Below are 113142 nucleotides of genomic sequence, written 5' to 3' on the forward strand. Positions count from 1 at the left end.
CCAACTGCCTGGCTGGTTCGCCCACTATAACGAGGTGCATCCGCACCGCGCTTTGCGCTATCGATCACCCCGCGAGTTCATCGCGCAAACCTGCGAGGCCCTGTCAGGCCTTTAGGGGGCAACAACAATCGGCTGCTTACCGCTATTGGTCATGGGATAATCTCCTCCCTTAGCGAACGGGCAGGCCCGCATTTTGATCCTCCACACTTTTTTAAGATGGGAGAACAAGCGTTCGACGCTTGATCAAACCCACTCGATGCCAGAATTATCCCCGTTCATCTTCTGCTGCCCGATTGCCATAGTCCCGGCTTTGGAAAGCTGTTCGGCAAGCATCAGCGCCTCCTCACCCGTCATGGACAACGGTACAGGCCGCTCGCTGAGAAAGACAGTTCCCGCCAGCGCTTCGACCTTGATTCCAAGTGGTCCGTACTCGCTAGCCATGCGCGTTCTCCGATCATCCGACCAACGTGCGCGGGTCTTGTACGGTTCAAGCTTCGAATTTTATTGGCAAAAATTGACGGGGTGCCCATCTAGGTATGTCACCTAGTGGCATACCCGTTACCCGCCTTTCGCAAACCGCGCGCTCGCGACCGCGGAGAGTGCCACTTGACGCACGTCAATTTACTGGCGCGTCCCAACGTTTATTTAGCCAAGATGACGAGATCACCCGCTGAAATTCGCGCGCAGGCCGAGACGTACCGAGAGTTGCACGCCTACCTGCGGGGACCGATCCTGACGCAAGCCATCGAGGACGTTGCCATCGCATTGGACCGGCTGGCGGCCGCGGTTGAGTGGCAGGATGAGGCGGCACGGGACCCATCAAGACCGGCACTGGACTTCAGGTGATCGCGTTTATCCTGGCGGGGAAGGGCGGACGATCCTCAAGGAGCAGAATGCGTCATAGCGGAAGTCTGCGTTGGAAATGTCCGCGTCGGACAGGCTGTTGACGCAACGACCGCCGCGACGCAGTTTTATGCAGCCCGCTCATCGGGCAGGAGAAAGCCAGATGCGTAAACTGCTGTTCGCTGCCGCCTCGCTGTCCTTGCTCGTGGGAGCGCCTGCGATCGCGGCGCCATGCAAGGACGCCAAAGGCCGCTTCACCAAGTGCCCCAAGGCACCAGTCAAGACCGTGCGATGCAAAAGTGCGAATGGCAGGTTCGCGAAGTGTGGGACTGCCGGTGCTAGGCCGGTCTGAGGCAGATGGGCGCGGGTACCGTTGTCCGCGCTCATAGTCTGCTGTGACGCTGGGCATCTGTGAATATGCCCGCGATTCATGATAATCTTGCCGGGATCACACGGTCGTTTGATAATTCCAGGTACCAGGACTGCAAATTCTCGCACTTGAGTTTGCTTGGTAGTCAGCTTTCGATTTGATATTACTGTTATTTTACGTGACGTAGCGCTGTATAATTAAGACTATTGGCAAATGCGAAAACGATTTCGTCGTATGCCAACTGTTAAGTAAAGCAGAATAGCCGTTTTCAGGAAGGCGGGCGGCAATAGCCGACATTGGAAAATGCTGCCACTTTCCCGGGAGGATAGATTTTCGTAAATTTACGGCCTGGGTAGGCTGCGGACCGCCACTCATCGCGATTCATCCCAACTGGTACGCCTCTCCGCAAACCGTACACACCCGGTATAGTATGAACCTCCGTTTGCATTCTACATTCTTGCTGAATGCTTCTAGCTTTATGAGTGCTTGAATACTCGTCGGGAATGACACCTGACGCAGGTTTTGCGCCCCGGGTAACGATTGCTTGGCGTAAACACGTGACCGCCACCTAGGACACATCGCAACCACTTAAAGAACCGCATGAGGGTGCTCCATAGAAGACGAAGAAACAGACGAATCGCAACGCTACCGAAATGATGCCGCTATTGTCCAAGGCATGCAAAATATTCCGTTGGCGATTCTGATGGTCTTGAACGTTTCGGTCTCGCCGGAGCTTGGGTTGGCTCGGCGACAAACCTGCCTTTGCCGCACGCGCCGATCGCATAGGCGATAGTATTACTGGAGCACCCTTGCGTCAGCACGGCGAAGCGCCCGGAACCTTCGGAACTTTTCCCGGCAATACTAGGCAGTTAGGACGCCTCGTCGTCCAGTACCGATCCGTCACGGTCACTGCCCGCTTCCGCGGCGGGTTACCAGCGCCTATGACCGCAGAATGGACCTAGCCGGTTTTGACCTGAACTTATTGAAGGCCTTCGATGCCCTCTACGCAGAGCGTCACGTCACACGCGCCGGTCAACGTATTGGTCTGAGCCAGTCAGCCATGAGTGGCGCGCTTACCCGCCTGCGCGAGGTGTTCGCGGACGAATTGTTTATACGATCGCCAACGGGGATGCAGCCCACACCCCGGGCCGATGACCTTGCCAGCCCTATCTCTACTGCAATCCAGCTGATGCGCGGTGTCCTTCAGGATGATGGCTTTGATCCTGAGACAGCCGATCACATCGTCACGATCGCGATGACGGACTATGCTGCCTTCGTCCTCTTGCCACAGCTTCTCGCACGCCTTGCGATTGAAGCCCCCCGGCTCGATGTGCGGGTGCGCGGCATCTTCGGGAAGAACGAGGTTATCGATCTCCTCGACAGTGGTGAGGCAAACCTCGCGATCAGCGTCCCCATCGATAGCGCCGCACGGATCCTCATGCGGCCGCTACTTAACGAAGGCTTTGCGTGTATCGCGCGACCCGGCCACCCGGCTTTTGCAGAAGGCGCCGGTATCGAGGCCTTCGCTGCGGCCTCTCATCTTCTCATGTCCCCAGAAGGCGACCGTGCGGGGCTGGTGGATCGCAAACTGGCCGCTATCGGGCTCGAGCGCCGCGTGGTGCTGAGTCTGCCGCAGTTTCTTGTTGCACCGTTTGTGGTCGCCAACACCGATCTCGTTGCCACGCTCGCCGCACGGGTGGCCCAGCGGTTCGCGGCGGTGAATGTCGGCATCGCCGTACACGCGCCGCCTATCGCGCTTTCCGACTGGCCGCTGGCGATGATGTGGCATCGTCGGGTGGACGATCACCCGGCCACCATCTGGTTGCGCGACTGCATTGCCGAGATTGCGCGATCGGTCTGACACCATCGCCGACGCCGATATCGCCGTATCAAATCTGACGATTTCACTTGCGCCTGCAGGTGGGCTCTACGTCTCGGCATCGAAGAAATGAGGTGCTGACATGCGGGTATTGGTGACGGGCGCGACGGGACTGATCGGTGGCGCGATCGCACGCCGACTGACGGCAGCGGGACAGGACGTCGTGGGGTTGGCGCGTTCAGCTGCAAGCGCGGCCAAGCTCACAGCTTTGGGATATCAGGCAATTCAGGGCGACCTCGCCGATGCGGCCAGCCTTGCCGACGCAACGCTGAACGTCGATGCGGTCATTCACGCGGCGTCACCGAATGATCAGAATACGGCAGCCTATGACGAAGCGGCGACCCGCGCCATTGTCGGCGCACTCCGCGACACGTCCAAGCGCTTCATCTACACGAGTGGCTGCCTGGTGTATGGCGCGACCGGCGACGTGCCCGCGACCGAAGACAGCCCGCTGCATCCGGTCGAGTTGGTCCAGTTCCGTCAGGCCCTCGAGGCCGAGATCCTGGATACTGTGGCCGAAGGCGTCCATCCGATCGTGATCAGGCCCGCCTGGGTCTATGGGGACCACGGTGGCACTGCGATGATGATGTGCGCCTCCGCGACGGAAGATGGCGCCGCGCGTTACGTCGGCGACGGGCAGAACCGCTGGACGTGCGTCCATGCCGACGATCTGGCTGACCTCTATTTGCTCGCCCTCGACAAGGCACCGGCAGGCTCGATCTTCAACGGCGCCCATGGGCCCGCCATCGCGCTGATCGAGATCGCGCGCGCCGCCAGCTATGGCGCAGGTGCTGAGGGCCGGGTGGCAGAATGGCCGCTCAAGGACGCACGGCAGGCGCTATGGAGCTTTGCAGACGCGATCGCATGCGATCAGCTCGTCTCAGGCGAACGTGCCAAACATAAACTTGGTTGGCGCCCATCGCGACATTCGATCGTCGATGAGCTGCGATCCTATGCGCCATTGCTCGGCCGGCTTTGAACGCCACCCGCTTTGGTACCGCGACCCCCAGGAGGAATGGTAGGATGCTGCACAATATCACTGTCGGGCTGCTCGTTGCCGCTTTCGTCGGCACCGGCATGTTTAATGCGATTGGTACGCCGGCCGCGCAGGATGACTTCGCCCGATGGGGCTATCCGCGTTGGTGGTGCCGCATCACTGGGGGTCTTGAGATCGTGGCTGCAGCGCTCATCGCGTTTCCCGCTACCCGAAGCGCCGGGATCGCGCTTGGTATCATGATCATCATCGCTGCCCTCGTTACAGTTTTGCGCCAGCGGGAGTTCTCGCATGTAGCGGCGCTCGGCATTTTCACCGCTTTCCTCGTAATCGCAGCTACGCGGTCTTGACCAGTTGACCATTTATACAGAAAAAAGAGGCGCAAATTAAGTATCATCGGCAATTACGACCAAGTCCTATATCTGTCGATAACGATAGCACGCCAGAATTTAGGCGTTAGATTCCTGCAGATGGAGGTACCGTGGATTGTACTCTCCGGCATCCATTAGGGCATGCATATTGGGCACGCTTATAAACCGACCCAATTGCTTTATCAGTGTTTCGGTCTGCAGAGCTTTGAGCATGCGATTGACATGAACGGCGGTCATTCCGGTCGCGTCGCCGATTTGCTCTTGGCTTAGTCGTAACTCGTATTTCCCGTCGGCGGGATGCCCCTGCAAACTTATGCGGTCTAAATACTCGCACAAGAAATGTGCTAGTCTCGTTCGAGCGTTTCGACGTCCGAGGTTCAGCATCCATTCGCGCGCTGTCGAAGCTTCGGTAAAAGCGCTAATCAACAGCGAACGAGCCACTGCCGGTCGTTCAGCCGCCAAGGCTCTAATTGCTGACGCATCGACGAAAGACGCTACGCAATCCTCAACCGAACGAATGTCGTAATCAGGAACACCAAGAAACGCGTTCTGAAAATTGAGCGCGTCGCCGGGACCATGGAGCGAGACAATTTGGCGATCACCTGAGCCGGTCAGTTTTTGCCGGACTGCGAACCCGCGAGTGAGTACCGCGCAGGTAGAAGCGGACCGCCCTTCTCTTCCAATAAAGTCGCCCGAGGAGAAAGATCGTAAGGTCATAGGTATCGACGAAATCGCATGCCGATCCTCCAGGGAAAGTTCACCTTGAGCGCTCAGTAGACGGACTAGGGCTTCGTGGCTGTTTATCAAAGTTAGAGAACCCGGATATGAGACTCCGGTCGAGACGCCGGTCAGTCCTAATTTACATCAATATAACGACAACACGTAGACTATTTTTGAGATGCTCGCTTTGCAGCGGCAACCGAGGGGCGGCATATCGCTCCGCAGCACGCTTTCTCGATGGGCTGAACGCCTTATCAAAAACTCAAGCATCAGCTCGGCGAGGGCAGGGGTCGCCGTTATCCGCCACCCATTCGACAGCAGATTAAGCCAACCCACCAATTGTATGGGCCCGCTACATGGCTCGCGCCTGGCTCGAGTTCCACGACAGGGCTGTATGCACACGGTCTCCGAGAACGGCCGAAGATTGTAGCATACATCTTCGACTGTGTTTCAAAGGCTCTATAGAACAAGCACTTACGCCACGTGTAGTTTTGTCGACCCGTCGACGTGTCCACACACCGACACCAATTCATGAAACGCGACCGCGAAAAGGATCGGGAAGCCCAGAGCTCGGTACGCCGCAAGCGTCCGTCGGTCCGGCGTCCAGCCAGGCAACCGCCTCGACGATAGCGCACAAGTATCGGCGCGCACTGAAGAACGGCACTGGCGCTACCCTGACGTTCCTCGAACTGCAGTTGCTCGCGCGTCTTGGCGCTCTGGATCTCGTAACCCGTGCAGAAAACGCGGAGCTCATGAACTGGCAAGAGATACTAGCCGGTTCGTCGTCTGGGGCCCCTAGCCCGACCACCGCCATGGTCGGAAGCCCCCCAGCATCTGCCAGCGTGCCGCAAAATCAGGCGACAGACGATCGAGCCTATATAAAAGCGCTCGGCCTTGCGACCTAAAGACCGCGATCCACGGCCTCGTCGGGCCAAACGTGCCATGAGGCTTTCAAGGCAGAAAGCGCGCCCGGATCCTACCTAAACACGCGAATGCTAGTGCCAAAGTCGCTAGGGTATCAATGAGGCAAGGAATGGGTGGTGGGCGATGACGGGCTCGAACCGCCGACATTCTCGGTGTAAACGAGACGCTCTACCAACTGAGCTAATCGCCCCCTCTCGGGTGAGCCTCCGATGCCAAACCCCGGCGCCGCGGGCAAGCTAAAAGGGTTTGGCGGTCACACAATTCGCAGTGATGCGCTATCACGTGATTGAACGTGCCGCTCCCTGACATTCGGCACGGTTAAGCGTCAACGTCTGGGCGATACCAGCCCAACGGGCTTTCCCACAAACGAACGGCCAGCGAGACGCCGCGGGCATTCTCGAAACCGATTGAATTTTAGGAAGTGCCGGCCGTCCCAAAACCCGCAACGGCGTAAAAAGCGGAACGGATTGCCATCCACAATAAATTAAGTCTGTGCCGCGCTATCGACTAACCGCAGCTTATTAGCGCGATACGTTCTGCCACCCTGATTGCAAAACGGTGCGGAGCACCTGTCTCGTATGATCGCCGGCCGTCGAATTTCCTCCTGCCCAGGCGATGGCCAGTGCACCCCAGAAAATATCCCGTCCGGTCATCGCCCGCCGTGCTAGCCCCTGATCCTGTGCGGCCTGCAACAATCTTTCCGTCGTTTCGATGACGGCGTGGCAAGTCGGGGTCAGGGGAGACTCTACCCGGCACGCTGCCCGCAACGGCTCGGGCAGGCCTTCATAGGCCAGCATCCAATCGCCCAACGCTTCGATCCAGAGTTCGAGCGTTCGGCCCGGATCTGCGCCCTGTGCTTCGATCTCAACCCGCCGTCCGTCCAACTCCTCGTAGTGAACGACCAGCAGCGCAGCCAGCAGCGCATCCTTGTTCGGAAAATTGCGATAAAGCGTGCCGGCGCCAACGCCGGCTAGCTTGGCGATCGCGTCCATGGAGACGTCGACGCCATCGTCATCGAACGCCTGGCGCGCCACTGCGAGAATGTGCGCTCGGTTAAGCCGCGCATCCCTCCGAGGCGGCGTTGAGAGAAGCCTTTCAGACATAATCAACATCCACCCTTGAACATCGGAGACACTCTCCACATCTGTCGGACGTAACGGAGAGTATCTCCATATAGGCGTCCTGTCTGATTTGAACAGATCAGTGGTCGCTACACAGAGGGTCTGATGACGAAGCAGATGATTATCGGCATGCATCTGGGCAACGGCTACGGAAACCTGCTTGGAGCCTGGCGCGCGTCATCGCTCGATCCCACCAGCTACACGAGTTTCGATGCAAAGATCCGGCATGCGAAGGCAGCAGAGCGCGGCAAGCTTCAGTTCCTGTTCCTCCCCGATGGCCCCACTCATGTCGGCGACATCGCGAACGAGCCGCCCAACTTCAACCTCGACGTGATGGTAACGCTGGCCGCTGTCGCTCGCGACACCACGCGCATCGGCCTCGTCGCCACCGGCTCGACCACGTTCAACGAACCGTTCAACCTCGCGCGGCAGTTCAAGGCGCTCGATGTCCTGAGCCATGGTCGGATCGGATGGAATGCCGTCACGTCGAGCGGCGAGGATGTGGCGGCGAATTACGGGGTACGCCTGCCTTCGAGTGCGGACCGGTACGGGCGAGCGCACGAAACGGTGCAACTGGTCCAGGCGCTATGGGGCAGCTGGGGCAAGAATGCGTGGATACACGATCAGGCCAGCGGCCGGTTCGCCGACGCTGGGCGGATCGCCCCCATCAACATGGGCGGAACCTACGTCGCCTCGCGCGGGCCGCTGTATATTCCGCCGTCGGAACAGGGGCAGCCCGTCGTCTTCCATGCTGGCGGCAGTCCGAATGCCCACGCCTTCGCCGGTCGCTATGCCAATGCCGTCATCGGCGCGGCATTCACGATCGATGACGCGCGTGTGCAGCGTGACGCGTTTCGCGCCACAGCTGAACGCGCCGGGCGCGACCCCGACGAGATCAAGTTCTTCGCCGGGCTGATGACGACGATCGCGAGCGACCGCCGGGCGGCGCTGGATCGCCGGATCGGCTTGAGCGAGCGCATTTTTCCGCAGCGTGCCGCTTATCTGGGGCAGATGCTGGGTATCCGCATCGATCCCGCCCGGCTCGACGAGCCATTGTCGCTGGAACAATTGGCCAAGGCGCGCCCGTCGCCTGCCGATCCGCGATCGGCATACGCCCTCAAGATTGCCCGCGAAGGCTGGAGCCTCCGCGACGTGCTGGCGCATGGCGTCATCGATTACCACCCCGTCATCGTCGGGCCAGCCGTCGAGGCCGCCGACCACATGCAGCAATGGTTCGAGGCCGGCGTGGTCGACGGCTTCTGGGTGTCACCGGACGTCTACGAGAATGGGGTCGACGCCTTCGTCGATGGCGTGGTGCCGATCCTGCAGCATCGCGGGCTTTTTCATCGGGATTACGACGGCACCACCCTGCGCGATCATCTGGGCGCCCCCGCCCAATACGGCATCGATCCGCGCATCCCGCGGTGAACTCAACAAACTATTCTCTGGAAGGAAATCGACATGAAGATCGGCATTATCGGTGCAGGCAATATTGGCGGCACTATCGCGCGCAACCTGACGGCGGCCGGCCATGCGGTGAAACTGGCGGGCGCGAAGGAGCCTGAAGCCATCCGCGACAAGGCTGCAGAGGTCGGTGCGATCGCGGTCGCGGCGCAGGACGCGGTCAAGGATGTCGAGGCGATCATCCTCTCGATCCCGTTCGCGGAAATCCCCAAGGTCGCCGACCTATTCGCGGACGTACCGGCCGACGTGATCGTGATCGACACCGGCAACTATTATCCCTTCCGCGACGGGAACATCGCGGAGGTCGATGGCGGCAAGCCGGAAAGCGTCTGGTCGAGCGAGCAACTAGGCCGCCCGGTGGTCAAGACGTTCAACGCGCTGCTCGCCGAAACGCTCGCCAACGGCGGTACGCCGAAGGGCACGACAGGCCGGATCGCGATTTCCGTCGCGGGCGACGACGCGCGGGCAAAGGCGATCGCGCGGCAACTGGTCGACGAGGCCGGTTTCGACACGCTGGATGCCGGTGGTCTGGCAGACTCCTGGCGCCAGCAACCGGGCACCCCGGCCTACTGCACCGAACTCACCCTGCCCGAATTGCGCAACGCGCTTTCCGCGGCCGACAAGTCGCGCGCGCCGGTCGATCGCGACGCGCTGATCGAGAGCTTCATGGCGGAGAAGTCGCCGCTCGATCATGCACAGATCGTCGCCCGCAACCGTGAATTCACGGCTTCACGCTGAGCTTGCAGGGCCGAACGGAGGTCGCGCGTGCCACCTCCATTCGGCTTCGGCCTTCGAACGGAAAGGAACGGACATGAAAATCGGGATTCTCGGCTCCGGCCACATCGGCAGAACCCTCGCCAGAAAGCTGGCCGCGACCGGCCACGAGGCCAAAGTCGCCAATTCCCGCGGACCGGACACGGTCGATGCCGATGCGCTGTCCACCGGTGCACGAGCGGTCACCAAAGAGGAGGCCGTCAGCGGCGTCGAGGTCGTGATCCTCTCGATCCCCTTCATCGGCATCCCCGCGCTCGCGCCGCTGCTCGCCGGCCTTCCCGTAGAAACCGTGGTGATCGACACGTCGAACTACATCACCGCGCGTGACGACAAGATCGCCGAGATCGAGGACGGGATGGCCGACAGCGTCTGGGTGACGAAGCAACTCGGCCGCCCGATCGCCAAGGCGTGGAACTCAATCTATTCGGTCACGCTGGCGGAAAAGGGCAAGCCGGCCGGCCATACGGACCGGATAGCGGCCCCGGTTGCCGCCGATCGCCGGCGCGACCGCGACGTCACGATGGCACTGGTCGAGGACACCGGCTTCGACGCCTATGATGCCGGACCGATCGCGGAATCGTGGCGGCAGCAGACCGGCTCGCCATCCTATTGCACCGAAGTGACGCTCGCCGAGCTGCCGAAGGCTTTGGCATCGGCGGATCTTGCCCGATCGCGTAGGCGGTCGGACCTGGCGTCCAAGGTGTACAGCGAGCGCTTCGAAGCCGGTCACAATCCCGGCGGGGACTTCATCATCCAGCTTTCTCGGCTTTTGTACGCGGTTTGAGCGGCCCGGGACCACGACGACAGAACCGACGGGATGGGTGCCGGCGCGGTGATACCGCAGCCGCTCGGGAGCGCAGCTTGCAGATCATTGGCCGCGCCGCACAGCTTCAAAAAGTAGCGAGGATCTCTAATGGAACGAGCGAGCTGTTCGAGGCCATCGCTTGCTTGGGGAACACCCAACGGGCGATTTCGGCATCCGACCTGGTATCGACGCGAAAACCGCCGCACTCTGAGACCGGCAACGGCAACCCACGCGCGATCGATCTGCCCGAAAGCCATGCTTTCAGTATATCAGATTCGACGCCTCGCTTATTCATAGGCCACCATAGCGAGCCGGTCGGCCAAATCTCATCCGGACCAATTCTCGAAAAAGGATCGTAAATTGAGAAGGTTGGCCTCGGAAATCTCGAACTAGCCAAGTCTGACATATCCTCTATGCTGGATATATGGAAAACGATTCGGCCATTGCTGCACTTAGCGCTCTCGCACAAGGCACACGCCTCGACGTGTTTCGCCTACTGGTCCGGCACGAACCAGATGGAATGGCGGCCGGCGAAATCGCCCGTCAGCTCGACGTGCCGCAAAACACTATGTCAGCGCACCTTGGCATTCTCGCGCGTGCCGGCATCGTCCGTTCCGAACGACATAGCCGCTCGATCGTCTACCGCGCCGATCTGGACGGGCTGCGCGCGCTGACGCTGTTCCTCGTCAAGGACTGCTGCGCCGGCTCGCCTGAACTCTGCGCGCCGCTCCTGGCCGAACTCACCCCCTGCTGCTGAAAGGACGCCCCGTGGCCGTCGATATCGTGATCTATCACAACCCTGAGTGCGGCACGTCGCGCAACACGCTGGCGATGATCCGCAATGCCGGCATCGAGCCCCATGTGGTCGAATATCTGAAGACGCCCCCCTCGCGCGCGCTGCTGGTCGAGCTGATCCATCGCGCCCAGGTCACGCCCCGGGATCTGCTGCGTGAGAAGGGGACTCCTTATGCGGAGCTTGGCCTGGGCGACACGTCGCTATCCGACGACGCGCTGGTGGACGCGATGATGGCGCATCCGATCCTCATCAACCGGCCGCTGGTCGTATCGCCGCTTGGTGTAAAGCTGTGCCGTCCGTCCGAAGCAGTCCTCGATCTGCTGCCTGAGCCGCAACAGGGTGCGTTTGCCAAGGAAGACGGCGAACAGGTCGTAGACGCCGCTGGTCAGCGCGTCGCCTAATGCTGCTCGCGCTCGCTATCTTCGTTGCGACGATCGCGCTCGTCATCTGGCAGCCCAAGGGCCTCGGCATTGGATGGAGCGCATTTGGCGGCGCGGCGATCGCGCTGCTCGTCGGGGTCGTCTCGCTCTCCGACGTGCCGGTGGTGTGGGGCATCGTCTGGAACGCGACCGCGACGTTCGTCGCGATCATCATCGTCAGCCTGTTGCTTGATGAAGCCGGGTTCTTCGAATGGGCGGCGCTCCATGTCGCGCGCTGGGGCCGGGGGCATGGTCGCCGCCTGTTCGTGCTGATCGTGCTGCTCGGCGCGGCTGTGTCGGCGCTGTTCGCCAATGACGGCGCAGCGCTGATCCTGACGCCGATCGTCATCGCGATGCTGCGCGCGCTGGGATACAAGGACAAGGCGACGCTGGCGTTCGTCATGGCTGCGGGATTCATTGCCGATACCGCCAGTCTGCCGCTGATCGTCTCCAACCTCGTCAATATCGTGTCGGCCGACTTCTTCCGGATCGGCTTTGCCGATTATGCCTCGGTGATGTTGCCGGTCGATCTGGCGTCGATCGCCGCGACGCTGATCGCGCTGCTGCTATTCTTCCGCCGTGACATACCGGCGAATTACGATGTGGCGCAGCTCCGCACGCCCGGTGATGCGATCCGCGATCATGCCACGTTCAAGGCGGGCTGGGTCGTTCTCGCCCTGCTGCTCGCCGGCTTCTTTCTGCTCGAACCGATCGGCGTGCCGGTCAGCGCCGTGGCCGCTACCGGCGCGGTCCTCCTGCTCATCATCGCCGCGCGCGGACACGTTATCCAGACCCGCAAGGTGCTGGCCGGCGCACCGTGGCAGGTCGTGATCTTCTCGCTCGGCATGTACCTGGTCGTCTACGGCCTGCGGAATGCTGGCCTGACCGACCACCTTGCCGGCCTGCTCGATCGCACCGCGCAAGGCGGCGTTTGGGGCGCGGCATTCGGGACCGGGATCATCGCCGCGCTGCTGTCGTCGGTGATGAACAACATGCCGACTGTCCTGGTGGGGGCGCTGTCGATCGACGCGACCCACGCCACGGGCGCGATCAAGGAAGCGATGATCTACGCCAACGTGATCGGTTGCGACCTCGGGCCGAAGATCACGCCGATCGGCTCGCTCGCGACGCTGCTGTGGCTGCACGTCCTCGGGCAAAAGGGCATCCGGATCGGCTGGGGCTATTACTTCAAGGTCGGCGCGACGCTAACGATTCCGGTGCTGTTGGTGACACTCGCCGCGCTCGCCATAAGGCTCAGTCTGTAATGCCGCTTCGCACGCTCTCCGATCCTGATAATCTACCCGCGCTCGATCGGCGCTATGCGCTCGATCGTCCTGCCCTCGGACTGGGGGCTGGTGATCCGCCCCCACGCATCCTGCTACTCTACGGCTCTCTGCGGGAACGGTCCTTTTCGCGGCTGTGCGTCGAGGAAGCTGCTCGTCTGCTGCAATTCTTCGGCTGCGAAACGCGGATCTTCGATCCTTCGACGTTGCCGCTGCCCGATCAGGTGACGGGGGACGATCACCCGGCCGTTCACGAGCTGCGCGAACTGTCGATGTGGTCGGAAGGGCATGTGTGGTGCAGCCCCGAGCGGCATGGTCAGATTACCGGCATCATGAAGCTGCAAGTCGATCATCTGCCCCTGTCGATGGGCGGAATGCGCCCGACGCAGGGACGAACGCTCGCCGTCATGCAGGTGTCGGCCGGATCGCAGTCGTTCAACAGCGTCAACACGCTGCGGGTCCTCGGCCGCTGGATGCGAATGGTGACGATCCCCAACCAATCCAGCGTAGCCAAGGCGTTTGCGGAGTTTGACGACGCCGGCCGGATGAAGCCGTCCAGCTATTACGATCGGATCGTGGATGTGATGGAGGAACTGGTACGCTTCACGGTCCTGCTACGCCCGCACACCACGCAGCTTGTCGATCGCTATTCCGAGCGAAAGGAGGCAGGCGTGCCGATCGATAGCGCCACAGACCTTTCGAGCATCGCAATCTCGCCAACGTACCGGAAAGGCGAGTAAGTCCGCTTAGTGTGGCAAGCCGCTCCTGCGACATTGTGCATCACTGAGTGTGCTTCTAGATGCATCCAATGAAACGCCGGGCTCGCCCACTCTCCAAGATATTGCATTCCATGGCGTTTTTCGTCCTGGCAATGATGTTGCTGGTCCGGCTCGGCCCGCTCTGCGAGACGATGGCGATGGCCGCGCCTCCGGCTGCGTCCGCGATGATGGACTGCGCCAGCAAATCAGGCGCTCCCATCAAAAAGGCGCCTGCGTCGGCCTGCGCCATACCGTGCGTTGCGGTTGCGGGCGAAACCGTCGAGCATATCGAGCTGGTTCCGTCCTCCCGTCTATCGCCTTGGCCGGCCCTACAGATGAGCCTCTTGGGCATGGCATACGCTCCGGCCACACCCCCTCCGCAAATCGTGTGAAGATGAACATCATCACACGTAAATTTCGGAGAATATAATGACCAAGTTCAAGCTCATCAGCGCTGCCTTCGCCCTCACTCTGTCGACTGGCGCATTCGCCGCTGTCGCCAATTGCTGCGCCGACATGGCGTGCTGCAAGGACGGCGCGGACTGCTGCAAGGATGGCGCAAAAGCTAAGGCAGCGGACTGCTGCGATCATGCCAAGGGCGGCATGAAGAACAGCTGAAAACTGGACAGGGGCGGGGCAACCGCCCCTGTTTCTTAGCTGGCTGCGGTACGCCTTCGCGCCACAGCTGCTGATCGGGCGCACAGCTATCCAGAATTAAAACGCTGCATACCAGCGTTCCCGAAAACGATCGAATTTCGAGAATGTCAGGTAACCACGGCCGATCTAAGCGGCAATTGCCAGACGATCGCGACCTGCATCCTTGGCTCGATAAAGCGCGACATCGGCTGTCTTGAGAACCAGATCGAGCGAGTCATCAGTAACTGAAATTGCTGCCAGACCAGCGCTTACCGTCACGTGGGCTACACGATGATCGCCAAAGGCAAATTCCTTACACCCGAACTCTTGCCGCAGGCGCTCACATATCTTGTGTGCCTGTTCGACGTCGGCTCCGATCAGCAGCGCGGCAAACTCCTCGCCTCCGAGCCTTGCGACCACATCACTGGTGCGAACCCCAGATCTTAAAGCCTCAGCGAACCCTTTTATCACCTCATCGCCGGCATCATGCCCGAAGGCATCATTGATCCGTTTGAAATGATCGAGGTCGAAAACAGCCAAGCACCCTGGCGTTCCTTTCCCGCCCGTTTGGTGGATCGCGCGATCGAATGAAGTCAGCAGCGAACGTCGGTTTGCCAGGCCAGTCAGCGGGTCGGTTTCCGCGGCGCGTGCCAGATCCAGTTCCTTCGCCTTTCGGTCTGACACCTCTCGAATGATGTTCACTGTGCCCGTGACCTGTCCGCCTTCGTCGACGATGGCCCGGCCGTGAGATTCAAACCAGCCTAGTTCCCCCGAGGCGCGTGGAGCCCGGAACTCCGCCATGAAGGTCTGATCCGGATTGGCGATAGCGAGCGCTTGCCGCTCTGCGACCAACGCAATATCCTCTGGAAAGATGATTACACGCGCGTTGCGCCCGCGCATCTCTTTCGGATCGTAGCCTCCGATCGTGCGGAGGGATGGCGAGGCGTACTCGATAGTCCCGTCCAGCTGCACCGCCAGGATGATGTCCCCGGTGCGGTCGGCGATTACCTTGTAGAGCGCTGAGCTTTGCTGAAGTCGGCTGTACAGCTTTTTCCGGCGCTTCAGCTCGGCAGCGGCCGGCAATGCCATCAACATCGCAATAACGAGGTAGAACTGGAAAAATTGCACCTTAAGTCCAGTACCGCCTCGGATAAGGCTGACAGGTCCGTGCCCTTCCAGGGTCAAAGCCGTGCCGACGATGGTCAGCAGGAGGAGCGAGGCCGCGGCGCCGAGCCGACCCATTCGAAATACGGCGAGCATCATTGGTACGAAGGGCAGGAACAGTAGCGGCAGTCGCTCCTGCGCAAACACGACAACCGATATCGCCATGACCGACGAGAGGAGAATAGCCGCCTCCACCCACTCGCGGCTGCGAGCTTGTCTGGCCCAACCAGCGATATCACCCCCAATAGCGAGGCTCAGGAAGGGCACGACGGTGAGGGAACCAAGAGCATGACCGGCGAACCACGCAATCCAGTTGGGCCAGTAGGGCACTCCGGCAACCTTGTGAGCCACGTAGGCGGCAGGGAATGCCGTCAGTACCGGCATCACAAGGCCAGCGATCAGGATCAGCGCTCCAAGCTCCGTCAGCGAGGAGAAATTGCCTGCTACTGGTCGAAACTTTCGTATTAGAATCGCGCAGCCGAGAGCCTCGGTGATATTGATGACACTCAGAGGCAGCGCGGCGTCCAGCCCAAGACCGAAGAACGTAGTAGCGAGGAGGCCCCCGACACCGCAGGCGAGGCTGCGTGAGACCCATGACTGATCAGGTCGATATCTGAGGTCCGCAAAGAGGAAGGCGCTCGCTATCCATATCAGCGCAACGCCGCCTTCAAAACGCGTATAGCGTACCGCAAGGCATGCTGCCAGAAAGTAGGTCGCACCCAGTATCGCAGCTCGCAACACCTCGCGTGTCCACTTGGAAAAATTCAGTGTCTGCCAAGGCATCGTGTATGGTTACGGACGAATAGTTAATAAGGGGTGCTGCCGGTATGACTCGATGATACCAACTGTAGCACGAAGCTGATCGCGTCATTTTTACAGTATTTAGCGAGCTGGTATCACAACCGAATTGATCGTATCAACTCGAACCGAATTTCAAGAGTGTAAAAAGATAAGTACCGGCCACTTGCCATCCACGTATCACGCCAAATAGCATGATGCTACGGACTGATCTAAGCTACCTTCATCTAGGCCATCAGCCCAAACTGTTTTCTCGCAGCGAACAGCTTGATGACTATCAATTTTTAACCGAGACTTCATTGAAAATAAGGAAGCTTGCGTGTGCCTCTGGGCTCATTAAGTGCTGCATCAAAGACCAATAACCTTCGACCGACTTCACGCCAGCGGCCGCATAGGCGCGAGCCATATTTTCATGAAGCTCGTCAAAAAGCTCATTTTCGAGAGACGAACCTTTATTAGTAAGATACAAAAGCTTAGTGCGCCGGTCACGCTCTCCAGTTTTGGTTTCAACCATGTCTTTCTCGATTAGATCTTTCATTATTCTACCGAGCGATTGCTTCGTGATACCAAGTATCTCGAGTAGGTCTCTTACTGTTCCCCCGGGTTTTCGCGACAGGGAATAAAGAACTCGGTGATGTGCCCTGCCTAAACCGCGCTCTGCAAGTGCTGCATCTGCATGCGCGAGATGCGATCTGTGAGCGAACATCAACAAATCCATTCCGCCGCGGATGGCATCTGTGCGAAGATATTGAGCAGACGGCGGAGAGATAATTTTGTTCATCACGACCACATTTAGGGGCTAACCACTGCCGCAATATGAACAGTGGCACTCGGCCGAGCAATCGTTTTCTCTAAGGGAGCCTCAACGTTTTCAATACGTTATTCCGTTCAGGGGAGGTCGCTCTGCTACAAAGCGAATAATGATGGTCGCAGCGCAATAACCCGGTCCACGCCTGCGACCGCGCGTTCGAGTTTGGGCGCTTCCTACCTATACCGCCTTTGCCAAAAACGAACGGCGATCAAGAAGACCGGAGCGTTCTCGGAATCGATCGGATTTCGGGAATGTCCGGGTTGGAGAGGAAAGCGGACTGGCGGCTTTGAAGGCCAGTTCAATTGAAAGCGGACTCACCGCGTAAGCGCTGACTCCCAACCATTTTCTGTCAGGTCGATCTGGTCGGCTGCGAAAGCTGTGTCGAACCCGTGCTCCCATGGGAAAACGCCACTCCGATCCGGCCAGACAATTTGAAGGCATGGGAACTCGTCGCCGCCGTAAAACCATCGGCTCCAGCCCAAGTGATCGCAGTAGAACCGCTTCGCCACCGGAAATGCATAGGCAAGAAGGTTTTCGAACGCTCTATCCGTTGGCTCGCCTACTGGCAGCGGTAATCCCGCCTTAGCCTCTCGGAACAACTCCCAGAACACGTCATGAGCTATCTCACGCTTCATGCCGAACATGATCAACTCTGGCTGACCCGTGTTAACCCATAACCCCGTGGTAAATGAGAAACCTGGCCCTTCGACGTCGCTAAACACTGCGGTGTCGAACCAGCCATGCTCTCGGACTTTTGCTACAAACGCTCGCTCGGGATCATCTAGTGCCTCAGCCGGCGCGTTCATGGCGGTTCGCATGAGCGTTAGCTAACCCTCCTAATGAACGTCCGCAATCAGGAAGCGCAACAGCCACTCCGAATGCCCTATTCTGGGCGTTCGTGTCCGATCCGGCTTTCTCGCGAGGGATCGGGAAAAGAGAACGGCAGAGACGTTCTCAAATCTGGTCAGAAAGGGTGTTCTGAGAAGATGGTGACGCTGGCGGTCGCTCGCAAATTCGGCGTATAAGCACGGGCAACGCGGCGCCAGACCAGCATTCGGTCGTTCGCGCAGGCGAACGGGGGTTTCTATGGTAGCCCAGACCAGTGACGGCGTTGGTCGCCGACATATTGCCGCAAGCATCGCACCCGTCGTCATCGTCACGCTGGCTGGAATGGCGGTACGAACGCCATTGGCGACCGCCTATCCGTTTGCAGCGCTATTGCTGTTCCTGTGGGTAGTCGCGGACACGCTGATGCTGTCGCTGATCGCTCGATCAGCCGGAAAGCCGGCATGGAGTGCCGTCTTGGGCGTGCTGGCCGGCGCCAGCGTCACCGTCTGGCTTGGTTCGCCATCGGCGATGCGGGATGCGCTGTTTGAGACGCCGGTCCTGGTGGTGACGATGGCAGCTGTCGCTCTGGGTCATGTCGCCTGGGCAACGGCCCGAGCGCGCCAAGTGGTGGGCAGGAAAGGCACGGACCGGAAGGAGCGATGGGTATCAGCCGCGTCCGGGTTATTCCCGCCGGCGCTGGTTCGCTTGGCCGTGGCGGAGATGACGGTAATCCACATGGCGCTGTTCCGCTGGGGCGGACCGGCAGATATTCCGGCGTACGCCCGTGCTTTCGCCTATCACAGGCACCTGACGCCGATGTGTGCGACGCTGCTGATCCTGTCGGCGATCGAAATAGCCGTCTATCATCTGCTGGTCGGGCACTGGAGCCGCACCGCCACGCTGGTCATGTTCGTGCTGAGTGACGTGGGCTTCGTATACCTCGTCGGGCTCATCAAGTCGTTCAGGTTCAGGCCGGTGCTGTTGACACCCGAGGGTGTGCGCGTGCGGGCCGGCTTCCTGATCGACCAGCTTGTGCCGCTCGATGCGATCGTTGCCATCGAAGGCGGCTTCACCGGTGAGGACGTACGCGATCCCGCGACCCTTAATGCGGCGCTGCTTGCCTGGCCCAACATCATGCTGCGGTTGGATAGCCCTCTGCATCGTCGCTCGCTTCTGAAGAAGCGACGTCCGTTCGTGCGGGTCGCGTTCCGCCTGGACGATCCGGAACCTTTCATCCGGCTCCTTGCCTGGCGGTTAGGTCACCGCTCCAGCTAACCAGCCTTTCTTTTCGAGAACGGCACGCAGAACGGCGTGGCTTTCCCGTAAGGATCGAATTTCGGGAATGGTGAGGAAAGCGGATCTGCGGCTTTCGGGCTGATGCGCCGGAAAGTTGACACCGTGGATTACCGATTTGTGAGCAACCGCTTCCTATACAGCGCGTCCGGGGCCTTAGCCGCTTCGATCCTGATACGGCGATGAAGCACCCCCACCATCAACGGACCGCCTACTAGCATCAGACCGACCAGCGCCTCTATGAAATTCGGTAACCAGCCAGCAGAGCCGCTCCATAGATCAGCACAAAGAACCCGAACCATGTAAATGCCGCAGCATCAACGATGAGAAGCGGCGTCCTGTTTTGATAGTGCTGGTGTGCAAAACGCCAAAATGCCGCTTTCATGCTGCTCCTATCTCGATTTAGGGCCAACCGTAACGTCGGCTTTCGGGACGCGCTACCTGCGCTTCGAACGGCAACAATTGGGCGTTATCGGAATGGCTGGAATGGGAAGGTTAGCGGACTGGCAGCTTTTGGGGCATAATTGGCGTTAGCAGCCAGCATCTAACTGCTACGTCGGCCCTAACCTCAACCTTCCGTGCAGCCATTTGCTGTTATCGATGTTTGAGGCGGCGGAAACACGTCAACCAGTGCCAGCCGAAGGCGGAGCAGAGCGCGCTGGGTTTGGGTGGCAGGTTGCGGGCTAAACCGGTGTTTGGGCAGTGCTGAAATTCGGTGAAACGTACGAAAGATTTCAGGACGCTGGCTTGAGATTGGACGCCGTCGATGCGGCTGTTTCCGGGCCGAGATCCGCGCGAACCAGACGGGGCGTTGGGTCGCGGGCCAACAGGCGCGACCCCGTCACCGCAACAAGGTTCGCGGTAAAGGTATAGCGTTCTCGCCCATAGCTTGGCTGCGCTTGTGTGGCGTACCGACGGACAGATACGGCGCGGACCACCTGCTCGGCCCAGCCGCCCTCCACCTTTGTATGATCGCCATGCCGCGAGATGTGCGCGTCGCTGATCCGTCCATTGGTTCCGATCGTAAAGGCCACATCGATCCATTGCCCGACATAGCTACCGATCCCCACGAGCGGCATTCCGGCGCTGGACATGGCACCAGCGCCAAGGCTCGGGTCGGACCGGTTACTTGATCCCTGGACCGACGCTGTCAACGCCACGGCGGGGGCGTATAATAACCGCGCAGGAGCTCCGGCGGGCTGCCTTGGATATTGGGCAACCAGGCGATCCAGTTCGGGCCCGGGGGTTGTCTGAGCGGCGAGCAAGAAGCTCAATTGTTGGGCGGCTACTTGGTAAGGCTGCAACGCTGGTTCGCGCCGCGCGATCAACGCATCGATAGCCCGGCGTGCCGAGGAGGCGAACACCGCGTGATTTTGTTCAGCGAGACGAGTGTTGAGCGTCGCTACCCGTAGCAGAGCAAGGCCTTCGATCTCAGCAAGGCCGAGCTTGTGCGCGCGTCGGGCAATGCCCGCATATTGCGTCTCGCTTCCTTTAAACCGGCCCGAGCGAGCATAGGCATCGCCGAGCTCGATCTGCTCAAGGAATACACGTGGATCGTCTTCGGCCATTCCGGCTTTGATCGCGCTGACTGTATCGAGAGCGCTGGACCATTCGCTGTCGGCCAAGCCGAGATGCCCTGCTATCAAGCTATTGGCATGGTGTAGATTAGCCACCGCCACCGGATATTGCTTTGCGAACCGTGCATTGCGACGTCTTGCTGCCAGCAGCGACGATCGTGCGGCATCATATGTGCCGGCTTCGAACTGAGCTTGTGCCAGCGCAAGTGTAGCGGCAATGTCCTTGTCAGGCGCGCAATGCTCCGCAAGGCATGCGTCGAGGTGCCTTTGATAATCAGGGATACGGCTGCCGATGACGACTATATCGCGACCCGGTGCCGGCTGTGCGGAAGGTGGCGGCGGCGAGACTTGGGCGGTCAGGGGGGCGGTGGCCAACAAGCTGCCTGCAACTAACCAACGCGCTCTCAGCATCGCTTAAGCTCCGGAGTTCGTAGCCAACGCTAGGCGTCAATCAGATCCTCGTCCACCCGTTCCGCTCAAAGGGTGCGCGGTAATTAGCTCCCCGCCTGTTTACCTGCGTCAGACCACCTCCGCGGGCAATTAGCGGGAATCTGAATGAGCGACCGCTTATGAGAATTCTTCTAAGGCGCTTGAATGTCGGAAATTGGACGTTTCTGCCGGCCTCGCCCTTCTCGAAAAGGAACCAATTACGATAACATCTTATTGGCCAGCCTTTCTCCTTTGAAGTGGAGACCCGAACGTCCTTCCCTGCTGGCTAAAACAGTGCCGGCAAGCGGGAGTAGAAGCCGCTCCGGCTCGCTTGCCCCTCCCGGAAATTTTAGCAGCTAAAAATTTGCGCCCGAGTTTTTGGCCAAATCCGTGCTCGTTATCGGGTCCCCTTCGGCGGAAGCTTGAATTTCACGCGCTGAACACAGCCTCGACGGCCCGAACCACTCTCTACTACCCGGGCATTGGAAAGCGCATTGCGCGCGGTATCGCCGAACGCTTCGTCCGGTTCAGAACCGAGAACCCTTACGTTGCCTACCGCTCCCCATGGCGCTGTATCGTAACCAATTACCGCCGCCCCTTCGATTCCGCGGCGCGAGAACGCCCTGGGATAAGCGCTGCCGTCGAGAAGCCCCGGGATCGACTTGGGATCCACGATGCAACCGGGCTGGTCTCCAGTATCCAGAGGCGTGTCTGGCACCGGTACGGGTGCCGCAAGGTTGGCGCGTCCGTTATGGTAAAAGTGATAGGTGCATCCGTGAAACCCCGCTCCCGGCTCATAGCGGTTGGCGAGTAAAGCTTCCCGGCCGGCGCGCTCGAGCGCCGTGTCGCCGGACATACCCAATGTCTGGACGTTGCCAGGCTTACCCGCGGCGTTCACGTCGAATGCCAGAAACACCCAAGCCGGTCGTCGCGCCGGTTGCGGCAGCTTTTCGAAGGCCGGCAGGTTAAGACGCCGGTACTGGCCTGGCTCGCGGGGGCAATTTGAACCTGCAGGGCGAACTCGTTCAAACAGGGCAGGCGCAAACCCTGTGGCATCCGGACGGCTCGCCAGCTCGTACAAATCCGGCATCGACGCCTTCTCGATCGGCGTGACCGATGCTTTGAAGGACACGCTGCATTTCGCCTGCGGTATTCCGGTTGGAAAGCTCGAAGCCGCCAGCGCAGGGGCAAGATCGCTAGTGTCGACATACCAAGCCGGCGATTCCGTCATATCACGGCGGATCGTGCGGGCACGCCCCTGCGCATCGATTACGAAGGAGAACCGATATATGGGTGAGGGGCGTTCGGTAACAGCGGGACCGTAACGCGTCGCAACCGCAGTGAAGGGCCGAACGATACTATCGGCTACTATCGGCTGTCCTGAACAGGTAAGATCGATTGCGGTGAACGACACGATCTCCGTCCGCTGTGTGGCGAACGGTACCGGGGGGGCAGGGACGCTAAGCAGCGCGAGCATCGCAACGGACATGGCGTGATCTCCAAATTTACGACATCGATTATCCCGCTGGCGGCAACGTGCCTAGCGATCTCACCAATGAATATTCCTCGGCGAGAAGAACTCATAGCCAGCCTAGATTTCCACTTTCTCAAAACACGTTCTCATTGTATATTCTCATTGAACGCTAACATTGTTGGCTAGCTGAGAAGGGTCGAACCATGACGATCGACGACGCACTGCGCGCTTATGCCTCAGGACACAGCTCAGCCAAGGAGACGAAGGAGCGTACCGGGCTGGATTATGCTCAGGTCCTGGATGGTCTCGGTCGACTGAACCTTCGCGTACCACCGCCCGCCTTCGACGGCCCCGACGGCGACGCGCTGCGTGAAAGCGCAGATCGCTTCACCGCGTTCCTGAAGCAGGCGCGCTGACATGGCGGATTATGGCCTGATCGTCTTCGATGCGTCGCCCCTTATCACGCTCGCAAAGGCCGGCGAGCTTGATGTCCTCCTCCGCCAGCCCCTACCGATCATCATTCCCGATGCGGTATACCGGGAGGCGGCAAATCCGAGCTACGACGACGGCGTACGTATCATGGAGTGGATCGAGACCAACCAAGCTCGCGTCCGCACGGCAAACACCCGGGCAGGGCTTCAACAAGATATTCTCCTGAAGAACGGGGTGGGGGCAACGGACCTTGGCGAAGCAGCCGCGATTGAAGTGACGGACCGTTTTCTGGCCGACAATCCCGATAACCGGGTGGCGCTCATTTACGAGGATGCCGGTGTCCGGAAGCGCGAACGCGATCCTCGCGTGGACATATTTTCTACCGCATCCTTCCTCCACGCGATGGAGGGCGGGGGCTACATTCAATCGGCCGATCAGATCCTCGAACAGGCGTCGCAAGCTGGGCGAAATGTTGCAGAGCAGAAGGCGATGCATACCCCTGAACCCGGTGCCGGCCTCCTTGCACAATTTCGCAATGCAAGGACGGGAAGCACAGGGCTTCTCGATACGACGCCGAACAGCTTGCACAAACCGCCTTACGAGCCATCGCCAACCCAAGGCCAGACGCGAGGACGTTCGCACTGATGCTCATCGGATATGCCCGGGTCTCGACGTCGGACCAGAATTTGACGCTGCAAACGGACGCTCTGACCGCTGCGGGATGCGAACGGATCTGCAGTGACACGGCGAGTGGCGCAAAAACCGACCGTCCGGGTTTGTCGGAAGCGTTGAACGTCGCTCGCCGGGGCGACACGCTCGTCGTCTGGAAGCTCGACCGCCTCGGCCGTTCGATGAAGGGCCTTGTCGAACTGGCGGCTGACCTTGCTACCCGCGGTATCGAGTTACGGTCCCTGACCGACGGGATCGACACAGCGACGCCGACCGGCCGGTTGCTCTTTCACATTCTGGCGTCCATCGCAGAAATGGAGCGTGAGCTGATCCGCGAACGAACAATGGCCGGGCTACTGGCGGCTCGTCGCAGGAACGGGCCGGGCAGGGGGCGCAAGTCGGTCCTGACGCCAAAAAAGAGGGCCACAGCTATGAAGTTGCTCGCTGCAGGCGATCGTCCGCGAGACGTGGCCGAGGCGATCGGCGTCTCGGTCGCAACCTTTTACAGGCATTTCCCAGCTGGTGGAGGCGAGCCGGCATCTTGAGACCTGCCGCCTACACATCGTGCCCTTTGGCGGCTATGATCGCCGTCTGACGACCCTGGAGGCCCTAACGCCATGAACGTCTATCGGCAGATCGAACCACCCTCGATCAGCGCGGAAGAGCAAGCCCGCCGGCGGTACGCTATCGACTTTGCCCGCGGCAGTGTCAGGATGGAGGGGTTCGTACTCGATACTGATACCGAAGCCCTGTTCGCCGACTATGTAGCTGGCAAGCTCGACCGCGCTGCCCTCAACTCAGCTATCTTAGAATATTGTGGCGTTGCAGCCGCCTAAAAACATCGAGGCCATCGAAGCCGCTCTCGTTGCAAACCGCATCGCAGAGATAGTCGAGCGGCCGATAGACGGGAATTACGACGCAGCGCATCTGCGCGAATTCCACAGGTTCATCTTCCAGGATTTGCCTAAGTACGCGCCGGGTGAATATCGTCCTGACGCGCCATCGCACGGTAAGGAACGCCAGCTCGAATCCGAGCCGATCAATCTACATAGGGTAGAATATGCCCTACGTCCTGAAGTGGACGATCGGTTGGACACAGTGTTGCGAGCGCTACGCGGCAGGGACGCTTTGAGGGGGCTTTCCACCCCCGACTTCGTCAGCACGATTTCCAGGCTCTATGGCGATCTCGATCATCTCCATCCTTTCTCGGAAGGCAACAGCCGGACGCTTCGCAGCTTCACACGGCAGCTTGCCGAGCAAACCGGGCATGAGCTGGATTGGAACATCGCCAACGCGAATGCGGTAACGCGCGATGCGCTTTACAAAGCGCGTGATATCGAGGTTTTACGTCGGACATATCCGGCGATCGATGCCGTCAGCGCGGCTCAGCAAGACGGTGACCGTCTCCTGCTGAAAGCTGCGGAGACCCTTCGGCGGTTCGCAAATGCGGATCGGCTCGACGAATTGATACGTCAGTCAGCCGAACAAAGCCGCGTCACCGCGGTAAAAAAGTGCACGGTACCGATTTGCGATGCTGAAACAGAAATAGCGACACTACTGCCTGCAGCACAGCGACAAGCTGCTGCAACGGAAGAAGCGACACGCGTGGCCTCCCTACGCAACCGTTCCCTCATGCCGACACATTCGGAGGCCCTCTCGAGAAAATCGATGTTGGAGGGAGCGCGCGCGCCAGGCCGGCTCCTTGGTGTCCTTCGCGACCAAGGTGTGCACAGTATCACACTTGATCGGGTGCCTGGAGAGCCGGCGCTCGATCGTGTGCTTGCCTACCGAGAGGGCATGGAGAAACAGTTGGCTGACCAGATAGGGGATACACTGAATGGACCGACCCAAGCGCTTTCTCCAACGCCAATCGCGAACAGCCCGCCCCATCCAGAACGTGTCGCAGTTCACAGCCGCGATGCTGGACGCAGCTCGACCTCTCGAGCCGAGCCAGCCACCGCAGAAGGACGCGACATGCAAGGACTTCTGAGCTTGGGCCGGGGAAGCACTCTGGCAGGGCTGGCCGACAAGGTGCCGGCTGGTCGATCCATCTCCGACGGTGCGGAACAGGTCGTCGTCATGAACGGCAGTCGGCTTCACGAACGTCGATATGAGGGCAAGTGGGAGGTCCAGAAGTTGGATCCGCAAGGCATGCTGCCAAAGGGCGTCTTCCGCCTCGATACCGCAGCATCAGCCAAGGCCGACGACGGGGCAAAGTACGCCGGATCAGTCCTACACGTCAGCGCAAAGGGCGTTTATCAGGTACACGGCAACGGGGTCGCTAGGCACGAGCCTGCCGCTTTCCAACAGGTCCCGAAGATCGGCAACAGTCCCAAGATCGTCTATGCCAACGGGCGTGCGACAATCACGGGCCTTGATCCACAATCACAAGGGCAGGGACGCAGCCGCTAGCCCCTCGCCCCGCACCGCGGCCTGAGTAGGTCGCCGGGACTGTATCAACGTGCTAGTTTCCATGATCACAGGCCGTTTCAAAGGCGTCCGCGACCATGCGAGTTGAGGACGGAATGCGCCGAACGATCTCCCCAACTTCGAGAAATCCTCAATCACAGTTGACGCCATTGGAGCTTGCGCTCCGTAAATCGGCGGACTTGAACCGTTCGGGAGCTGCCGTCGGACTGACGATTATTTGGGTAATCGTATTCATCCTGGACGGATCCACCGGACCGCACTTCTCTCTGAATACGGTCTACCTGCTGCCACTATGCTTTACCGTATGGTGTCTCGGCCGGGTCGCAGGGTTGCTGTCAGGTCTGCTGGGCGTGGCTGTAACCCTGTATCTCAATGGCTTTGGAGACGGCCTCTCCGCGCAGGCGTCGACCGTCCCTACTGCAACCGCTATCTGGAATGTAGGTGCGAGAGCCTTCGGGGTACTCTTTATCATTCTGTTCGTAAGCGCGTTCCGGCGAACCTTCGATCGGGAGCGGGCCACAGCAAGCATCGATCACCTCACAGGCCTCGGCAACCGACGAGCCTTTCAGATCGAATGCGCTCGCCTGGAATTAGCAAGTGCGCGTGACGATCGGATTCTCCTATGCGGTGTGATCGACGTAGACGATTTCAAGGCGGTAAACGACCAACACGGTCATGCGGCCGGTGATGAGGTTTTACGCGTCGTAGCAACAGCGCTTGCTTCCGCCGTTCGCCCTTACGACATCACGGCACGGCTGGGGGGTGACGAATTCGCCTTCTGTCTCGCAGTTCGCGACCAGGCTTCTGCAGAGAGGAAAAGTGGTAAGATCCACCGCGCTATCATGGCGGCGCTTCAATCAACTGACGTGCCGGCAACATGCAGCCTGGGGGCGGCAACAGGAACTGATTTTGCGCAAACATTGCTCACCGCCGATCTAACCATGTATGGCGCCAAACAGGCGGGGAAGAGCTCATGGAGGTTCAACATTGAATCGGCCCCAAGTTACCGGTAACTTCTGTAGGTATTCGCCTGGTGGAACAGCTACTCAGGCACGCGCTGCCCGATTGACATTTTCGAGATACTAATATAAATCGTAATTCCAAATTTGAGATTTGCACTAGCTTGAATTTCAGGTATTTTCGCTTGACTACGAGCCCTCAACTTCAAGCGAGATACTGATGAACGATGATACCAACGCGGTCGAATTGGCTGCTGAACTGACGGCCGCGTGGTTGGCAAACCCTAACACCCGCACCAATGCAGACGACGTGCCTGCCTTTCTAATCTCTATGCATGCCGCAGTATCGCAGCTCTCAGGCACATCTGCGCCCGTTCCTGCGGGGGAACCTGCGCAGACCTATGAGCCGGCCGTAACCGCGCGCAAGTCGCTGTCCTCGCCAGATCACATCATCTCGCTGATCGACGGCAAGCCGTATAAGACCCTGCGTCGCCACCTTGCGACCAACGGCCTGACGCCGGAGGAATATCGCGCCCGTTATAACCTCAAGGCCGATTATCCGATGGTCGCGCCGACCTACTCGGAAGCACGCCGGACAATGGCGAAGTCGATCGGCTTGGGACGCAAGCCTGGTCCGACTGCGACAAAGCCTACTGACGAAGCTTCGAAGGCGCCTCGCAAGCCCCGGGCAACCAAGACGACTGAAGAGGCCTAACGCAAAGCGGGGGCAGTGAGTTAACGCGTTACCTTATGCACCACTCACTGACCCCCTTTCGTAAGTATGCAAGATTTCAGCGGACGCGCCGGGCGCCGTGAGTTTTGGCCGTTTGCGATGACGGTATTATTCATCGTACTCGTGACAAGCGTCGTTCTGCCTCCCCTTGGCACACTGGTCGGCTGCCTATTGTTCTTACCATTATCGAGTTGCGCCGTCCGTAGGCTTCATGACATTGGTAGGTCTGGGGCCTGGCTAATACCGCTGATTGCCATCCCCGCCTGTATGATCGTCTTGTTCGCAATCGGATTATCGATCCTAGGCGTGCTACTTGTTGCTACGCTCGGAATTAAAACGAGCCCTAGCCAATAGGAAGACGGCATACGTGCAATCGAAACTGCACTGACTTGGACGTTCGCGGTATACTTGGCATTAATGATGGTAATGCTCTCTTTGACAGGCAGCCAAGCCTCAAATCAGTTCCGCGAACTCTAGCGATTATCTGCGGGACCGCCCTTCGCACCGGATAAGCTTGATAGAGGTGCGCTTGCTCATCAGAAGAATCTGTATGTTAAAATGGATAAGGATCATTCTGAGCTATCCACGCCCGGTCATGCGGTGGTTCCGGCTGCTTCTAGGTTTTCTGGCCTGCGTGCCCGCAACCAGCCAGGCGCAGCGGGCGGGAATATGGGAGACCCGGACCAACGTCGCCGGTGCGTGGGTAGGTCAACCAGTTCGATATTGTGCACCTGCTGATGCGCCGTTGCACTCAATGAACTTATGGCCGGCGAACTGTACCGCGTTGAAAATCAGCAAGACGACCGCCGGGATGGTTTCCAAAGGTGAATGTCAAATTGGCCAGTCTGGTACGCTTTGGATCATACAGCGAGAATTGTCGGGGGATCTAAGCCGCCGATATCGCTTCGCCACCGAAAGTCACCTGGAACAGGCAGGCAAGCCGGCGCAGTGGGCGCAACGCGTCGAGACAATAAATCGCTTTATCGGACCATGCGAGGAAGCCGTCCAGAAAGCGGTACCCAACTCGATAAAACGACCTGAAGGTGCGTGGGCAATCCTGGGGTTTGCGCTGGTTTTCGGCCTGCAACTCATGGCGTTCGTCGGACTACTATATGCGACATACCGCGGAATGGCCTGGCTGTCGTTGCGACTGGGACGCAGCGCCTACGAAAGAGCCGTGGTCGCCAATATCACCGTCGACGAGGCAGGCGCGGCGACCATACCCGTACTCGCGACCTTCACGGGAGTCCGCGGCCTGCCGTGGTGGTATGCGATCGCGTCGAACAACGCCAAACCGCTCCTCGTGATCGAACCTGGCGGCATTCGTTTCCGTGTCGTTTGCGAGCGCGAACGTCGTTACGGCGAGATCGAATGCGTCGATGTCAGGCAGGGCAGGGGAACCGTCAATCTCAACTTCACCTTCCACGGATCGCTACTAAATTTCACTGCCAATCTCGGTGCCGTGCCCTTGGCTGCATACGCACTCTCTCTTCTACCTCAGTCCGTGCCGCTGTCTGCGCGCGCCATCGCCGCAAAGAAAGCGGGCGCATGACGGTTTGATCCTTGCCATGTTCGGCAGCACGAAGATGACCCGCTTCAAGGGAAAGCCTACACCGGAAGCCCACGTAAAAACGTCGAGATCAAAGTACCTGCCTGGCGATGGTCAGGATAAGTACTTTATGTTGATCAGGTTAGCGTTAAAATATCATACATCATTGATTATTATATACTGCCTACTGCAATAACGCCGGACAGGTCGCGTCAACGTCCCGCGATCAGCTCGGCCCGCCGTCCAGATCACCGACGCATTGCACGTCGGGCTCCATTTTCGCCAGGCGTTGCAAGTGCCCGGTTCGCGCGACGATGCCCGGAAAAATCGCGTCGGGAGTAACCGTGTAGGTCCGGAGAAGCTGCAGGGCCCAGGCATAATGCCGCGCGCCGATCTCGCAGCTGTTGCTGCCGCCATCACCCTCGCCCCAAACTTTGCGCCACCCAGCCTGGACGTCGTGCTTCAGAATGGCATGGAAGGTCCCAACCGGTCCTTCACCGCGAACATACGCGATCCCATCCGGGCCTGCCAAAAGGACGCGAAACGCGCGGAAGGTGAAACGCGATTGTGCACTATCGTCACCCGCGTGGAGTGTCTTGACGATCGCGGTGCGTTCTGGGCTTCCGGGAGCGGGCGTATGGACGGCGGGCGGCGCGGCCAGCGCCGCTCGCGCCAGCGCCAACGCAAGCATCATCTCGACGCAAGACAAATAGTAACGCCTCATATCAGGCGACCAATGCTATAAACAGGTCGCTCGCGCCAGCTGGCTGATACCGTCAATACGGACGCGCCACCAGAAATCGATCCTGATCGGTGTTCGGCGGGGTTCCACTACCCAGATCCTCCCCAGTGATCGTCCCGACCGACCCGAGTCGACTTTGGTTGGTTGGTGAACGGTGGAATTGGGGAGGCGGAAAGAGCGACGCGACTCGCCAAATAAATCTTTGCGCGCGCCGAACGTGTCGAGCTCATGTTTTGCAGATCAATAGCTTCGCGGTTCAGACTGCTAGCTCGCTCCGGTTTCTTTCGCCGCTCGTTTCCTGGCAAATGCCGACGACACGTTTATGGAGTGCGCATGACTATCCTCTATGCGGTGACATTAGCTCTGGTACTTCAGAACGCCGGCAGCCCGAACGTCGGTCCTGCTGCTACGTCAGAAGCGGACGCGATCAACTGCCGGCTCGACGTGCCGAGCTACATGCAGTTCGCGATGGCGATCAACGGCGAGGAGAAACTCGCGCAGACGCGCCGCTGGAAACGGGTCGCGTCGCGCAATGCGTTCATAAACATGGGGTAATCGCGGGAGCGAAGCCTTAGCGTTCATGATGCAAGCTGGTGGCTGTTCCCCGATAAGATGGAAGTACGGGCTCACGATCCGAAGCCGGGCCCAAGCATCTGATGGAGAACAGCCATGGACGAGTATATCGGGCTAGACGTTTCCTTGAAAGAGACTGCCGTATCCATTCGGCGTGACGGCAAGCGTGTTTGGCGTGGTAAGTGTCCCTCGGATCCACAGCTTCTGGCGGCATTGATCCGCAAGCATGCGCCGGGCCCTGGTGGAGGCAGCCATCGTGCCTGACGCGTCGGCTAATCCCGTCCGTCGCTATCATGCCGATCAGCAGATCGCGACACTACTCACGGTCGTATCCATGGCGGCGCTGGGTCTTGGGGTAGATGTTCGCGCCGTTGCGAAAGCTGGCGGCCGCGTCACCCGGGGCTGTCGTGTTGTCGCTTATCGGTCTTGGCGGGATCAGTTTTGGGTTGCTCACGCTGCTGGGCGTGGCTTGAAACCGAAATTAACGAAGATTTGAAGGTCTTGGTCGAAGTTTTGCAATCGCGGAGCAAGCGATGCGATGCGATGCGATGCTGGAAAAACCATAGTGTTTACTGGCCATACCCTGATGCACGTCACGTTTTCGATATAAAAGCATATCTTTCATCGTAGCATCTAGCGCCAATGCTTAGCGTTTGCATATGGCCACTCCCCTCGAAGGGGCTCATGACTGAAGTCGGCTGGCTAGACAAAGCTACACTGGCAAACGTCACTTCATTAGGACGCTGGCACCCGAATTGAAAAAATATCACGTGACGGGGAATAAACTGCCGGGTGGCGACGTCTAAGCTGACATACCGACTCTGCGTAGGAGACAATCTTGCCTGCCACCCGATCATTGGTCCGCTTTACCATAGCCATAGTTCTTGCTTTCGGGGGCGGTGCCGCCTTCGCAACAGTTGCGAATGATGAAAAGCCTTATCTGACCGAGGTCAACGCCGCGATGGAGCGGATGATGGCCGGCATGATGGTCGCCCCGTCAGGCAATGTAGATGCGGACTTCGTGACGATGATGCTACCGCATCATCAGGGTGCCATCGACATGGCCGTGGCTGAGCTTCGATACGGCAAGAGCGAGCAACTCAAACGCATCGCGCAAGAGATCATTGTCGACCAGCAGCAGGAGATCGCCGCCATGCGCCTTGCGCTTGGCCAGCCGCTCCCGCCGTCGGCTCCAGTTCCTACTCAGCAGTCTGGCCTTCCCCATCCGCACCTGGAGCCTTGAAATGAAGCGACTTTTTCTACTGTCGGCAAGTTTTGCCAGCGTTGCCTCCGCGCAACCGGGCGTTTGGGCGGCGCCAGCCGCGCTCGACATCCCAATCGTCTATGACGACTCTGCAACCGATCAAACCGACGGGAAGCACGGGCAGGCGCCTTGGGATCGCGAAAATCAGAAGGTCGGCAGCGGCGACCGGGTCTATGCGGCGGAGCAATTCTCGAACACGGTGTCGGTGACCGACCCGTCAACGAACACCTTGCTCGGCGTCATCAAGTTGGGTGATCCGCAACCTGGTAATTTCAGCCCGCTCTACAAAGGGCAAGTGCTCGTTCACGGTCTCGGCTTCTCGCCGGACGGCAAGACTCTTGCGGTCGTCTCGATCGGTTCGAACTCTATCACTTGGATCGACACCGCAACGAACTCGGTCAAGCATACGACCTACATCGGCCGCAGCCCGCATGAAGCGTTCTTCACGCCAAACGGCAAGGAAGTGTGGGCGACGGTCCGAGGCGAGGACTATATTTCGGTGCTAAATCCGAAGACGTACGAAGAGACGAGCCGGATCAAGACGCCCGGCGGTCCCGGCATGACCATATTCTCTCCCAACGGAAAATACGGCTATGTATGCTCGTCGTTCAACCCGGAGTTGGTGGTGTTCGACGTCGCGACCCACAAGGAAGTGGGGAGGGTGCAGCAACCTAGTCCATTTTGCCCGAACATTTCGGCCAGCCCTGATGGCAAGCAGGTATGGTTCACGCTCAAGGACGTCGGCAAGACGGTCGCCTTCGACGCCAAGCCCCCCTTTGTGATCCAGAAGGTGCTCGATACCGGTCCGATTACAAATCACGTCAATTTTGCGGTCACATCGAAGGGGCAATTCGCCTATGTGACCGTCGGCGGTCTAAACCTTGTCAAAGTATTTCGGACCAAGGATTTCAGTCAGGTCGCGACTATCCCCGTTGGGAAGCTTCCGCACGGTATCTGGCCGTCCGGAGACGGCAAGCGCATCTACGTAGGGCTTGAGAACGACGACAAGCTGGCGGTCATAGATACGGCACGCAACGTGGTGACCGGTACGATCCCCATTGGGCAGGCACCGCAGGCGATCGCCTACGTTCCAAACGCCGTTCCCGATGGTCCAGGCACGGCCAACCTTCAGCCACTCGGCACGGCCGGGAACGCCACCCACCTGATACTTGCAGCGCCCGGCAACGCGGTAGCGAGCCCGACGAGTATCACGTTGTTCGATCAGGGCCTGATCCAGGTGGTACAGGGATCGGTGACCGGCTTGGCACCCAAGCGTTCGTATATTCTTGCACTGGCCGGCAAAGCCGACGGGTCGGGAGAGCTCGAACCCTTGGCAAATTTCATGACGAACCCCGCAGGCTCGGCGGTCGTCAACGTTTCCGGACCAATCCGACAGATCGTCACCGCTAAAACGGTCTCCGAGCGACGCTTTCTGGTGGTGGCGGAGAGTAATGGCGGTGTTCCAGGCTCAGTCTTGCAAGTGCAGCAGAACTGATGGACGCACGCGCCGCCTTGATCGAGCCCCTGATCCCTGGCCTTCGACGATATGCCCGCGCTTGGCTTCGAGATGCCGCGACGGCGGACGATCTCGTACAGGATTGTCTCGAGCGAGCCGTTGGATCTTGGCGTAAGCGTCATGGCGACGCGGTGCGTCCCTGGCTCTATGCGATTCTGCACAATCTGTTGGTCGATCATGGCAGGCGACAGGCGCGGCGTGGCACGCCGGTAGCAATCGACACGGTCGCCGACGCGGTGCTTGCGGTACCGGCCGAACAATCGACAGGGATCGAACACAACGACCTCATGCGCGCATTGGATATCTTGCCAGCAGACCAGCGTGCCGCGATCTTGCTCGTGTCGGTAGAGGACCTGTCTTATGCGGAGGCTGCAGCCATCCTCGGCGTACCGACCGGCACGCTCATGTCGCGCCTTTCGCGGGGGCGGGATCGTCTATCTGAGCTGATCGGCGCTGGTGAACGTCCAAAATTGCGGAGAGTAAAATGACGACCCCGATCGGCGAAGACGATCTCATGGCTTGGGTCGATCGCCGCCTGACCCCAGAGCGGCACGCGACCGTCGATGGTTATCTCGCTGATAATCCAGATGTCGCGCGACGGCTTGCTCTGCAAGCGGAGCACCGAGCCGCCATTGCGGGCATGTTCGCCTCCGTGTCGACCGAGCCGATCCCGTCGGCGATGCGGGTCGGCACGATTGTATCGCACCATCAAACGAGGCCACAGTGGTGGCAGGCGATCGCCGCTGCACTGCTACTTGCGGTCGGTTTCGGTGGCGGTTGGGGTATGCGCAACTCGACGCTACCACCGCGTGCCGGCATCGGTGCACTGGCGCAGGAAGCGACGGACAATTACCGAGTTTACGCTATCGATGCGCAGCGTGGGGCCGAGTTTGGACCCCAGGCTCAGGCCGAGCTTGTCAGCTGGGCGTCTGAACGGCTCGGTAGCCGTGTAGCCGTCCCCGACCTCGCTGCGGCGGGGTACCGATTTGCCGGAGGCCGTCTGGTCGCAACGCCGCACGGTCCCGCCGCGATGTTTCTCTATGACGGTCCTTCGTCAACCCGGCTCGCTGTGGTGACCCGCCCTATGGAGATCGACAAGGCGGCTCGCATGACGGAGAGCGCGGACGGTGACCTCGGTCGGGTGAGTTGGGCTGATCGTGGTGTTGGCTTCAGCATAGTTGCCGCCCGGCCAGCAACAGAACTCCAGTCGGTTGCAGAGGCGGTGCGGCGCCAGTCGCAACGTGTCTGAAATTCCATCAGATCGACGCTGAACTTCTCCCTGGTGTGGCAGGAAGGGCCGAGTAATCGCATTGCAGCGGTTTTCCATAGAGATGTTTCTAACACGATTGCGCTGTCACTTGTCATTAGGCGGTCATCTGAGATCGCCCAGTAACAAACATCGCAGTTAGAAGGATTGAGCCGTGACCTTATGACAAATACGACGGCCATATTGACGATGGCGTCACTGTTTATGGTGGCGACACCGACGACCTTTGCGAATCCAGCTGCTGCGCAAGGTCATGATCGGCGCCTCGCCAATCCATTGCGTGTATCCGAGCAATTAGTCGAGTTGCGGCTTCGTCAGGGCGAAACGCAGAAAGTGCTGCTGGTCGCTCCTCCAGGTGCGCGTGCGGCGATTGTCATGCTTCCTGGGGGAGCAGGCGATGTTGGTCTCACCGGAAGCGCCGACATTCGGCACAGCGATAATTTCGTCGTGCGGACCCGTACGATGTGGGCGCGACGCGGTTTCACGGTCCTCATTCCGGATACGATCGGCCACGCGAACCTCAGGGGAATCCGTAGTTCACCGGGTTACGCCAGCGTGGTCAACGACTTGGTCAAGCTCGCGCACAGGCAAGTAAACGGTCCTGTCTTCTTGCTTGGCACCAGCCAAGGGTCAATCGCGGCGGTAAACGCTGCTGCACATGCAACTGCGGGTACCATCGCCGGTGTCATACTCACTGAATCCGTATCGGTAATGGGGGGAAGCGGGGAGACAGTTTTTAGCGCCAGTCCCGAGCTCGTCCGCGCGCCTGCTCTGATCGTCGCCAATCAGGACGACCAGTGCAATGTGGCCCCGCCAGAGGCCGCCTCACAAATCGCTCGGGCGATGACGATGAGCCGTGACGTCCAAGTGCTGATAGTGACGGGCGGTTCTAACCGGTCCGCCAAAAATTGCGGCTCTCTCACGCCTCATGGCTATAACGGCATCGAGGATCAGGTGATTGCGAAGATAAGTCGGTGGATGGACGCGCATGGCGGATGAATTACGAGGCGGTCTGGCAGGACAACCAGCCGACTTGATCCAGGATGTCCATGAGTTGCCAGACGGGAGAAGCCGATGATCGTTCGCACGGAATTGCTTGAGATCGGCTATCTGAGCGGGGGGCCAGAGCATGGCCCCCCATTACTTCTTCTCCATGGTTGGTCTGACGATCCGACTGGTTGGACAGGCGTCACCCCGGCGCTCGAGGGGGCAGGCTATCGATGGTACGCTCCGTGGCTGCGTGGCTTCGGCCAAACACGCTTTCGATCACCCGATATCATGCGCGACGGCAGCTCGGTCGCGATCGCACAGGACGCCTTCGACTTCGCCGACGGGCTCGGTATCGAGCGATTTGCGGTCGTTGGCCACGATTGGGGAGGGCGTGCAGCATATGCGATGGCGGCCCTGGCACCGGAGCAACTGGCCGCTATGGCGGTTCTCGCCATAGGTTACACGCCACGGGGGCGGTATGAGGTGCCGTCCCTCGATCAGTGCCGACGCTGGTGGTACCAGTGGCTTATGACGTCGGAAGCGGGGGCAATGAAGGTGGCCTCGGATCCGCTCGGCTTCGCGCGTACGCAGTGGGACACCTGGAGTCCGCCTGGCTGGTACACCAATGCTGACTTTGAAAGCGCGGCCTCAAGCTTCGACAACCCCGACTGGGTCGCGATCACGCTGCATGGCTATCGGCACCGCTGGCAGCCTGAAGCGCTGGACGCCCGTTATGCTCTGCAACGCGCGGAGGTAGACGCTACGGAACGGCTCGGCGTCCCGACCTTGATGATCCAGGGGGGTGACGACCAGTGTGACCCGCCTGAGGAGTCCGAGGGTCAGGAACAGTGGTTTACCGGTGGGTATCAGCGGATCGTCGTCGATGGCGCTGGACACTTTCCTGCCCGTGAAGCGCCAGCTGCGGTGGCAGGTGTCGTAATCGCCCATTTTGCTGAACAGGGGTACGCGCGGTGAGAGCGTTGATCGGTCGGTCTTGTACTGGTGCTTCGATGATCGCAGCGCTTCTTGGCTGTTGGGCACCGCTTGCGGCGCGTTCGGCATCGCAGCATTCTACCGCTCTAGTCATGCGCGGCGATTGGGCGGTTGTCGAAGTGAGGTTGGGCGCCGACCGTCATCCGTACCGCTTCATTGTCGATACCGCCGCGGGCGCGACGGTGATTGATCAGGCGCTTGCCCCCCGTTTTTCAGAGGCCGCGTCCGGGACCAGCGATGTGCAGGGTGCCAGCGGCGCTCAGTCGTCGTTTCAAAATGCTCGGCTGCGCAGGTTCAAGATCGCGGGCTTCAGCTTCCACAACCTTGACGTGGTCGTCACCGACATGGCGCAGTTCAGCGACAAGTCTGACCAGCATTACGACGGCATACTGGGTAGCGATGTCCTTTCGCATTACTCCTACGTTTTTGATGTCCCCAATGGGCGCCTTTCCCTGATCGACGCTGCTCGACCTGATCCACGCCGGTGGGGACGATGCATCGACAACGCGCTGTTAGCTCGGCCTGGCGGGGCAAATGGCTTTCTGTCCGTACCAGTGTCGCTGCATGGGGGCGTTCATGCCCTGGGCATCGTCGATACCGGAGCGGGAGCTACAATTCTGAATTGGCCTGCCGCGTCGGCTTCGGGATTATCGAAGAACGGTAGTGGCGTCAGTGCCGCAAAAGGGGTGGTGGGCTTCGACCCAAGGGCGATCACCGCGTCATACAAGGCAACGATCGCCGACGGGACGATCGGATCAAAGGCGCTGCCTGCTTTTACTGCCCGTCTGAGCGACTTGGCGGTGTTTGAAGGCTTTGGGCTCAAGGACAAGCCGGGGATGATTATCGGGGCAAACATTTGGCGTACTGTGCCGTTTGCAGCTGCTCGAGGCGCGAAGGCTTTCTGCGGCTCGACGATTTAAGCGCTACGCGACACGTCAACGACGTTGCGAAATAAAGGCCACCATGCTGATCAAGCAGAGCGTCAATCGAGGTATACCCTGTCCCACAACCGCGTTTTGGCGGACCGCGTTCGATCGTAGCACATGTCACATTGATACCACCCTGATAAGACAATCGTTTGCCGCGGCCGTGCTGCAAATTACGCCAGAGGCGTGTACCTAGACGGCACCGTTGATGAGCGCCGGGCTAACGGCAGACTGGAACGTAGGGGGGATACCGGCTGTACTGCCGGGCGGTCAGCTACGTTCGAACATTGGTTGCGGTGATAGCGACGTCCGCCTTCGTCAGGGCGGCGTCCGTTGTATAGATGTCTGCATCTAGCTCGATCGCCAGCGCCAAACACGCGCGATCGCCCAGTGACAGACCAAGCGACCGGGTGGCCGGACGTAGGTCGCCGATCAGCATCGCCTGTGTCGACGTCAGTGGTCGAACGTCAAGGTGCAGCCCGCCCAAGGCTTCCCGAACCTCATCGAGCGAAAGACCGCGCTCACGCAGCTTGGATGCGACCTCGGCAAGGTTCGTTGCACCGATCAGCGAGCGGGTTAGAACCTCTGCCACCCGGTCAGCGCCGGGTTCGTCATTGAGTAAGCAAAGCAGTGCCGAGGCATCTAGTACGATCTTACTACTCATGCTCTGCCTCGGCACGACGGTCATCGATGAGCTCGTCGGCCAGGTTTGAACCTTCGGGAATATGGCGCCGTAAGATAGCACGGGCGCGTTCGAGAGCCTTTGACACCGATCGTACCCGCAGTTCGCCATTGTCGATATCGACCATCACCGTATCACCAGCGCCGATGCCTAGTTCACGGCGCATCAGGGCAGGTATCACCAGTTTGCCACCCTCAACGATTTTGACCCGTTGCGCTTCCATTCGGCAGTCCTTCTTGTTCTGACCTAATGACGGGACGGGTATCGGTTTCATAGTTGGGTGTCACGGGCGAAATCAGCGTCAAGATCGGATTTCGTGCCATGGTCGCCTCTGGAGCATTCATACTGCCATCCCTAGCTCCAAAGGCTCCGTAAGCTTGGTTAGCCACGTGCTCCTCGCGTACGCTTCTGACCTCGAATTGCTTCCCGTGGCGCTTCAGCCCCATGGTCTGAAATGGAATGCGGCTAACCTCCAGCTTGCGAGCCTGGACCATGCCCTGTGGTTCCACCGCCCGTTCGACTTCAATACGTGGCTACTGCATACGATCAACAGTCCAACGGCGTCGGCTGGTAGGGGGCTAGTTCACGGACGCTTTCACGATCAACACGGAACGGTGATCGCGTCCGTAGCTCAGGAAGGATTGGGTTGGGTTAGTGATCCCAATCAACAGGAGCTAACTCAATGCGTTACGTAATCCGTAAAGATGGCGAGATGTCCACGCTGGGGTTTATCGAAATAGCTTCGACGAAGCGCTCGCTACCGCCGCGGAAATGATCGCGATGCGTGCTGACGAAAAGTCGATCGCGGTGGAAGACACGTGGGAAAATCGGACGATCGACGAAGCGGGAATAGCGTCTTTGATTGCCGCTAGATCGCCGGACACTGCCGACAATGTGTGACGCAGTGCAATTAGGCGCGGTCGTTGGGGGATACGAGTGAACGGTTACGTGGAATTTCACAGTCCTGAATGCGATCCGATCGTTGTGAACGTGGATCGCGTAAACTTTGTGCGCCGTTTCAGGGGCGGCAATGAAGCAAGTGCTGTAAACTTTGAGGAGGGCAATTATGTCGTGGTCAACGGGAACCTCGCGTCAGTAATGAAAACGCTCCAGGACGGATAACCGTTTCCCTGGCGAGATCTACCGTCGCGGATCAACTGCCTAGGCGAGACGAACTAGACCAAAATATAGGTCTGCCTCATGGTCGATCATACTAGTATATCATGCAGATATTTCTATTAGGCCTGCTGATGCCCGCCTAGACAGCTTTTTTTTAAGGCTCCGGCAGCTTGCCATCGGGGAGGGTCTCGCGGAGATGGCCATGGATCATCTGCGCATTGAACGGCTTGGAGACGAATGTCGCCTTTTCGGGCAAGTCACCCGCCTTCGGCCGGAGGTGGCCGCTGCCGATGACGATCTCGATCCAAGGGTAGTTCTCCGCCACGTGGTGGGCGAGCGCGAACCCGTTAGTATCGCCCGGCATATCGACGTCTGAGAAGAGCAGGGTGATTGCATGCGCGTACTCAGGGAGCATGGCGATCGCAGCGTCGCCGTTATCCGCTTCATAGGTGCGGAAACCCGCATCTTCGAGAATGCCTGTGACATCCATGAGGATGAACGGGTCATCGTCAACGGCAAGTGCATAGGGAACTGTTGATAGGGACATGCCGCACTAACCCGTCACGTACGAAAACGGCCCCGTCGTATCTCTGACTTTGACATCTCTAAGCCATCGCTGCGGATGCAGAATCCCAATTGGCCAGTTGTCCGCCAGGACGCAGAAAATGAAATGCCCCGCTGCGGGGGGAGCAGCGGGGCGCTTTAGAACCAGCGGAACCAAGGGGGGGGCAAGTGTCCTACCGGTTATAACTACAACAGCGCGGGGCGGCATCGGTTCCGCACATATTTACGAAAATGCCCTGCCGATCTAAAGACCAACAGGGCATTGCGAGCTTTCACCGCCGTTCCCCCCAAAAGGGCAGGACGCTTCCAGCTAATATAAAACTGTTCGGCGTTTAGAGTGTTCCCAGCGTTCCCTTGTGATGCTGGCGCTGGGAAGGATCAGGAAGCAGTGCCATCGGGAGCGTAGCTGAGACGTCCCCGTGCCGGGGCGTTAGATGATCGGGCCAAAGCTCCCACAGCGAAGCCAGAAAACCACGCCAGGCATGCTTCGTACTCGTGGATGGGCCATGGGCATTCCAACAGTGCCCCCTCTCCAGATTTCCCTGCCTGCAAGCCCTGCGCATGGGCCAGAGTAATCGGGTTAGAAATTGCAGCCATCGAAAATCATTGGATATTTAGTCAATGATTTCAACGAAAGAATGCCCGCCATCGTGTTCGCGTGTGTATGACCGTCATTGCGGCGCTCGCAGGATATACGGGGGGGCATAGCCGCGCCCGTCAGCTTTGCGGATTTTCCACTATCCAAAAAGCACGTGCTTCGCCGCGCCGGCGGTCTGCAAAAGACGTTCCATCTTTTCCATCGCAGTTCCTGACAGTGTCAATTCGTCGTCCAGATCACCGCTGCCATCGCCAATGATAAGACCTTCGGCAGACAGATGCGTGAGCCAACGCGAGGCTACAGCAGGCGAGATCTGATGGCGTTCACTAATCTTTCGCCCCGTCATACGAACACCCCGAGCATCTGCAACAAACAGTTCGAGAAGAAAGTCCCAGCTGGGTTCGCCAAACAGAGAGCGCGGCAGCTCCTGGGTACGACTACGCCTGAACGCCAGCATGAATTCAGCAAAATTGGCGACTTGGTCATTGCCGATCATCCGCTAGCCTTTCACGCCTGCGTCTTTTTAAAGAACAAGATGTAGCAAAAAGGGCAGGACCGCAAGTCAGGTTGATGGTGGTATCTGTTCATCCGTCGCTGGCTCAAGATAGTCACGCACTGTGCAAAGCAGGGCGCCCAGAGCAAAATCGTTATAGGTGTCTGCGAGCCCAATCAGACGGTCAATATCACTTGCCATCGATCGCGCTTTCTCAAGAGGAATGTTCGTCAACCACGCTACTCCTGCAAGCCTATTGAAGGGGCCACGTAGCGAGCGGCTTGTCCTCGCCAACCGTGAGCATCACCCAGTCTGCGCGATGCGCAGTTTCTCAGACACACGAAGCTCGAACGCCTTGGATCCGGGTTCGGGGGGGATAAAAAGGCCACCAATCGAAGCGGTAAGCCGTTTTGCCAAACCAAGACCAAGGCCGCTGCGATCGGGCCTCACCGTATCGACCAAGGGCAGGCCGTCATCGTCGACAATCACCGATACGTCGCCGGCGGGTGTCCGGCCAAGCGTGACACGGATATGGCCGGCTTTGCCGTCCTTATACCCGTGCTTGATCGCGTTCGTCGCAAGCTCGTTGGCGACGAGGGCAAGAGTAGTCACCTCGTTCGGCGTCAGGCCATCGACGTCATCGGTGACCTGTAGCGACACCAGAATGGACCGCGGTTCCGCCTGTGCATGCAGGGCCTCACACACCTGGCGCAGCGCAGCCTCTATCGACGGCTTCTGGTCGCCGTGCATGGTACTGCGGGCTCGTGCCAGTATAGAAACCCGCTCCATAGCATCGGTCAGGGCCTGACGGGCTTCTGGGTGCGTCGCGCGTTGGCTCTGCAGCGCCAGCAGACTGACGACGAGCTGCAGGTCGTTGCTGCACCTGTGGTTTGTCTCGCGAAGCAGGAGGTCGTGATCCTGGAGATGTGATGAGCTGTTGCGGACGGAGTCCGACAACCCTGCGGAGCGTTGACCGCCTTGGGTCATGCGATGTCTGCCGTCGGACGCGCCGCAGCATCAATATGCCGGTGCATATGCAAATAGCTGGGATCGAACCCGGCTGCGTAACGCAGAGCGGCGACGTCAGGGATGGTCAGCACGCGATCACACAGTTGGATCAAGCCGTCTTTGCGCAGCTGCCGGACCGTCCGGTTCACGTGGATGTTTGTGAGGCCAAGGAGGTCACCGATTTGCTCCTGTCGCAAGGGGAACGGAAAGGTGATGTCGTTCTCACCTTCATTCCCAACGCGGATGGCGATCTCGCAGAGCAGATGGGCAATACGCGCATGCGCTGACCGGCGACCAAGCGACAGCATCCACTTACTGGCTATGGCGTTTTCAATCATCGCGAGCCCCGTGAAGGTGCGGGCGATACCGGGATGCTCGTCGACAAGAGCTAGCGCTCGATTACGCGGCAACGCAACGACGATAACGTCGGTGAGCGTTCGGACGCTATACGCGACGCGCTCGAACAGAAGCATGTCGAGATTGGCGATATCGCCCGGCATCAGGAGGGCGGTTAGCTGGCGCCCACCGTCAGGAGCGCAGGCGTAGCGGTAGGCCCAGCCGCTAGCGACAATTAGCAGATTGTCTGCCTTCTCAGCTTCGCAGACCAGATCCTTTTGGGCATCGAAGCGCTTGGACCAAATCACTGCGCGCTCAAGCGCGCGCTGCTCCGCCTTCATCAAAAACGGCGAACGCCATAACCCCGTACTGCGCAGATTTCGCGACGGCCAATAGTCGTAGCGATCGGATTCATGAGCATGCGCCGCAGTAAGTTCGGTCATGACAAGTCACCCCTTGACGACATACGGAATACGCATGGATGGCTTTGTATTTGAACGGATTTGTGTGGGCTCGGCGAGCAACCATTCCTCGCGAGATGTCCAAGACATCTCAGACCTGTATCGGGCAGGCGATAATATCATTGACCGGAGACGCAGAAGGTATGCGTTCGCCAGACCTTGATGGGCAGCGGCCGATGCACAGCACTTGGCTGTACGGGCGAGATTTTGTTCGACGACGTGGCGCTTCGCCAGGTAGCCGTAATCTTCATCGCGCACCGTGTATCTCCTGCCGATGTTCAGGAAAGATACATATGTTAACGCACCTGCCAAGCATCTTACGGAGTTTGGTATGGTAGATGACGGAGTTGCTTACTGACGGGAACGCCCCGGTCAGGTATGAGTGTTGCATCATCTACGGACGACCCCGGGCGTAGATGGCTGGAAGCCGATTGCTTTCGCCCTTCGAACAAGCGGAGGGCGTATGCCGCATCCGACCCAATCTTTCGTTCGCAATGGCCTGTTGTCGGTCATCGATGCAGCGGCCTACGCCGCAATCGGTCCGCATCTCGAACCCGTCGACCTGCCCAAGGGCACTGTGCTGATCGAGGCGGGTGAGCCATTCACGCATGCGCATTTCTTCAACAGCGGTATCGGCTCGATCGTCGTTAGTACCGCGGACAGCCGGCGGGTTGAGGCGGGGATTTTTGGCCGCGAGGGCTTGTCGGGCTTTGGCTGTTTGCTCGGCGTCGATCAGTGCCCGCAAACCACGATGGTACAGGTAGAAGGCGAGGGCTACCGTGTCAGTCTCGATGGCCTGCGCGCCGCATGTCAGGAGTCGGCCTCGCTGCGTGAGACACTGCTGCGCTATGTCCACGTGTTCATCTCGCAGACGAGCTATACGTCGCTGTCCAACGTCAATCAGTCGGTCGAAGGGCGGCTCGCTCGCTGGCTGCTGATGTGCCACGATCGGGTGACCGGCGACGACATCGCGCTGACGCACGAGTTCCTCTCGATCATGCTGGCGGTACAGCGCCCCAGCGTCACGACCGCCCTGCACATGATCGAAGGGTATGGGTTCATCAAGGCGCGGCGCGGCCACATCACGATTCTGGAGCGAGACGCGCTCATCGACTTTGCCGATGGCATGTACGGCACCCCTGAAGCGGAATATCGCCGTCTGATCGGTCCGTTCGGTTGAGCCGCTTCTATCTTCACCAGCAAATTGCCAATGGCGTCATCGAGGATCCGGATGGCACTGAGGCTGTCGACCTAGCAGCCGCAAAGCACGAGGCCATACTGGCTGCGCGGCAGCTTCTGGCCAACGCTATTTTGACTGGCGTGGCACCACTGGGGACAGCCTTCCAGATTACCAATGAGGCTGGGCAGATGCTCCTGAAGGTCCCCTTTCGTGACGCTTTGCCTGCCCGGTTTATCAGCACTGACTGACCGGAGTTTGGTACGGTATCGAACCAAAAAGGGCGGAACGCTCGCTCAGGTAGAAATCAGCACCTATCAACCTGCATCAAGACCAACACGGGGCCGGCGTCGCCGCGGGCCATAACATACGAAAGATGTCGCAAGGGCACCATGGCTTTCAATAATCGACTTCTTCGTGCTCTGTCCCTCGCCGATCAAGAGGTTTTGCGCGCCCACCTGCGATGGTCGGAGCTCGAGCGCGGCACTGTCCTGGTATCGCCGGACGAGCCAATCTCACGCGTTTGGTTTCCGGAAAGCGGACTGACTTCAATCATTGCCATGGCGGGCAGCGATCAGGGTATCGAAGTCGGCCTCGCTGGTCGCGATGGCCTTGTTGGCATGCCGCTCGTTCTCGATGCTGACCGGACCCCACATCGCATCTTCATGCAGGTTAGCGGTGCGGCTTACAGCGTCGATGGAGTCATTTTTCGACAGGTACTCGACGATCATGCTAGCATTCGAAAACTGCTGCTACGCTACGTTCAGGCCTACTCGACGCAGACCACTTACACAGCGCTGTCGAACGCCATGCATACCGTGGAAGAGCGGTTGGCGCGCTGGTTGCTGATGAGCCACGATCGTCAGGATGACGACGAAATACCCCTGACCCACGACTTTTTAGCGCTTATGCTCGGGGTCCGCCGACCCAGCGTCACGATCGCCCTGCATTCGCTCGAAGGCCTTGGCTTTATCAAGGCCACCCGCGGACTGATTGTGGTACGCAAACGCGAAGAGCTCGAGGAATTCGCTGGTGCCGGTTACGGTGTACCAGAAGCGGAATATGAGCGCTTGATCGGTCAGCTACGCTGAACCATCAGTCTAACTCTGATCAAGTTTACGGATACCGAGAGCATGCCCCGTTTTTTCCTTCATATCGATGATGGGACCCAGCGGATCGAAGACGAGGAGGGGAGTGACTTGCCGGATCTGGCCGCTGCCCGCGAGGAAGCCTTAGGCGCAGCGCGGCAGCTCTGGGCCGCAGCAATCCTGGCCGGGCAGGACATCGCAGCGTGTCGTTTCGTGATCACCAATGGCGACGGCAACGTAATGGATACCGTCGATATGGATGAGGCCTTGCCCGAGAAATTAGCCCGCCGACTTCGCCTCTAGATTCACTGATGTAGATGCAGGTGACGGGTACTGAAGTCGGCGATATCCTGTAGACGGTCCCAATCGATGAAACGGATAGTTTTTCCATTCCGCGCTATCAAACCATCTCGTGCGAGAATCTTGAGCATTCTATTGATATGAACAGCGGTAAGCCCGAGTGCATCCCCAAGCTGCTCCTGGGTCATGGGAAGTTCAAAGGACCGATTATTAATTTTGTCCGGGCCATCGATTCTAATTGCAAATTCGCAAAGAAAATGTGCGACACGGGCGAGGGCATCTCGTCGGCCTATATTTAACAATAACTCACGAAGCATGGAGGATTCTTTCAGCATCATCAACGTGATGGCGTGACTCACTGCAGGGTATGCCTCCGACGCGGTTTTTAAAACCTTACTGGCTACAATAATTATGTCGCACTGCGTAAGCGCTTGAATATTATGATCTGGCGTATTCAGGTAGAGATTTTGCAGCCCGAGTATATCTCCGGCAATCTTGATAGAAACGATCTGTCGGTCGCCTGCGCCACTTGTCTTTTGGCAGACCGCAAGGCCCGTCATTAGGATGCCGCATTTATCAGCAAGAGCGCCCTCCCGGACAAAGTAGCTTCCCGGCTCGAACTGCCTAGCAACGTAAGGCATCTGTAAGATTTCCGCCCTTGCCTCATCAGAGACTTTGGCGTGCTCGGCAAGTTTATCCACCATTCGCATAAGTGGGTTTTTGTCAGACACAGGCATCGGTTTTTGTCCTGCCTACCGAGCGAACCCCGCTATTTCGGCAAATATGAATGTTAGCTCGCCAACCCGCTTTAGCATCATTAACGGATGATAGGGAAATCAGACGCGCTGAGATGGCGAAGTGCCGCTGGGATCGGTTTCACGATATTTGGCGTTCGAGAGCATCGCCGCTATCGCGAGGTGGTGGAACGAAGCTGATATGCCCCAGCCGCCAGGCGCGATCGGGATCACCCGGCCAATAGTCACGGATGTTGAGCTTATTTTCAGGTGGCACCGCACCGACGATCTGTGCGCTGATCACTCGTCCCGTCTCTCGTAAATGTACCTCGGCACCGGGGAACAGGGCATCTAACGCCGCGTGCAGCGCAGAGGCGTCTCGCGCAATGTCGGTGCTGTCCAACTCCCGAGGGGAGCCGTCGATGAGTTCCGCTGACGCTGCGCGCAGTGCTCGGATACCATCGTTGAGAATGTCGAGCGAGATTAGGCCTGCGGCCAGTGCGTCCGCCCACCAATACCCAAGACCAATGCCGATCACACCGCCTATGCCTGCAATCCCGGTCATCCAGTTCGCCTTCTGCGTCATGGCGTCGGTGAACAGCGTCTTATCGTTGAGTTGCCGTGCCAGCGGGAGCTTCAACCATCCGAGAACCAAGGGCACGATGATCGAGTAGATCTGGGCTGCGACCATGATCCAACCCAGCCAGATTTCTTGGTCTCCGATATGGACGGCAGCGACGGTTGCGTGCTCCTGCGAGATCAGACTGATCGCAGAGTCGATCAGCAACGTACCGCCCAACGCCGTCAGCGCGGTCGCTGCGATGGCAAAGGCGAGACTGGGCACGCGTGCAAAGCCGTTCGGAAATCGTGCGTCGGCGGGGCGGCGTTCGATACGTCTCGCAATGAGAAACACCGCTGGAGGGATAAGGCTGAGACAATCTTCGATCCAGGCCGTCTTCATCGTCTGGCTGGAGCCCATTGCTGAGCCCATGACGATGATCACGCTGATCGTCCACGCGATAGACCACCACTCCAGGCGTTCTGCACGTCGCAGACTGCCCCTCAGCTCTTTGGGAATGCCTCCGTTCACGGCCTTCCTCCCGCCGCTTTGGCCTCCCGCTGTACCATCATGATCCACGCGTTCTCGCCATTTCGCACGACGATATGACTGGCGGTTTTACCGGTTGACGTCTCGATCATACGGATCGGTGGGCCAAGGCTTACCCGCGCCTTCCACGGTGTTTTCTCGTCGAAACGCCCACCCACTACCGCATCAAGCTTGCCAGCCTCCAGGTCGAGCAGCAAAGGCTCCAACATCCCGGACCGGAGGATAGGCTTTGCCTCGGTTGACGCCTCGAGGCGTGTCAAAACTTGCCTCCAACCCGCTGCGTCGGTGGTCGATCCGCCTTGCACGCGGCCTACCCTGATCACGTGCTCGCGCCGAATGCGGTCAAGCGTACCGTCTGGATCTTTCGGTAGGTTTCCGCATCCGGAAAGACACAACATCAATGCGAAATAAACTTTCATGACTGTTTTATGGATGGGAGGGTTAATTGCGTCTACCGCGACCGACCTTCAGGTCGGCCTAGTGACCTACAAAGCTGCTATTTCATCAGAAAACTAACGGGTGTGGATTCCGACATTGTACCTAGCCATCCCGCAAGGAAAGAGATGAACATCAGCTCTTTTCGGCGTTACGCTTCCGCGTTGCTGCAGCCTTCTTAGCTGACGCGGAGCGGTCTGCTGCCGACCGGTGCGCGGATACCTCGCCACCCTTCTTACCACCCGCTTCTGATGATTCATGCGTATCGGGCTTTCCGCGGCCGGAGCCAGACTTGTTGCCGCCCCCGCTTTCCTTGTTCACGGTCGCCCAGGCGCGACGCTCGGCTTCATCCTTTGGGGTACCTCGATCTTCGTAACCTTCTTCGATATGCTCGGCTTTGCGCTTTTGCTTATCGGTATATTTGTCTTTGTCGCCTTGAGGCATATCACTCTCCATCTAACGCTTATCGAACTTCACATTCGGCGTGGGCCAAAGCGATCGACGTCGTCTGGGCAAAACCCCGCTTTTCCCCTGCGTCTCACGGTCGCGTCACTCGCTAAAAGCCTTCGCGAGTAAAACGGAGCTCGCTATCGTCGGCCAATTGGTCCGGCTAGGTAGCCCGGATCAGATCGTGGATAGTGTCGCAGTTGCCAGCCCGGCCTGGTGTGCCGCCACCGGCAGCACACCAAACTCGTAATTATGCGGTCTGCGTTTCTGCCGTACGGTTGATGCGCGCTTCGGCGATCTGCGTTAGCTTGTCATCGGTGGCCTTCTCTTCGGCCAGCGTCTCGGCGAGCAAGGCTGCGCAGTCTTCACGGCCCAACTCCCGTGCCCATGCGATCAACGTGCCGTACTGGGCAATCTCATAGTGCTCGACCATCTGCGCACTGAACGTCAACGCCGCATCCAGCACGTGTTTGTCGTCGATATCGGAAGCGGTCGCCTTGGCTGCCTTGATAATACCGTCGATTGCGGGGCAGGTCGTCTCCGCAGCCTCAACCCCATGCTGACGAAACACCTGCTCGAGACGAACGCGCTGGTTCTCTGTTTCGGTGAGGTGTTGCTCGAAGCCGGCACGTAAATCACGGTTCGTCGCCATCGCAGCCATCTTGGGCAGCGTCTCGGCAATCTGACGTTCGGCATAATAGACCGTCTTGAGACCGTGGACAAACAGATCGTCAAGCGTGTGCGTACTGCTACCAAAAAAGCTCATGATGCTCTCCTAAGCAAATGGGAAGCCAATAAGCGGCATGAGGTTCAACGACTTACCCAGCTGAGGGGCGCAGCATACGCGGCGAGAGGGGCCAAAAGAGCGACAATTCGACAACATATTAATCTTTATTAAGTAATTGGGTAGGTGGTGGGGGAACCTGAGTAGGAAGTATACCCGGTTTATGGGAGTGCCGCATTGCAGATTGGTCACCACTAGCCATTATACATTGATTTGGGTTAGCAGGTTTGCGTTTGGATGGTTGGAACAAGTATAGCCACTAAACGCTACTCCATTGATCAGACAGGAGAGCAAGAATGCGTATTCTGACATCAGTAGCTGCGGTAGCATTGATCATCCCAGGCGTTGCGATGGCCCAAACAACTGGCGGTACAACGGCTGGCGGTGGAACGACGACTGGCGGCACGACCAGTAGTGGATCAACTACAGGCCGCATGAACGGTGGCATGTCCACCGGAACCGTAGATCAAGCGAACCCACCAACCAGCACGAGCGGCTCGACGACATCGACCGATCCGCAAAGTGTATCAAAGGGACGGAGCCGTACACGAGGATCGACATCGGGATCCACGATGCCTGGTTCGACAACGCCGGGAACAGCGGGCGGCACTATGGGCACCGGTACAGCGGGTGGCACAACTACCGGAGGTACGACAGGTACCATACCTCCGCGCTAAACTACCTTTGCCGTTGAACGGAAAGCCGGTCATGCAGGTGACCGGCTTTTTCGTATCCGTTCGTCAGCTAACCGGTTTCGCTCGTACCGACTTGCCGTCGGTTGAATTCATTCTCCCTCTACAACCTTGAGCGTGTGGGTGCCGATCGCAACTCTGTAGCCACTGTCATCACGCGTTGCGTAATCGATCGACAACGATGCCGTCGAAAGAGGGTATACCCTGTCTGACAACCGCCCTTTTGACTGATCGGTGGCACCAGTGAACATGTCACATTGGTACCACCCAGATCAGACAGTTGGCGGAGGCGCGGACTCTATAAATGGGGCCTGGGGTAGGTCGGCAATCGAGGGGCGCCGCGTGTTAGCTGGTGTCTTCCGACACAGGCTCCACCTTAAGCAGCCGGCGATCACGAGCGATCTTCGCAAGGAGGGTGCGGCTGCAACCTGTCGCGGCCATAATCTCCCGCCAGCTACGGCCGTTGCCCAACAACGAGGAGATAGCGGCGTTGCGGGTCTTGTTCGCTGGACGCCCCTTATAAAGGCCGGCTGCCTTTGCCTTGGCAGTGCCCTCAGCCTGACGGCGACGCCGATCTTCATAGTCTTTGCGTGCGACCGCGGCGAGGACGTCGAGCATCATCGCGTTGACCGCGGCAAACATGCGGCCGGTGAACTCGTCGGCCGGCGCCGTCAGGCTCCACGACGTCGGCAAATCAAGCGCGACGATGCGGACCTGTTTGGCGTCGATCAGGCCGCGTAGCCGAAGCCAGTCCGGCGAGGTGAGGCGGGACAGTCGATCGACTTGCTCCACTAGCAGTACGTCGCCGGGTTCGCAGTCAGCCAGTAACCGGAACAGCTCGGGCCGGTCCTACTTCGCGCCGCTTTCATTCTCTACATATCGCGCTGCGATCCGCAGCCCTTGCTCAACCGCAAACGCATCTAGAACACCACGGGCACGTGATGCGTCCTGTTCAGAGGTAGAGGCGCGGAGATAGGCACGTATGAACATGGTTTGGTCTTCGATACGTGGTGCTTGTTTGTCCAGTCCTTTTTAAGTGATCCATGCGTCTAAAAAGCACCGACTGACGGCAGGTCCTCAAAAGGTACACCCAAAACGCACCAGCACTAAATCGATCAGTGTCGCAATCTGTTGCGGAGCGGGGCGGGGATCGGGGTAACAATCGAAAGTGCCCCGAGATGGATCCATATTAGCCACGTTGACTTTCCCAAGACGTCATACCCATGAAGCCATCTCGAAAGTTTTATTTCTGGAGCAGGCCTGAAGTAAGCGCCGCAAATAAAAATTAGACTGACTATTAAGAGCAAGCTATTACACTCGTTCCCCGCTTATGTAAGACAAATGGGTATACGGAAAAAGGTAAAAGAACGCCTATCCCCAGCTTTCCGGAGCTCGTTGTATCTGCACCGCACTGCCACCGATTTCGTCCCACTCCGCCTTCAACGCAACGAAGACATGCTTATTAATGCGGGCCGTCGTCGGGGTATCAAATAAACCAACCGGAATCCAAAAACCGTCCGCTGTTCGAGTAATGTTCGGAACGCTACTTCCACAGATGGCGCAAAAGTCGTTTCGATACCCCGCTTCCCGCACAAATGAACGGATCGAAGTTTGACCATACTTCCATTGAAAACTAGACATAGCGACAAACATGCCAGCATTCGCCGATGACCCCGTCGCTTTCCGGCAGAGGGGGCAATGGCACTGATAAAGATCCGGTATATTCCCCTCGATCGCAAACCGAATGTCGCCACAAAGGCAGGACCCTTCAACGGCCGTTACTTTCTGCACTACCTCTGTCCTACTGCCGATCAATCCCCGTCGTTTTGCAAAGTTGCTTGGAAAATGCAATTCGATCGTCCTCGAACCACGATCCCACTTGAGACGGCTCCGGTCTTCTAATTTACCGAGAGGTGAGGGCCTCCTGTGCCCGCCTCATTAGACTATGATAATCTGATCTTCTGGAAATTGCCCGCCAAAGCTGCAGCCTGTCTTGCTACGTCGGCGACGCCGAAGCTCATGCCTACGTCAGTCGCTCCTAGTTGGGCCAGGCTGTGCCATGCAGCTTCCAGAGCATCGTCCCCCGCAAGGGGTGATCCCGAGATCCAGCGGCATAAAACTGCGATCAATATATAGTGCCCACGGATGCCGGTACTATCGTCAATATCAAAGGCATCTACCGCGTTGAACACGGTAACGACCTCGGCGATTACGCTAGTCTCTTCAAATAACTCTCGAACGGTAGCAGCATGAACTGTTTCACCGAATTCTATCTTTCCACCAGGAAATCCCCACAGACCGGCATCTGGCGCGTTGGCCCGTCGAACGAGCAAGACCGCGCCATCCTTGATCACCGCAGAAATCGTTGCCGCGACGGGACGACGCGTCACAGGCGCATCATGATCGATATCTTCCATATTTGGCGTAAAACCTCTTTCATACTTATCACGACTTAGCTAACTAATCGTCATTCTATTCATAGAGCGATGCCTAAGCTTGATATCCTAATCGCATTGAGCAGATGTCTTACTGAGTAATCTCCGATTAATTTTTGTAAATTGGGATCTATAGTATAGAAAAGACTTTAACCTAGGAAGGTGGAGAACGATTTATAACATGACCATTTTTCCAAATTTTGACGATACGTTGTGTAGCGGTGATATCTTTTGTTGGGTCGCCATCGATCAGCAGCATGTCGGCTTTTAGACCTGGTGCCAACCGACCTCGGTCGGTGGTGCCGAAAAACCCGGCTGGTGCAGAAGTCGCTGCTACCAATGCCTGGGTCGGCGTCAGTCCCGCCCTTACCAGAAGTTTCAGTTCCAAGTGTAGCGATGGGCCAAACGCAGTGGTCGGATTAGGTGCATCGGTGCCGGCGACGATTCTCACTCCTGCGCGGGCAAGGCGTCCGACGTTTGCTGATGCGATAGCAAAATCGTTCGGTCGCGGGTGCCTCCACACGAGGCCTAACATCCCACGCTGGCGTTGGGTCAAATACGGTGAGACCGCGGGCTCGGCAGCAAGAAGATGCGCGTCGTTCGTACCCGCTAGTCCCGCATACGTCGCAAGCGTCGCAGTTTGCACGATGCCTCCGGCCTTCATCGCCGCTATCAACGCATCATCGACTGGCGCATCGCATATAGCATGCTCCAGCGCATCGGTACCGTTGGCAACCGCTACCCTCGCGTCCTTGAGTTGCTGAACGTGCACGACGACGCGTTTACCCGTCGCCTTGGCTGCTTGCAGTACTAGTGCGAACCGCTGCGATGAAAACGTTGGGAGACTGCCGGGTTGCCCTGGTCGCGTTCCGTCATCCTGCAGCACCTTTATGTAGTCGGAGCCCGAACTCACCCTCGCCTTCATGAAGGCAGTCGCATCATCGTCTGGCGCCAGTGTGACGGGCTTGGCTACATCGGGCGACGTATCTGTGAACAGTTCCATCGGATGCCCTCCAGGAGGTGTCGCGCCCACACCGGCAGTGTAGGTGTCGGCCTCCGAGACTGCCAAATTGGAAGTACGCTGCACACGCCAACGATTAACCGTCTGCTGATCCGCAGCCGAGTACATATCGAACACTGTCGTTACCCCGAACCGCAGCGCATCGGACTGCGCGCCCGGGAAAACGTGAACGTGACCATCGATCAGGCCAGGCATTAATGTCCGGCCCTTTGCGTCCACAGTCTCGAGGCCTGCTGACGCCGTGAGGCGCTTACCGATTGCGGAAATGCGTCCGTTCTCAACCAGGACATCACGAACGCCGAGCATGCGGGTGCCGTCGAATACTCGGGCATTGTGTATCAATACACTTCCGTCTTGCGCTGGTATTGGTGCCGCACCGACCATCGCGACGAGAGAAAGGGGAAAAATGACGAGCCTCATACCTACCTCGTAATGGCAAGGGCGCGAGGAAGCCGTTCGCCGTTTCATTGACAAGGCCGGAGACGCGGTCCGGTCACTTGGTGGCGCCAGTCGTGCAAATCAGCACCCGAGCGCCTTCAACTCCGCTTCCAACAGCGCCCGATAGGTACGACTAAGCGCGACCGTTGAGCCCCCGGCAAGATGAATGTCGCCGTCGCCATTGCGTCGGTCAACGATAGCCAAGACCCGATCGATGCGCACCAACGCCGACCGGTGGACACGGATGAACTCTGGACCAAGCCGTTCGCTGAGTTCCGCGATCGACGTACGCATCAGATGCACCTCTCCCGCTGCGTGAACGCAAAGATAATGCCCAGCAGCGTCGACCCGGTCGATCGAGTCCAGCGCAATGAAGCTGGTACGGCTCCCGTCCCGGATTTCTAGATGCTGCGGCCTACCCACTTTTAGGGCGTCCCGACCCGATACCCTACGGACCCGATCAAGCGCTCTCGCGACCTCTACTGAAGTCGCAGGCTTTAGAAGATAGCCGAGAGCCTCCACTCCGAAAGCTGGCAGCGCGTATTCCGCAAAGGCGGTTAGAAAAACGATTGCAGGGCTAGGAGCCTTGAACTCAGAGGCCAGCATCAGCCCCGTACCATCCGGTAATTCTACGTCGAGAAAGACTAGGTCAGGATGAAGCGCCTCCGCACGATCCAGGCCCTCGGACAGCGTTCCTGCTTCTCCAACTACTACGACGTCGGGGTGGGGCGCCAAAAGCCGGCGTAGGCCAGCCCGAATAAGTGGGACGTCCTCGACAATCAACGTGCGTATCATTCGCCCATCTCGTCAGGCACAAATGGTAGGTTGAGTTTAACGACGAAACGGTCTGAATTGCGATCAACTACCAGTTGGCTTCGGGCATCACGCCACGCGGCAAGCCTCTCGCGCACATTCTGCAATCCTGACCCCAGCCCATGCGAGGGAGGGCTGATGGGCAAAAGCGCGTTGGCGACCTCAATGAAAAGGCGCCCATGATCGACAGTCGCCTTGATCGTCAACCACCCACCATCATTCATCCGCCCCAGACCGTGAACGAGCGCATTTTCCACTAAAGGCTGGAGAACTAGGGCGGGCACCCGGGCCCGCCAAGCATCTGCTGATATCACGAACCGTACATCAATTTGGTTAGGCAGCAACAGGCGGTGCAGCTCGATGTGATCCTTCGTCAGCGCAATTTCCTGCGCCATCGTCACTTCGGCTGAATTGCTTGCCAGCGTGGTTCTGAGGACATCGGCGAGCCGAGCTATAGCGCTCTGGGCTGCACCCGCGTCACGGTGCACCAGTTCCCCTACCGCGCCCAACGCATTGAACAGGAAATGCGGATTTAATTGTGCACGAAGGGTATCAAGGCGAGCTTGGGCAAGGGAGCGCTCTTGCTGCCTGGTGCGGTCCGCCCAAACTAGCGCTTGTCCGATCGCGACGACCCCACCGTAGATAGGTACGGAAAAGAACGAGGTAATTGCCACGCGTATCGGCAGCCGTGCCAGTGATCCGGGATGGCCTATGCCTAAAGCCCACGCCGAGGCCCACTCCAAAGTCAGGCCAGTACCTGTTACCACTGGAACACCAACCGCCCCCACCACCGTCAGACGTACCAGAGAACGCGGGGTTCGCCCGCTGCCCAACGGCAGCTCAGAACTCAGCCGGAGTAGACTGGGTGTGGATAAGGCCCATGGAAGGAAAACTACCATCATTGCCGCGAACGCGGCTAAAAACGATCCGCGTTGTCCCTGAGCGTCTCCGATCATCCATACCGCAGGCGTATAGGCTGCCGCCACGATACTCCACACGCCTGCTATTGTCCTCTTGCGAGGGCTGAGATCAGTCGGGAGCACGACAGGTATCCTCGTTATCTGACAGGCGAGGTAGTTCCAAGCGACGCTGCGCGATGCCACGTTCTTTTAGGGTCATTCGCGACAAAGTGGCGCCCGATGCCAGCTGGTGCGTTGTCTGACCCAGATTCAGATTAGCTCTCCGGTCAGGACCCGTCTGCGGATTCAGTGGCGTGCTTGCACCTGACGCGGCTTGGCAGTGGGAATGAAGCGCTCCTTGTTTACGGGTGTGGGAAAGGTATCGAGTGCCGACGTGAGAGAGCCTTAAGAATGGCATCCTTCCCCTCTGCAAATCTGCGCCCTCTGTAAATTCCGGTCGCCAGTTCCTCATCGGCATCCTCTGCGAAAATCAGGACTGGGAGCGACTGGTTTTCACTGCCGATCAGCTCGACGACTTCATACCTGGGCCGGGGCCATTCGACGCGCAGGACGTCGATCTGGTTGCGGAGCTCTGGAAAACTGGCGAGGACACCTTCTATCAATGCGCAGTGCCAGCAGTAGAACCGGAGATCAGGATATGCGGGGTCCGCGAAGTCAGGCTTGAGAATGACGAGCGTATCGCGTTGCATGCGGGAGCCTCTGTTGTGACGATATGTGCATAGTTTCAGAGCCGGAGCGGCCGGCGTTCGCACCATCCATCCGATCTCCTACGACGATATCCCGGTGTCGGTTGAACGTTGAGGGATCAACCCCGGGCGTCGATCAATCCGTTTCGATATCGCCGGCTTCCCCGAAGCTCTACGCCGTCCTGCATGACCACGGTGAAGTCTCCGCTTCGATCGCTCTGGATACTCCGAATGGCGGATAGACGTACGAGGCGGCTGCGATGGACGCGAACGAAACCGTCACCGAGCTCTTTCTCGACTGTGGCGAGCGTCGTTCGATGCAGAAGCGCCCTCCCTCTGGACGCAACTTCGACATAGTTCCCGGCCGCAGCGACATAATCGATTTCGTCCATCGGCAGCCTGTGCCTGGCTGCGCCGTCGACGATGTTGAGGAAAGATGAGGTGTTGATTGGGGCAGAAGGCCGATCGCTCACCAACGAGGGCCGATGGAGCAGCCATTGCGACAGGATCACGGCTGCGACGAATTGGAGGTAAGTCGCCACCCGGCCATGATGCACTAAACACGTAGCGTCATGTCCCAGCGGTCAAGACCGGGTCCGTATCCGTTGATCATGATGGCATTGAGTTCGAAGCCCAGAGACGCATAGAACCCTTCAGTATGTTGGCTAGTGTCGATCCGTACCTGCCTTACTCCCGCCATCGCTCTGACCGCGTCCAGACGGGCCATGGTAAGCAATCTCCCCAAGCCGGTTCCATGCAGGGCGTTATCTACCATGCCCCAGCAAAGGCTCGCTGTCGTACCGTGGGCATCAAGTGCATACCCGCCACACGCGACGATGAAATCGCTTCGTACGATGACGTCGTACGACCAGGTACCCGGGCAATCGTCGAGGAATTGTTCGAACTCACTGCCTTCGGACTGCGCGAAGTAGGCGGGGACGTTGCCGTTGAACAGCTTCAGGCAGGAAGCTTTGTCGGCGACTGAGTAAGGCCGGTAGACGAGGTCACGCGTGAGTTCCGGCGCGACGGGCATGTCATGCAGGCGTTCTGGTATCTGCCTAATCGTCACAGGTAAGCGTACGCCGTTCGACGGCATCGCCCATTCTCGTGCGACGATGCAGAGCCGACCGCAACGGTACGTCCCAGTATCGGTACGCAGCAAGGGCAAACGCGATGGTGAAGGCGTATAGCGAGAACGCGACTACTGCCGTGGCGCCGGTCGATCCGCCAAGTGTCGATACCCAGTTCATGTACAAGTACACGAAGGGGTAGTGTGTGATGTAGAGTGGATAGGATATCCGGCCCGCCGCCTTGTACACTCGCAGCGCCATCTCGCCGCCGTCGGAATGCCGACCCGCCACAATCATCGCCGGAAATAAAATTAGCACACACACTGCCTGATACAGCCCGTTCAACTTCAATATGCCGTAGGCAGGCAGCACGGGGGCAGCGAACGCCAAGACGAGCAGAATGCTGAGAGGCACAAGCCCCAGACGCCAACGGGGCAGGCGATCGTGCAGCCGAAAGATCAGCAGCCCGGTTATGAACGGGTACGCTAATCGGACAGGCGCGCCCCAGAAGTTGGATAGACCCCAACCGGTGTCGTACGATCCCAACGACAATGCTGTCGCAGCCGAGATTACGCCGGCGACGATAGCGGCGCCGGCCAGGGCGCGGGTGCCAAGATGCCGCAACACCAATGCGTAAGCCAGGTTACCGAAATATTCCTGCAGAAGCGTCCACGCTGGAGCGTTGAGCGGATGGCTGTCACCAAGCCGGTTGGGTAGCGGCGCGGATGGCAGTGCCAAGATCGCAGCGACGAACGCCAGAGCGATCATCAAGCCTGACGCGTACTGCTTGTTCCCTGCGAATGGATCCGCAAGATAGCTGATCAGCCCGAGGAGCGCTCCCAGCACCACCAGCGGATGTAACCGGACAAGACGTCTCACAAGGAACTGCCGGGTCGACATCGACGCCCATCGATCATCGTAGGCGTAGCCGACGACGAAGCCTGATAGCGCGAAGAAAAAATCAACCGCTAGATAGGCATGGGGCAGCAGTAGCCGGTTTGCGTCGAACAGTACCGTGATGCCCTGGATATGGAACGCGACCACGAGCAGCGCCGCGACGCCGCGCAGGCCATCGAGTACTTCGAAGTGCATCTTGCCACCGCGGGTACGATCCGGCGGGGTGGCTTTGGTTTTTGATGTCATCGTCGCGTTCCCGGGTTCGCTGGTCCGTCGGGCATTGATCGAGGAAGGGCCCTGGCGGGACTGCCGACTACCGTCTGCCCTGAGGCAACATTGCGTGTAATGACGCTGCCCGCGCCCACTACTGCATCATCCCCGATGGTCACGCCTGGCAGGATGAGCGCCCCTCCTCCGATCCAAACGTTTGCGCCGATGCGGATCGGCCGTCCGAACTCCAACCGTCGTGCGCGCAACACGGCGTCGCGCGGGTGATCGGCGGTGAGGATCTGGACGCCCGGCCCGATCTGCGTGCCCGCACCAATCTCGATGCGCGCGACATCGAGGAGGATGCAGCCGAAGTTGAGGAAGACATTCTCGGCTAGGTGAATGTTGTAGCCATAGTCGCAGTAGAATGGTGGCCGAACCGTAGCGCCACGGCCGACGGAGCCCAGCCCTTCGGTCAGCAACGCCAGCTGCCCTTCGGGCGTTGGGGGGGGCATACCGTTGTAACCCGCCATCCATGCTACGGCGCCCGCCGCATCGGCTACAAGTTCGGGATCGTCGGCAGTGTAGAGTTCACCCGCCAACATTTTCGCCTTTTCGCTCATCGTTATCAGCTCAGGTCGTGAAGGTCTTTTTCGAGCGGCGCCGTGATGAGCAGATCCGAAAAACGGACATGCAATCCGTCCCGCTCCGGCGTGCAGGCCATAGGTCCGACCTGATAGGAGGCAGCGATGGGGAAGGGGGCAAGTCGCATCAACGGCCAGTGAACGCCGTCTGCCGACACCTGTAGGCGCAGCACGCCCTTCGCGACCGTAACGCGCATCCAAAAGTCCCGCGGATCGCCGGCGTAAGGGCTGGTCGCCCAGTCAGATCGACCGTCGGTCAGGACGCTGCTCAACATTGCGCGGCCGTCGGATAGTTCGATCCCTGCCTTGACCCAACGACGCTCGTCCAAGCGGACCATGATACCGGCCTGATCATAAAGTTTCTCATATGCTCCCCGGATGCGCAGCTGCGCCGTGAAGGCTGCAGGTGTTGGGAAGGCAAGGAAGTGTCCTGAGTCCCGCGTGAAGCCATAATGGGTCTCACGCCAGAAATCGGTCGCGCGATCGGTGACCACCGATACCTCGCCGTTCGGGGCGGCGCTCCATTGGGCAGGAGCGTTAAGCCAGCGACCGTCGCGTCGGCCTAGCGCTGGCCCTATCGCTTCAGCGCCCGCAACTGCAGGCAGGGTCAAGGCGGCAGCGCCCCCCAGTACCAAACGGCGCGACACAGATGCTTCCAGCATGAACAACGCCCTCGAATACGCTACGGCATGATGCATGCCGGTGACTGACGACGACATGTGTACAGCCGTACATATACTTTGCAAAGGGGCGACGGGTGGCAAGCGGCGGAACCAGACGAAACGATCCCTCGCGTCGGCAACGCATCATTGATGCGACGTTGGAGGCGATCACCGAGTACGGCGTGACCGGGACCACGCATCGCCGCATCGCGGCCGCTGCCGGCGTGCCGTTGGGCTCGGTAACATATTATTTCGTAACCCTTGACCAGCTGTTGACGACTGCGTTCGAGCAACTGGCTAGACAATCATCGGGTACGTTTGCCGAACGGATGACGAGGGCGGTTGATCGCGACAGCGCGAAGGACGCCGTCATCGACGTGATTGCGGGATCCGTTTGGGCGACGCCGCGAACTCTGCTGCTCAGTTACGAACTTTACGCGTTCGCGGCACGCCGCCCCGAGATTGCTGCCATCATGCGGGAATGGATGCGGAACAGCCGTATTGCGCTCGAGCGATGGTTTGACCCTTTAACTGCGCGCGCCTTAGACGCGCTTGTCGAAGGCATAGGTATTCATAATTCGATTGATACGGAGCCGCTTGACTCGGACGCCATCCGCGCGATCGTGGATCGGATTGCCGACGCTAATTAAGCTACCAGAATGCCGCTCGGCACGAAAAATAGGTGCGTCCGATTGAGGCGCTGGACCACACTTCTCGGGAAAGGGGGCAGCGCCTAGCAACCTTGGTCGATTACCCAACATCGCCAAAGCCGCCGAATGTTGACTACCAGAACCAGGCCGTTCCGAAGCGCCAGCTTCCTGAGATTGAGTAACGCGCAGTTTTTCAGAGGTATACCCAAAAGGCACTAGGTTTCGGCCGGCGTATGGCAGTACGCTATTGAAAGCCATGAATGCGTCTTTGTGGCAGGTCGACCGAGATGTGACATACAGCTGGTAGTTTTACTCTAATGGCTCATGCTGGCTAATAGGGATGATGAGGCTAAAAATAGGCATAGGTGCCGCTATGACGCTATAGATCAACATAACTCCAAATGGACGGATGAATCTGCCGACTGACGTTCGTAAGCGGTTGGGTCTAATTGGCGGCGGTGCGCTCTATCCAGACGAAACGGATGACGGCGTCGTATTGCGAACGGCGAACCAGGCTGTGGCAAGAGCTCAGGCATTAGCCAAGCAGTATACCGGTGGAAACCCAGATGCCTCGGTTGACGCATTCCTCAACCGGCGTCGCGAAGACAGCGGCGAATGACTGTGGTGCTCGATGCATCGGCCCTCACTGCCATGATCAAGGGCGAGAAGGGGGCCGCCAAGGTCGCCACTAGGATCGCGGGCGCCCGCGTAAGCAGCGTGAATTACGCCGAGGTGGTGACTCATTTTATCCATGCCGGCATGCCTGAGCGGGAGGTCGATGCCATGCTTGATCCGCTGCCACTTACCGTGGTGCCTGCGGATAAGGCACTTGCCCAAATTGCCGGGAGGCTTCGTGCGATCACGGCCGAGGCAGGGCTCAGCCTTGGGGATCGCTTCTGCCTTGCGCTTGCTCAGCGCGATGGGTTGCCGGCACGGACGAGCGACCAGAACTGGAGGAAGATTGCGGACGCTGTCGACGTCAAGGTTGTGACGATCCGGTAGCACCTCGCGATCAGGTCCGACCTCTTCCGCAGGACCGGCTAAATGCATTGGCAGCTATTAGATAGGGGAGGCTATACTGTTTCGTACGGCTGACCGGCACTCGCTAAACATGCGTTTGTCAGCCATTGGGGGATGCAGAGATACAGTCGGTTTCGACGGCCCCGCCGATATGCGCGGTCTGGATCTCTTACCGAAGTAGGTCTCTGAACGAAAACGCAGCTTCGTCGATCTGATGATCCAAGCTCTAAGCCATATACAACCGTTTTGGACCTTTGATCGAGAGCCCGTTAATATTTATTAGCTAACCGGTCCAAATGGATAGCTCATTATCAACCGTTATCGAATGTATGCGGGACATGCACGACGGTCGTCTCGTCCTCCTCGCAGCAGTCGTTTGCGCGATCGGGACCTACGCTTCATTCGCTCTTGCGCATCATGCCGCCCGGGTAAGCGGCACTCCGCGGCTGCGGTGGGGTGCCATCAGCATCGTGACTAGCGGATGCACAGCCTGGGCGACGCACTTTATTGTCCTGCTGGCGTTCGAGCCAGGAATGCCCGCAGCCTTCGACCCTATGCTGACGGCCACATCCCTAGCGTGCGCAATCATGGGTATTGGCGCCGGCGTGTCGATCTCTCTGCGGGTGCGCAAGCGGACCTTGCACTTCGTGGCGGGGCTTGTGGTCGGATTGGGTGTGACTACCCTTCATTATGTCGGGCAATCGGCCTACCTGGTGCAGGGAATCGTTACATGGAACATGTGGCTGGTAGCCCTGTCGATCGTGATCAGTCTACCAATCGCCGGGTTTGCCATGCTTTCAGCGAGCAGCCGTTCGGCGCGAATGCGCCTGGCGGCACCGCCGCTGTTGCTGCTTTCGATCGCCCTGCTTCATTTCTGCGGCATGGCTGCAATGACGCTTCGCTTCGATCCGGCCCAGCGCCTTCCGGCCGATGCGATCACGCCCGATGCGATCACCCCCGTCGTCGCAGGCGTATCGCTACTACTGATTGTGCTGGCAGTGCTGGGCCTGCGCTTCGAGATCGCGGCGAAAGTGCGCCTGAAGCAGGATCGACGGCGTTTGCGCGAACTTGCCGACGTCGCACTTGAGGGGCTGCTGATCTGCCAGGGCGATATCGTGGTCACGGCGAACGACAGCGTCGAGTCCATGGCCGGCTATGTGGCGGGCGCGCTAACCGGAAGCTATGTCAGCTCTCTACTGCCAGGGCTCGACGTCGAAAGCATGCCCGAACGCGAGGAACGAGAAATCCACCTCGTTCGCGCCGATGGCGGGAAGGTTCCAGTCAGGGTTCTGCGACGTGAAGTCGCCTTGGGCCACAAAGTCCAAACGGTGATCGCAATACGTGATCAGCGCGAACGTCTCAGGACCGAAGCCAAAATTCACGAGTTGGCCTATACCGATGCTCTGACAGGCATCGCGAACCGCGCCAGATTCTTTGATCAGCTTGCTTTGCACACGGCATCGCGACGCGCAGCCGACCGCCCGTGTGCCGTAATGATGATCGATCTGGATCGCTTCAAATACGTAAATGATACTCTTGGGCATGCTGCGGGTGATATAATCCTCAGGATGGTCGCGGAACGCCTGCGATCGACATTGCGAGAGAGCGATGTCGTTGCCCGACTGGGCGGCGACGAGTTCGCAATTATGCAAGTGGCGGCGGACGAACCGGAAGCGGCATTTGCGCTCGCGGCGCGGATCGTGGCGGTGGTGGAAAGCCGACCGTTTATGGTGAACGGCCAGCCGATCCATCTCGGAGCAAGTGTCGGCGTGGCCTTATGCCCAGGTGACGGCGAGGATCCCGCCGACCTCATGCAGAAGGCCGACCTAGCGCTTTATGCTGCAAAAGCCGAGGGGCGGGCCACCTTCTGTCGTTATGACGTCTCGCTCGATGAAAAAATGCGGGCGCGGCGTGCGATCGAGGCAGGGCTAAGAACTGCCATCGCGGAAGGGCAGCTGGAACTTCACTACCAGCCGTTGGTCGACGCCGCGACGGGGTGCATTACCTCGGCAGAAGCTCTGGTACGTTGGAATCATCCAGAACGCGGCCTTATACCGCCGGTTGAGTTTATCGGTATCGCCGAGGAAACCGGTCTCATTCTCCCATTAGGCGAATGGGTCCTTCGCACCGCATGCGCTGAGGCCGCGACCTGGCCAGCAAACATGGGCGTGGCTATAAATTTATCGCCGGTACAATTCCGAGAAAAGTCGCTCGTCGATATTATCGCGGCCGCCTTGGAGTCTGCCGGTTTGGCAGCAGACCGCCTCGACCTAGAGATCACCGAGGGCGTACTCCTTTCTGACGAACAGGGGACAATGCAAACGTTAAACGAACTGGTGGCGCTGGGTGTTCGGGTTTCCATGGACGACTTCGGAACGGGATACTCGTCATTGAGCTACCTCCGCAAATTTCCGTTCGACAAAATCAAGATCGATCAGTCGTTTGTTAGCCAACTGCCCGAAGACGATGAGAGCGCAGCCATCGTCCGGGCAATCATCACGATGGCGAAGTGCCTGGGCATGGCAACGACGGTCGAGGGCGTCGAGACGCAAGCCCAGTTCGCATTTTCGGTAGATGCTGGTTGCGATACGCTTCAAGGGTATCTGATTAGCAGACCGCTTCCCAGTGCGGCCCTCGCAAGCTTTGTCGAGGTCGGTGCCGATCCTTCGCTTGGGCGAGTCGCTGCCTAACCAAGTACTTGATCCAAGCCATATTGGACGGAACTGTCCGGCAGCGCGAAGCGTCCCGTTACGGACAGGGGCCTTGGGTCTGCGGGGGCGGCATTCATTCGCCCAAGCGAACCGTGAACGCTGCCAATCTGGCAAATAGTTAATCATCCTAGTGCGTTACGCCTTGCTAAGGAGCTGATGATCGTGTCACCATCCAATTTAGATTTCGAAACTGTCGGACTCCATGACCTGGAGACGATGAGCGCCCAAGAGCGCGACGCCTTGCCGTTCGGTGTCGTCGGTTTTGCCGCCGACACGATCGTGCAGGTCTACAATGCGACTGAAGCTCGTATGTCGGGGTTGGATCCGGCCACGGTGGTCGGCGTTCCTTTCTTTGATGCAGTCGCGCAGTGCATGAACAATTTCATGGTGGCGCAGCGGTTCGAAGACGAGCCAGAACTCGATGACGTCTTCCCGTACGTCCTGACGCTACGCATGCGGCCGACGAAGGTCCGCTTGCGGCTGCTCGCGGCCGCAGAAATACCGCGTCGCTACGTGCTCATCGAACGCTGAAGGCTAGCAAAATGACCGATACGTCGGGCGAGGAGGAGCTCCTTGAATTTCTATATGCCTGCCCGATCGGACTGATCGAATGCGACGCGACTGGCGAGATTGGGATGATGAATCCGCACGCCATGCAGCACCTGCTGCCGCTGGCGGGATCGCGTGGCGTCAGCAATTTGTTCTCGGCGTTCGAACATCATGCTCCAGAACTTAGAAGCATGGCGGAAGCTTTTGCCCTGCCCACGGGACGAGTCTGTGACGGCCACCGCATCTTCGTAGATTTGGGGCCGGGCAAGAACGGTGCAACGCCGAAGGTACTTGCCTGTTCATTGGTCAAACTTGGCGCTGAGCGGTTGATGGCGACACTCAGCGATGTCAGCCAGCAGGTTCTCCAGGAGAACCGTTTGCGGCAAGCTGATACCTGGTTTGCGACGCTGATAGACGGCGTCAATGGCTATGCCGCGCTGACGATCACGCCAGACGGCCAAATCGCCGCGGCCGACACCTGCTTTGCCCGGCAAACGGGGTATGAGCCGGCCGACGTTGCCGGTCACAATCTTGCCGATGTCCTCAGCACCGATCTGCCTGGGGGTGATCTGCGGCTGGACGAGCAGCTGGCGATCGCAGTTCGTGAGGGCTGGCATCTTCAGGAAGGGTGGCAACAACGTGCCGATGGCGAGCGCTACTGGTGTCAGCGTCTTGTTGTTGCGCGATCAGCACGCGACAACGCCATCCTACCGCGGTTTTCTGTCATTCTCCGCGATGTACCGCGTCGCGACGCTGCAACCGAAGACGTGCGGCGACTTCTAACATGCGACCATCTGACTGGCGCCGCAAATCGACGGCACTTCAGTCAGGCAATGGCCCGCGAACAGGAAAGCTGGCGCGAGGTTCGTCAGTCGGTGTCCCTGGTCGTGCTCGATCTCGATCACTTCAAAGCAGTCAATGACACGCACGGTCACCCAGTCGGTGATACGCTTCTTTGCCGGGTTACCGAAGCCTGCACTGCTCTTCTTCCACCACGCGGCATCTTTGCGCGCTTGGGTGGAGAGGAATTTGGCGTCCTGCTCCCGCGCTACGATCAAAACCAAGCTATGGAAATTGCCGAACGGCTGCGCGAGGCGATCGCCGCGCTCGTCGTCGAGGTTCCATCGGGCACTTTAAACGTCACAGCAAGCTTGGCCTGTGCAAACCTTAATGAGACCGATGGATCGATCGAAGCCCTTATCGCTTTGGCTGACAAACGTCTCTACTCAGCAAAGCATGCGGGTCGGAACAGGGTCTTCGTCGCTGAACCCGAGGTCGTGTGACTGAGCCAGGCCTCCAACGTTCAACCGTGCATCGGATCGCATGCGCCGTCGTGGCGTCCGAATTACGCCGTCAGCGCGGCGTGCATTATCCAGACGTGCCCAAGGACGAGTGGGCGACCTCGACGCCAATCGGTGACAGCGGACTAGGGTTGGACTCCATGGAACAGCTCGGTGCGCTAGGCGCGCTGGCAGAGGCGTTCAACCTCGACGACAGCTTGTTAAGCGACGATCCGCCACAGACGGTAGGCGCTTGGGTTAATTGGGTCATGCAAGCGCAAGTCGCAGGTCACGGACGGATGACGGTCGCTACCTCTGGATCAACCGGCAGCCCACGTCCGTGTGTGCATGACGTCGCTGATTTGATTGCTGAGGCCGCATTCCTGGCAAGCCAGTTCGTTGGGCGACGGCGGGTGGTTGCGCTGGTTCCCGCCCATCATCTGTATGGGATCATCTGGACTGCGTTGTTACCAGACGCATTGGGTGTTCCGGTTGTGGTACGAGCGATAGGTGCGGCCGTCGGGCTGACAGCTGGCGATCTCGTCATCGCCGTACCGGAGCAATGGCAGGCACTGGGCCGCATCGTCCGTCGCTTCCCGACGGATGTTATCGGCGTCAGCTCGGCCGGGCCCCTAAACGATAGTGTCGGGGCGGCACTCCTGGCGGCCGGACTGGCACGACTGGTTGATATCTATGGCTCGTCAGAGACCGGCGGTATCGCGATGCGCGATGTGCCGGCGAGCGGATATGACCTGCTGCCTCGCTGGCAATTGGCGGAATACGGAGACGACGATTGGCGGCTCGTCGACCGCCATGGCCGGTTCTGGGACTTACCCGACCACGTCGAACGCATCGACAGTAGCACTCTACGGCCACTCGGTCGGCGTGATGGAGCAGTGCAAATCGGGGGACACAATGTCTGGCCCGAGCGGGTGGCGAATACGCTGCGGACGGTAGACGGCGTCGCGGATGTCGCGGTGCGCCTACATGCGCATGGGCGACTGAAGGCTTTTGTCGTCCCACATCCGGATCGCGATCCTGCGCAGCTGTTGGCGCGGATCGAGCAGCTCATGGACACCCGCCTTGTCGATTACGAACGTCCAAAAAGCTTTCGTTTCGGGCCTATTCTACCGCGCAATGCTATGGGAAAACTGGAAGACTGGGCATGATGCATTCACCGATCACCCCAGCTCAAACGGCTTGCTCGGCATCATGATATTCTCGGCGATCGTTATCATTCGGCCGATCGCTGCGACAATAGGGTTCCCTCGACTCTATCCTAGCGATGCACCTCGACAGTGCAGGGGCGTTGACTCCTCTCGTGCCTGTCAAAATCGGAACGTAGCGAAGACGGTGGCGTAGTTGAGGTTGTCGCCGTCGCCGGTCTGCTTCAAATACCGTCCAGCCTCGACATGGTTGATATAAGTGCCAACGGTGACGAACGGCGACAGCAGATAGCGGGCACCGAGCGTGGTGCGGACACCGACCTGTCGCGAGGTCCCCTCGGTCGCGGCGCGTAGAAGGACGCCGGAGCCAAGATAGATGCCGTCGTCTCGGCTCGTCCGCCGCAACTCGTTGACGGTCGCGTCGAGCGTCAGCTTCTTGGTAGGCGTTAGCGTCAGCGACGGGCCAAACAGCGTCAGATTCGAGCGATTGAGTTCGCCGTTGAGCGTTACGGGCCGCGCGAACAGGCTGAAATAGGTGTTCATCCGGCCGTCGGCGGGATTGCGATCGCCCGACCCGCGTTCGAAGCGCACGCCCAGCTTGGGCTTCCATGCGCCGTCGAACAGGTACGAGGCGTTCGCTGTGACATAGTCGGCGCGCACCTTCTGGTTGCCCCATCGGCCGTTCTGCAGCGTGCCCTCGACGTCGTAGTCGACCCGGCCACCATGGCCGTTGACGCGCAGCGAGAAGGTGTTGCGGCGTTCGGTCGCGGTCCCCGCATCATAGGCCGCGCCCTTGCGATCGCTGCGGACCCACATGCCCTCGATCGTGCTGGCGAAAGGCCCGAGCTGTGCGGTCCGCGCCAGGCGGGCGCCGTAGAAGCTGAAATCCTCGTTGGTATCGTTGTCGAACGGCGTCAGCGTCTCGTTCTGCGCATAGCCGCCAAGAACTTCGCCGTTCCACGCCCCCTTTGCGACCATCAGTCGCGCCGCGTCGAGCGAGCGACGGACGTTCAGGCCGTCGCGCATGTCGAACAGGCGGAACGCGCCGATTCCGATCTCCTGCCGGCCGACGCGCAGCTTGATCGACCCGTCGTCGCCCAGCGCGGTGCGCGCTTCGACGAACGCTTGGCCGACGTCGATGTCCTTGCGGTCGGAAACGGTCTGCGGGACGTCATAGCCCTGCTGCAACCCGCTCTTTAGTTCGAAGAAACCGCGCAGATGATCGCCGACGTGCAGGTCCGCCCAGGCACGAAAGCGGAATTCGAGATCGGCGCCGTCCTGCGGGCCGCGACCGAAGCGCTGGTCGTTGCGGGTCTCGAACCGGGTCCGGGCCTCGCCACCCAGCGTCAGAAAGGTCGAATCGGTGATCGGGATGTATTTCAGCTTGTCCCATAGCGACCCCCGGGGTTGGTCCCGCAAGCCGCTATAGTCCTCGTCATAGGGCAGGTCGCGGGCCTGCGGGTGGTTTTGCAGCGCGGTGTCGCCGGTCTTGACGGGTTCGGTTTTCGCCTGCGCGGCGATATCGGTGGGGGCGGGCACGGTCTGCTGCGCTGCGGGCGCAACTTGGGGAGCCGCCGCGATGGCGGCAACGGCGAGCAGTTCGAACATGGCATTTCCTAACGGACTGAAGCCGCGTGGGGCGCGGCGAGGGGGCAGTGCGTCAGGTCGTCAGGGTGTGTGTGCGATCATCGTCACTCTCCAGGGAATTGCGGCGACGCCTTCGATTCGGGGATCGTGGGTCGCTCAACTGTTGCGCAAGGCCGGCCCGCTCACGCGGCCGGCTGGGTCGTCTCGTCGAGGAAGGCGGTGATCGTTTCGATCACCAGGTCGGGCGCCTGCAAGGGCGGCACGTGCGCGCAACCGGCCAAGATGCGCAGTTCCGCGCCGGGGACGCGGTCGGCGAGATCGATCGCCATCGCCGGCGGGGTCGCAGCGTCCTGGTCGCCGACCATCATCAGCACGGGCATGCGTACCGCGGCGAGCTGTGACGAAAGGTCGAGCGTGGCGAGCGACAGGCACGCGCGTTCGAACACGTCGACATCGGTGCGCAGGAACGCCGCACGCCGGTCGGCCATCAATTCCGGGTGCGCCGCCTGGAAATCCGGCGCGAACAGCCGCGCCATCGCAGTGTCGGCGATCGCCGCCAGTCCCTTTGTGCGGCCGGCCGCCGCCATGTTGCGGAACGCGTCGCGGCCGGGATCCGAGAAGCGCGCACCGCAGCCGGCGAGGATCAGCCTGGCCAGGAGGTCAGGATGGCGCAGCGCGATCTGCAGCGCGACGAACGCGCCATAGCCGTTGCCGAACAGGATCGCGTCGCCGCCCGGCGCAACCGAGCGGACGAACGCCGCCATCCGGTCCGCTACCTCTTCAAAACCGCCATCGACGGCCAGTGAAGCGCCGAAACCCGGTAGGTCGGGCACGATCACCGTGAAGCGTTCGGCAAGTCGCGGCGCGACCGCGTCGAAGCTGGCGATGTCCGACAGCAGCGAATGGAACAGGAACAGCGGTGGCCCGGCGCCACGCGTTCGCGCGGTCACGCCGTAGCTGTTGATTTCGGTGGTCATGCTCGCAAAACCCTCTGATTGAGCGTTCATGGCTACGCACCGTGACGCATCGATACAAGCGTAAAATCAATAATATGCGCTTGCGTGAAATATCACGACGTCCCATATGGCTAAGAAGGATGCCAAATATGCTGCTGCGAGACAATGTATACGAGCTGATCCGGAGCGACATCCTGGCGTGTGTCCTGGCGCCCGGCGAGCAGTTGCGCGAACAGGATATGGCGGCGCAATACGAGACCAGCCGCCAGCCGATCCGGGATGCCCTACTTCGGCTGGAGCGTGAGCATCTCGTCACGGTTGCGCCGCGGCAGGGGTATCAGGTCAATCCGATTTCCCTCGCCGATGCGCAGGATTTGTTTCGCTTCCGTCTCGCCCTCGAGCCCGCGTGCGCTACCGAGGCGATAGAGCGTGCCGATGACGCGACGCTGGCCGATCTAGACCGCTATCGCACCCTTCCTGAGGGGCAGGCATTCACCGAGTATAATCGCGAATTCCATTCGGCGATGGCGCGCGCATCGGGCAACAACCGCATGTCCATTGTGGCGTGCGACCTGATCGCGCAGGCCGACCGGCTGGTTCGCGTCTCAGTCGACGCGATCAAGGGCCGCGACCCCGCGGCCCTGGTCGCCGAACACTGCGCCATCATCGACCTGCTGCAGCGCCGCGACGTCCGCGCGACCCGCAAGTTGCTGAAGGCGCACATTTCTCAGGCGGAGAAGCGCGTCATAACGGCACTGTCACGAAGCGCTATCCGATCTTGAATTCCCAAGGAGTATAGATCTTGACCGAGATACAGACCCACGACATCGAAATCGAGCAGCACGGCAATTTCGTCGACGGCAAGGAGGTCGAGATGACCGGCGCCGAGATGATCGACGTCCGCGATCCCGCCACCGGTGCGGTCATCGCGCAGATTCCCAACTCGACGCGCGAAGACGTCGACCGCGCGATGCGCAGCGCTCGCGCCGCGTTCGAGGGCAAGGAATGGGGCGGCATGGACATCCGCGCTCGCGCACGACTGATCAACCGCCTCGCCGACGCGTTCGAGGCCAATCTCGAGACGCTCTATCGCCTGGAAACCCGCAACAACGGGCGTCCGATCAACGAGACGCGCGCGCAATTGTCGCGGTTGCCCGACTTCTTCCGGTATTTCGCCGGGTTAGCGCTGGCGCGCCGCGACGACGTGATCCCGGTCGAGGGCAACTACCTCAACTACACGCTGCGCACGCCGATCGGCGTGGTCGCGAACTGCACGCCGTTCAACCATCCGCTGATGATCATGTGCAAGTCGCTGGCCGCCGTGCTGGCCTCGGGCTGCACCACGGTGGTCAAGCCGTCCGAATACACCCCGCTGACGACGCTGAAGCTCGCGCAAATCTTCACCGAGGCCGGTCTGCCCGACGGCGTATTCAACGTCGTGCTCGGCTACGGCAAGGATTCGGGCCGGTTCCTGTCCGAGCACCCCGACATCAACAAGCTGGTCCTGACCGGCGGCACCGAAGCCGGGCAGATCGCCGGCAGCGCGGCGTCGAAGGTGTTCGCGCACCAGACGCTGGAGCTCGGTGGCAAGACCCCCGTGCTGGTGTTCGACGACTTCGACGTCGACCAGGCGGTCAATCTCGCCGCGTTCGGCGCGTTCATCGGCGCAGGCCAGACTTGCGTGTGCGGCAGCCGCCACCTCGTCCAGCAGACCATCTATGACGAGTTCGTCGAGAAGCTGGCGATCAAGGCGCAGGGCATCCGCGTCGGCGATCCGTTCGACCCCGCGACGCAGATGGGCCCGGTCATCTCGCAGCGTCAGCGCCAGCGCGTGATGAGCTATGCGCAGTTCGGCCGCGACGAGGGCGCCCGCGCTATCGCCGGCGGTCACGAGGCATCGGTCGAGGGCTTCGAGGAGGGCTATTTCGTCCAGCCGACGGTGTTCGCCGACGTGCGGTCCGACATGCGGATCTTCCAGGAGGAAGTGTTCGGGCCGTTCACCAGCATCACGCCGTTCACCGATGAGGCCGATGCGCTGCGCCTTGCCAACGACTCGCCGTTCGGTCTCGGTGCCGCGATCCGTACCAACCATGTCGCCCGCGCGCACCGCGTCGCGCGCGACATCAAGGCGGGGATCGTCTGGGTCAACGACCATCACCGGCTCGACCCCGCCTCGCCCTGGGGCGGCGTCGGACTCAGCGGCATCGGTCGCGAGTTCGGCACCGAGAGCTTCAACGACCATTTCGACGTGAAGAGCGTGATGGTCGCGATGAACGACGAACCGCAGGACTGGTATGGCGACCCCGAAGGTCGTCGCCGCCTCAACTAAACCTATCGTGCCGGCCAGCCCACAGAGACGGGCGGCCGGCACTTTTTCGAACAAGCTGGAGAGATGTCATGGCGGCTTCCGTAGTTACGGGCGTCAATGCGGGAGGGCGGCTGGACCGGTTGCCCGTCGGCCCGTTCCATTATCGGATCATGTGGCTGATCGGGGCCGGCATGTTCCTCGACGGCTTCGACATCTATGTCGCTGGCACGGTGTTGGGTGCCACGTTGCACAGCGGTTTTTCGACCCTGGCGCAAAACGCGATCTTCGTATCAGTCACCTTCGTTGGCATGATGATTGGCGCGGTCGGCACCGGTTTCCTCGGCGACCGCTATGGGCGGCGTTTCACTTATCAAATGAACCTGCTGCTGTTCGGTGGGGCGTCGTTGGCCGCGGCGTTCGCGCCCAACATGACGGTGCTGATCCTGTTGCGGTTACTGATCGGAATTGGACTGGGGGCGGAGAACGTCGTCGGCTATTCGACAATGACGGAGTTCGTGCCGGCCGCCTCGCGCGGACGGTGGCTCGGGTTGATGGCAGTGTTCGTAGTTACCGGCTTGCCAATCGCGTCGCTGGTCGGCTGGCTGGTCATCCCGCTGCTCGGCTGGCGCGCAATGTTCGTGATCGGTGGGCTCGGCGCGCTGGTGATCTGGTACATGCGCAAGAAGCTGCCGGAATCACCGCGCTGGCTCGAATCGGTCGGGCGTACCGACGAGGCCGAGGCGCTAATGGTCGAGATCGAGGCCGAGGCTGCGCGCACGGCGCCGCTACCGCCTGTTACCGCAGCCGCGCCGATCGCCGACGCACCCAAGGCCGGCATGGCCGAGCTGTTCTCCGGGGTACTGCTGTCACGGCTGCTGGTCGGCTGCATCTGCCTGATCGTAATCAACACCTTGCTCTACGGCTTTATCACCTGGCTACCGACCTTCTTCATCAAGCAGGGGCTGAGCGTCGCCAGTTCGTTCGGCTATTCGCTAGTCATGGGGCTGGGGGCGCCTATCGGCTCCGCGATCGGTGCGCTGACCGCCGATGCCTGGGGCCGCAAGCCGACGATCATCGGCGCGTCCGCACTAGCGGTGGTAATGGGGCTGATCTACCCCAACGTATCCGATCCGGCATTCCTGCTTCCGGTCGGGTTCCTGCTCACCGTGCCAATCTACGTGCTCGTGGCGCTGCTGTTCGCGATCTATATTCCCGAACTTTTCCCGACCGAAATCCGCCTGCGCGCATCGGGCATCTGCCAGTCGGTCGGGCGCGGGGCGACGATCGTGACTCCATTCATCGTCGTGTGGCTGTTCACCAATCACGGCATCGCCGGCGTGATGGCGTTGATGGTAGGGCTGCTGATCCTTCAGATTATAGTGGTGGCCCTCTTCGGTATCGAGCCGCGCAACCGGCGGCTCGAGGACCTGGACGGTACGTCGCGCTCAGGCGGGGCGCGCTGACCTTCGGCTGGTGGCGCCGCTGCGCGCCACCGGTCAGAACCGGTGCTGGTTGATCCGCACAACCTCGTCGAGAAATTCCACCACAGCGCGGATGCGCGGCAGACGTTGTTGGTCGGCGTGCATCAGCAACCAATAGCTGCGCGTCACCTCGACTTCAGGCAGGACACGCTGCAAGCGGGTGTCCTGCTCGGCGGCGAAGACGTGCAGCACGCCCAACCCCAACCCATTCGCGACCGCCGCCTGTTGTGCGGCGATCGAACTCGACCGGAACACCGTCGGGGCATCGCTGACGATCTGGTCGAAATAACGCAACTCGGGAATGTCGATCAGCTCGTCGATATACCACACCAGCGGAAGCGCCTTGACCGCGTCTAGCGCGTCGATCGCAGGGTGCCGCGCGACATAGTCGGCTGCCGCGTAGAGCCCCAGCCGATAGTCCACCAACCGCCGCGCGATCACCCGGCCGCGGGGCGGGCGGGTCAGGCCGATCGCGATATCCGCCTCGCGCCGCGACAGGCTGACCGACCGGCTCTCGGGCGCGAGTTCGAGCTCGATCGTCGGGTGCCGCGCATGGAGCAGATGGACGTTGGGCGCGACCAGATAGGTCCCGAACGCCTCCGGCGTCGCTAGCCGCACCGACCCCGCAACCGTCCCCGCATCGTCACCGACCGCTGCGCTGGCGCCGATCATTTCGACTTCCATCCGCTCGGCATGGTCGCGGAGCAGCTCGCCAGCTGTGGTCAGCACGACCCCGCGCGGCGATCGATCAATCAGTCGGGCGCCCATCGCGGCCTCCAGCCCGGACATCCGCCGCGCGATCGTGCTGTGGTCGAGCCCCAGAACCCGGCCTGCTGCCTGCAACCGCCCTGCACGCGCCACCGCGAGGAAGAGCCGGACGTCGTCCCAATTCAAACTCTGCATATTCGCACAACCGATGCGGTTTTGTGGTGGTTCCGGTGTCGGATTGCGGAGCCTAACTCCTCCATAGCAATTTGGAAGGAACAGCATGCGCAATGTATCGCATTTCATCGGCGGGCAATCGACGCCCTGGTTGGGCGAGCGGACCGGCGACATCTTCGACCCAACGATCGGACAGGTCCAAGCGCAGGTCGATCTCGGCACCGTCCAGACTGTCGCCGACGCCGTAGCCAACGCACGCGCCGCGCAGCCCGCCTGGGCCGCCACCAACCCGCAGCGCCGCGCCCGCGTTATGTTCCGGTTCAAGGCGCTGATCGAGGAGAATATGGAGCAGCTTGCTGCGCTCCTGGCATCGGAGCACGGCAAGGTTATCTCCGATGCAAAGGGCGACATTCAACGTGGACTCGACGTGGTCGAATTCGCCTGTGGCATCCCGCATCTGCTGAAGGGCGACTATACCGAGGGCGCGGGGCCCGGCATCGACGTCTATTCGATGCGCCAAGCGCTAGGGGTCGTTGCTGGCATCACGCCGTTCAACTTTCCCGCGATGATCCCGCTGTGGATGCTGGCCCCCGCGATCGCGTGCGGCAATGCGTTCATCCTAAAGCCGTCCGAGCGTGATCCGTCGGTGCCGGTGCGCCTCGCCGAACTGGCGCTCGAGGCCGGGCTGCCTGCCGGAATTCTCAACGTTGTCCACGGCGACAAGCTCGTCGTCGACGCAATGCTCGACCATCCCGACGTCAAGGCGGTCAGTTTCGTCGGCTCGTCCGACATCGCGCAATATGTCTATGGCCGTGGTGCTGCTGCGGGCAAGCGGATGCAATGCATGGGCGGTGCCAAGAACCATGGCATCATCATGCCCGACGCCGATATCGACCAAGCCGTCGCCGACATTCTTGGTGCCGCTTATGGCTCGGCGGGCGAGCGCTGCATGGCGCTGCCCGTCGTCGTCCCGGTCGGCGAGAAGACCGCTGAGGTGCTGCGCGAGAAGCTAGTTGAGGAGATCGCCAAGCTCCGCGTCGGTGTTTCGACCGATGCTGAGGCGCATTACGGCCCGGTCGTCAGTGCGCAGCACAAGGTGCGGATCGAGGGCTATATCCAGATGGCGGTCGACGAAGGGGCCGAACTGGTGCTCGACGGCCGCGGCTTCGCACTGCAGGGTCACGAGGACGGCTACTTCCTCGCGCCTACGCTGCTGGACCATGTCCGCCCTAGCATGCAGAGCTACAAGGAGGAAATCTTCGGGCCGGTTCTGCAGATCCTGCGCGCCGACACGTTCGAGGATGCGGTGCGCTATCCCTCAGAGCATCAGTACGGCAACGGAGTTGCGATCTTCACCCGCAACGGGGACTTCGCACGGCGGTTCGCGAGTTCGGTCGAGGTTGGCATGGTCGGCATCAACGTGCCGATCCCGGTGCCGGTGTCCTATCACAGCTTCGGCGGGTGGAAGCGGTCGGGCTTCGGCGACCTCAACCAGTACGGCACCGACGGCATCCGCTTCTACACACGCACGAAGACCGTCACCCAGCGCTGGCCGAGCGGCGGATCAGTAATCGATCAGAGCTTCGTCATTCCGACGATGTGAACTTGAGGCGCTTGCGAACCGTTGGCGCCTAAACCTTTCGAGGAGAGCCGAGATGATAATCGAGACGCCGAAACCCGATACCGAACGTCCGCCGCTGACCCAACCGGTCACGCCGGACGCACCGAACACCGGCAGCCCGATGGACGACGAGCCAGAGCCCGGTACCGACCCGATGCACGAAGGGCCATAACGCCCAAGGATCCTTGTCACAGCCGCTGAGATTGCTGAGATTTTCAGTTTGCAACTACGCGTTGCGCAGCAAATAGGTAGCTGCCGTACGGATGAAGAAACATTGGCGGGAATATGCCGCTAAACATCTCTTTTTACGGAAGCCTAGGTAGCCAGCTTGAGGAACGGTGTCGATATCCGGATGAACGGTTATCGAAAGTCGTGAAGTGCCCTGCCAATGACAGCTTCAGTCGTCTCATCTATCATTCCATTTGTGGCATATCCGAAGGGGGCCAGTAGAAAACCCGATTATCGCCAGGCAGCGCGTCGTTAGCTTGGCGAGAAAGTTTTTGTTAGTAAGCGCTAACTTATCTGCCAGATCTATTCTTAAGGACCAAGTGCCCGATACGAGGAAATATAACCCGTCTCCAGGGGTATACCCTGAGTGAGCATGTGGTTTGAACATGAAACCCGTTCAAACAGGGTCGGTAACAGCGAAATCAATACCTTACTCACGAGGTCTAGACCCTGCTTGCACACATAGGATGCGTCTGGCTTACCGGCGTGGATCGCGGGGTCGGCCTATGCCTCTAGCGGGTAATCGTGGGATTCGTAGTCGATGGCATGAGCGTCGGCACGCTTTGCATGCTTGACGCTCGGTTCGCGGTTGCCATGAGATCAACGTCAGTCAGATCGCGGCAATCGATCCACCATTTGGCGTCAGTGACCCGAAGGCATGCGTTACAGTCGGCGTCGCTGTTTGAGTTGAATAGCGCTGCGAGCCGCTTGGTCCTGATCGTCGACGCCCAACCGATTTGCCGATCGGTGCCGGTTAGCGGTGGAAGAGCAAGGTGTGAGACAGCTGCGCTGCTTGCCGCTGCCGCGGCGACCTCCTCAGCCCGCTTTTCTGCAACGAAGCAGGCTCGACAGGCAGTCGTCTTGAGCCACTTGGCCTTCCGTTCCTGCTGGCTGTCAAAGCCCGAAAGATAGTGAACCTGCTCGTGACCGCAGGCATGAATGATCCGCTGTTCCATGGCTGGGATGATGGCTGTTCGCGGTTTGTGCACAACTGCAATGAGTCGGGTTGAATCAGAATTGCGACCAGTAGCTGACAACGTAAGCCAGAGGCATCCTTGACCAGCTAAGCTGGTGCAACCCCGTCGGCATTTACCAGACCTGGACCAACCAATGTGCCGATGAGCCGGACGCGCTTCTCTACCAGATCTACGGGGGTGCGGTGCAGTTCCAGCTCGTACCGCCCACCGACATCGCGGCGAAGATAGAAGGCCCCGCCATCTCGTATTAGGGTGCCAGTCTCATTGATCCGGGATCCAATCGCTGCCATCGCTGCGCCTTCGCTCCATCATGTCGTGAAAAGTTGCGGGAGATCGTTGGGTCTGAGCGATGTTCTTCAGTGGCCCCATGCTTCTGCTAACGCGTTTGCGACCGGCCTTCAAAGACTGATATTACGCCGCGCCATTTCAAGGAACGCCATATCGCCGATTGGTGAGCGGGGCTCTGCTTTAAAAATGTCAGCCAAATCGAGCAGATCCTCGTCGGAAAGGTTCGCGACCGAAGCTTCGATCCCGGCAAGGCGCCGCACGGCGTGATCGCCGCGATCGGCGACCCGCTTCATTCTTGTCTTGAGCATGTCGCCCTTTATCATAAACGCTGCGGGGGCGGCAGCGGCAATTACGGCCCTTGGCTGAGGTCATTCGGCCAAATGCACGCTATCTGCAGGTGAAAAAACGTCTTCAATGGAGGAACGCACCGCGTTCCGGCAACGGATCCCGAAGCGGCCGGAACGTATAGTTTCGACTACAATACCGTAATTAGAGTGCATGCGGACTGTCTGCATTTACGACAAAACCGGTGGATAGAGGCCCGTCCGTTATCGGGCAACGATCGGCGTAACCGGACGTTCGTTCATGCTGTCGGGCGGGGGCCAACCGGTCGCTGTTGGTGCCCCCCGACCATAGCTATGCGCTTGACTAACTACGGGTAACCCGTACACGTGCCGGCATGCACTCGGTTATCGAAACCAATGCCTATCATGCGGCGGCGAAGGACGTTGGCATGAGTGCCGACGAGCAGCAGATGGTGGTCGACCTGATCACCGCCAATCCGGAAGCCGGTGAGATCATGCCGGGGTGCGGCGGGGCCCGTAAGTTACGGGTAGCGCGGCCGGGCGGCGGTAAATCTGGCGGGTATCGGGTCATCACCTACTATGCGGGCATAGATGTCCCGACGTTCCTGCTGACCGTGTTCGGAAAAAACGAAAAGGCCAACCTCACCAAGGGTGAGCGAAATGCCCTTGCCGCTTTCACCAAGACGCTGACCGACAGCCTTAGGAGGAAAAAATGAAGAGTGCCTTCGACAAGATCGCAGCCGGCCTCAGTGATGCTATTGCCCACGCCGATGGGGAAACGGGTCACGCAAGGGTAGCAGCGCCCATCGATGTGGCCGCGATCCGCAAACGTACGGGCAAGACACAGGATCAGTTTGCCCGCGCATACCATCTCCCACTGGGTACAGTGCGGGACTGGGAGCAAAGCCGCAGCCAGCCAGATGCGCCGGCGCGAGTCCTGTTGTCGCTCATCAAAGCCGAACCGGACACCATCGAGCAACTCGTGCAGCGGGCGTAGTGTCCTGAACAAGAACGCAATGGCGATGATGTTTGCCAGCAGTATGGCAAAGTGGCGGCAGCGTTCGACACGTGGGTCAGAAGTTACCGAGAGAGCCCTATGCTACGCTTGATACACACCGCAGACTGGCAGCTAGGCAAGCCCTACGGCCGCTTCGACAGCGATGTCCGCGCAGCGCTTAGCGAAGCGCGCTTCGATGCGATCGATGCGATCGGCAAGGCCGCGGCCGAGTATGACGCGGCTCATGTCCTTGTCGCTGGCGACGTCTTCGATACCGAGGGTCCAGAAGATCGCGTCATTGTGCAGGCAGTGTCGCGGATGCAGCGATATGCCTGCACGTGGTGGCTGCTCCCCGGCAATCACGACTTCGCCCGTAACAGTGGTCTGTGGGACCGTGTTCGCGCCAAGGGGGCGGCGAACATCCGCATCGTCACGGAGCCCGTGCCGTGCAAGCTGGATCCCGGACACTGGCTCCTGCCAGCGCCGCTGACGCACCGGCACAACCTCGATGATCCAACCGCCTTGTTCGACACCATGGAGACTCCGGGCGCGACACTACGCATTGGCTTGGCCCATGGTTCGATCCGTGACTTTTCGTCGCGCGGTGAGGCGCAAAACCAGATCGCTCCCGATCGCGCACAGCGCTCCAGCTTGGACTATCTGGCACTCGGTGACTGGCACGGAGCGCTGCGGGTCGATGCGCGAACCTGGTACTCTGGCACACCGGAAACAGATCGCTTCCAGCGCGACGAACCGGGATATGCCTTGCTCGTGACGCTTGAGCCAGGCGCGGAACCGGTCGTGTCACCGATCCGCACGGGCAGGTTCCAATGGCTGATGCGGGATTGGACGATCCCGGACGCGGACGGCTTCGTAGCCGAGTGCGATCGGCTGCTCGGCCCGATCGAACCGTCGGCGACGCTCCTGCAGCTGTCGCTCGCCGGGATCGTCAGCCTCTCCGACCGGATTGCGATCCTTGGCAGGCTCGACAATGACCTGCGTCATCGCCTGCGCCATCTGGCGGTTGCGGCAGATGATCTGGTCGGTCGGCCGAGCGAGCAGGATCTGGCAGATCTTCAGGTGGAGGGCATGATCGGAACGGCTGCCGCAAAACTGATGAGCATGATCGAGGTCGGGGGTAACGACGGCGTTACGGCCAAGCGGGCGCTCGAGCGCCTCTTCGTGGAATATCAGCGCGGAAAGGACGCAGCATGAGCCTCAAGATCCGGCGCATCGCGCTGTCCAACTTCCGCAAGTTCCGTGATCCATTCGTTCTCGATGGGCTCACCGACGGCTTGAACGTCATCATCGAGCCCAACGAGACCGGCAAGTCGACACTGCTGGAAGCCATGCGCGCGGCCTTCTTCATTCGGCACAACACAGCCAACCGCCTGGCGCGGAGCTATGCGCCGCACGGCGAGGCGGTCGCCCCGCAGATCGAAATCGGCTTCGAGGCGAGAGGCGAGGAGTGGCAGGTCAGCAAGCGCTTCCTGAAAGGTGCGTCGGTCGAGGTGCGTGGCCCGAACGGCCGGGCACAAGGCGAAGATGCCGAAGCCCAGCTGCAGGCATTGCTCGGCGCGCGGCGTGACACGAGCCAAGCCGGCGACGCGGCCGCACACGGCGCGCTGGGGCTGCTTTGGGTAGGGCAGGCGCAGGCGCTCGAAGTCAGTGCCCCAGGCGACATCGTCCGCGACAGCGTGCGCGCGACGCTGGAAGCTGAGGTTGGCGCAATTATGGGCGGCGCAGCCTACCAGCGTGTCCGGCCCCGGATCGACAGCCAGTTCGCAGACTATTGGACCAACACCGGCCGACCTAGTGGTCGGCAGACGGCAGCTCGTACCGAGCATGACGCTGCCGAGAGCGCTGCGACCGAGGCGGCAACTCGGCTTGCCGCCCTAGAGCGGGGCTTCTCCGATCTTGAGGCGGCTCGGGCCAAGCTGAAGGTGCTGGACCGCGATCTTGCTGATACGGCGGACACAGAGCGGCGAAAGGCGCTGGTCAGTCAGATCGACGTGGCGCGGTCCGCGGCGCAGTTGCTCGACACTAGGCGGGCTGAGCAAGGTCGTCTTGCTGATCAGGTCAGGGGCCTTGAGGATCTCACCGCGCGCCTCGCCGATGCTCGGAAGGCCGTCAGGGACACGGCCGCGGCGCTAAGCAAGGCACGTGAGAAACGATCCGCCCTAGAAGAGGAATTGACCACCACGCGTGAGCGAGCGGGTACGGCGCGGGATCGGCTGGCGACGGCCCGCGACGATAGGCGCAAGGCGCATGCCGTATTCGAGGCTGGCAACAAATTGGTTACGGCACGAGTACGCCACATCGAGATCGGCCGGGCCCGCCAGCGGCACACCGAACTGCTGCCCCTCGAATCCGAACTAGAGGCAGCGCGCAAGCTTGGTACGACCGTGATCCCCTCCAGCGTCATCAAGACGCTGGAGGAACGCGAACGTGCCGTCGACAAGGCGCGCGCGGCTGTCGAGGCCGGTTCGACCCGGGTCGAGTTCGCGGGCGATGTCAGCGGCGTTCGGATCGACGGAATGTCGGCTGAGCCCGGTGACCGGACGCTATCGCGTGAGACGCGCATCCAGCTTGGCGAGGCTGAGTTGATCATCCGACCGCCAGCGGGGCTGCAAGGCGCCGAAACGGCGCTCGCCAATGCCCGAGATGATCTGGGCGCCGCGTTGGCCGACCACGGGGTGACGAGTGTCGCCGACGCGCGGTCACGTAATGAGATCGCACGTGACGCTGTTGCCAACGTGCGGACGCTTGAAGCGCGGATATCTGGAATCACGCCGGCCGTGGCGTTGCTCGGTCTCGACGCCGGTGCTTCGGCCCTGAAGACCTTCATGGCAGGATTGCCGGAAAGCACTGAAGGGGAGGGCAGTGAGGAAGGACCGGACGTCGACGCGTTGAGCGTGATCGCGGCGGAGGCGGATTCAGCGCTCGCAAGGGCGGAGGGTGTCGATGAGGCGGCGTCTGCGCAACTGCGCGAGCTGGAAGCGCGCAATGCGCCGCTGATGGTTCAGGCGGCTAGCGCAGAGCGGGATGCTGCCAACGCCGGAGCGCAGCTGGCTGCTCTAGTAGGCAAGCCTGAGGTAGATCGCCTGGATGAGGCTCTGCTGGATGCACGTCAGCGGGAAGCGGCAGCGCTGGTTAGTCTGCAGGACGCAGAACGTGCTGCGACAGCGCATGATGTAGTGGCGATCGAACGCCAGATCGGGTTGTTGGACAAACGCGTCGAGGTCGCCCGGACGCAGCGGATCGATCTGGAGAAGGTGGTCGCCGGGCTCGAGGCGCGGATCGAGGCGGAAGGGGGCAAGGGACTGGCGGACCGCGCTGCTGCTGCGCGAGAAGAAGCGGATGCTGCGGCCGCCAACCTGGTGCGCGTCACGCAGGAGGCAGAAACGCTGAAGCTGCTTCGCGACATGCTGGAAGGGGCGCGAGCAGAGACCTCACGGACGTTCGTCGGGCCGGTTGCGCGCCGCGCGCGTCGTCACATCGAACGGCTACTGCCTGGATGCGATCCGAGCTTTGGGGATGATCTGGGCCTGACGTCGATCACGCGTGGTGGCCGGGGCGAGATTTGCGGCGATCTTTCCCGTGGCACCCAGGAGCAGCTTGCGGTGCTCACCCGGCTGGCTTTCGCCGACATGCTGCTGGAGCAGGGCGTGCCGGTGTCGCTGATCCTGGACGACCCGCTCGTCTATTCGGACGATACCCGCTTAGATATGATGAACGAGATCCTGACCGACGCCGCAACACGAATGCAGGTCATTTTATTGACCTGCCGTGACCGCGCGTTCCGTCATCTTGGCAATCGGATCAACCTGATCGGGGCGCATTGAGAACGAATAGCGGAAGCCCGGTGGTAGAAAGCGGCCTGGCCGCTTCGGAGTGACGAATCTGCGATACACGGCGGTCGTTCATGTAGTGAAGCAAGAGGCTGAGCGGCTGCCAGTTGCGGTCGCGCAGCAACTCCGGCGCGCTGAGGGACCTGGTGTTTCCACCTAACCTCTTATTTCGTCGCCGACCAACGTGACAGTTGCTTCATCGTCTTTGGTTTCCGCCTTGCGAGCTTCGCTGCAGCACCGCGCCCGGTCATCTTCGGAGTCCATTGGTTTGGGCGGGGCCCGGACTTTAATTTGGCGGCTGTAGTCGCCGTCGTTCTTAATTGATGCAGAGCGTTGCGACATCCGTTAGCGCTCCATCAAGGGCAAGAGCGGCGTAAGTTACAGGGGTGGGGTCCAATGCGTATCAAGTTCGTCGAAATTTCCAATTTCAGGAAGCTGGATCTACCCATCTCGACTTCGACCCAAAACGACGATTCTGGTCGGCGCAAATAATAGTGGTAAGACTTCCGCAATGGTGGCGCTGCGATATTTTCTATTGGCGCCCAACCGCTTAGCTCTTCGGGATGTGACAATCGCCAGCCGCTCACGCGCCGTGCGGAGAGCGCGGTGCTTCCGTTCCGGCTCAACGGACCGGCGTGGAAGAACCTCGAGAAAGACGTCGCCAAGGCACGCAAGGAGGGCGAATGATCGACCTGACCGTCAATGGTGCGACGGAGCTCGTGGATATCGATCCCGCGACCCCGCTGCTCTACGTGCTGCGCGACGATCTGGGGCTGCATGCCGCAAAGTTCGGATGCGGCCTGGGGCAGTGCGGCGCGTGCACCGTGTTGGTTGACGACCAGCCGGTGTTCTCCTGCGTCCTCCCCATCGGTGCGATCGGCACGCGAAAAGTCACGACGGTCGAGGGACTGGGCACGGCCGCCAAAACCGGGTGACGTCCAGCGCGCCTTTCTCCACGAACAGGCGGCGCAGTGCGGCTATTGCATCCCCGGCGTGATGGTGCGTGCGGAAGGACTGCTGCGCAAGACTGTGACCCCGACCGAGGACGAATTGCGGACGGCGATGGCACCCTCGCTCTGTCGGTGTGGGACACACATGCGGATTTTGCGCGCGGTGCGGAGGGCAGCGGTGATGCGCGGCGGCGGCGTGGTCGATGCCGCGGAACCCGTGACGTGAGCGGCGAGGCGTCACGCCGCGACGTGCTGGGCGGCTTGCTCGTCGCATTCTCGCTCGCGCCGTCTACCGCGTTGTCGCAGACCGGCGGCGAGGGTAGTGGCGGACCGCCGACAATCGCGCCTGACCTACCGGGGACACTGGCCAAGTTCCCCGATCTCGACGCCTGGATCCGGATCGCACCCGACGGTCGCGTAACCGTGTTCACGGGCAAGGTCGAACTCAGCACCGGTGTGAAGACCGCGATGGCGCAGCTTGCCGCCGACGAACTCGACGTCGCCATCGACCGGATCGACCTCATCACCGGGGACACGGGCCTGACACCGAACGAGGGCGTGACCGCGGGGAGCCAGACGCTCGAACAGAGCGGCACCGCGATCGCCAATGCCGCCGCCAACGTCCGGCTGTTGCTTGCCGAGGCAGCCGCGACGCGGTGGGGCGTGGCGGCGACCACATTGTTCACACGCGACGGTGCCGTGCTCGATGGGCAGGGTCGGCGCGCGACCTATGCGGGGCTGGCTGCATCCACCTCGCTCGCAGTGCGCGCAAGGGCGGACGTACCACGCAAGCGTCGGGAGGCTCGACGGCTGATCGGGCGGCCGGTACCGCGCGTCGACCTGCCCGCCAAGCTGACCGGCTTGCCAAGCTATGTGCACGACATGCGGCTGCCCGGCATGGTGCACGCCCGGGTCCTGCGCGGACCGTCATCCGGCACGCAACTGACGCCCGATCTTTCTGTGCTGCGCCGACGACCGGGTGTCGCGAGGGTTGTGCAGGTCGGCCGTTTCGCCGCAATCGTCGGGCCGCACGAATGGCCGCTCGAGCAGGCGCTTCGCGTGGCCAATCGGGGCCTCTGGGTGCGCGATCCGTCGGTGCCGGCGTTGTTCCCGATGCCGGCTGGGCTGCTGGACATGCGGCGGGAAAGCCAGGTGATCGACAACCGCCGCGATGACCCTGAAGCGCGCGGCGTCCAGCAGTTGTCGGCACGCTATGACAGGCCCTATCTGATGCATGGCGCGATCGGGCCGACCTGTGCGGTGGCACTGTTTGCCGAGGATCGGCTGACGGTGTGGACGCATAGCCAGGGTGTCGAGCCGCTCCGCCAGGCGATCGCCGAACTGCTCGCGATCCCGGCCGACCGTGTCCGGTGCGTCCACCGCGAAGGAGCAGGATGCTACGGGCACAACGGCGCGGACGATGTGGCCGGGGACGCTGCGCTGATCGCCCGCGCGATGCCCGGCGTCCCCGTGCGGCTGCAATGGAGCCGCGAGCAGGAATATGGCTGGGAACCGCTCGGGCCGGCGATGCTCGCGCAGGTCGACGCGACGCTCGATGCATCGGGACGGATCGTCGACTGGCGGCATCAGGTGTGGAGCAATACGCACAGCACGCGACCGGTCGCGGCGGGCGATCTTCTCGCCGGTGCCGAAGTCGTATCGTCGTTCAAGCCGACCCCGCCGAAACCGATCCCGCAGCCCAATGGCGGCGGCGACCGCAACGCCATTCCACTCTATCGTTTTCCTAACCAGACCATCGTCAGCCATTTTCTGCCCGACATGCCGGTACGCGTCTCGGCGCTGCGGGGCCTGGGCGCGCACCTGAACATTTTCGCGCTTGAAAGCTTTATGGATGAGCTGTCGGCAGCAGCGGGACAGGATCCGGTTGCGTTCCTGCTGGCGCACTTGGACGATCCACGCGCGGCTGCTGTGATCCGGCAGGCCGCAGCACGGTCTGGCTGGGCGCGATACCGATCCGCCCCCAATCGCGGGCGGGGCTTCGCCTTTGCCCGCTACAAGAACCACGGGGCCTATTGCGCCATCGCGCTCGACGTAGAGCGTATCCCCGACGAAGGCCGGCTGATCGTCCACCGCGCAGTCGCTGCCGTGGACAGCGGCGAGGCCGTCAACCCGGATGGCATCCGCAATCAGGTGGAGGGCGGGATCGTCCAGTCGCTGAGCTGGACCGCCTTCGAAGCGGCCGGGCACGACGGGGCGCGCCGGACCGATTACGATTGGAGCACCTATCCGATACTCCGGTTTGCCGATGCGCCACGCAGCGTAAAAGTTGAGGTCATCGATCGGCCGGGCACGCCTTTCCTCGGGACCGGTGAATGTGCCCAGGGACCGACCGCGGCCGCGCTGGCGAATGCTCTGGCTTCAGCGACGGGGGAGCGGCTGCGAAATATGCCTTTGATCGGCCGGTCGTTGCCGCAGACGTAACCGTTAGACCCTGCACTTCAGCCAAGACTTCATACCTACGGACCTGGGATCGGGTGCCGCTCGACATCGTTACCTCAGCGTGTCGCGAGCGCTCTCTCGCGAGAATAGCTGAAAGGCCGATGCCGATGAACGCTGCCGATGTCTTCACGACGCTGGACGTCGAGTTGAAGCCCGATCCGTCGCGCACCGTGATCCGGCCGTTCAGCTTCGGCTATCCGAAAGCGTTCGAGGCGGACCGCCCGCCCCGCAGCCAAGTCGTCGTGGACCGCGTCCAGGCGCTGGACGATACGATGCGCCAAAGGATGCGCGACCTGCTGCTGACGCCCATGCGCGAGCGCCACCGCAACGCCGAGCAGGTCCTGCTGCGTCGTTTCGATGAGGTACGGCAGGACATAGGGGACGGCGACTTCAACGAGGACGAACGGCTGATCATCGGCGCCTATTTCAGCCAGGAATACGCGTTCGAGTCCGCCGCGCTCTTCAACCCCAGCATCGTTTCACTGACGGATGAAGAACCGTCCGTGCCGGGCGCGGTCCGCTTCGTCATGTCGCTGCGCGGCATCGGCGAAGGTCATATATCGTCGATCACGTTCCGTACCGGCGAGTGGGGACCGGGCGATCGGCTGGTGATCGATCCGGCCAGCGCGCACGGCGTCCCGCCGCGCATTGAGCGGCAGGATGACGGGTGGGTCCGCCTGCTCTGCGAAGACAGCCGGGATGCGTCCGAAACCGTCATCTTCCCGGTCTTACCGAGCCAGCGACAGGGCATAGAGGATCTGCGACTGGTCAACTTCACCGATCACGACGGTGTCCGCAGCATCATCGGCACGTACACCGCGTTCGACGGCAAGGATGCGCGCCAGGAAATCCTGCGCGGAGTCGACCTGCGCCGGGTCGAGATGAGGGCGCTTGCCGGCGCCATGACCGGCTACAAGGGGATGGCGCTGTTCCCGCGGCGGATCGACAATCAGTTCGTGATGCTGGGCCGCCAAGACAGCGAGAACATCTGGCTGCTGCGATCGGACGATCTCTACACGTGGGAGACCGGAACGCCGATCATGGCGCCGAAATATCCGTGGGAGTTCGTGCAGCTGGGCAATTGCGGATCGCCGATCGAGATAGACGAGGGTTGGCTGGTGTTCACGCACGGTGTCGGCATGGTCCGGGGATATTGTATTGGTGCATGCCTGCTCGACAAGGACGATCCGTCGAAGGTGCTCGCCCGCACGGCATCGCCGTTGCTGTTTCCCAGCGCGGAACAACGCGGGGGCTATGTGCCGAACGTGACCTATAGCTGCGGTGCGCTGATCCGGGATCGCCGCATCTTGCTGCCCTACGCGATCGGCGACGAGTATTCGGCGTTTGCCGTGGGAGACGTGGATGACCTGCTATCCGTGATGACCGACACTTGATCCGGCGTGGCGCAGGCTGGCGTTTTGGGTAGTGGAACCTGGCAAGCTCACCAACTACGGTTGGGCGACGGATGTCGCATTTCTAAGTTGGTAAGCTGCCATTCCGGGCTCGTCTCCCAGACAGCCGGTCTGATAGCCGAGTATAGCCGAGTATGGATCCTGCCCGTCCTCGGCGTGCAACGGCAGCATGCGCGGTAGACAGGAACGCGGGAAGGAAGGGAGCCGTCCGGCTGACACGAGTGATCTCCGCATTGCCGGCAAAACCGCTGACACCGATGTGACAAATGCAACTGACAAGTGAGCAGGCGGTCTCGACGTAGATCGCCATAGCATCGGGGCAGAGGAATAGCACGGGTCGCTGCCGCGTCTTGGCATGACAGCCGTTGGAATCGCTATCGCACTGCGTCGCCCTCGGACAGGACATGCCGGGCGAAGTCTCGCCGGATCGCAACCAGCTTGGGGTCGATATAGCGTTGGCAGAAAGGTCGGGTCGGATCGGTACGGTAATAGTTGCGGTAGCGCTCTTCCGATGACCGGAACCCGACGAGCGGCAACACCTTCGTCCGCACAGCGCTGTCAACTTCCTGCCTGAGCAGGGTGATCGCCGTAGCCGCCCGATGCCACTGGTCGGCATCCCCAAAATAGACAGCGCTGCGGTAACGCCCGTTCGGTGAATAGCCGCTGTTCGCCGAATGGGTGCGCAGATGGACCTCAATCAGAATGTCGAACGAAATTATCCCGGGATCGAATCGGACCATCACTCCTTCGGCCCAGGCATCGTCGGGTGCGGTCGATTGCAGAAAGCCTTGATTGACCTGGGAGACGCCGCGCAGGATTTGAAACACGCCTTCGGTGCACCAATGACACCCGCCGCCGAAGCCCGCCGTTTCCATGCTTACCTTCTCCAACCGGTCAGGCGAGATGCCCTTCCGCTTTCTGCGTTGAATGGCGGCAACGTGTAGCGGTGGTCGGATCGTGGCCTGGCATCGGCCAGGCCGTCTTCCCGAATGGGCTTGTCCGCCGACGGCGCTGACCGATACCGGCCCGAGTACACCCGCTAGACAACACCTGAACGAACCAATGGTTTCGAGATAAACTCACGTCGTTCTGAACGACCAGTTGTGGGTCTACTAGTCAAGGTTTGCTCTGGCCCATCACCCAACCTGAACGCTCAAGCCGCTTGGAAAATCAATACGGGCGTCCGCATATCGGGTATTATGATCATTATACATTTGGGGTGATTGGCGAGTACCGTTCAGGCGCGGGCTCTCGAACTGCAAGTCATCGTATCTGACTTATTTGCGGCGGTCCATAGGGGACCGTCGCAAGTAATCATCGACCTTCGACCAAGCGAACAAGCTTGGCGGGATCCTGCCCCGTCGGTAGCGCGGTCGAAGCGCTAAGCCGTGCGGCGGTGTCGTCCCAGCGTAATGTCGCCGACTTGCCGCCGTCCTTCCTGTAGGCGTTGGTGGTGCCGTCGTCGTCGTAGAGCGAGAAACTGGTGCTCCGGCCCGGATAGATGCGGATGGACTCTAACGGCTGGCGCGTCGAGGTGCTCGGCACCTGAACGCCGATCGGTAGAATGGATCCGGCGCGGACGAACAGCGGGATCTGATCGATCGGTGCGGCAACATCGATCGTTTGGCCGCCAGTGTACTTTTTCTCAGTCCAAAAATCATACCAGTCGGCACCAACGGGGAGATAGACCTTTCGGCTGGTAACGCCTTGGTCGGTGACGGGGGCAACGAGGAAGGCGGGGCCGAACATGTACTCGTCGCCCATGTCGGCGACCTTCGGATCGTTCGGGAAATCCATAAACAGTGCGCGCATGAATGGTGCGCCGGTCTGATATGTCGTGTGCCCTAGCGAGTATATGTACGGGATCAGCGAATAACGGAGCTTTAGAAACTTCGCGAGAACGGGTTCAGCGGCGGTGCCGTAATCCCAGAGTGCCGTGCCGGGGCGCTGGCCATGGATACGCAGTGTCGGGGTGAAGCTGTTATAGGCGAACCAGCGCGTGAAAAGCTCTGGGTAATCGGCATAGCTCGGTGACATTGCGGCCGCGCCGGCAGGGTCGAGGAGCACGGGGTTCAACGCCTTGGGGCCGTTCGGATACTGCCAACCGCCGGTGTCGCTGCTCCAATAGGCCATGCCGGTTGCGGTGAAGCCGAGGCCCGCAGGGACTTGGCGACGCAAGGCTTCCCAAGTCGACTGAATGTCCGACGACCAGAACAACGCGCCGTTGCGCTGCGTACCGAGATAGGCGGCGCGTGACAGGATCAGATTACGGAAATCAGGTCGGTCGCGTGCCGAGCCGTCGGCGACCCCCGTAGTATGCACGAGCGGGTAGAGGTTGTGATAGCGGTCACCCGATCCGATCGAGTAGAAATGGCCGTCCGGTACTAAATCCGGCTCGGTCTCGTCGAGCCAGAACCAGTCGAAGCCTTGGCTGGCGATGTTGTCGCGGATCTTGCCCCAGAACCATTCGCGCGCGTCCGGGTTGGTCGAATCGAGCAGGCCGCCGGTACGGTCGGAGCGGACTGGCAGCCCGTCGACCACACCGCCGTCCTTTTCATGGAGCATCCAGCCCTTGCTCGCTAGCATGTCGTAATAGCGCGACTCCCGCTCGAACCGCGGCCAGACGCTGATGATCGAGCGCATGCCGAGGCCCTTCAGCGTGTCGTTCATGCCCTTGGGGTTGGGGAAATAGGTGCGGTCGATGTCCAGCTGCCCCATCCGCGACCAGTAGAACCAGTCGAGCACCATCACGTCGAGCGGCAGATTGCGCTTGCGATACCCTTCCGCGACGGCGAGCAGCTCAGCCTGTGTCTCGTAGCGCGCCTTGGACTGGATCAGTCCGAAGGCGGCCTTGGGGGGCAGGGGAGTGGCGCCGGTGAGCTTCGCGTAACCCGCATAGATCTCGTCGGTGGTCGCGCCGCTGATGACGAAGAACGAGACGCGCTCCCCGACGTTAGACTGCCAGTGCGTCGAATTGTGCAGCCCCGGCGACACCGTCGTCGCCGACGGATTATCCCAGACGATGCCATAGCCCTTGTTGGTAACCATAAACGGCACGCAGAGCGTCTCGCCGGCGGGGGCATCGTAATTGTGGCGGCAATCGATGGTTCGCCCCTTGAGATCGAGTTTGCCTTCCTGGTTCTGGCCAAGGCCGTAATAATGCTCGTCGGGATGCACCGCGAAGCTAGCGCCGACCCGGAACGTCTTTTCACCGTTGATGGTCTGCGGCGCCATTTCCCAGCCGGTCATCTCGGCGAGCGCGCTGCCGTCGGCGCGCTTGATCGTGATCCCGACGCCCGGCAGCGAGGGCGCGAAATAGCGTTCCATTTGGCTAGGCGCCTTCGGCCAAGGCTTGGCATCGACCGTGATCAACAGCGCGGAAGAAGCGAAGACGTCGCCGCTGGCATCGGTGCGGTGGCTCCAACCGGTCGCGTCGGGCTTGGCGTTAGGGCCAGGCCCGGGTGCGGCCGTCACCTCGTCACGGTCGAGCGCGATCGTGACCCGGACGATATTAGGCGCGTAGGGTTCGATCGCGACCAAGCTTCCATTGCGGTCGACGGTAGCGAGCGGCTTGGCGAGCGCGGGTGCGGCAAACGCGACCAGCGAGGCGCCGGTGGCGAGCAGCAGCGCGCGACGGATGAACGGACAGCTCATTATCTCTCTCCCGGACGTGGCGCGGTTGTCCGCTTCGTAATTTCACTTATGATATCCTTGTTCATCAGCGCAAGTCATGCTTGATCATACAAATAACGTCGGGACCAGAGGGTATCCGTCCGGAGAGGAACATCATGCGTATCGCACTTGCAACCTTGGCCCTGCTCGCTTCCGGCACGGCGTTCGCCCAAGCGACGCCGATCCCAAAGATCGAGACGCGCGACGGGCGCCACGCGTTGATCGTCGATGGCGCGCCGTTCTTGATGCTCGGCGCACAAGCGAACAATTCGAGCAACTATGTATCGCAGTTGCCCGCGGTGTGGCCAATGCTCGACCGGATGCACGCTAACACGCTGGAGATGCCGGTCGCGTGGCAGCAGATCGAACCGATCGAAGGCAAGTTCGACTTCACATTCGTGCAAACGCTGCTAGACCAGGCGCGTACGCACGACAAGCGCGTCGTCCTGCTCTGGTTCGGCACGTGGAAGAACACGTCGTTCGCCTATACGCCCGACTGGGTAAAGCTCGACAATGTGCGCTTCCCCCGGATGAAGACGCGTGATGGCAAGGATCATGGCGTGCTCTCAGCGATGTTCCCCGCAACGATGGAGGCGGATAAAAAGGCGTTCGTTGCGCTGATGACGTACCTCAAGGCGCACGATCCACAGAACACTGTGATTATGGTCCAGCCCGAGAACGAGACAGGCAGTTACAGTAACCCGCGCGATTATGGCGCGAAGGCGAATGCGCTGTTCAATCAGGCAGTGCCAGCGTCCTTGACAAGGGCGCTTAGCAAAAAGCCCGGCACGTGGGGCGCGGTATTCGGCGCGCAGGCCGATCGGGCGTTCAACACATGGCACGTTGCGCGCTTCGTCGACGCGATCGCCGCGGCGGGTAAGGCGATCAAGCCCCTACCGATGTATGTAAATGCATCGCTTGCCGGACCCTCAAACGTGCCCGATCCCAACGGCGTCGCGAGCGGCGGGCCGCAGCAGGACGTGCTTGACATCTGGAAGGCGGCAGCGCCGTCGATCGATGCTGCAGCGCCCGACATTTACGACCGCAAGGCGAGCAACGTCGTTGCATATCTCGGAGCCTATACGCGGCCGGACAACGCTTTGCTGGTGCCCGAGATCGGCAATGCGGCCGACTTCGCACGGTTCTTCTGGCTGGCGCTGGGGCGCGGCGCCATCGGCTATTCACCGTTCGGCATGGATGACACCGGGTACTCGAACTATCCGCTCGGTGCAAAGATGCTGGACGACGAGACGGTAGGGGCAATCGGCCGCAAATACGCATTGTTCGCACCAATAGCGCGCGAATGGGCGAAAGTAGCGTTCACGTGTCCGACCTGGGGCGTGGCCAAGGGCGACGACGGCGCGGCGCAGTCGACGGTGATGGGCGACTGGTCGATTACGGCGAGCTTCGGCCAGTGGCAGTTTGGGCAGAAGGAATGGACTTGGATCAAGTCGGATAAGCCGGGCTGGGCGGACCAGCCGGTCGGCGGCGCGGTGGTGGCGCAACTGTCACCCAACGAATTTCTGGTCGCAGGCGATTATGTGCGACTGAACTTCGGCATGACGTCGAGCGGGCCGGCCAAGGGAATGATGGTGCGAGTCGAGGAGGGGACGCTGACCGGCGGCCGCTGGACAACGACAGCGGTGTGGAATGGGGACCAAACAGATTATGGCCTCAACATCATCAACCGACCGCTGCTGCTCAAAGTGACGATGGGAGTGTATAAGTAGGCGTCGCCTTGTTGCCCCTGACTTCCCCGGCAAGCGCCGGGCCAGCCGGGATGGTGTCTCGGCCAGACCGATATATCGTCAATTGAACCGCGCCCTCCGCCAGGTGGCGTTAAATCATACCAATTCGCGGCCTTCGATGTGCATCGCTCGATCTCGCCGCGCGCTCGGCCGGTGGCAAAGCTCGAGGCGGCGGTGCCAGCGAGGACGCCGCGGCGGTCATACCTCAATTGCCGGTTCCCAGTGTCTTGGCGATCGCAGCCAGCGCGAGGGGTTTCATGATAGCGTAGCCGGCGGGAGTCGGGTGGACGCCGTCGCTCGACAGACCGGGTTTCATGCCACCTTCGGGCGTGGTCAACACTTTGTAGTAGTCGACATACGTGTAGCCGTGCGTCTTTGCGTAGCCCCGTATCCAGGCGTTAAGTTCGACGATCTGCGGCGAGGGACGCTTCGACGGGTTCCACGGGAAGGCGCTGGCGGGCGGGGTCGAAGCCAAAATTACCTTGATACCGTTTGCGTGAGCGAGTTCGGCCATACTGGCGATGTTACCCTCAACGGTCGCCATCGTCGCGGCGCCCGTATTACCCGCGATGTCGTTGGTGCCAGCCATGATGTGTACCGCCTTTGGGTGAAGCAGGACTACGTCGTTGCGGAAGCGGATCAACATCTGCGGCGTGGTCTGGCCGCTGATTCCACGGTCGAGAAGGCCGTTTGCGAACAGCGACGCATCCGCGCCGATCCAGTTGTCAGTGATCGAATCGCCCAGAAAGACGACGCGCGTAGGTGTCTTCAGCGCGGCGTTCTGCGCGGCGTAGCGGCAGATTTGACCATAATCGCGCGTCAGCATGTGCAGATTATACATCTGGTAGCTGTCGGTTGGCTTAGGATGAGTAGGACACGGGTCGGCGACAATGCCTACGGCGTCGTCGGCGTAGGGGTCGCCGGGGACTATAGTCTGCGCAGAGGCAGGCGCTGAGAGTAGGAGGGCGGCAAGTAGAGCTGCGAGACTTTGGTGGTGCATATCAGTTCCTTGCAAGTGCAGAGGCGATCGCGCGCGCGGCGATCGGAGTCATGCGGGCATAGCCAATGTCGAGGGGGTGTACGCCGTCGGTGGTGTAGGCGTGGCCAAGCAGGCCGTTGTCGTCGACCAGTACATCATAGTAGTCGGCATAGGCATAGCCCCGCCTTGCACAGAACGCGCGGAGCCAGGCGTTGAGGGCGCGGAGTTCGTCGGGTTTCCGCTCCTTGACGACATCGCGTGCGGCTTCGGTATAGTTGTTTACCGGGAGCAGTGATCCAAACACGACTTTGATGTGATGCACGTCGGCTAGGTCGGCCATGGCTTCCCAGTTGGTTTCGATCTGCTCGGGGGCTTCTTGTTGCAGGAAGCCCTGTACGTCGTTGACGCCAGCGAGGATCACCACTGCCTGTGGGTCGAGCGCGATCACGTCTTCGTGGAAGCGGAGAACCATCTGCGCGGTGACCTGGCTGCCAATTCCACGGTTGATATAGGGTTGGCCAGGGAAGCTGACGGCAAGATTCCAGCGGTCGGTGATGGAGTCGCCGAGGAATACGACGCGGCGCTCGCCGGGTTTGCGGGCCGGAAGGGCGGCATTGGCCTTTTGATAGATGTAGCGTTCGCCGAAATCCTGCATCAGGCTCGGCAACAGTTTTGCGCGGAATGGGCCGAGCCAGCGTCCCCAGTCCTTTTCCACGACTGTCCTGCGCTCGGGTGAGCTTTGATAGTTTTGTGCGCTGGCCGCGCCAGAAAGGAGCGCCAAGATGAGGACTGCCGCGTTCATGGAAGTGCGCCGTGATGCGTCGCGAAGGTTGCGAACAGACCGGGTCACGTCAATGTCCAGCGATCGACGGTCCACGCATGATCGAGGCGCATACTTTTGATGTTCGCGGCATCGGCAGGCGCGTACACGATCTCTGTCTGGTGGATTGCGCACACGCTTGCGGCGCCTCTGCGTGGAACAGGATCATGGGATGAGTTCATGCGGATGAAACTTCTTGGCGATCAGCGCCGACGCGATCGTGCACCACGGGAGTGAGCTGTTCGGCTATTGTGGCTGCGGCCTCGCGCAGGACGGTCTTGGAGGCGTCAAGCGTCACGCGAGTAGCGGGACCATCGACGAACGGCATGGTCAAAGCGGCACGCGCGATCCCTGCAGCGAGGATAGGTACCGATAGGTCGGTGATGCCGTTCAGTACCGGGCTAGGACTCGTGCCGCAACCATTGGCGGCGAGTTCGCAGAGCTTTGCCGCAAGCCCGCCTTCTTCGATCTTGGCGCCGGTCTGGCGAATGTCGTCCAGCATCGCCCGCCTCGTCTCGATGGTCTGGAAGGCGAGCAGGACACGTCCTGAAGCCGAGTTGTGAAGAGGGCGTCGATATCCCACGCGCACTGCGAACCCGGAGAGGCCTGGCGCCTCCATCCCTGCGATAACGATCATTTCAGCACCGGAAACGACGGCCAGATGGCAACTTTGCCCGGTTTTGCGAGCGACATCGCGCATCAATGGTAGCGCGGTCGAGACGAGATCTCGGACAGGCGGTTGGCCCATGCTGAGCGCGAATAACCGGTCCGTCAGCCGGTAGCCGTCGTCACCGCGCGCGATGTAGCGATACTCCTCGAGCACCTGAAGCATCCGAAAGATTTCGCTCACCGATCGGCCGAGTGCGGTCGATATATCTGACATCATGAGCGGAGTGCTGGCCGAGGCGAGCAACTCAAGGATTTCGAGCCCCTTGACCAGTGCGGGCGCCTGATAACGCGATTTGCTCTCCATACCTCTCCTTCACGGACTGTCGCGTGCCGGTTCTACAACAGCGCCGTTTCCACCGCAAAGTACGAGGAATAATTACGCATGAAACCCACTTTTATATATCATACTTATTCGCTTAAAGTTAAAGACTGGGGCTAGGGTCCCGTTAGAGGCCGCCAAGTCAGGAGAGTGAGACGATGACCTCAGCTAAGACCCCGCGCGCTAGTCGCAACCAGCTGCACGCCGGCACCTCGGCGCTTGCGCTTCTCCTGATCTGGGCGAGCCCCGTCGCGGCGCAGTCCACGGTCAATCCGCAGGACGCAGCAGCGCAGAGTGGGACTGTCTCGCCGAGCGGCGATCAAGGCGTTGCCGATCCGCAGTCGACCGGCAGTGGCCCCGCCGACGGCGACATCGTCGTCACCGGCGTTCGCGCCAGCCTGTCGAGCGCGCAGGCGATCAAACGCAACGCCGACCAGATTGTGGATTCGATCGTCGCGGAAGACATTGGCAAGCTGCCCGACCGAAATGTTGCCGAAGCACTGCAGCGCATTACGGGCGTACAGATCCAGCGTAGCTTCGGCGAGGGAAGCCAGGTCGCCATCCGTGGGCTTAGCCAGGTCCGCACTGAGATAAACGGCCGCGACGTGTTCACTGCCAATGGCGGCCGCAACCTGAGCCTAGAGGACGTGCCGTCCGAGCTGCTGGCCGGCGTCGACGTCTACAAGAACCCGTCGGCCGAACAGATCGAAGGCGGTCTGGGCGGCCTGATCAACTTGCGCACGCGCAAACCGTTCGACTTCGACGGCTTCAAGGCATCGATCAGTGGCAGCTCGAACTATTACGACCTGTACAGCACGACCAAGCCCCAAGCTAACCTGTTGCTGTCCGATCGTTGGAGTACAGGCATAGGCGAAATCGGCGTCCTCGTTGACCTCGCGTATCAGCAAACCGCGTTCCGCCAGGACCAGATTTCCAGCCAGCCCTTCTACCTCCTCAACGAGGCGCGCAACGCGAACGGCACGTTCGTCAATCCGCTCGACGCGGCGACTGCTGCTGGCCTCGGGCGCACCGGTACACCGACCTATCTGTCGCACGGTGTCGGCATTGGCGAGTATCTGGGCGACCGACGACGCCTCGGTACCGATATCGCGGTGCAATGGAAGCCAACCGACCGCCTGTTGCTCACCGGCGAGTACATCCGTTCGGACTTCAAGTTTCGTTACGGCGACTACAGTTATTTCGCTTATACGGGCGACAATCCGATCACCCCGGACTTCACCAAGCCGTTCACCTTCGACAAGGACGGCAACTTTACCAGTGGCACCTTTGCCGACGTGCCGACCAACGCCAACACCAGTCTGGAAACGCGCCATTCGGTCACTAGCGACTACTCGCTGAACGCCAAGTGGAACCCGACCGACCGGCTGACGATCAACGCCGATGCGCAATATGTCCGCGGTGTCACCAACGGCACTCGCTCGATCGTGATCCTGAGTTCGACTGCCGAGCGTCTGTACGAGGCGACCGGCAAGGGCGTCGTGCCGACCTTCCAGATCTCGCCAGACGGCAACGCCGCCAACGGCAATGGGTCGACCATCGATCCGGCCAACTACGCCTCAGGAGGTGGCTATCTCGACCATATCGAACATTCGGTCGGCACCGAGAAGGCGGGTCGCCTTGACGCAACCTACAAGTTCGATGGTTTCCTCAAGTCGATTAGTGGCGGCTTGCGCTACACCGATCGTTCGGCTGTCACCGACAGCAGCGGCTATGCCTACTACGGCCTGAACCGGCCGCTGGCGCCGGAGCTTTATGAGGTACGTCCGTTCGCGGGCAGCCTGTACCGCGGCTATCAGGGCGTGCCGGCTGGCGCGGTGTTCGTTAGCCGCGACACCGTGCTAGACTATGATGCAACGCGCGCCGCGCTCGCGCCTTATGTCGATGCATCGCAGACCGCCGCGCTGCTGAAGGGCGTCGGCTATCTCCCGAGCGACCGCAACACGCAGAGTGAGAAGACCTATACCGCCTATGGTGTTGCGAAGTTCGGTGTGTCCGACTTTGCGGTACCGATCGACGGCAATATCGGCTTGCGCGTAGTGAAGACGAAAGTCGGCACTTCGGGTTTCGAGAGCCGTTCGGCGCAGGTCCAGACAGGCACTGACGCAACTACCGGTCAGCCGATTTTCGGCAACGGGCCAGTGGCGTTCGTACCGATCAGCGTGAACTCGAACTACACCAAGTTCCTGCCTAGTGTGAACCTGACCTTCCATTTCACGGACAGGCTCCAGTTGCGCCTCGCGGCATCGAAGGGGTTGACCCGTCCCGACTTCTCGCAGCTCAACCCAAACATCGCGATCAACGAGTTCGTTGCGACTGGCGGTCAGCGAACAGCCAGTTCCGGCAATGCAAACCTGCGCCCGCTCACTGCCGACCAGGCCGACGCGTCACTCGAATATTATGTGTCGAAGAGTACGTCGATCTACGCGGCAGGCTTCTACAAGAAGGTCGACGGCTTTATCGCCAACGTCACTGCACCCGAGACGTTCACCTTCGGTGCCAACACCTACACTTATCAAGTCACGCGTCCGCTCAACGGCGACAACGGCACGATCAAGGGCTTCGAAGTCGGCGGCAACACCTTCTTCGACTTCCTACCAGGATGGTTGTCGGGCTTCGGCACGCAGGCCAACTTCACGTTCGTCGACAGCAAGGCACCTAGCCCTGGTGCGCGCGATACGTCGGGCAACCAGTTGCTCGTACCGCTCGAGAAGCTGTCCAAGTACAGCTACAACCTGATAGGCTTTTACGACCAGGGTGCGTTGTCGGCCCGCGTCGCGTACAACTGGCGCAGCAAATTTGTGGACACAACGGCGGGTAACGGCAGCGGCAATTTGCCCATCTTCAATGCTGCGCGCGGGCAACTTGATGCTTCCGTGACATATACGGTCGCACCGCACTTCGCGCTGACCGTCGACGGCACCAACCTGACAGATACCGAGAACCGTACCTATTACGGCTTGCCCAGCCGCCCGCAGTCGTCAGTTCTCAACGATCGTCGCATCAGCGTTACCGCGAGACTGACCTACTGATCAGCTGCGTTTGCGCGAAGAATGCTCCCATCGGTGATCTGGGTTCGTACGAGTTGGACGAACCCAGCGGCACCGATAAAGAGGAACGAACATTGCGGCCTACAAGACGGACTATCCTAGGAGCAGGCCTTGCCGGAACGGCTGCACCGTTGCTGACCAAAGTTTCGCATGCCGCATCGCGTGCCTTAACATTACGGCCTGTGAAGGTGACACCGCCGCAAAGCTTCGCTGGCAACTGGGCCTCGCTAACGGCAGGATACAGCGCGCCCGACTGGTTCTGCGATGCGAAATTTGGTATTTGGGCGCACTGGGGCGCTGCATCCGTGCCGGCCGCAGGCGACGACTGGTATGCGCGGGACATGTACCTTCAAGGTCATCCCTCATACGAACATCACCTGAAGAATTACGGACACCCCGCAGACACCGGATTCATGGAAATCCAGAACCGTTGGCGGGCGGAGCGTTGGGACCCTGGCGCACTTCTGGACCTCTACAAGCGAGCTGGCGCCCGTTATTTCATGGCGATCGCCAATCATCACGACAATCTGGACTGCTATGCCTCGTCTCACCACGCTTGGAACTCGACCCGGGTCGGACCGCACAAGGATATCGTGGGTACGTGGGAAAAGCTTGCACGAGAGCGTGGGCTGCGCTTTGCCGTGTCCAACCATTCAGGGCATGCTTGGCACTGGAATCAGGTTGCTTACGGCTACGATGCCGAGGGAGCGCGGCGGGGTCAGCACTACGATGCCGCTAGACTTACAAAGACTGCTGGCCGGGGCACTTGGTGGGAAGGGCTCGATCCGCAGCAGCTTTACACCCAGGCGAGCATGCCAATGCCCGATGGCATCACATCGATTGCCGAGGCCAACGCGTGGCATGCCGCGACTGATGGATTATGGGATGAGGGTGTGCCCCCGGATCCCGAGTTCGTCCGCCAGTGGGTACTACGATGCCAGGAGCTGATCGATAAGTATCGGCCTGACATGCTCTATTTCGACAACCACGACCTGCCGTTGCAACAAGCCGGGCTCGACATGGCAGCATATTTCTACAACCGAAACATGCAGTGGAACGGTGGCCGACTTGAAGGTGTGGTAACGGCGAAGGAAACGCCACCGCAGCGGCGGATGGGGTTGGTCGATGTCGTGGAGCGTGGCCAGAAGAGCTACATCGACGCGTTCCCGTGGCAGACCGAAACGTGCCTTGGAAACTGGTTCTACGGCGAGCAATATTACCGCGAGAACCGATACAAGACCCCCGCGAAGGTTCTTCATACCTTGTGTGATGTGGTGTCGAAAAACGGCAACCTGATGTTGAGCGTCCCGATCAAAGGCGATGGCACCATCGATGAAAAGGAGCGGCAGATCGTTGAGGAGATCGCGACCTGGATGGGCCGGTATGGAGAAGCTATCTTTGGCACCCGCCCTTGGCGCTTGCACGGTGAAGGCTCGACAACTGATGGAGGCGGCGCTTTCTCGGAGGGAGGCCAGACCTCCACTTACACTGCAAAGGACGTACGTTACGTGACCCGCAACGACGCAGTTCACGCGCTGGTTCTAGGGTGGCCCGCGGACGGCAAGGTGCGCCTCACATTGCTGGGAAGCGGCAACCCCGTTGGTAGAGGCGAAGTACGACGCGTAACGCTGCCCGGTAGCGAGGCACCTTTACCATTCACCCGTTCGGCCGACGCGCTTGAAGTTCGTGTGCCCGATACCGAACGAAATTCTATCGGGCTCGCTCTTGTCATCAACGGCGTCGGACTGACGACCTAAAGCAGAGCGCTGACAATCGGCAGCGACTGCTGACACGTCAACTCACAAGCGCATGTCATCAGGCCTTCTTTGCTTTTCTGAGAGATGAACGGCAATCGATCGAGTAGGCCGCGGCGTTATTGGATTCGATCCCTTTCTAGAAAGCGTGGCGGTCAGACGGAGTGGCGCGCCGCTCCAACCCTCTGGCTATGGACATGAACAAGCGGCTGGAATTGGGAAGCTGAACCGATGCTAGAACGTCCCCTTCTGGGTCTGGCCGGCAGCCGTAGGGCAGGGGGCCGCTTGCCCAAACGCGGACGTTGAAGCTCGTGATCTGGACTCCCGATAACGGCCATTCGTTAGGCGCGATCTTTCCTGTCACTATGGGTGAAAAACTTGGAATGCAGCGCCGCTGTGATCTCACTGCCCTATCGGCCTCGGCGCGTGCTAGATTGCAGCAGCTTCAATCCGGCTTTGAAGGTCTTTGATATTCTGCTCTACGGCGTGCTGTATAACTGCATCGCCCAGAGCCCGCGCGGCCTCATATTCCGCCCTCCTAATCTTGAGCACCTCGCTGGCGACATGTTGCCAATCGGCAGCAGGTATGCCGTAGTCGCGGGTAGCTTCTGCTTGTTCGAGAGCGCTAATTCCAATCAGATGGAGGCGAGGCCACTGATCAATCTCGTCGACATACGCATAATCGAAGTTGATTTTAGCAGTTTCGGTCAATGTCACCGTAACGTGATTCCAAGGCCTTGGCAGGAAGATGTCCAGCGTTCTCATTCTCGCGAGATCGACCTTGATTGACTCCTCCACCTCTTCGGGCCTGCTACCAAAGCCGGCATACTGCCCTTGAACACCGTCGCGACGGGTCCACTGACTGACTCCCGCGGTCTGCATCCACTCATGAAATTGCGCCTCGAACCGCATCTCCACAGCATCCGCGGGGAAGATCGACCAAAGCTTTCGACCAATGTCGCCAACGATTGCTTCGAAATGCTGCTTGTCTGCCATCGGTGTCCCAATCCGTTTGTTAGCACTAATTCGTCGGTCTCCGGCAGCAGGTCCAGTCTCGTTCCAAACTTCGTAATTCGGTGCCGACCAACAGGACGTCTATCGCGCAATCATTTCGGAAAATGCGACGTACCATCTCGGCTATCGCGATCGATTTTCCGTAAGCGGTCCGTCCGCTTTCCTCTCCATTCCGACCATCCTGATGCAAAATCAAAAGTTTTGCATCAGGCCGGGGCGCTTGGCCGAGGCCGCAAGCGCCCAAGGGGATCTAGGACCTTCACCCGTTGGCCAGGTATTCCCGCATAGTCTGTTGCGGAGCGGTGACCGTCGCGGTCAGTGATCGTCACTGTGAAGTGGCAGTTCAACGCGTCGGACCAAAAGCGCGCCTTTGCTTCTACCACGTTACCGATTGATCCACCGGCTTTCGAACAGAGGTCAGCGAATGCGGTCTTATAGAGCGCTACCGACTCCACCAGCGAGGTAGACGGTTCACCTTCGATGACAACGCCGTGTAGGAAATCGACCGTGATCGCGCGCTCGTGAGAGCGCTCGGCATCTCCATAAACGTCCATCTCGTAATGGCCGATCATGAGACCGATGCCGCTCCCGAGGGAATCGGCGACGTTGTGAACGATGGACCGTAGTTCGGCATGTTTCATAGGGGCAGGCTATAATGGCTCAGACCCGTCTCCTATGACTTTCGCACCCATCTGATGCAGAACTCACGGATTTCGCATCGGCCTCAAGGCGGCCCAATCTGCGGCCTTTCTCGCTGCAGAACTCTGATGCTTCCCGAGCAGCACGTCGGTTGCAAAGGGTTCGTTTTTTGGGAACGCTGAAAAGCTCCTACATTCCCTTCGTGAACCAGCAGTTGACCACGCGACCGTCCTCGGCATCCACGTGGCAACGCCCGGTCCATGTCGTCACTTCGAGCACCGCCTGATCTAACGCTATGATCTGAGAGTAGCCTTTCGCGTCCGACCACTCTTCAACCGCCATCGGTGCGCGCCAGGCAAGCCTACCGTTATGTTCGTACGCTGCGACATTTGAAGCGTTGTCCTCCGCAACAAATCCGTACGGCTCATTGACCACATAGACCCGGCGGCGATCAAAATCAGGTACGATCTCCGATACTTCCGTATTGCCAGTTCGGATGCGCTTCAGAATGTTGGCCGTTGCGGCATCTATCAGTAGCAGACCGTCATCGACGCCTACGAACAGGGTTTCATCCATCAGCACCATAATCCGTGCGTTGAACCACGGCGCACCGGGTACGGACACGTCACCAAGTTCGATGATCTTGGCAAAATCAGCGCGTCTCTGTCGCAAGCCAAGGCGCACCCTGCTGGGAGGACGCGACAGCTTCTTGTCGTGGATCTCCTCATAGCTGAGTGCGTCAAATGTCAGATCGGCGACATAATCGACATTTTCCTCTCTATAGGCGTAGCGCATTGCCGTCCTTTCTCTTGTCATGCGCAATGCACCGATGGTTCGCTACTAGCACCTATGCCAGCGAAACCTGAGATTCTCGAAACAACATCCTTTTTGAGAAATTCGGCTTGCCGTCAAGCAGAGGGCAATGCGTGCAGCATGAGCCTCGCCTCGAGATGAACGAAGGGCCGAAGTTGGGAAGCGGAGACTACCCCGCGAACGTCCGGTAGTGGGTCTTGCCGGCGGGCCTGCTTCGATAACGAGCAGCCGTCCGTTTTATCAGCGGCAACTGCGCCGCTCACTTTCCTCAATGGCGGCGCCAAACCGGCATCATGCGGCTTAGTTCGCGGTGTCGGTCGATCCATTCGTGTTTGAGCGCACCGCCGATATGGAACGCAACCAGAGTATAGAGCAGGTAGGCCAGGTAGACGTGCGAGGTGCCAAAACCATCGTGCACGGCATCTCGCGTTGCGGGCGGCAAGCTCAATACCGTGCCGATCCGCGGCCATTCGAACAGTCCGAACAGGAACATTGGGTGGGTCGCCGCATCCTTGTACGCCGAGTCCATGATCCAGCCGGTCAGCGGCATCGCAAATATCAGTGCGTACAGCAGCCAGTGGGTCATGTGAGCCGCGCCGATTTCCCATTTTTGATAGGTGGTCGGCATCGGGGGAGGCCGATGCGTCAGCCGCCAGAGCAGGCGCATGGTCGCTAGGCCGAGGATCGTGATCCCGACCGACTTGTGCAAGTCGATCGCGGGGCGCACGCGGTCGTCGGTAAGGTGCGGCCAAAGCCAGGGCAGGGTCACGTTGATGACGATCCCCAGCGCGATCAGCCAGTGGAAGGCGATGGCGACGCCTGTGTATCTGCTATTCATCCGCTGCAACCCGCTCCACCACCTCGTGCCGATTCTCGGTCCTCGACGCATTCTGCAATAGCGGGTTCAGCAAGCCAGGGTTAGGCGCTGGTCGATGCAATCCCTCTCGGCAATCTTTACCGCCCAGTCGCCGCGTCTCTCGCCACGGCCGATCCCACTGGCAAGCCGGGTGATCGGTCTGGCCGCCCCGCTGGTGTTCGTCGTGTTGATCGCGCAGGCGTTTCTGCGCCAGGGGCTCGCCATATGGTCGATCGGGATCGCGTACATCCTGTACGACACGGCGCTGCTCGTGTTTACGGCGTGGCAGATCCGCAACCTCGCGCAGACCGTGACGCCGGCCTCGAGCGGCGTGCAGCCAAGCTTCGGTGTGATCGTCGCCGCGCATAACGAGGCTGGCGTGATCCGGCTGGCGATTGACCGGCTGCTTGCTCAGGACCAGCCGCCCGAGGCGATCCTGATCGCTGACGACGGATCGAGTGACGATACGCCGTCCGCCATGGCGGCGGGCTATGCGTTGGCAACGCCACCACTCGGGGAACTCGTCGAGATCGAGGTCGGGCGCACCCGGCTTCAGTGGCTGCGACTGCCGCACGGCGGCAAGGCGCGTGCGCTCAACGCCGCGCTTGAACGGATCGAGACGGACGTGGTGCTGACCGTGGATGCCGATACGTTGATCGAGCCCGGCTCGATCGCCGCTATGCGTGCCGCCTTTGCAGCGGAGCCCGAGCTGGTGGCGGCCACCGGGGTGCTGGCACCGATCTGCGGTCCAAGCCTGAGCGGTCGGATATTCGAGTGGTTCCAATCCTACGAATATGTCCGCAACTTCCTGTCGCGCGATGCCTGGATGCGGATCGACGGGCTGTTGCTGATTTCGGGCGCCTTCGCCGCGTTCCGGCGCGATGCGGTGCGGACGGTCGGCGGTTTCGATCCCGACTGCATGGTGGAGGATTACGAGCTGATCCACCGGCTGCACCGCCATGCCCACGATGCCGGGCTGCACTGGACGGTGCGAGTCGTCGGTGGTGCGCTGGCCCGTACGGATGCGCCGGCCAGCATCCCCGCCTTCCTCAAGCAGCGTCAGCGCTGGTTCGGCGGCTTCCTGCAGACTCAGCACTGGAACCGGGACATGGTCGGCAACGCGCGCTACGGGCGGCTGGGCACGCGGATGCTGCCGGTGAAGGCGCTCGATACTGTGCAGCCGATCTACGGTCTGGCAGCCTTTGCGGTGCTGATCGGGCTCGTCGTTACCGGTCGCTACACGCTCGCCTTCCCGATCCTGCTCGTGATGATAGCCAAGATCGCGATTGACCTCAGCTTTCACCTTTGGTCGCTCGGCATTTACAAGCGCTGGACCGGACAGCGCGAAGGCTTGAACCTGGGCCCCGCGATCGTCGCCGCGATCGCCGAACCGTTCAGCTTCCAGCTGTTGCGTCATGCGGGCGCAATCTATGGCTGGTACGCGTTTCTGCGTGGCGGTCAGACTTGGGGCGCACAGACCCGGACCGCGTTTGAGCAGCGCGCTTGACGAAGAAGCTAGTGGTGTCCGACGAACCATTTGGACGGCGGAATGGACGGCGCCTTGGGCTGTCGATTCTGAATGCGGACGAGGTTAAGTGGGAAGCATTGCTCGGCGACAGCTCATCATGCCGCATCGTCTAAAAGTGTAGTCGAACGGCCGAACAGTTTCCAACCCAGCAGCCCGGCGACGAGCAAGCCGACGATCACCCAGGTCAGATTGCCGAGCAGGCTCGCGATCGTCTGAACCTGGTCGCTGAAAGCGCGGCCCAGCGAAACGTAGATCAGCAGCCACAGCACTTCGCCGGCAACGTCAAGAACGATGAACCGTGCCCATGGGTATTCGGTCAGTCCGCTGGTGACGTTGATCCATGGCCCCAATGGCCCGATCAACCACCGGCTGAAGAAGATGCCCCAACCCGCCCATCTACGCGAATAGGCCTCGGCCTGCTCGACTTTGTCTGCCCCGCCGATCCGCTTCGTGACCGCCGATAGCAGCGGCCGGCCGCCATATCGTCCAAAGGCATAGCCGATCTGGTCGCCGACGATCGCCCCGGAGGCACCAGCGAAGATCACAGGCCAGAATGCGAGCTCCCCCTGCGCGACGAACGAACCCATCGCGACTAACGTCAGCGAGCTGGGGAACGGCATGCCGGCCGCAGCGAGGATCATTGCGCCAAATAGCGCAGGGAGCCCGTAGGTCGTAAGAAGTTCAAGTAGCTGTTCAGTCATTTGGCGGGCGACGCCGTCAACGAAGGTGGCCGCATGAACGGTCGTGGCGGCGGGCCGGGCGGCGGGTAGGGCGGCCGCGCGTGGACGATCGCATACATCAGTTTTGCCTCGATCTGCGTCATCGAACGGCCGCTATCCCGCGCAATCCGTCCGAGCGGCCGACGGTCCGGCGTCGGCGGCAGGTTCAACGCCTGATGCAGGACATGGGGCGGGACGTGATACGAATGTGCGACATAGCCTATCGTCATCCACCGCTCGATCGGCTCATCGCGGTGCGCGTTCCAATAAATCGCGTCGCTGACCGTCCGGACCGCGTAATAGCCAGTGAACGCTAGCACCGCGACGAACAGCACGATCAGGGCTTTTCGCCAGGGTCGATTACGTGTCATTCCAGTGCGATACGCGCGCCAAGTGCGACGAGCAACGGCGGCAATATTGCTTCCTATCCATTTCGACAACGATGCAGTCGCATGCGTGGGCCGGCCGGACAATAACGACAGCGGTTCGCTGTGCCGAAAAACACCGAAGTGGCCACAAGTGGGTTAGCCAAGACTTAGGCGGGGAGGAATAGTTTATCGGTCCGCGATCTGCGCCGCGACATGGTGTGGATCGTCGCCAAAGGCATTGTTACCCATGCCACCGCCTACAACCCCGCCGCCGCCCATACCACCTCCACCACCGCGGCCGCTCCGGCTAGCATCGTCTTTGTTGCTACCACCTCTGCCGCTGCCGGACGACGCCGGACGCGTGGGTCCTTGCATAGCAATGATCAGGTCGGCTGGGATCGGGTCGAGATCAAGCGCATCGCGCACGAACGCACGCAGCGATACAACTAGTTCGTGCGTATGTACCGGGTGGCCCGCAACCAGTTCGCGAACCGCCCTGTCCGCGAGCCGGACATGTTCCTCCGTACCCAGCAAGATGATGTCAGACAGCGCGGCCTCGACCGCATCGCGGATCCGGCGCGTTCGGTCCGACCCCGCCGCGCCTTCCGCACTAAGGTTCAACGCGGCCATCGGCTCCACTGCTACGCCGCCCTGCTCCCTCCGCCGCAGGTCGCGCCGGTGGGCCGGATCGACGGTTAGGTCCCCCGTGAACGATCCGCCGAGGACCTTATAGGCAGCGATAAGTGTTCTGAGGCGCTCGTTTATCTGCCGGTTCATCCGTTCACGCCGCTGCTGGAACGTCATTTGAGTGAGCAGCCGGATGCCAACCCCCAATAGCGTAACCAGCGTCAGCCCGAGGATGGTGGCGAGCAGGCTCTGCCAAGAGCTGAAATCCAGACCGCGCAAGTGCATCCCCCTAGTTATAGTCTACGGAACGTCCGTCGATCCTGCAGGTGCCGCGGAGCGGCGCAACACCGAAGATATCCCTGGCCGTTCCTATGCAAGAAGCTACCAGTTGTCTGATGATCTTGGGCCGATAACCGAAGTTTCTGCAATCCGCTTGATCCCGAAGGAAGGTTGCCCTCAAAACAGGAGATACGGTTTGTCGCGGTTCCGGTTCGTCGTCCCCTCTGTCATTGCAATTGGTATTACTGGCGCAGCCTACGGGCAGATCAGCAAGAACGACAACTCGCCTTCAAAGGTTGTCCTCCCCAAGAATGAAAGGGCAGGCACCTGGCTGCCTGCCAAAGATGGGGTTCAGATCCCGCTCTGGCCAGCGAGCACGCCTCTCGCAAAGCCCGACTCGGGTGATCGGCCCGAGGCTACCGGTAACGGGACAGGGCTCGTAGGCGCGCGAAAATGGCATTGGGCGAGCTACGTCACCCGACCAACCATGACCTTGTATCGAGCGAAGGGCCGCAATAGCGGAGCCGCCATGCTCGTTCTGCCGGGTTCGAAGTCATAGCGACCGATCTTGAGGGTACGGAAATCTGCGATTGGGTGGTGCAGCAGGGTATGACCTGTGCGGTGCTCAAATACCGGGTGCCGCAAGACTGGCCGCAGGGCCAGCGGCCGAAAGTGCTGTTGGGTGTGGAAGACGCGCAGCGAGCGATCGGGCTGATGCGCCAGCAGGCTGCGTCCTACGGGATCGACACTCACAAGATCGGCGTCATCGGCTTTTCTGCGGGCGCCTATCTGGCGGCGAACATGAGCAACACCGTAAAGCGCACCTATCGGCTTACGGACGCGGCTGACCGGCAATCGCCTCGCCCGGACTTTGCAATCGTCGCCTACACCGCACGTATGCTGGACGACAGCAAGGGCAGGAACAGTCTCGAACTCAAGACATGGGTGACTATCATCCCCGAGGCACCGCCAACGCTGATCCTACATGCCATGAACGACCCAACGGATCCGATCCCGCAACCGATGGCCTATGCCTTGGCGCTCAGCGATGCCGGCGTGCCGGTCGATATGCGCCTGTACGCCAAGGGGGGCCATGCTTTCGGAATGCGGCCCACGGCTGATCCGATTTCGCGGGAATGGCCCGGACAGGTCAAGCAGTGGCTGCATAACATTGGTGTGCTGTGAAAACGGCATCCCGTCGGCGTCAGTGTTTCACCGGTTGCCAGCGATAAGCAGTGCCGGCCTTGACGATCTGGCCGAGCCCTGGGAACGGAAAATGCGGGCTGAACACATTTTCGCCGTTCGCTGCCAACTTGGCCAGCTCGGCCGTCCGCCGCTGGCGCCCCTGCTCGCCGTCGGTGTCGTAGCCGATGATCCATTCGGGCCTGGCGAGAGACACGATAGTGCTATGGGCTGTATCGCCTATGTCGAGCAGCTTCTGGCCGTCTGACGTGATTTCGTAGCCGCTATGGCCCGGCGTATGCCCCGACAGCGGTACCGCGCGGATCCCCGGCATGACGGCCGCGCCAGGATCAAATGGCGTGACCTTCGGCATGATTGTCGCCACTAGCGCCGCATTGTCGGGCTGGCTCTGCATGAACGCCCATTCGGCGCGCGTCATATGAATCGTCGCGTTGGGGAACGCAAGTTCGCCGTCCGCGCTCGACAGCCCGCCGACATGATCGCCGTGCGAATGCGTGATGAGGACATCGGTAATGTCCGCCGGCGATACTTTGGCGAGCGCCAGGCTCTGCATCAGGACGCCACCAACTTTGGGGCCCAGGCCAGTGTCGACGAGCACCATGCGGCCCGGCATGCGGACCAGCAGCGCGTCGACGCCGAGCGATAGCGCGTCGGTTGGCGCGCCTGCTTTCCGCAATATATCCGTGACAGCTGCCGGGCCTTCCTTCTTGCCGAACACGCTGCCGTCGTTCGGAACGCGGTTGATCATGTCCCGCAAGGCCACAGCACGCATCGAGCCGATGCTGAACAGCACCGCCGCAGGCGCGATCGGCACTGGCTTTGCCAGCACCGTCGCCCCCAAGAATACGGCAAATCCGAGCGCGGCTATCGAACGAAGGGTCATCTACAGTCCCCTGATGATTGTTGGATATCGTAAGGAACGTGGCGGGTTCAGTGAGCTAAGACAACTTGATGAAGTGCCCGGTCTTACAGGTAAGGCCGATGGAGCGACTGCTTCACTGACCGTCGGCGATCGCTGGCTCAGGCGGGCGCCAGACTTTGGAACGCCGCGATAAGAGCCTGTTCGTTGATCGGTTTGTCGAGCACGATCATCGATGGCCGATTTACATGGCATGCTTCGCGCGTGCCGGTCACGAAGATCACGGGCGTCGGCCCATGCTCCAAGATGATGGCTTCCACCGCGGCAGGGCCGGTACCGGCTGAGAGATTGACGTCGGACATGATGATGGAGGGAGGCCTCAATCTCGCAGCATCGATTGCCTCATCTTGCGAGGCAGCCTGATCAAAGGATGTGCCGCCAGCCCGCTCGATCAGCTGGATGATGTGATCGGCGATGAGGAAATCATCCTCGATGACGAGCACATGGCACATATGACAGATCCCGATAAGCTGAGCTCTTAACCAATGTGGTCACGCAATGGGGCCGCCACGGCGTTAATAAATGTCAGACATGGTCGAGAGCTTAGATCGGCGCTTCGATTGCGAAGCGAACACCTTCCGGCAAATATTGGATTTCCGCCTTGCCGCGGATGTGGCGTGACAGGACGCGCTCAATCATTCGCGTACCAAATCCAACACGTGTTGGCATAGCAACGATAGGACCATCCTGCTCTGCCCAGGAGAAGGTAAGTCGACGTTCCGTCGCATTGCCGTTCAGGTCCCAGCGTATGCTCACCTGACCCTCCGGTACCGAGAGCGCACCATATTTGATCGCATTGGTCGCCAGCTCGTGCAGCGCCATCGACAACGCAAGTGTCACTTCCGGGGTCAGCCGTATCGTCGGGCCGACAGCGGAAAACCGTCGACCGTTGCTGTCCATGAACGGCGCCAGCACCCGCTCGACAATCTCACCGATTGCCGCGCCTTCGATCTCGTCCTTGAGAAGCAGTTCGTGCGCAGACGCGAGGCTAGCGATGCGGCCCGACACCGCATCCCGAGCCTCAGCAAGGGACCCAGCATCGCGTAGCGTCTGACTGACAACGGCACTGACCGTCGCAAGTGTGTTCTTCACGCGGTGTGTCAGTTCATGGGCCAGAACCGAACGTTGCTCCTCGGCGAATTTGCGAGCTGAAACATTGCTCGAAAAGCCCGAAACCGCCAACGGCGTGCCATCCGCACGGCGCTGCAGCGAGCCTTGGGAATTGATCCAGCGTTGCTCGCCTTCAGGCGTCAATATGCGGTATTCGACGTTATAACGCGTGCCATGCTCGATAGCGCTGTTCAGCGAAGATCTGACGAGTTCGCGATCCTCTGGATGCACGCAAGCCAACAAGCCTTCCGCCGATAATATCTCTCCGGCCGGCCTTCCAAAGTTTGCAAGACAGCTTGGCGAATAGCTAAGCCGCCATTCTGGCAAGTCGATGGTCCAAGTGCCCAGTCCGCCAGCATCGAGCGCAAGCGCCAGGCGCGCTTCTCGTTCGGCCAAAGCGACTTCACGCTTCGCAAGCTCGGCACTCAGCGTGTCGCGGTCTCGTTCCAACTGCAACAGCCGGTGCCGCTCGAGCGTGACATCGAGCTGAGATGCCACGAAGTAGCGTAGGCTGCCGGTCGCGTCATGCACGGGCGCGACCATGAGGCGGTTCCAGAACGGCGTGCCATCACGACGGTGATTCAGGAGGTCGATATCAATCGGCTCGCGGCTAGCGACCGCATCCTTCATGCGCTGGACGTCGGCCTGATCGGTCAACGGTCCCTGCATGAAGCGGCAGTTCCGGCCGACGACCTCGACCGCCGAGAACCCCGTCAGTGTCTCGAACGCACGATTGACGTAAACCAGCGGGTTATCCGGCAGCGTTGGATCGCTGACGACCATCGGCGTAATGCAGTGATCGAACGCCGCAACGAAGGGGTCATGCTCGTTGAGGCGGGACGCAAATGCGTCGACAGCCTGACGTACGACGCCTGAGGCATCGTGCGGTTGAATAGGCGAAGGGGGGAGTGGCTGACGGTCCAAAGCGGGAACGTCCTAGCGGTAAGACGTTGATAGATCAACGTAATCGAAATTTCGTAGAACTTCTGTCATCTGTCGTCCCACCTCGTGAAGCCATGCGATTGTCGGTTATCACCCGGAAATCAGCGGCTAGTCTGGGACCACGCTGCGGCAAACGCGGGTGCTGCAATGAAGCTCGCCGGCTGCGGGGATACGGGCGGCGGATCGCAGACACCCTCTTCGATGTAGCGCATTGCTGACATCAGACCATTCCGGGAGAAGGGCTTGGGTATGACGCCATGGCCACCGGCAAAGTCGGCTGGAATCTTGAGCGGGTTTGCAGTGACAAAGACGACTATCGCGCCCGCCCATCGCTTCCTGATCAACGCGCAGACATCTAGGCCGCTGGTGCCTTTCGCAAGCTGTATGTCGACAAAAGCCAGGTCCGGGTTGAGATCGCCTGCCAAATCTTCAACTTCGTAGAGAGACGCGGCCTCGCCGACGACACGGTGACCTGCGTCTTCGATCATCGCTTCGATATCCATCGCCAAAAGAGCTTCGTCCTCGACGATCAGCACATTCAACGGCGGTTGGGCGCGTATATTCATTAATCGTCCACCGGGAATGAGAGAGATACACGAACACCGGGGGCGGCGTCGGACCACGCGACGTCGGCCCTGACTTGCTTGGCAAGGCGGGAGATAAGCATCTTGCCAATGCCGTCCGGCTGAACGTCATTGCCGGCTAGCCCATGCCCATCATCGGTAATTTCGATCAGGGCATTATTGCCTTCTAGGGCGGTGCGGACGGAAATCGTACCGGCTCGCCCTTCGGCAAATGCATGCTTGATGGCGTTGGTCGCTATCTCGTTGAGGATCAACCCAAGCGATGCCGCCTTACTGGACGGCACCTCGATTTGCGAAATGTTCGAAACCAGCTTGATGTTGTCGCGTCGGCTGGCACCAACGACGTCGCTGATTAGATTTTCGGTAAACGCCCCGACATCGAACCGGGTGACGTCGTCCGACTGATAAAGACGGCGATGCACTGTCGCCAGAGCATCAACCCGTTCGAGCATGGTTTCAAGTTTTGATGAAACGGCCGGGTCTGATATGCTACGCGCCTGCAAACGCAGAAGTGAACCGATCATCGTAAGGTTGTTCTTTACGCGATGGTCGACTTCGTGGAGTAGCAGAGTTTTTGCATCTAACGCGGCCTCCAGGTCTGACGTGCGCGCCTCAACCTCCTGTTCGACCAATAACTTCTGCTTTGAAATAATAGCCTGCGCCTTGACGCGGTCAGTAACATCAAGCTGGGAGGCGAAGAAGAATACAACCTTGCCGGCGTCATTCCGTACAGGACTCAGATACAGCGCGTTCCAGAACGCAGATCCATCCTTCCGATAGTTTAGAAGGTCCACGGCGATGTCGGTCTGGGCGTCGATTGCCTGACGCACTTTAGCCACCTGCTCTCGGTCGGTGTCGGGACCTTGCAGGAAGCGGCAGTTACGGCCAATAATCTCACTCCGGTCATAGCCCGACAGCGTTTGAAAGGCTTCGTTGCAGAAGACGATCGGGTTATCGGTCTGCGCGGGGTCCGTAATGACCATAGGCATTCGGGTAGCCCGAACAGCCGCGGCAAAAGGGTCTGCTCGTCCGTGCTCGTAACCGAGCGCTTCCGTCAGATGCCAATCGTCCCGCTGCTTCATCACGCCTCCGTGGAGCGTGCCGACCAGCCGAACTCCGTGTCGGGACTAAATCGTTTTGATCGTTTTCCGTTCCGCTGAGAGATCGAGTTCGTCTCACTAAGGCATGACCACTGGGCGGCATGGCTTGCGCGTACAAAGCCTCTTTGAGTTCGAAAATCGGAGACCCGTCTGCAGGCTGGAAGCTGAACGAATAGCACACATGGCGAAAGCGGAAATGGCTCGTGCGTGTCCGTGGGCCTCCGCGCGGGTAAGAAACGCTGGCGGATGAATAGGTGCAGCAAGTAACTTCGAATTCTGAGCTGCCCATTTGTCACCCGCCGTAGTTATTTGGCGGAAGGCAATGTTACCATATTCGTAC

122 protein-coding genes, 1 tRNA gene and 1 pseudogene (1 of these 124 only partly in view) are annotated in these 113142 nt (G+C 60.2%); 65 read left to right on the forward strand and 59 right to left on the reverse strand.

The genetic code is table 11. The features are described from left to right. On the forward strand, positions 1–115 hold a 115-nt coding region (locus tag J4O76_RS22510), incomplete at its 5' end, for an integrase core domain-containing protein (RefSeq protein WP_426280402.1). Between the two features lie 128 nt (positions 116–243). On the opposite strand, the gene J4O76_RS22515 is transcribed toward J4O76_RS22510, so the two are convergent. After that, positions 244–441 carry a hypothetical protein gene (locus tag J4O76_RS22515; RefSeq protein WP_426284351.1) on the reverse strand — a complete coding sequence of 66 codons (198 nt, stop codon included), beginning with the start codon at positions 439–441 and terminating at the stop codon, positions 244–246. A gap of 165 nt (positions 442–606) precedes the next feature. Here J4O76_RS22515 and J4O76_RS22520 point away from each other — a divergent pair, with 165 nt between their 5' ends. From J4O76_RS22520 to J4O76_RS22535, 4 genes are all read left to right on the forward strand, one after another. Next, positions 607–846 carry a hypothetical protein gene (locus tag J4O76_RS22520; protein WP_426284352.1) on the forward strand — a complete coding sequence of 80 codons (240 nt, stop codon included), beginning with the start codon at positions 607–609 and terminating at the stop codon, positions 844–846. Positions 847–2165: 1319 nt separating this feature from the next. After that, a complete protein-coding gene (locus J4O76_RS22525; protein WP_426284353.1) occupies positions 2166–3074 on the forward strand; it encodes a LysR substrate-binding domain-containing protein in 909 nt (302 codons plus the stop codon). 100 nt (positions 3075–3174) lie between these two features. Then, positions 3175–4071, forward strand: coding sequence for an NAD-dependent epimerase/dehydratase family protein (locus J4O76_RS22530; RefSeq protein ID WP_426284354.1), 897 nt, complete (start codon positions 3175–3177; stop codon positions 4069–4071). Between the two features lie 44 nt (positions 4072–4115). After that, positions 4116–4436: a DoxX family protein gene (locus J4O76_RS22535; RefSeq protein ID WP_426284355.1), complete on the forward strand. Its 321-nt coding sequence runs from the start codon at positions 4116–4118 to the stop codon at positions 4434–4436. A 99-nt stretch (positions 4437–4535) separates the two neighbouring features. Here the strand turns inward: J4O76_RS22535 and J4O76_RS22540 are convergent, their stop codons facing one another. From J4O76_RS22540 to J4O76_RS22550, 3 genes are all read right to left on the reverse strand, one after another. Next, positions 4536–5174, reverse strand: a complete 639-nt coding sequence (locus tag J4O76_RS22540) for a Crp/Fnr family transcriptional regulator (RefSeq protein WP_426284356.1) — start codon at positions 5172–5174, stop codon at positions 4536–4538. A gap of 1041 nt (positions 5175–6215) precedes the next feature. Then, a tRNA-Val gene (locus J4O76_RS22545) sits at positions 6216–6291 on the reverse strand. Between the two features lie 331 nt (positions 6292–6622). Next, positions 6623–7135, reverse strand: coding sequence for a TetR/AcrR family transcriptional regulator (locus J4O76_RS22550; RefSeq protein ID WP_426284357.1), 513 nt, complete (start codon positions 7133–7135; stop codon positions 6623–6625). 192 nt (positions 7136–7327) lie between these two features. On the opposite strand from J4O76_RS22550, the gene J4O76_RS22555 reads away from it, so the two are divergent. The 10 genes from J4O76_RS22555 to J4O76_RS22600 all read left to right on the forward strand — a co-directional run bounded on the left by J4O76_RS22555 (position 7328) and on the right by J4O76_RS22600 (position 14139). Beyond that, the gene (locus J4O76_RS22555; protein ID WP_426284358.1) at positions 7328–8650 is read left to right on the forward strand and encodes an NtaA/DmoA family FMN-dependent monooxygenase; all 1323 of its coding nucleotides are present in this window, start codon (positions 7328–7330) and stop codon (positions 8648–8650) included. Between the two features lie 33 nt (positions 8651–8683). Continuing rightward, on the forward strand, positions 8684–9424 hold the full coding sequence (locus J4O76_RS22560; protein ID WP_426284359.1) for an NADPH-dependent F420 reductase: 741 nt from the start codon (positions 8684–8686) through the stop codon (positions 9422–9424). A gap of 73 nt (positions 9425–9497) precedes the next feature. Then, the gene (locus tag J4O76_RS22565) at positions 9498–10244 is read left to right on the forward strand and encodes an NADPH-dependent F420 reductase (RefSeq protein WP_426284360.1); all 747 of its coding nucleotides are present in this window, start codon (positions 9498–9500) and stop codon (positions 10242–10244) included. A 77-nt stretch (positions 10245–10321) separates the two neighbouring features. Beyond that, entirely contained in the window at positions 10322–10624 is a 303-nt protein-coding gene (locus tag J4O76_RS22570; RefSeq protein ID WP_426284361.1) for a hypothetical protein, read from the forward strand. A gap of 65 nt (positions 10625–10689) precedes the next feature. Next, positions 10690–11022, forward strand: a complete 333-nt coding sequence (locus tag J4O76_RS22575) for an ArsR/SmtB family transcription factor (RefSeq protein WP_426284362.1) — start codon at positions 10690–10692, stop codon at positions 11020–11022. A gap of 11 nt (positions 11023–11033) precedes the next feature. Further along, positions 11034–11462: an arsenate reductase (glutaredoxin) gene (gene arsC / locus J4O76_RS22580; protein WP_426284363.1), complete on the forward strand. Its 429-nt coding sequence runs from the start codon at positions 11034–11036 to the stop codon at positions 11460–11462. Continuing rightward, entirely contained in the window at positions 11462–12745 is a 1284-nt protein-coding gene (locus J4O76_RS22585; protein WP_426284364.1) for an arsenic transporter, read from the forward strand. The genes arsC and J4O76_RS22585 overlap by 1 nt, the downstream gene beginning before the upstream one ends. Beyond that, the gene (gene arsH / locus J4O76_RS22590; protein WP_426284366.1) at positions 12745–13503 is read left to right on the forward strand and encodes an arsenical resistance protein ArsH; all 759 of its coding nucleotides are present in this window, start codon (positions 12745–12747) and stop codon (positions 13501–13503) included. The genes J4O76_RS22585 and arsH overlap by 1 nt, the downstream gene beginning before the upstream one ends. Before the next feature lie 110 nt (positions 13504–13613). Continuing rightward, on the forward strand, positions 13614–13913 hold the full coding sequence (locus tag J4O76_RS22595) for a hypothetical protein (RefSeq protein WP_426284368.1): 300 nt from the start codon (positions 13614–13616) through the stop codon (positions 13911–13913). 37 nt (positions 13914–13950) lie between these two features. Further along, positions 13951–14139 (forward strand): hypothetical protein, encoded by a 189-nt coding sequence (locus tag J4O76_RS22600; protein WP_426284369.1) that lies wholly within the window; start codon positions 13951–13953, stop codon positions 14137–14139. A 165-nt stretch (positions 14140–14304) separates the two neighbouring features. Here the strand turns inward: J4O76_RS22600 and J4O76_RS22605 are convergent, their stop codons facing one another. The 3 genes from J4O76_RS22605 to J4O76_RS22615 all read right to left on the reverse strand — a co-directional run bounded on the left by J4O76_RS22605 (position 14305) and on the right by J4O76_RS22615 (position 17748). Next, on the reverse strand, positions 14305–16104 hold the full coding sequence (locus J4O76_RS22605; protein ID WP_426284371.1) for a diguanylate cyclase: 1800 nt from the start codon (positions 16102–16104) through the stop codon (positions 14305–14307). Between the two features lie 292 nt (positions 16105–16396). Then, a complete protein-coding gene (locus J4O76_RS22610; RefSeq protein ID WP_426284372.1) occupies positions 16397–16900 on the reverse strand; it encodes a MarR family winged helix-turn-helix transcriptional regulator in 504 nt (167 codons plus the stop codon). Positions 16901–17244: 344 nt separating this feature from the next. Next, complete coding sequence (locus tag J4O76_RS22615) at positions 17245–17748, reverse strand: DUF4262 domain-containing protein (RefSeq protein ID WP_426284373.1); 504 nt, start codon at positions 17746–17748, stop codon at positions 17245–17247. A 370-nt stretch (positions 17749–18118) separates the two neighbouring features. Here J4O76_RS22615 and J4O76_RS22620 point away from each other — a divergent pair, with 370 nt between their 5' ends. Further along, entirely contained in the window at positions 18119–19033 is a 915-nt protein-coding gene (locus J4O76_RS22620) for a hypothetical protein (RefSeq protein ID WP_426284374.1), read from the forward strand. Between the two features lie 256 nt (positions 19034–19289). Here the strand turns inward: J4O76_RS22620 and J4O76_RS22625 are convergent, their stop codons facing one another. From J4O76_RS22625 to J4O76_RS22635, 3 genes are all read right to left on the reverse strand, one after another. Continuing rightward, positions 19290–19436, reverse strand: a complete 147-nt coding sequence (locus J4O76_RS22625; RefSeq protein WP_426284375.1) for a hypothetical protein — start codon at positions 19434–19436, stop codon at positions 19290–19292. 349 nt (positions 19437–19785) lie between these two features. Then, positions 19786–21003, reverse strand: a complete 1218-nt coding sequence (locus J4O76_RS22630; protein ID WP_426284376.1) for a hypothetical protein — start codon at positions 21001–21003, stop codon at positions 19786–19788. 451 nt (positions 21004–21454) lie between these two features. Next, positions 21455–22288 (reverse strand): energy transducer TonB, encoded by an 834-nt coding sequence (locus tag J4O76_RS22635; RefSeq protein ID WP_426284377.1) that lies wholly within the window; start codon positions 22286–22288, stop codon positions 21455–21457. Between the two features lie 446 nt (positions 22289–22734). On the opposite strand from J4O76_RS22635, the gene J4O76_RS22640 reads away from it, so the two are divergent. The 9 genes from J4O76_RS22640 to J4O76_RS22680 all read left to right on the forward strand — a co-directional run bounded on the left by J4O76_RS22640 (position 22735) and on the right by J4O76_RS22680 (position 29306). Next, a complete protein-coding gene (locus J4O76_RS22640) occupies positions 22735–22947 on the forward strand; it encodes a hypothetical protein (RefSeq protein ID WP_333962283.1) in 213 nt (70 codons plus the stop codon). 1 nt (position 22948) lies between these two features. Beyond that, a complete protein-coding gene (locus J4O76_RS22645) occupies positions 22949–23608 on the forward strand; it encodes a hypothetical protein (protein ID WP_426284378.1) in 660 nt (219 codons plus the stop codon). Beyond that, on the forward strand, positions 23608–24177 hold the full coding sequence (locus J4O76_RS22650; protein ID WP_426284379.1) for a recombinase family protein: 570 nt from the start codon (positions 23608–23610) through the stop codon (positions 24175–24177). The genes J4O76_RS22645 and J4O76_RS22650 overlap by 1 nt, the downstream gene beginning before the upstream one ends. Positions 24178–24249: 72 nt before the next feature. Further along, complete coding sequence (locus tag J4O76_RS22655; RefSeq protein WP_426284380.1) at positions 24250–24468, forward strand: antitoxin VbhA family protein; 219 nt, start codon at positions 24250–24252, stop codon at positions 24466–24468. Next, entirely contained in the window at positions 24449–26044 is a 1596-nt protein-coding gene (locus J4O76_RS22660; protein WP_426284381.1) for a KfrB domain-containing protein, read from the forward strand. Before J4O76_RS22655 ends, J4O76_RS22660 begins: the two co-directional genes overlap by 20 nt. A gap of 197 nt (positions 26045–26241) precedes the next feature. Beyond that, entirely contained in the window at positions 26242–27075 is an 834-nt protein-coding gene (locus J4O76_RS22665; RefSeq protein WP_426284382.1) for a GGDEF domain-containing protein, read from the forward strand. A 166-nt stretch (positions 27076–27241) separates the two neighbouring features. Continuing rightward, positions 27242–27736 carry a MucR family transcriptional regulator gene (locus J4O76_RS22670; RefSeq protein ID WP_426284383.1) on the forward strand — a complete coding sequence of 165 codons (495 nt, stop codon included), beginning with the start codon at positions 27242–27244 and terminating at the stop codon, positions 27734–27736. Between the two features lie 66 nt (positions 27737–27802). Next, positions 27803–28108 carry a DUF805 domain-containing protein gene (locus J4O76_RS22675; protein ID WP_426284384.1) on the forward strand — a complete coding sequence of 102 codons (306 nt, stop codon included), beginning with the start codon at positions 27803–27805 and terminating at the stop codon, positions 28106–28108. A 430-nt stretch (positions 28109–28538) separates the two neighbouring features. Then, the gene (locus J4O76_RS22680) at positions 28539–29306 is read left to right on the forward strand and encodes a hypothetical protein (RefSeq protein WP_426284385.1); all 768 of its coding nucleotides are present in this window, start codon (positions 28539–28541) and stop codon (positions 29304–29306) included. A gap of 223 nt (positions 29307–29529) precedes the next feature. Here the strand turns inward: J4O76_RS22680 and J4O76_RS22685 are convergent, their stop codons facing one another. After that, entirely contained in the window at positions 29530–29997 is a 468-nt protein-coding gene (locus J4O76_RS22685) for a hypothetical protein (RefSeq protein ID WP_426284386.1), read from the reverse strand. A 381-nt stretch (positions 29998–30378) separates the two neighbouring features. Here J4O76_RS22685 and J4O76_RS22690 point away from each other — a divergent pair, with 381 nt between their 5' ends. From J4O76_RS22690 to J4O76_RS22730, 9 genes and pseudogenes are all read left to right on the forward strand, one after another. Continuing rightward, positions 30379–30600, forward strand: coding sequence for a hypothetical protein (locus J4O76_RS22690; RefSeq protein WP_426284387.1), 222 nt, complete (start codon positions 30379–30381; stop codon positions 30598–30600). 114 nt (positions 30601–30714) lie between these two features. Continuing rightward, positions 30715–30852: pseudogene (locus J4O76_RS22695) on the forward strand (IS110 family transposase); the annotation flags it as partial. 604 nt (positions 30853–31456) lie between these two features. Next, entirely contained in the window at positions 31457–31861 is a 405-nt protein-coding gene (locus J4O76_RS22700; RefSeq protein WP_426284388.1) for a DUF305 domain-containing protein, read from the forward strand. 1 nt (position 31862) lies between these two features. Continuing rightward, complete coding sequence (locus tag J4O76_RS22705) at positions 31863–33377, forward strand: YncE family protein (protein WP_426284389.1); 1515 nt, start codon at positions 31863–31865, stop codon at positions 33375–33377. Then, the gene (locus J4O76_RS22710; RefSeq protein ID WP_426284390.1) at positions 33377–33886 is read left to right on the forward strand and encodes an RNA polymerase sigma factor; all 510 of its coding nucleotides are present in this window, start codon (positions 33377–33379) and stop codon (positions 33884–33886) included. The genes J4O76_RS22705 and J4O76_RS22710 overlap by 1 nt, the downstream gene beginning before the upstream one ends. After that, on the forward strand, positions 33883–34647 hold the full coding sequence (locus tag J4O76_RS22715; protein ID WP_426284391.1) for an anti-sigma factor family protein: 765 nt from the start codon (positions 33883–33885) through the stop codon (positions 34645–34647). The genes J4O76_RS22710 and J4O76_RS22715 overlap by 4 nt, the downstream gene beginning before the upstream one ends. A gap of 180 nt (positions 34648–34827) precedes the next feature. Beyond that, positions 34828–35664: an alpha/beta hydrolase gene (locus J4O76_RS22720; RefSeq protein WP_426284392.1), complete on the forward strand. Its 837-nt coding sequence runs from the start codon at positions 34828–34830 to the stop codon at positions 35662–35664. 75 nt (positions 35665–35739) lie between these two features. Beyond that, positions 35740–36630: an alpha/beta fold hydrolase gene (locus J4O76_RS22725; RefSeq protein ID WP_426284393.1), complete on the forward strand. Its 891-nt coding sequence runs from the start codon at positions 35740–35742 to the stop codon at positions 36628–36630. A 110-nt stretch (positions 36631–36740) separates the two neighbouring features. Beyond that, the gene (locus tag J4O76_RS22730; protein WP_426284394.1) at positions 36741–37568 is read left to right on the forward strand and encodes a retropepsin-like aspartic protease; all 828 of its coding nucleotides are present in this window, start codon (positions 36741–36743) and stop codon (positions 37566–37568) included. Positions 37569–37848: 280 nt separating this feature from the next. On the opposite strand, the gene J4O76_RS22735 is transcribed toward J4O76_RS22730, so the two are convergent. After that, on the reverse strand, positions 37849–38238 hold the full coding sequence (locus tag J4O76_RS22735) for a type II toxin-antitoxin system VapC family toxin (protein WP_426284395.1): 390 nt from the start codon (positions 38236–38238) through the stop codon (positions 37849–37851). Continuing rightward, positions 38231–38479 (reverse strand): AbrB/MazE/SpoVT family DNA-binding domain-containing protein, encoded by a 249-nt coding sequence (locus tag J4O76_RS22740; RefSeq protein ID WP_426284396.1) that lies wholly within the window; start codon positions 38477–38479, stop codon positions 38231–38233. The genes J4O76_RS22735 and J4O76_RS22740 overlap by 8 nt, the downstream gene beginning before the upstream one ends. Before the next feature lie 166 nt (positions 38480–38645). Between J4O76_RS22740 and J4O76_RS22745 the strand changes: the two genes are divergently transcribed. Together J4O76_RS22745 and J4O76_RS22750 are read left to right on the forward strand one after the other, a co-directional pair. Next, positions 38646–38951, forward strand: coding sequence for a hypothetical protein (locus J4O76_RS22745; protein ID WP_426284397.1), 306 nt, complete (start codon positions 38646–38648; stop codon positions 38949–38951). A gap of 76 nt (positions 38952–39027) precedes the next feature. Beyond that, positions 39028–39156, forward strand: coding sequence for a hypothetical protein (locus tag J4O76_RS22750; RefSeq protein WP_426284399.1), 129 nt, complete (start codon positions 39028–39030; stop codon positions 39154–39156). Between the two features lie 373 nt (positions 39157–39529). On the opposite strand, the gene J4O76_RS22755 is transcribed toward J4O76_RS22750, so the two are convergent. The 5 genes from J4O76_RS22755 to J4O76_RS22775 form a co-directional block, all read right to left on the reverse strand. Beyond that, complete coding sequence (locus J4O76_RS22755) at positions 39530–39922, reverse strand: response regulator (RefSeq protein WP_426284400.1); 393 nt, start codon at positions 39920–39922, stop codon at positions 39530–39532. Between the two features lie 754 nt (positions 39923–40676). Beyond that, positions 40677–41033, reverse strand: coding sequence for a hypothetical protein (locus tag J4O76_RS22760; protein ID WP_426284401.1), 357 nt, complete (start codon positions 41031–41033; stop codon positions 40677–40679). A 66-nt stretch (positions 41034–41099) separates the two neighbouring features. After that, entirely contained in the window at positions 41100–41264 is a 165-nt protein-coding gene (locus J4O76_RS22765; RefSeq protein ID WP_426284402.1) for a hypothetical protein, read from the reverse strand. 69 nt (positions 41265–41333) lie between these two features. Then, positions 41334–42017 (reverse strand): sensor histidine kinase, encoded by a 684-nt coding sequence (locus J4O76_RS22770; RefSeq protein WP_426284403.1) that lies wholly within the window; start codon positions 42015–42017, stop codon positions 41334–41336. Beyond that, entirely contained in the window at positions 42014–42817 is an 804-nt protein-coding gene (locus J4O76_RS22775; protein ID WP_426284404.1) for a Crp/Fnr family transcriptional regulator, read from the reverse strand. Before J4O76_RS22775 ends, J4O76_RS22770 begins: the two co-directional genes overlap by 4 nt. 481 nt (positions 42818–43298) lie before the next feature. Here J4O76_RS22775 and J4O76_RS22780 point away from each other — a divergent pair, with 481 nt between their 5' ends. From J4O76_RS22780 to J4O76_RS22795, 4 genes are all read left to right on the forward strand, one after another. After that, complete coding sequence (locus J4O76_RS22780) at positions 43299–44015, forward strand: Crp/Fnr family transcriptional regulator (RefSeq protein ID WP_426284405.1); 717 nt, start codon at positions 43299–43301, stop codon at positions 44013–44015. Continuing rightward, positions 44012–44263, forward strand: coding sequence for a DUF6894 family protein (locus J4O76_RS22785; protein ID WP_426284406.1), 252 nt, complete (start codon positions 44012–44014; stop codon positions 44261–44263). The genes J4O76_RS22780 and J4O76_RS22785 overlap by 4 nt, the downstream gene beginning before the upstream one ends. Positions 44264–44404: 141 nt before the next feature. After that, entirely contained in the window at positions 44405–45103 is a 699-nt protein-coding gene (locus tag J4O76_RS22790; RefSeq protein ID WP_426284407.1) for a Crp/Fnr family transcriptional regulator, read from the forward strand. A gap of 42 nt (positions 45104–45145) precedes the next feature. Beyond that, positions 45146–45403, forward strand: coding sequence for a DUF6894 family protein (locus tag J4O76_RS22795; RefSeq protein ID WP_426284408.1), 258 nt, complete (start codon positions 45146–45148; stop codon positions 45401–45403). A 2-nt stretch (positions 45404–45405) separates the two neighbouring features. Here the strand turns inward: J4O76_RS22795 and J4O76_RS22800 are convergent, their stop codons facing one another. From J4O76_RS22800 to J4O76_RS22880, 17 genes are all read right to left on the reverse strand, one after another. Further along, a complete protein-coding gene (locus J4O76_RS22800) occupies positions 45406–46137 on the reverse strand; it encodes a Crp/Fnr family transcriptional regulator (protein ID WP_426284409.1) in 732 nt (243 codons plus the stop codon). 139 nt (positions 46138–46276) lie between these two features. Continuing rightward, the gene (locus J4O76_RS22805) at positions 46277–47224 is read right to left on the reverse strand and encodes a cation transporter (protein ID WP_426284410.1); all 948 of its coding nucleotides are present in this window, start codon (positions 47222–47224) and stop codon (positions 46277–46279) included. Further along, entirely contained in the window at positions 47221–47661 is a 441-nt protein-coding gene (locus J4O76_RS22810) for a hypothetical protein (protein WP_426284411.1), read from the reverse strand. The genes J4O76_RS22805 and J4O76_RS22810 overlap by 4 nt, the downstream gene beginning before the upstream one ends. A 151-nt stretch (positions 47662–47812) precedes the next feature. Then, complete coding sequence (locus J4O76_RS22815) at positions 47813–48121, reverse strand: plasmid stabilization protein (protein ID WP_426284487.1); 309 nt, start codon at positions 48119–48121, stop codon at positions 47813–47815. Between the two features lie 253 nt (positions 48122–48374). Then, entirely contained in the window at positions 48375–48890 is a 516-nt protein-coding gene (locus tag J4O76_RS22820) for a ferritin-like domain-containing protein (RefSeq protein WP_426284412.1), read from the reverse strand. A 1055-nt stretch (positions 48891–49945) separates the two neighbouring features. Next, the gene (locus tag J4O76_RS22825; protein WP_426284489.1) at positions 49946–50437 is read right to left on the reverse strand and encodes a recombinase family protein; all 492 of its coding nucleotides are present in this window, start codon (positions 50435–50437) and stop codon (positions 49946–49948) included. 534 nt (positions 50438–50971) lie between these two features. Continuing rightward, positions 50972–51391, reverse strand: coding sequence for a GFA family protein (locus J4O76_RS22830; RefSeq protein WP_426284413.1), 420 nt, complete (start codon positions 51389–51391; stop codon positions 50972–50974). A 152-nt stretch (positions 51392–51543) separates the two neighbouring features. After that, complete coding sequence (locus J4O76_RS22835) at positions 51544–52017, reverse strand: NUDIX hydrolase (RefSeq protein ID WP_426284414.1); 474 nt, start codon at positions 52015–52017, stop codon at positions 51544–51546. A 172-nt stretch (positions 52018–52189) separates the two neighbouring features. Then, positions 52190–53476 carry an amidohydrolase family protein gene (locus J4O76_RS22840; protein WP_426284415.1) on the reverse strand — a complete coding sequence of 429 codons (1287 nt, stop codon included), beginning with the start codon at positions 53474–53476 and terminating at the stop codon, positions 52190–52192. A 99-nt stretch (positions 53477–53575) separates the two neighbouring features. Beyond that, positions 53576–54289: a LytR/AlgR family response regulator transcription factor gene (locus J4O76_RS22845; protein WP_426284416.1), complete on the reverse strand. Its 714-nt coding sequence runs from the start codon at positions 54287–54289 to the stop codon at positions 53576–53578. Next, complete coding sequence (locus tag J4O76_RS22850; RefSeq protein ID WP_426284417.1) at positions 54286–55263, reverse strand: sensor histidine kinase; 978 nt, start codon at positions 55261–55263, stop codon at positions 54286–54288. Before J4O76_RS22850 ends, J4O76_RS22845 begins: the two co-directional genes overlap by 4 nt. A 305-nt stretch (positions 55264–55568) precedes the next feature. Beyond that, positions 55569–55916, reverse strand: a complete 348-nt coding sequence (locus J4O76_RS22855; protein WP_426284418.1) for a DUF3088 domain-containing protein — start codon at positions 55914–55916, stop codon at positions 55569–55571. Between the two features lie 116 nt (positions 55917–56032). After that, positions 56033–56455, reverse strand: coding sequence for a LytTR family DNA-binding domain-containing protein (locus J4O76_RS22860; protein ID WP_426284419.1), 423 nt, complete (start codon positions 56453–56455; stop codon positions 56033–56035). A gap of 14 nt (positions 56456–56469) precedes the next feature. Further along, positions 56470–56946: a GNAT family N-acetyltransferase gene (locus tag J4O76_RS22865; protein ID WP_426284420.1), complete on the reverse strand. Its 477-nt coding sequence runs from the start codon at positions 56944–56946 to the stop codon at positions 56470–56472. 25 nt (positions 56947–56971) lie between these two features. Beyond that, positions 56972–58126, reverse strand: coding sequence for an acyltransferase family protein (locus J4O76_RS22870; protein ID WP_426284421.1), 1155 nt, complete (start codon positions 58124–58126; stop codon positions 56972–56974). Further along, positions 58123–58692 (reverse strand): sugar O-acetyltransferase, encoded by a 570-nt coding sequence (locus tag J4O76_RS22875; protein WP_426284422.1) that lies wholly within the window; start codon positions 58690–58692, stop codon positions 58123–58125. The genes J4O76_RS22870 and J4O76_RS22875 overlap by 4 nt, the downstream gene beginning before the upstream one ends. 23 nt (positions 58693–58715) lie before the next feature. Then, the gene (locus J4O76_RS22880) at positions 58716–59450 is read right to left on the reverse strand and encodes a DUF1349 domain-containing protein (protein WP_426284491.1); all 735 of its coding nucleotides are present in this window, start codon (positions 59448–59450) and stop codon (positions 58716–58718) included. 38 nt (positions 59451–59488) lie between these two features. Here J4O76_RS22880 and J4O76_RS22885 point away from each other — a divergent pair, with 38 nt between their 5' ends. From J4O76_RS22885 to J4O76_RS22915, 7 genes are all read left to right on the forward strand, one after another. Next, a complete protein-coding gene (locus J4O76_RS22885; RefSeq protein ID WP_192974982.1) occupies positions 59489–60043 on the forward strand; it encodes a TetR family transcriptional regulator in 555 nt (184 codons plus the stop codon). Positions 60044–60452: 409 nt separating this feature from the next. Beyond that, the gene (locus J4O76_RS22890) at positions 60453–60662 is read left to right on the forward strand and encodes an AbrB family transcriptional regulator (protein WP_426284423.1); all 210 of its coding nucleotides are present in this window, start codon (positions 60453–60455) and stop codon (positions 60660–60662) included. Then, entirely contained in the window at positions 60659–61045 is a 387-nt protein-coding gene (locus tag J4O76_RS22895) for a type II toxin-antitoxin system VapC family toxin (protein WP_426284424.1), read from the forward strand. Before J4O76_RS22890 ends, J4O76_RS22895 begins: the two co-directional genes overlap by 4 nt. Before the next feature lie 356 nt (positions 61046–61401). Next, on the forward strand, positions 61402–63753 hold the full coding sequence (locus J4O76_RS22900; RefSeq protein ID WP_426284425.1) for a bifunctional diguanylate cyclase/phosphodiesterase: 2352 nt from the start codon (positions 61402–61404) through the stop codon (positions 63751–63753). 177 nt (positions 63754–63930) lie between these two features. After that, on the forward strand, positions 63931–64305 hold the full coding sequence (locus J4O76_RS22905; RefSeq protein WP_426284426.1) for a phosphonate transporter: 375 nt from the start codon (positions 63931–63933) through the stop codon (positions 64303–64305). A gap of 11 nt (positions 64306–64316) precedes the next feature. After that, positions 64317–65606, forward strand: a complete 1290-nt coding sequence (locus tag J4O76_RS22910) for a diguanylate cyclase (RefSeq protein ID WP_426284427.1) — start codon at positions 64317–64319, stop codon at positions 65604–65606. Positions 65607–65632: 26 nt separating this feature from the next. Next, the gene (locus J4O76_RS22915) at positions 65633–66772 is read left to right on the forward strand and encodes an AMP-binding protein (protein ID WP_426284428.1); all 1140 of its coding nucleotides are present in this window, start codon (positions 65633–65635) and stop codon (positions 66770–66772) included. 159 nt (positions 66773–66931) lie between these two features. Here the strand turns inward: J4O76_RS22915 and J4O76_RS22920 are convergent, their stop codons facing one another. Both J4O76_RS22920 and J4O76_RS22925 read right to left on the reverse strand, forming a co-directional pair. Further along, positions 66932–68377 carry an alginate export family protein gene (locus tag J4O76_RS22920; RefSeq protein ID WP_426284429.1) on the reverse strand — a complete coding sequence of 482 codons (1446 nt, stop codon included), beginning with the start codon at positions 68375–68377 and terminating at the stop codon, positions 66932–66934. A gap of 161 nt (positions 68378–68538) precedes the next feature. After that, positions 68539–69333 carry an alpha/beta fold hydrolase gene (locus J4O76_RS22925; RefSeq protein ID WP_426284430.1) on the reverse strand — a complete coding sequence of 265 codons (795 nt, stop codon included), beginning with the start codon at positions 69331–69333 and terminating at the stop codon, positions 68539–68541. Between the two features lie 41 nt (positions 69334–69374). Here J4O76_RS22925 and J4O76_RS22930 point away from each other — a divergent pair, with 41 nt between their 5' ends. From J4O76_RS22930 to J4O76_RS22940, 3 genes are all read left to right on the forward strand, one after another. Beyond that, complete coding sequence (locus J4O76_RS22930) at positions 69375–70094, forward strand: GntR family transcriptional regulator (RefSeq protein WP_426284431.1); 720 nt, start codon at positions 69375–69377, stop codon at positions 70092–70094. Between the two features lie 20 nt (positions 70095–70114). Beyond that, positions 70115–71641, forward strand: coding sequence for an aldehyde dehydrogenase (locus tag J4O76_RS22935; RefSeq protein ID WP_426284432.1), 1527 nt, complete (start codon positions 70115–70117; stop codon positions 71639–71641). A 68-nt stretch (positions 71642–71709) separates the two neighbouring features. Continuing rightward, positions 71710–73083 (forward strand): MFS transporter, encoded by a 1374-nt coding sequence (locus J4O76_RS22940; RefSeq protein ID WP_426284433.1) that lies wholly within the window; start codon positions 71710–71712, stop codon positions 73081–73083. Positions 73084–73116: 33 nt separating this feature from the next. Here the strand turns inward: J4O76_RS22940 and J4O76_RS22945 are convergent, their stop codons facing one another. After that, complete coding sequence (locus tag J4O76_RS22945) at positions 73117–74004, reverse strand: LysR family transcriptional regulator (RefSeq protein WP_426284434.1); 888 nt, start codon at positions 74002–74004, stop codon at positions 73117–73119. 85 nt (positions 74005–74089) lie between these two features. On the opposite strand from J4O76_RS22945, the gene J4O76_RS22950 reads away from it, so the two are divergent. Continuing rightward, entirely contained in the window at positions 74090–75586 is a 1497-nt protein-coding gene (locus tag J4O76_RS22950) for a CoA-acylating methylmalonate-semialdehyde dehydrogenase (protein ID WP_426284435.1), read from the forward strand. 52 nt (positions 75587–75638) lie between these two features. Next, the gene (locus tag J4O76_RS22955) at positions 75639–75776 is read left to right on the forward strand and encodes a hypothetical protein (RefSeq protein WP_426284436.1); all 138 of its coding nucleotides are present in this window, start codon (positions 75639–75641) and stop codon (positions 75774–75776) included. Positions 75777–76344: 568 nt separating this feature from the next. Here the strand turns inward: J4O76_RS22955 and J4O76_RS22960 are convergent. The 3 genes from J4O76_RS22960 to J4O76_RS22970 all read right to left on the reverse strand — a co-directional run bounded on the left by J4O76_RS22960 (position 76345) and on the right by J4O76_RS22970 (position 77405). Beyond that, positions 76345–76788, reverse strand: a complete 444-nt coding sequence (locus tag J4O76_RS22960; RefSeq protein WP_426284437.1) for a hypothetical protein — start codon at positions 76786–76788, stop codon at positions 76345–76347. 107 nt (positions 76789–76895) lie between these two features. Further along, positions 76896–77099, reverse strand: coding sequence for a DUF5818 domain-containing protein (locus tag J4O76_RS22965; protein WP_426284439.1), 204 nt, complete (start codon positions 77097–77099; stop codon positions 76896–76898). Between the two features lie 108 nt (positions 77100–77207). Then, positions 77208–77405, reverse strand: coding sequence for a hypothetical protein (locus tag J4O76_RS22970; RefSeq protein WP_426284440.1), 198 nt, complete (start codon positions 77403–77405; stop codon positions 77208–77210). A gap of 371 nt (positions 77406–77776) precedes the next feature. Here J4O76_RS22970 and J4O76_RS22975 point away from each other — a divergent pair, with 371 nt between their 5' ends. The 8 genes from J4O76_RS22975 (at position 77777) to J4O76_RS23010 (ending at position 87054) form a co-directional block, all read left to right on the forward strand. After that, positions 77777–78118, forward strand: a complete 342-nt coding sequence (locus J4O76_RS22975; protein WP_426284441.1) for a type II toxin-antitoxin system RelE/ParE family toxin — start codon at positions 77777–77779, stop codon at positions 78116–78118. After that, the gene (locus J4O76_RS22980; protein WP_426284443.1) at positions 78115–78399 is read left to right on the forward strand and encodes a helix-turn-helix domain-containing protein; all 285 of its coding nucleotides are present in this window, start codon (positions 78115–78117) and stop codon (positions 78397–78399) included. The genes J4O76_RS22975 and J4O76_RS22980 overlap by 4 nt, the downstream gene beginning before the upstream one ends. 99 nt (positions 78400–78498) lie before the next feature. Next, positions 78499–79614 carry a metallophosphoesterase family protein gene (locus J4O76_RS22985; RefSeq protein WP_426284444.1) on the forward strand — a complete coding sequence of 372 codons (1116 nt, stop codon included), beginning with the start codon at positions 78499–78501 and terminating at the stop codon, positions 79612–79614. Beyond that, entirely contained in the window at positions 79611–82244 is a 2634-nt protein-coding gene (locus J4O76_RS22990; protein WP_426284446.1) for an AAA family ATPase, read from the forward strand. The genes J4O76_RS22985 and J4O76_RS22990 overlap by 4 nt, the downstream gene beginning before the upstream one ends. Before the next feature lie 689 nt (positions 82245–82933). Beyond that, a complete protein-coding gene (locus J4O76_RS22995; RefSeq protein WP_426284447.1) occupies positions 82934–83185 on the forward strand; it encodes a (2Fe-2S)-binding protein in 252 nt (83 codons plus the stop codon). 58 nt (positions 83186–83243) lie between these two features. Then, positions 83244–83426: a 2Fe-2S iron-sulfur cluster-binding protein gene (locus tag J4O76_RS23000; protein ID WP_426284448.1), complete on the forward strand. Its 183-nt coding sequence runs from the start codon at positions 83244–83246 to the stop codon at positions 83424–83426. After that, positions 83423–85642 (forward strand): molybdopterin cofactor-binding domain-containing protein, encoded by a 2220-nt coding sequence (locus J4O76_RS23005; protein WP_426284450.1) that lies wholly within the window; start codon positions 83423–83425, stop codon positions 85640–85642. The genes J4O76_RS23000 and J4O76_RS23005 overlap by 4 nt, the downstream gene beginning before the upstream one ends. 125 nt (positions 85643–85767) lie before the next feature. After that, complete coding sequence (locus J4O76_RS23010; RefSeq protein ID WP_426284452.1) at positions 85768–87054, forward strand: glycoside hydrolase family 130 protein; 1287 nt, start codon at positions 85768–85770, stop codon at positions 87052–87054. Positions 87055–87446: 392 nt separating this feature from the next. Here the strand turns inward: J4O76_RS23010 and J4O76_RS23015 are convergent, their stop codons facing one another. Continuing rightward, the gene (locus J4O76_RS23015) at positions 87447–87947 is read right to left on the reverse strand and encodes a peptide-methionine (S)-S-oxide reductase (RefSeq protein WP_426284453.1); all 501 of its coding nucleotides are present in this window, start codon (positions 87945–87947) and stop codon (positions 87447–87449) included. A 439-nt stretch (positions 87948–88386) separates the two neighbouring features. Then, on the reverse strand, positions 88387–90726 hold the full coding sequence (locus J4O76_RS23020) for a TIM-barrel domain-containing protein (RefSeq protein WP_426284455.1): 2340 nt from the start codon (positions 90724–90726) through the stop codon (positions 88387–88389). Positions 90727–90860: 134 nt separating this feature from the next. On the opposite strand from J4O76_RS23020, the gene J4O76_RS23025 reads away from it, so the two are divergent. Continuing rightward, positions 90861–92474 (forward strand): DUF5597 domain-containing protein, encoded by a 1614-nt coding sequence (locus J4O76_RS23025; protein WP_426284456.1) that lies wholly within the window; start codon positions 90861–90863, stop codon positions 92472–92474. A 223-nt stretch (positions 92475–92697) separates the two neighbouring features. On the opposite strand, the gene J4O76_RS23030 is transcribed toward J4O76_RS23025, so the two are convergent. The 3 genes from J4O76_RS23030 to J4O76_RS23040 form a co-directional block, all read right to left on the reverse strand. After that, complete coding sequence (locus tag J4O76_RS23030) at positions 92698–93492, reverse strand: SGNH/GDSL hydrolase family protein (protein ID WP_426284457.1); 795 nt, start codon at positions 93490–93492, stop codon at positions 92698–92700. A gap of 1 nt (position 93493) precedes the next feature. Continuing rightward, positions 93494–94273: a GDSL-type esterase/lipase family protein gene (locus J4O76_RS23035; RefSeq protein WP_426284458.1), complete on the reverse strand. Its 780-nt coding sequence runs from the start codon at positions 94271–94273 to the stop codon at positions 93494–93496. Between the two features lie 196 nt (positions 94274–94469). Beyond that, positions 94470–95264 (reverse strand): IclR family transcriptional regulator, encoded by a 795-nt coding sequence (locus J4O76_RS23040; protein WP_426284459.1) that lies wholly within the window; start codon positions 95262–95264, stop codon positions 94470–94472. A gap of 173 nt (positions 95265–95437) precedes the next feature. Here J4O76_RS23040 and J4O76_RS23045 point away from each other — a divergent pair, with 173 nt between their 5' ends. Beyond that, complete coding sequence (locus J4O76_RS23045) at positions 95438–98329, forward strand: TonB-dependent receptor (protein WP_426284460.1); 2892 nt, start codon at positions 95438–95440, stop codon at positions 98327–98329. Positions 98330–98529: 200 nt separating this feature from the next. Beyond that, complete coding sequence (locus tag J4O76_RS23050; RefSeq protein ID WP_426284461.1) at positions 98530–100104, forward strand: alpha-L-fucosidase; 1575 nt, start codon at positions 98530–98532, stop codon at positions 100102–100104. 426 nt (positions 100105–100530) lie between these two features. On the opposite strand, the gene J4O76_RS23055 is transcribed toward J4O76_RS23050, so the two are convergent. From J4O76_RS23055 to J4O76_RS23070, 4 genes are all read right to left on the reverse strand, one after another. After that, on the reverse strand, positions 100531–101097 hold the full coding sequence (locus J4O76_RS23055) for a hypothetical protein (RefSeq protein WP_426284462.1): 567 nt from the start codon (positions 101095–101097) through the stop codon (positions 100531–100533). Between the two features lie 224 nt (positions 101098–101321). Next, on the reverse strand, positions 101322–101756 hold the full coding sequence (locus J4O76_RS23060; RefSeq protein WP_426284463.1) for a hypothetical protein: 435 nt from the start codon (positions 101754–101756) through the stop codon (positions 101322–101324). A gap of 187 nt (positions 101757–101943) precedes the next feature. Further along, a complete protein-coding gene (locus J4O76_RS23065; protein ID WP_426284464.1) occupies positions 101944–102549 on the reverse strand; it encodes a hypothetical protein in 606 nt (201 codons plus the stop codon). A gap of 286 nt (positions 102550–102835) precedes the next feature. After that, a complete protein-coding gene (locus J4O76_RS23070) occupies positions 102836–103405 on the reverse strand; it encodes a cytochrome b (RefSeq protein ID WP_426284465.1) in 570 nt (189 codons plus the stop codon). A gap of 94 nt (positions 103406–103499) precedes the next feature. On the opposite strand from J4O76_RS23070, the gene J4O76_RS23075 reads away from it, so the two are divergent. After that, on the forward strand, positions 103500–104930 hold the full coding sequence (locus tag J4O76_RS23075; protein WP_426284466.1) for a glycosyltransferase family 2 protein: 1431 nt from the start codon (positions 103500–103502) through the stop codon (positions 104928–104930). Between the two features lie 116 nt (positions 104931–105046). Here J4O76_RS23075 and J4O76_RS23080 read toward each other — a convergent pair whose 3' ends face one another. The 3 genes from J4O76_RS23080 to J4O76_RS23090 all read right to left on the reverse strand — a co-directional run bounded on the left by J4O76_RS23080 (position 105047) and on the right by J4O76_RS23090 (position 106950). After that, on the reverse strand, positions 105047–105592 hold the full coding sequence (locus J4O76_RS23080; RefSeq protein ID WP_426284467.1) for a DedA family protein: 546 nt from the start codon (positions 105590–105592) through the stop codon (positions 105047–105049). A gap of 56 nt (positions 105593–105648) precedes the next feature. After that, complete coding sequence (locus J4O76_RS23085) at positions 105649–106041, reverse strand: hypothetical protein (RefSeq protein WP_426284468.1); 393 nt, start codon at positions 106039–106041, stop codon at positions 105649–105651. A gap of 183 nt (positions 106042–106224) precedes the next feature. Further along, positions 106225–106950: a hypothetical protein gene (locus J4O76_RS23090; protein WP_426284469.1), complete on the reverse strand. Its 726-nt coding sequence runs from the start codon at positions 106948–106950 to the stop codon at positions 106225–106227. Between the two features lie 591 nt (positions 106951–107541). On the opposite strand from J4O76_RS23090, the gene J4O76_RS23095 reads away from it, so the two are divergent. Continuing rightward, the gene (locus J4O76_RS23095; RefSeq protein ID WP_426284470.1) at positions 107542–108129 is read left to right on the forward strand and encodes an alpha/beta hydrolase; all 588 of its coding nucleotides are present in this window, start codon (positions 107542–107544) and stop codon (positions 108127–108129) included. Positions 108130–108148: 19 nt separating this feature from the next. Here J4O76_RS23095 and J4O76_RS23100 read toward each other — a convergent pair whose 3' ends face one another. The 6 genes from J4O76_RS23100 to J4O76_RS23125 form a co-directional block, all read right to left on the reverse strand. Beyond that, positions 108149–109030 carry an MBL fold metallo-hydrolase gene (locus J4O76_RS23100; protein WP_426284471.1) on the reverse strand — a complete coding sequence of 294 codons (882 nt, stop codon included), beginning with the start codon at positions 109028–109030 and terminating at the stop codon, positions 108149–108151. 137 nt (positions 109031–109167) lie between these two features. Beyond that, positions 109168–109518, reverse strand: coding sequence for a response regulator (locus tag J4O76_RS23105; protein WP_426284472.1), 351 nt, complete (start codon positions 109516–109518; stop codon positions 109168–109170). Between the two features lie 91 nt (positions 109519–109609). Next, on the reverse strand, positions 109610–110959 hold the full coding sequence (locus tag J4O76_RS23110) for a PAS domain-containing protein (protein ID WP_426284473.1): 1350 nt from the start codon (positions 110957–110959) through the stop codon (positions 109610–109612). Between the two features lie 260 nt (positions 110960–111219). After that, positions 111220–111684, reverse strand: a complete 465-nt coding sequence (locus J4O76_RS23115; RefSeq protein WP_426284474.1) for a response regulator — start codon at positions 111682–111684, stop codon at positions 111220–111222. Then, entirely contained in the window at positions 111684–112784 is a 1101-nt protein-coding gene (locus J4O76_RS23120) for a histidine kinase dimerization/phosphoacceptor domain -containing protein (protein WP_426284475.1), read from the reverse strand. The genes J4O76_RS23115 and J4O76_RS23120 overlap by 1 nt, the downstream gene beginning before the upstream one ends. 343 nt (positions 112785–113127) lie before the next feature. Continuing rightward, a protein-coding gene (locus tag J4O76_RS23125; protein ID WP_426284477.1) for a M13 family metallopeptidase crosses the window boundary here: on the reverse strand, positions 113128–113142 show its final stretch. 2058 nt of this gene lie beyond the right edge of the window; the window shows 15 of its 2073 coding nt (coding positions 2059–2073); its start codon lies off the right edge, out of view; its stop codon occupies positions 113128–113130.

It is taken from the genome of Sphingomonas sp. NFX23 (assembly GCF_049887795.1).
GTDB lineage: Bacteria > Pseudomonadota > Alphaproteobacteria > Sphingomonadales > Sphingomonadaceae > Sphingomonas.

Coding starts and splice junctions, on each gene's coding strand:
- J4O76_RS22515 (WP_426284351.1), bottom strand. CDS start 441: ATGGCTAGCGAGTACGGACCACTTGGAATCAAGGTCGAAGCGCTGGCG.
- J4O76_RS22525 (WP_426284353.1), top strand. CDS start 2,166: ATGGACCTAGCCGGTTTTGACCTGAACTTATTGAAGGCCTTCGATGCC.
- J4O76_RS22530 (WP_426284354.1), top strand. CDS start 3,175: ATGCGGGTATTGGTGACGGGCGCGACGGGACTGATCGGTGGCGCGATC.
- J4O76_RS22535 (WP_426284355.1), top strand. CDS start 4,116: ATGCTGCACAATATCACTGTCGGGCTGCTCGTTGCCGCTTTCGTCGGC.
- J4O76_RS22540 (WP_426284356.1), bottom strand. CDS start 5,174: ATGACCTTACGATCTTTCTCCTCGGGCGACTTTATTGGAAGAGAAGGG.
- J4O76_RS22555 (WP_426284358.1), top strand. CDS start 7,328: ATGACGAAGCAGATGATTATCGGCATGCATCTGGGCAACGGCTACGGA.
- J4O76_RS22560 (WP_426284359.1), top strand. CDS start 8,684: ATGAAGATCGGCATTATCGGTGCAGGCAATATTGGCGGCACTATCGCG.
- J4O76_RS22565 (WP_426284360.1), top strand. CDS start 9,498: ATGAAAATCGGGATTCTCGGCTCCGGCCACATCGGCAGAACCCTCGCC.
- J4O76_RS22575 (WP_426284362.1), top strand. CDS start 10,690: ATGGAAAACGATTCGGCCATTGCTGCACTTAGCGCTCTCGCACAAGGC.
- J4O76_RS22585 (WP_426284364.1), top strand. CDS start 11,462: ATGCTGCTCGCGCTCGCTATCTTCGTTGCGACGATCGCGCTCGTCATC.
- arsH (WP_426284366.1), top strand. CDS start 12,745: ATGCCGCTTCGCACGCTCTCCGATCCTGATAATCTACCCGCGCTCGAT.
- J4O76_RS22595 (WP_426284368.1), top strand. CDS start 13,614: ATGGCGTTTTTCGTCCTGGCAATGATGTTGCTGGTCCGGCTCGGCCCG.
- J4O76_RS22600 (WP_426284369.1), top strand. CDS start 13,951: ATGACCAAGTTCAAGCTCATCAGCGCTGCCTTCGCCCTCACTCTGTCG.
- J4O76_RS22605 (WP_426284371.1), bottom strand. CDS start 16,104: ATGCCTTGGCAGACACTGAATTTTTCCAAGTGGACACGCGAGGTGTTG.
- J4O76_RS22610 (WP_426284372.1), bottom strand. CDS start 16,900: ATGAACAAAATTATCTCTCCGCCGTCTGCTCAATATCTTCGCACAGAT.
- J4O76_RS22615 (WP_426284373.1), bottom strand. CDS start 17,748: ATGCGAACCGCCATGAACGCGCCGGCTGAGGCACTAGATGATCCCGAG.
- J4O76_RS22625 (WP_426284375.1), bottom strand. CDS start 19,436: ATGAAAGCGGCATTTTGGCGTTTTGCACACCAGCACTATCAAAACAGG.
- J4O76_RS22635 (WP_426284377.1), bottom strand. CDS start 22,288: ATGACGGAATCGCCGGCTTGGTATGTCGACACTAGCGATCTTGCCCCT.
- J4O76_RS22640 (WP_333962283.1), top strand. CDS start 22,735: ATGACGATCGACGACGCACTGCGCGCTTATGCCTCAGGACACAGCTCA.
- J4O76_RS22645 (WP_426284378.1), top strand. CDS start 22,949: ATGGCGGATTATGGCCTGATCGTCTTCGATGCGTCGCCCCTTATCACG.
- J4O76_RS22650 (WP_426284379.1), top strand. CDS start 23,608: ATGCTCATCGGATATGCCCGGGTCTCGACGTCGGACCAGAATTTGACG.
- J4O76_RS22655 (WP_426284380.1), top strand. CDS start 24,250: ATGAACGTCTATCGGCAGATCGAACCACCCTCGATCAGCGCGGAAGAG.
- J4O76_RS22670 (WP_426284383.1), top strand. CDS start 27,242: ATGAACGATGATACCAACGCGGTCGAATTGGCTGCTGAACTGACGGCC.
- J4O76_RS22675 (WP_426284384.1), top strand. CDS start 27,803: ATGCAAGATTTCAGCGGACGCGCCGGGCGCCGTGAGTTTTGGCCGTTT.
- J4O76_RS22685 (WP_426284386.1), bottom strand. CDS start 29,997: ATGATGCTTGCGTTGGCGCTGGCGCGAGCGGCGCTGGCCGCGCCGCCC.
- J4O76_RS22690 (WP_426284387.1), top strand. CDS start 30,379: ATGACTATCCTCTATGCGGTGACATTAGCTCTGGTACTTCAGAACGCC.
- J4O76_RS22705 (WP_426284389.1), top strand. CDS start 31,863: ATGAAGCGACTTTTTCTACTGTCGGCAAGTTTTGCCAGCGTTGCCTCC.
- J4O76_RS22710 (WP_426284390.1), top strand. CDS start 33,377: ATGGACGCACGCGCCGCCTTGATCGAGCCCCTGATCCCTGGCCTTCGA.
- J4O76_RS22715 (WP_426284391.1), top strand. CDS start 33,883: ATGACGACCCCGATCGGCGAAGACGATCTCATGGCTTGGGTCGATCGC.
- J4O76_RS22720 (WP_426284392.1), top strand. CDS start 34,828: ATGACAAATACGACGGCCATATTGACGATGGCGTCACTGTTTATGGTG.
- J4O76_RS22725 (WP_426284393.1), top strand. CDS start 35,740: ATGATCGTTCGCACGGAATTGCTTGAGATCGGCTATCTGAGCGGGGGG.
- J4O76_RS22730 (WP_426284394.1), top strand. CDS start 36,741: ATGCGCGGCGATTGGGCGGTTGTCGAAGTGAGGTTGGGCGCCGACCGT.
- J4O76_RS22735 (WP_426284395.1), bottom strand. CDS start 38,238: ATGAGTAGTAAGATCGTACTAGATGCCTCGGCACTGCTTTGCTTACTC.
- J4O76_RS22740 (WP_426284396.1), bottom strand. CDS start 38,479: ATGGAAGCGCAACGGGTCAAAATCGTTGAGGGTGGCAAACTGGTGATA.
- J4O76_RS22750 (WP_426284399.1), top strand. CDS start 39,028: ATGATCGCGATGCGTGCTGACGAAAAGTCGATCGCGGTGGAAGACACG.
- J4O76_RS22755 (WP_426284400.1), bottom strand. CDS start 39,922: ATGTCCCTATCAACAGTTCCCTATGCACTTGCCGTTGACGATGACCCG.
- J4O76_RS22760 (WP_426284401.1), bottom strand. CDS start 41,033: ATGATCGGCAATGACCAAGTCGCCAATTTTGCTGAATTCATGCTGGCG.
- J4O76_RS22770 (WP_426284403.1), bottom strand. CDS start 42,017: ATGACCCAAGGCGGTCAACGCTCCGCAGGGTTGTCGGACTCCGTCCGC.
- J4O76_RS22775 (WP_426284404.1), bottom strand. CDS start 42,817: ATGACCGAACTTACTGCGGCGCATGCTCATGAATCCGATCGCTACGAC.
- J4O76_RS22780 (WP_426284405.1), top strand. CDS start 43,299: ATGCCGCATCCGACCCAATCTTTCGTTCGCAATGGCCTGTTGTCGGTC.
- J4O76_RS22790 (WP_426284407.1), top strand. CDS start 44,405: ATGGCTTTCAATAATCGACTTCTTCGTGCTCTGTCCCTCGCCGATCAA.
- J4O76_RS22795 (WP_426284408.1), top strand. CDS start 45,146: ATGCCCCGTTTTTTCCTTCATATCGATGATGGGACCCAGCGGATCGAA.
- J4O76_RS22800 (WP_426284409.1), bottom strand. CDS start 46,137: ATGCCTGTGTCTGACAAAAACCCACTTATGCGAATGGTGGATAAACTT.
- J4O76_RS22810 (WP_426284411.1), bottom strand. CDS start 47,661: ATGAAAGTTTATTTCGCATTGATGTTGTGTCTTTCCGGATGCGGAAAC.
- J4O76_RS22815 (WP_426284487.1), bottom strand. CDS start 48,121: ATGCCTCAAGGCGACAAAGACAAATATACCGATAAGCAAAAGCGCAAA.
- J4O76_RS22820 (WP_426284412.1), bottom strand. CDS start 48,890: ATGAGCTTTTTTGGTAGCAGTACGCACACGCTTGACGATCTGTTTGTC.
- J4O76_RS22835 (WP_426284414.1), bottom strand. CDS start 52,017: ATGGAAGATATCGATCATGATGCGCCTGTGACGCGTCGTCCCGTCGCG.
- J4O76_RS22840 (WP_426284415.1), bottom strand. CDS start 53,476: ATGAGGCTCGTCATTTTTCCCCTTTCTCTCGTCGCGATGGTCGGTGCG.
- J4O76_RS22845 (WP_426284416.1), bottom strand. CDS start 54,289: ATGATACGCACGTTGATTGTCGAGGACGTCCCACTTATTCGGGCTGGC.
- J4O76_RS22850 (WP_426284417.1), bottom strand. CDS start 55,263: ATGATCGGAGACGCTCAGGGACAACGCGGATCGTTTTTAGCCGCGTTC.
- J4O76_RS22855 (WP_426284418.1), bottom strand. CDS start 55,916: ATGCAACGCGATACGCTCGTCATTCTCAAGCCTGACTTCGCGGACCCC.
- J4O76_RS22865 (WP_426284420.1), bottom strand. CDS start 56,946: ATGCCCGTCGCGCCGGAACTCACGCGTGACCTCGTCTACCGGCCTTAC.
- J4O76_RS22870 (WP_426284421.1), bottom strand. CDS start 58,126: ATGACATCAAAAACCAAAGCCACCCCGCCGGATCGTACCCGCGGTGGC.
- J4O76_RS22875 (WP_426284422.1), bottom strand. CDS start 58,692: ATGTTGGCGGGTGAACTCTACACTGCCGACGATCCCGAACTTGTAGCC.
- J4O76_RS22880 (WP_426284491.1), bottom strand. CDS start 59,450: ATGTCGTCGTCAGTCACCGGCATGCATCATGCCGTAGCGTATTCGAGG.
- J4O76_RS22890 (WP_426284423.1), top strand. CDS start 60,453: ATGAATCTGCCGACTGACGTTCGTAAGCGGTTGGGTCTAATTGGCGGC.
- J4O76_RS22895 (WP_426284424.1), top strand. CDS start 60,659: ATGACTGTGGTGCTCGATGCATCGGCCCTCACTGCCATGATCAAGGGC.
- J4O76_RS22900 (WP_426284425.1), top strand. CDS start 61,402: ATGCACGACGGTCGTCTCGTCCTCCTCGCAGCAGTCGTTTGCGCGATC.
- J4O76_RS22905 (WP_426284426.1), top strand. CDS start 63,931: ATGATCGTGTCACCATCCAATTTAGATTTCGAAACTGTCGGACTCCAT.
- J4O76_RS22910 (WP_426284427.1), top strand. CDS start 64,317: ATGACCGATACGTCGGGCGAGGAGGAGCTCCTTGAATTTCTATATGCC.
- J4O76_RS22920 (WP_426284429.1), bottom strand. CDS start 68,377: ATGTTCGAACTGCTCGCCGTTGCCGCCATCGCGGCGGCTCCCCAAGTT.
- J4O76_RS22925 (WP_426284430.1), bottom strand. CDS start 69,333: ATGACCACCGAAATCAACAGCTACGGCGTGACCGCGCGAACGCGTGGC.
- J4O76_RS22940 (WP_426284433.1), top strand. CDS start 71,710: ATGGCGGCTTCCGTAGTTACGGGCGTCAATGCGGGAGGGCGGCTGGAC.
- J4O76_RS22945 (WP_426284434.1), bottom strand. CDS start 74,004: ATGCAGAGTTTGAATTGGGACGACGTCCGGCTCTTCCTCGCGGTGGCG.
- J4O76_RS22950 (WP_426284435.1), top strand. CDS start 74,090: ATGCGCAATGTATCGCATTTCATCGGCGGGCAATCGACGCCCTGGTTG.
- J4O76_RS22955 (WP_426284436.1), top strand. CDS start 75,639: ATGATAATCGAGACGCCGAAACCCGATACCGAACGTCCGCCGCTGACC.
- J4O76_RS22960 (WP_426284437.1), bottom strand. CDS start 76,788: ATGGAACAGCGGATCATTCATGCCTGCGGTCACGAGCAGGTTCACTAT.
- J4O76_RS22965 (WP_426284439.1), bottom strand. CDS start 77,099: ATGGCAGCGATTGGATCCCGGATCAATGAGACTGGCACCCTAATACGA.
- J4O76_RS22970 (WP_426284440.1), bottom strand. CDS start 77,405: ATGCTCAAGACAAGAATGAAGCGGGTCGCCGATCGCGGCGATCACGCC.
- J4O76_RS22975 (WP_426284441.1), top strand. CDS start 77,777: ATGCACTCGGTTATCGAAACCAATGCCTATCATGCGGCGGCGAAGGAC.
- J4O76_RS22980 (WP_426284443.1), top strand. CDS start 78,115: ATGAAGAGTGCCTTCGACAAGATCGCAGCCGGCCTCAGTGATGCTATT.
- J4O76_RS22985 (WP_426284444.1), top strand. CDS start 78,499: ATGCTACGCTTGATACACACCGCAGACTGGCAGCTAGGCAAGCCCTAC.
- J4O76_RS22990 (WP_426284446.1), top strand. CDS start 79,611: ATGAGCCTCAAGATCCGGCGCATCGCGCTGTCCAACTTCCGCAAGTTC.
- J4O76_RS22995 (WP_426284447.1), top strand. CDS start 82,934: ATGATCGACCTGACCGTCAATGGTGCGACGGAGCTCGTGGATATCGAT.
- J4O76_RS23010 (WP_426284452.1), top strand. CDS start 85,768: ATGAACGCTGCCGATGTCTTCACGACGCTGGACGTCGAGTTGAAGCCC.
- J4O76_RS23015 (WP_426284453.1), bottom strand. CDS start 87,947: ATGGAAACGGCGGGCTTCGGCGGCGGGTGTCATTGGTGCACCGAAGGC.
- J4O76_RS23020 (WP_426284455.1), bottom strand. CDS start 90,726: ATGAGCTGTCCGTTCATCCGTCGCGCGCTGCTGCTCGCCACCGGCGCC.
- J4O76_RS23025 (WP_426284456.1), top strand. CDS start 90,861: ATGCGTATCGCACTTGCAACCTTGGCCCTGCTCGCTTCCGGCACGGCG.
- J4O76_RS23030 (WP_426284457.1), bottom strand. CDS start 93,492: ATGCACCACCAAAGTCTCGCAGCTCTACTTGCCGCCCTCCTACTCTCA.
- J4O76_RS23035 (WP_426284458.1), bottom strand. CDS start 94,273: ATGAACGCGGCAGTCCTCATCTTGGCGCTCCTTTCTGGCGCGGCCAGC.
- J4O76_RS23040 (WP_426284459.1), bottom strand. CDS start 95,264: ATGGAGAGCAAATCGCGTTATCAGGCGCCCGCACTGGTCAAGGGGCTC.
- J4O76_RS23045 (WP_426284460.1), top strand. CDS start 95,438: ATGACCTCAGCTAAGACCCCGCGCGCTAGTCGCAACCAGCTGCACGCC.
- J4O76_RS23055 (WP_426284462.1), bottom strand. CDS start 101,097: ATGGCAGACAAGCAGCATTTCGAAGCAATCGTTGGCGACATTGGTCGA.
- J4O76_RS23060 (WP_426284463.1), bottom strand. CDS start 101,756: ATGAAACATGCCGAACTACGGTCCATCGTTCACAACGTCGCCGATTCC.
- J4O76_RS23065 (WP_426284464.1), bottom strand. CDS start 102,549: ATGCGCTACGCCTATAGAGAGGAAAATGTCGATTATGTCGCCGATCTG.
- J4O76_RS23070 (WP_426284465.1), bottom strand. CDS start 103,405: ATGAATAGCAGATACACAGGCGTCGCCATCGCCTTCCACTGGCTGATC.
- J4O76_RS23075 (WP_426284466.1), top strand. CDS start 103,500: ATGCAATCCCTCTCGGCAATCTTTACCGCCCAGTCGCCGCGTCTCTCG.
- J4O76_RS23080 (WP_426284467.1), bottom strand. CDS start 105,592: ATGATCCTCGCTGCGGCCGGCATGCCGTTCCCCAGCTCGCTGACGTTA.
- J4O76_RS23085 (WP_426284468.1), bottom strand. CDS start 106,041: ATGACACGTAATCGACCCTGGCGAAAAGCCCTGATCGTGCTGTTCGTC.
- J4O76_RS23090 (WP_426284469.1), bottom strand. CDS start 106,950: ATGCACTTGCGCGGTCTGGATTTCAGCTCTTGGCAGAGCCTGCTCGCC.
- J4O76_RS23100 (WP_426284471.1), bottom strand. CDS start 109,030: ATGACCCTTCGTTCGATAGCCGCGCTCGGATTTGCCGTATTCTTGGGG.
- J4O76_RS23105 (WP_426284472.1), bottom strand. CDS start 109,518: ATGTGCCATGTGCTCGTCATCGAGGATGATTTCCTCATCGCCGATCAC.
- J4O76_RS23110 (WP_426284473.1), bottom strand. CDS start 110,959: ATGGTCGTCAGCGATCCAACGCTGCCGGATAACCCGCTGGTTTACGTC.
- J4O76_RS23115 (WP_426284474.1), bottom strand. CDS start 111,684: ATGAATATACGCGCCCAACCGCCGTTGAATGTGCTGATCGTCGAGGAC.
- J4O76_RS23120 (WP_426284475.1), bottom strand. CDS start 112,784: ATGAAGCAGCGGGACGATTGGCATCTGACGGAAGCGCTCGGTTACGAG.